The following is a 112,076-nucleotide window of genomic DNA, read 5'->3' as shown; positions in this document are numbered from 1 at the left end:
CAATCGGGGATCAGAGCATCCAGACCACAAGGGTCCAGCACCGCACCCGACAGGATATGCGCACCCACTTCCGAACCCTTCTCTAGAACCACGACGTTCAGGTCGGCATCCAGCTGTTTCAGACGGATGGCCGCAGACAGGCCCGCAGGGCCAGCACCCACGATCACCACGTCATATTCCATCGCTTCGCGTTCAATCTCGGCCATCGCGGGCTCCTTAGCTAACTTTCCGAATTGGCGCTTTCTTCATGCGGTCGGCGCAATATTGTTTCACGGCTGATTACATGGTCATAAAGACTTTGGTCAATCGAAACACGGCGTAACAACGCCGCTATTCGACACTTCAGGCTTCGGGTGCGTCCCCCATAAGGTATCTGGGACCGCTACCATGGGATTTGGCCCTGTCATCGGGGTTGTAAAGCTTGCATTTCGGCAGGCTGAGGCAGCCGCAACCAATACATCCATCCAGATTGTCGCGTAGTCGCATCAGCGTATCGATTCGCTGATCCAGATGCGTGCGCAGCCGTTCGCTGATACTCTTCCAGTCCTGAGGCGTCGGTGTGCGGTTTCCTGGCAAGCCCGACAATACCTCGCGGATCTCGGGCAAAGTCAGACCGAATTGCTGCGCGATCATCACAAAGCTTAGCCGTCGGATATCGGCGCGCTGATAACGCCGCTGCCCACCCGCGTTACGCCATGGAGATATCAAACCTTGCGCCTCGTAGTATCGGATCGCCGACACCGCCAACCCGGTGCGCCGGGCCAATGCTCCAATCGCCAGACCTTCCGAAACAACCATTACATCCTCCCAAAGAAATCTCTTGACCTAAAGTTAGGTTTAGAAATTACAGTGAGTCGGGACAAGCCTCAAATTGGAAGGAGAATCCCATGATGGCGACGCTGGAACATACTAATTTCACGGTCCGCGACCCAAAGGCATCTGCGGCGTGGATGCAGAAAGTCTTCGACTGGAAAACACGCTGGGAAGGCCCTGCCATTGCCGGTGGCTATACGGTGCATGTGGGCAGCCCTCATACCTATCTGGCACTCTACGCCCCCGGCGATCCCAAGCCATCAGGCGAAAGCAGCTATGATTACGTGGGCGGCTTGAACCATGTAGGTGTGCTGGTCGAGGATATCGACGCCACCGAGGAAAAGGTCCGCAAAGCGGGATTTGAACCGCACAACCACGCAGACTATGAGCCAGGCAAGCGGTTCTATTTCGAAGATGACAATGGCATCGAATTCGAAGTGGTTCAGTATGATTGAGATGCTGTGGCTTGGGCACGAAGCCAGCCGTTGGCGAAGTGGAGAATTGTTGGGACAGCGCCACAGGCGCACCCGCCCCCCGGAACGGCGGCGCTAAGTTGCGAGTTTACTGACAACGCACACCTCCCCTCTTGCAATTCACGCCTCATTTGGGTCAGGTAAATGCCAACCCATCCTTCGCCCCGACGCTATTGTGCGGCGGGGCGTAACAATTTCTGCGTGGACGACAAGACAATGGAAAAGATCCCCATGACGCCTTCGGGCAATGCCGCGCTCGAGGCAGAGCTGAAGAATCTGAAATCCGTCGAGCGCCCGGCGATCATCGAGGCGATTGCCTCAGCCCGCGAACTGGGCGACCTGAAAGAAAACGCCGAATACCACTCGGCGCGCGAAAAGCAGGGCTTTATCGAAGGCCGCATCAAAGAGCTTGAAGGCATCCTGTCGCTGGCAGATGTCATTGATCCGGCCAAACTGTCAGGGGCTATCAAGTTCGGCGCGAAGGTCACGTTGGTGGATGAAGATACCGACGAAGAAAAGACCTGGCAGATCGTGGGTGAGTATGAGGCCAATATCGAAGCGGGCCTTCTGAACATCAAATCCCCCATCGCCCGCGCCCTGATTGGCAAAGAAGAAGGCGACAGTGTCGAGGTCCGCACCCCCGGAGGCGTGCGCTCTTATGAAGTTCTGAATATCGAATACGCCTGACCGGAGCGTTTGTCATGTCAGGGTCTGAACCTGAGCAAGAACCCGAGAAACCAACCTCGCTGGGTATCTACGACCGTCCGGCGCACCGTTCGGTCACCGAGATCGAGATTGCAGCAGTTGTTCTCAGCCTGATCTGGCTGGTGGTGTCGGTCGTGTTTCTGGTACTGCCCGGCGGGCAACAAGGAGGGTTCATCGTCACCTTCCTGGCGGTGTTCATGCCGGTCGCAATGATCTGGGTCGCAGCCCTTGCGATGCGCGCCAGCCGAGTGATGCGCGAAGAAAGCGCCCGCCTGCAGACAGCCATCGATGCGATCCGCAACAGCTATGTCGTTCAGCAACAACGCGCGGCCAGCACGTATGAGCCGACGGTCGGCAAGAAACTGGATGAAATCGCCGAAAGCGCAAAAAAGACCGAGAGCGCGCTGGCGACATTCTCGACCAATCGCGGTGAACCCGGGCGCACCCAAAGGCCCGCGCCGGACATGGCCAATCAGACTTCGTTGGAACTTGGCACCTCAGCGGAAGAAATTGCGCCCCCGTTGCCCACCGACATCTTTATCCGCGCCCTAAACTTCCCCGAGACGCAAAGCGATGCCGAGGGATTTAACGCGCTGCGGCTTGCATTGAAAGATCGCAAGACCTCGAAACTTGTGCAGGCCTCACAAGATGTTCTGACCCTTCTCAGCCAGGAAGGCATCTATATGGATGACCTGCGCCCCGATTTGGCCCGACCCGAAGTCTGGCGGCAATTTGCCCAAGGCGCGCGCGGGCGGTCGGTGGCTGCCTTGGGTGGCATTCGGGACCGTTCGTCACTGGCGCTGACTGCGGCGCGGATGAAACAGGATCCGATCTTTCGCGATGCCGCACACCATTTCCTGCGCCGCTTTGACCATATGATCGTCGAGTTCGAACCTAATGCCAGCGATGCCGAGCTTACAGCCCTGAGCGAAACCCGCACAGCGCGTGCCTTCATGCTGGTGGGGCGTGTCGCAGGGACGTTCGATTAAAGCCCAAAACTCCCGTAGGGTATGAACCTCACCAGATCGCCGGGCTTGATATCGCGGGCACCGTACTCGATTTCGACCAAGCCTTCGGCCCAGCTCAGCCCGCTGATCCGGCCAGATCCTTCCGAATGGAATACCTCGGCCTGTCCTTCACGGATGCGCGCCCGCAGGTATTCTCGACGACCCGGTTTCTTGTGCTTTTCGAACGCGGCGGGCACGTCGAAGCCTTGCGGCTCTTGCCATCCTGCACCCGCCAACAGGTTCAGTGCCGGGCAGGCAAAGATCAACGTGCAAACCAGTGCTGCCACCGGATTGCCCGGCAAGCCAAACACCGGCGTCTGATCCCACATGCCCAGCGCCATAGGCCGCCCGGGTTTTAGTGCGATGCGCCATTCCTGCATCGCCCCGGCCTCTCGCAACAAAGCCGAGACGTGATCTTCATCGCCGGCGGAGGCGCCGCCACTGGTAAGGATTACATCCACTTGCTGAGCCGCGCGATCCAAATGCTGTTTCAGCGCCGCGCGATCATCCTCGGCGCGCCCAAGATCAACCGATTTGAATCCAATCCGCTCGGCCAGTGACAGCAGCATCGGACGATTGGCATCATAAATCTGCCCCAGTCCGGCGCTGTCACCCGGCTCGACCAACTCATCCCCGGTCGATAGCACTCCGACCCGCAAAACCTTGCGGACGGAAACCTCAGCCAGACCAACCGCCGACAAAAGCGCCAGATCCGTTGGTGTTAAACGCCGCCCAATTGGCAAGGTCAGCGCGCCTTCAACCACGTCTTCGCCTGCCTTTCGCGTGTTCGCGCCCTGTTTCAACGGACCTCGGAATGCAATGTGCCCCTGATCAAAGGTCACATCCTCTTCCAATATGACCGTATTAACACCCTTTGGCAGTGCAGCTCCGGTAAGAATGCGTATCGCATGGCCCTCTGGGACCTCACCGTCAAAGGGTACACCCGCAGCCGCCCGGCCCTCTACCAAAGGCATGACACAGGGTCCGTCCGGCACCGGACCGGCAAATCCGTACCCATCGACAGCGGTGTTGGGCTGAGGCGGGTTTGATCGTTTGGCCGACACGTCCACCGCCAGAACTCGGCCCGCCGCCCGCATCACGGGCACGTTTTCAACCCCAGCTACCACCGACAATCTGTCTCGCAAAAGCGCCAGAGCCTCATCAACGGGTGTCCAGTTCACCCCTGCAGGCAAGGCGAAACAATCATTGCGCAAGGGCGGAGGTGAGATATCCGGCGTGCTCATAATCCGACCTCTTCCAGGATGAAATCTGCAATGGCCGCCGTATCATCCAGATCAAACACCGGGCAATCCAATTCCAAAAGCGTATCACTTGCAACCGCGCGAACCGTCTCATCATCCGTGGCGATCAGCGGATTTCCGGGTTCAGCGCGAAACGCTTCGATCTTGGAGTGACGCTCGCGTTTGAAGCCTTCGATTAACACCAGATCGACAGGAGACAACCGCGACAGCAAGATGTCCAGCTTCGGCTCGGGCGCACCGCGCAACTCCTGCATCAGTGCGATCCGCTGGCCGGATGCCAACAGCACTTCGGACGCACCCGCCGCGCGATGCCGCTGGCTGTCGGTACCCGGCTGGTCGACGTCGACGGAATGATGCGCATGTTTAACGGTGGAAACGGTATACCCACGTCCGGTGATTTCAGTCACCAGCCGTTCCACTAGGCCGGTTTTGCCCGCGTTTTTCCAACCGGTGACGCCGTAGACCCTCATACCTGCTCCAACAAGGTTTCAGCGCGGGCCAGATCATCGGGAGTGTTGACGTTGAAGAACGGATCAAACGGCTGGGCCGAAAACAGCGCCTCTCGCCCATCATGCTGGTCAGTCCACAGGACAACCTTGCGCAATCCAGCGTTCAACGCCTCCCTCAGATCATCGCGCAATACTACCGGCCAGAGCCCAAAGGTCGGATGCCGATTGATCCGCTTGCCGCCGCCGGATTTTAATGCCTCGTCACTCGTGCGCGGGGTGGTTGCCAGAACAAGGGGGTATTTCTGCCCTTCGGATGCGTGCACCAGTTGCGCCACAAGATCATGCGGAAAGAACGGAGTATCCGCCGCAACCGTCACGATAGATTGAGCGCCCTGTTCAGCGGCCCAATCAAGCCCGGCCAAAACACCGGCCAGCGGTCCTGCAAAGCCCTCGATCGAGTCCGAAACAACCGGCAAGTTCAAGCGGGCAAACCGTTCGGCATCGCCGTTGGCGTTCAAAGCCAGCCCGCCGACCTGAGGGCGTAGCCTGTCTATCACCCGATCCAGCAGGCTAACCCCGCCGATCTGCAACAGCCCTTTATCGCCGCCTCCCATTCGCGTTGCGAGGCCGCCTGCCAGAATAATCCCCAGCGGTTTTTGCGACTGTTCAGCCATCGGCACTTTTCCTGCGATGTTTTTTGTCCTCAATCGCCACGCTCGACGGATCAACATCGCGCACCAATCGGTCTTCGCCCGACAAACACACGAACCGCTGCCCGCGCATCCGGCCGATCAGAGTCAAACCGACCTCGCGCGCGATCTCGACACCCCAGGCGGTGAATCCCGATCGCGAAGCGAGAACAGGGATGCCCATCATTGCCGTTTTGATCACCATTTCCGAAGTCAAACGACCGGTCGTATAGAGGATCTTGTCAGACGCAGTCGCACCCTCGGAGAGCATCCAGCCTGCGATCTTGTCGACCGCGTTATGGCGGCCCACGTCTTCCATATAAACCAACGGGTGGCTTTCATGACAAAGCACCGTGCCATGGATGGCACCCGCCTCAAGGTACAGAGACGGGGTGCGGTTGATCTTGGACGCCAACTCATACAGCCACGAGGTGCGCACCGAGACCGGTGGCAGGCGCACGTCCTCTAGCCCCTCCATCATGTCTCCGAACACAGTGCCTACTGCGCAACCGCTGGTGCGGGTCTTCTTCTTCAGCTTGTCCTCGTATGAGGTCTCACGCGCGGTACGCACGACCACGGTTTCCAGATCGTCGTCATAGTCGACCCGAGTAATTTCATCATCTGCAAGCAGCATCCCCTGATTACGCAGAAACCCGAGCGCAAGGTATTCAGGATAGTCGCCGATGGTCATTGCCGTCACGATTTCCTGTGAGTTGAGGAAAATGGTCAGCGGGCGTTCCTCGACCACTGAGATCTGACTTATCTCACCATTCTGGTCCACACCCTCGACACCGCGCGTCAGGCGGGCAGCCCCCGGATCGGGCGCAATGAGGTAGTCTGACAGGTCGATCTCCGTGGCCAATTGCAACCCCTTCCCAAGACGGCTACTGCTGCTCGCGTCACCATAGGATTTAGCCATGGCCTCTGCCACATCCAAGTCGTACTTCTGGAAAGGTTTTCGCGACGGGACGCCGTTTATCTTCGTCGCCATGCCCTTTGGCCTTCTGTTTGGTGTTTTTGCCACAGAAGCAGGGCTGGATATCATCCAGACGATGGCCTTTTCCGCCACGGTGTTTGCCGGCGCCGCTCAGTTCACCGCATTGCAATTGCTCCAGGACAATACACCAACGGTTATCGTTCTGATCTCGGCCCTGGCTGTGAACCTGCGGGTGGCCATGTATTCGGCTTCACTGACCCCTTATCTGGGGGCGGCTCCGCTGTGGCAACGGGCCCTTGGAGCCTATCTTATTGTTGATCAGTCTTACGCCTGTTCGATTGTCCGATTCGAGAAAGAACCGGATATGTCCGTGCCTCAGCGCATGGCGTACTTTGTCGGCTCGGTCACGCCGATCACGCCGCTTTGGATACTCGCCACTTATCTGGGTGCTGTTCTGGGGGCGCAGATTCCGGAAAGCTGGGCTCTGGATTTTGCGCTGCCGATCACGTTCTTGTCCATGATCGGACCGATGATGCGCACCATGGCGCATGTTGCAGCCGCGCTGGTGGCGATTGTTGTCGCCCTGCTCTGCGTGGCAGTGCCGTTCAATCTTGGACTGTTGATCGCAGGGATAGCCGGGATGATGGCAGGTGCACGGGCTGAATTGATGTTAGAGCGGAAAAAGTCATGACGCAGATCGACCCGACAACCATGTGGATCATCATCGTAGGTCTGGCGATAGGCAGCTATCTTCTGCGCTTTACCTTTATCGGGCTGGTTGGCGACCGCCCGATGCCGCCCTGGCTTCTGCGGCACCTGAGGTACACAGCAGTGGCGATTCTGCCTGCCCTGATCGCACCTTTGGTAGTCTGGCCCACGGCCACCGAAGGACAACCGGATATGCCGCGCATGGCGGCTGCGGCAGTTGCGTTGACGGTGGGAATTGTGACGAAGAACGTCATAGCGGCCATCTTTTCAGGGGCCGCCACGCTTTACGGTCTGCTGTACCTAGTTGGTTGAGACCGCTTCAAGCTGATTGAGGCGCGCATTGTTTTCCGCCAGCCCCTGCTGAAGATCAGCCGAGTCATTCTCACGATAGTCCGTGGTGACAACGCCTGGAATCTGACCAAACTGATCGGATAGCTTCACCGGGTAGAATGTTGTTTTGATTTGCTCGAACCCCGGGACCTGTTGCAGCAATTGCGAGGTCGAATTTGCACAAAAAGCCTGCGAAACCGGGCCCATCTGCTTGGCCAATTGCAGCGCGCTCTCGGCCTGCTGTGGCGTCACTTCGATCGTCTGAATACGGGCATAATGCGTCTCGCGCGCATGACTGCTACGATAGGCGCGTTCAACATTTGGCGTGATGCCATAAAGGACATCATTCTTGATCGGCACCACATCCGCCCGGAACGATCCGGCAGGATCAAATATGACCCGCTCGCTGCCGCTGATCATCAGCGACGTGTGTGCCCCCGATCCGGTGCGCGTGCTGATCATCGTATAGAGCGTCAGTGTCGATGGCCCCGGATCACGATAGGACCGAGCCACGATTTCCGAGGGATCAGCCTGCGGGCGCTGCGATCCCGCGCAACCCGCAACTGTCACTGCCAGCAGGCAGGCAATCAGAATCCTGAACAAGAGATGCGCCTCGTGTACCGTTTAGGCCGCAAAGACCGCCAGGAACAGGCAAAGGAGTACAATTGCCACCACGCACCACGTGGTGAATTTGATGAAACCGTCAAAGGTTTTTGTTTGAACGGTGATGTCCATCTCGCCGTGCTTGTGATCAGCCATGTTTATTAGAATCCCAATTCGCGTATTTGAAATGTTGGATAATGCAAAACTCAGGGCCTGTCACGACGTCATTCGCGCGCAGTTGGTCCAAAAATCGTGCAGCCTGGATAACCAAACCCCCAGCGCCAGGGCAACCCGCTGCAGGGACCACCCCCAAAACGCACGGCCAGAAACATCGCCTCGGAGGTGATCGAATGAACCGAGCGGATTTGATCCGGCGTCATATCATAGCGTTCGGCATATTCATCAGCATGGCTTTCGCCGTGGGTTTTGACACAGGTGCGCAGCGCGTCATCGGCAGCGAGCCGGGCGTCAAAGCTGGCCTCGGCCTGCGATGCGCCGCCTGCGTTGTAATAGGCGCGATCGTGAGTAACGCAGCAGTACTCCCATGGCGGGTGTTCTTCATAAAGCAGACTGAACTTCGGAAAGGTCTCGGCAACCATACGCCAGCTGGAAGATAATCCGCCCGAACAGCCATCCGTTTCAAAGGGGGTCAGTTCAGCGCCTTCTATCGTGTCGGCCAACGCCCGGTGAGCGGGCATTTCCACGCTACGCATCAGGTCCTGCGCAGCTGCAGGCAGCGCGCAACAGGCCAGAAGGGCGGCCAGTCTATGGTTCCGCATCACGCATCTCGGCAGTATCAATGGACAATCCGAATGTCGTCGCCAACCATAGCATCAGACGCTCGCCCGGTCCCATCTCGGCACGAACACGCAGTACTTCGCGAGCCATGGCAGGACGATCGGTGATCAGCCCGTCGACCCCCATCGATGCCATGGCCGACATCTGTAGCGGGTCATTCACCGTCCATACATAGATGTCCTTGCCCGCCTCATGGACCGAGCGGATCAGACCCGGAGATACCGTCGCCGCGTTTACGGCCACAAAATCGCCCTCAAGCCCCGACAGATTGCCGATGGCGGTTGCGGCCAGAACGCCTGCCCGCCAATCGGGGCGCAGCGCTTTCATCTTCTGTACTGCCGGGTATTTCAGCGACATGGTGGCGATGTCGTCCTGCATCCCCATCTCTTCGACAATTGTGGCGACTCGGTTTTCCAGGTCGACGTCATGGCCATAGTATTTCAGCTCGATGATGACCTTGGATTTGCCCTTCGCAGCTTCCAGAACATCGCGCAGCGTGGGCGTCCGTTCCGAGGCATATTCGGGGCCGAACCAACTGCCGATATCGATCTCGGCCACATCCTCCATGGTCGCGTCCCAGACCTTGAGCGGCACACCAGCCAGTTTCATGAAATCGCTGTCATGCGCGATGATGACCACACCATCCGCGGTCTCCTGAACGTCGATCTCAACCCAATCGGCGCCATCTTCGATAGCCTTCAACACTGCCGCCATGGTATTTTCCGGCCTTATCGCCGCCGCACCTCTATGACCAATGACATCCGCATGATCGGGGGCCTGAATGCGGACCAGCAACTCCTGCCCGGACCAGAGCCCGATCAGCAGGGCGATTGCCGCGCCACCGACCACAGCGTAAAGCGGCGCGCGCAGGTTGCCTGGTTCGGGATGAGGGACCTCTCGGCCTTGTGTGTCGAAGAACCCATCCAGCAGAACCGCCAATGCTCCCAGAGCGACGGCTGCAAGCACAAGCCCAGCCAGCGACCAGAGGCCCGCTACGATCATACTGAAGATCAGCGCAAAGCGCAGGTTCGTGCTTTCCTGCAACGGTACCAGATCGAACAACAGTCCGGCCACAAAGGCAATCAGTGCGGCGATCACGAGACGCATCGCAAGCCAAAGGCCAAGCTCGATCTTGAGGCGACCGCGTTTGCCTTCCATTCGATCCGTGCTGGCGGAGAAGGCCTCGGCGGGTTTGCAGCCCTCAAATAATACAAGATGCAGCGACAGCGCCCAGGCCGAGAGCCTGCGGATCAGAACCCAAGCCAGACACAGCACCACAAATCCGATCAGCACTACCGCCACCCAGAATGAAGGCGGGTGGAAGGTGAGGTAATAGTTGATGTCGTATTCAGTCAGCATCCACCAGGCGATCAGGCCAGCCACGGCGACAAAAGGCAGCGCAAGTACCAGCACACGCAAAATGAACCGTGCGGCAAAGCCGAAAAGCGCAGGTAAACGCGTCAGGATCAACCGGATGGAAGCACTGCCCGCGCGCCAAGGGTCACGCTCACCCATCCGCAATGATCCGGCCATGACCGAGAAGACAAAGACCTCGGCCAGTAAGAACAGGCTGAGAACTACAACCGCCGCGATGAAGCCCGCTGGTGACAGCAGGAACATCGCAATGTCCTGATCCGTCAGCGCCGATTGATCAGACAATGAGACAGCAAGATTGACGGCGATGGCAACGCCCGGAGCGATCAGTGCAACCAGCAGCAACCGGACGGCGACATAAACAGGCACAAACACGCGCCGCCGCGCCCATGCGCCCCGGTAGGCAGTTGTAACGGCTGAGAAATTGGTCACGCGGTTGCCTCCTGAATGGTCTATCCATTCAAGGCTGCGTAAGTGTGAATTGCAAGAGTGGGCGTCAGCTTTCTTCCAGATCAGCCGCCAGCCGGAAACCAATGCGGTTGGCTGGTTTATCCTCGATCGATTTCGGCAAGGCACGCAGCATCACATTCAACTGGCTGACATGCTGGACGAGCTGCGTTTTGGCGCCGCCTCCGTCCGAGCCATAGAAGGTAATCACATCCGGATCGAAATAGCCCATGCCCTCGATCCGCATTACACCGGCATCACCACCGGTGAATCCCATGGCAACCTCGTGATCGCCATCCAGAGTCTTCTCGAAATTCTGAATATACATGATCAGCCGCTCATAGGCCCATTGAGCAGGGCTTTTGCTTTCGACCGGCTTTTGCAATGGCTTGGGCAAGTCCTTGTTCCCCGATGCCGCTTCAGGGTTGGCGTGTACCTCATAGCACCGCGGCAACGCCGCAGATTCCGCTGCCTCGGCTGAGGTTTCGATCTTGTCCATTGCTCTACCCTTTGCGCTGATATTCCCAAGCTCCGTCCGCGCGCCGCGTCCGGGTGACCGCTCCAATGTGGTAGAGATGGTTCATATGTGCAACCGCCTCGACCAGCGCGAGGCCGTATTCCCCGCCCCTGATCTGGCGCTTGAACAGCGGGGCAAAGCACTCGGCGGCGGTTTTGGGTTGATCGAGATCGTTCAGCAGACGCTCAAGCGCGCCGTGGTGGTTATCGATCAACTGCCGCATGCGGATCGGCAACCCGGTGAACGGCAGTTTGTGCCCGCCCAAAACCAAATGATCGGGCCGGGCCAGCGGTTGCAGGCGTTCGCACGCCTCCAACCAGTCGGCCACCGGATCGGCCATCGGCTCGGTGGCATAGACGCCCAAGTTGGAACTGATCGAACTGAGGATCTGATCACCGGTCAGCACCAGATTGTCCTCGCGGCTCCAGAAGGTGCAATGCTCGGGCGCATGGCCGTTGCCCATGTGAACATCCCAGTCGCGGCCACCCATGCGGATCACGTCGCCCTGTTTGACACGGGTAAATCCCAGCGGCATAGGGTACACGGCGTCGGCAAAGTTGAACGGACGCTCGGCCATCCGACCGGCCAGCACGTCCGGATCCATCCCCGCGCTGCGGTAATAATCCAACGTTTCCTTCGGCCAATTCTCTTGCACATCCAGCGTCAGCATACGTGCGAACAACCATGCGGTACGACTGGTGACCAGTTCTGCACCATGCTCGGACTGGAACCAGCCCGCATTGCCGACATGGTCAGGATGGTGATGAGTCACGACAACGCGACGGACGGGTTTGCCAGCCAATGGCCCTTCCATCAGGGCCTGCCAGATTCCCCGTGTTTTCTTTGAAGAAAGCCCTGTGTCGACTATGGTCCAGCCGTCGCCATCATCAAGTGCATAGACATTCACATGATCCAGCGCCATCGGCAAAGGCAGCCTAATCCACAGAACTCCTTCTGCAACTTCGACCCATTCGCCAGGAGCGGGTGGTTCCTCCCACGGATATCGCATCACTTGCGGAGCCTCGCCATCCTTCAAACCGCCAGTTCCTCTGGGCTGAGGGCATAGAGGTCATCCGCCCCGTTCTGCGCCTGCGCAAGCAAGCCCGTATGTTCAGGCAGCAGCACATTAATATAATAACGTGCCAACTTGGCGCGCGGTCCATCGGGATCGGCTAGCGCCGCTGATAGATGGTAATGCCCGCCCAGAACCCGCGCGAACGCTTTTAGATACGAAGCCGCGCCAGCAAACCGGTTGTTCATATCCGATTGAGCAACGAGCCACTCCGTCGCTTCCCGCAGCGACTCGGAAGCTTCCCAAACAGGACCAGCAAGTTCAGGCAACGTGGCGCGCGCCTTCTCGGCTTGATCCTCGATCTCATCCAGAAGGTTCGAGGCCGCCTCACCCCCATCCATCATCTTGCGCGCTACGAGGTCCATGGCCTGAATACCATTGGTGCCCTCGTAGATCGCGGTCACACGGACATCGCGATAATATTGTGCAGCACCAGTTTCTTCGATGAAGCCCATGCCACCATGCACTTGAACGCCGGTCTCGGAAACGCGCATGCCGGTCTCGGTGCCAAAAGCCTTGCAGATCGGCGTCAGCAGCGCCGCACGTGCCGCCCAATCGGCCTCACCCGTGGCCTGCGCCAAGTCGATTGCAGCTGCATTGGCCAGCATGATCGCCCGCGCCGCAAACACATCCGCGCGCATCGACATCAGCATCCGCCGCACATCCGCGTGGTCGATGATGGTGCCCGAGGGCGTCTTGCCCTGTTTACGCTCCAACGCATAGGCCAGCGCATGCTGGTAGGCCCCTTCGGCGACACCCACACCTTCGCCGCCAACGCCCAAACGCGCGTTGTTCATCATGGTGAACATCGCGGCCATGCCGCCATGTTCCTTGCCGACCAGCCAACCCTTGGCCCCGTCATATTGCATCACGCAGGTCGGCGAGCCGTGCAGGCCCATCTTGTGTTCCAGCGAAACCACCTTGAGGTCATTGGCCACGCCGGGGTTGCCGTTCTCGTCGGGGATGTATTTCGGCACCAGAAACAGCGAAATCCCTTTGGTTCCCGGAACACCGTCTGGCAGACGGGCCAGAACCAGATGGCAGACATTCTCGGCAAAGTCGTTGTCGCCCCATGAGATATAGATCTTCTGCCCGGTCACCGAATAGGTGCCATCGCCGTTATCCTCGGCCTTCGAAGTCAGCGCGCCCACATCCGATCCGGCCTGCGGTTCGGTCAGGTTCATGGTGCCTGACCACTCTCCCGCCATCATCTTGGGCAGATAAAGCGCTTTCAGTTCATCGCTTGCGTGATGCTCCAGCGCCTCGATCTGGCCTTGGGTCATCAACGGAGCGAGTTGCAGCGACAGGCAAGCGGCGCTCATCATCTCGTTCACGGCGGTGGTCATGGTCATTGGCAGGCCCATGCCGCCATATTCGGGATCACCGCTCATCCCGATCCAGCCGCCTTCGGCAATCGCCCTCCAGCCCTCGGCATAGCCCGGAGAGGTCCTCAGCACGCCGTTCTCCAGCCGCGCGGGTTCCAGATCACCAGGGCGCTGAAGCGGGGACATGATTTCTTCGCACATCTTCCCGGCTTCGGTCAGAATGGCGCTGACCACATCCTCGCTGGCTTCCGAGAACTTTTCGGTCGCGGCGATCTGGTCAAAGCCGATCACGTTGCGGAACAGGAATTCATAGTCTGAGATCGGGGCGCGATAGGGCATGGTTTCCCTCTGGTTCTGGCAAGTTGTCAGCGTGGGGTTGGAATCCCGGCCCCACGCCGGTATTCATCTGGGCTGGCACGATTACCTACCGTTACCTGAACTGCAAGCAACCAAAACGCGGCGTCACGATCCATGACCCTTCTCGGTACTCAAGACTTACCAGCAAACGCCGACGGGCTCGCCAAGGCCGCTGACCTGTTGCGACAGGGGCTGCTGGTCGCTTTCCCGACCGAGACCGTCTATGGACTGGGTGGCGATGCACGGAACGGCGAGGCTGTGGCCGCGATCTATGAAGCCAAGGGGCGACCCAGTTTTAACCCACTGATCGCCCATGTCGCCTCAACCGAGACCGCAAAACGCTTCGTCGAATGGACCGATCAGGCTGATTTGTTGGCTGATGCCTTCTGGCCCGGACCGTTAACTCTGGTTCTTCCTCTGCGCCCCGATCACGGGATTTCGTCGCTGGTCACAGCTGGCTTGGATACTCTGGCCGTTCGCGTGCCTGCGCATCCCACAGCGCACGCTTTACTGACCGCTTTTGACGGTCCTGTGGCAGCCCCATCGGCCAACCCCTCTGGTCAGATCAGCCCAACGACGGCGGCCCATGTCCGAGCGGGGCTGGAGGGACGCATAGCCGCAGTTCTGGACGATGGGCCGTGCGGTGTCGGGCTTGAGTCCACTATTGTGGGTCTGGCCGGCACCCCTGCCTTGTTGCGTCCAGGTGGTGTCGCATTGGAACAAATCGAAGAGGTTCTAAAGGCAGAACTGCATCACCACCAACCCGGCGATCTGCTTACTGCGCCGGGGCAGTTGCAATCCCATTACGCGCCGGACGCGCCGGTGCGGCTGAACGCCCGGTCACGGCAGGGGGACGAGGTGTTGCTGGGTTTTGGTCCTGTTGATTGTGATCTGAACCTCTCCAGCACCTGCAACCTGCCCGAGGCCGCCGCCAGCCTGTTTGCCGCCCTTCACAAACTTAACGATACCGGTCGGCCAATCGCCGTATCACCAATTCCCCATCACGGATTAGGTGCGGCCATCAACGACCGTCTACGCCGCGCAGCAGCCCCTCGCGATTAGGCGCGGCCTGCACTGGCTGATAGGGTCAGCGGATCGACACCAAGCGTAGCCAAAGCCGCCTCCCATTTCTCGTCATCAGGGACATCAAAGACCAGTTTCGACGACGCATCAGTCGTTAACCAACCATTCATCGCGATCTCATCTTCCAACTGACCCGGCCCCCAGCCGGAATAACCTAAAGTCAGCATCGAATTCAGCGGCCCCTTGCCCGAGGCCAGATCCTCGAGCACATCCAGCGTTGCGGTCATGCTGAAATCTTCGGAAATCTGCATAGAATGCAGATTCGCCTCATAATCTGCGCTATGCAGGACAAAGCCACGCGACATCTCGACCGGGCCGCCAAACTGCACCAGCCGTTCGCCAATTACAGGTATCCGACACGGAATGTTGAGCTGTTCCAGCAAGGTCTTGATCCTCAAGTCCGAGGGCTTGTTCACGATCAATCCCATCGCGCCGTCATCACCATGGCTGCAGATATAGACGACCGAATGCTCGAATCGCGGGTCGCCCATTCCGGGCATCGCAATCAACAGTTTTCCCGTAAGGTCCATCAGCAGATATCTCTTGCGCCATAGGATATCCCTAGAATGACCCTGTGAACCGGGGAATGGCAAGGGATCAGCCGGGATTTCCGTGCATTTCACAGAAGTGACCGGAACGTGACTTGGCAATCCCGACCGGAATGCGCATGTTCTGCATATGAAAGCGCTTTGCAAATCTGCTGCAGCCGTGTTGGCCGTCAGCCTTTGTTTTGGTGCCCCCGCCACTGCGCAGGGGGTTGATAATCTGGTTCAGCTTGAGGTGTTGGACGGCGGCAAAACCGCCGAAGGTACCTATCAGGGGGCCTTGCGTCTAAAGCTCAAGGACGGGTGGAAGACCTATTGGCGCGCACCCGGCGATGCGGGCATTCCGCCACAGTTTGATTGGAAAGGCTCTCGCAATATTGCAGACATAGCCTTCACGTGGCCCGCGCCGCATGTGTTTGATCAGAACGGGCTGCGCTCGGTCGGGTATGAGGATCAACTTGTACTGCCCGTCGAAATCACGCCTAAGAACCCTGCCAAACCCGTGCGTTTGCGCGGCGAGATGGACTTGGGCGTGTGTAAGGATGTCTGCGTGCCGGGTCGGTTGCAATTCGATCACACAATGGATGCCGACGCTGCACGCAATCCGGCCATCGCCGCAGCCCTCGCCCAGCGCCCGTTTTCTGAACGCGAAGCAGGCGTGGCGGATGCGACGTGCCAATTGACTCCCACTGCAGACGGAATGCGGATCGAGGCGCGTATCACCATGCCTTCAGCGGGCGGGTCCGAATTCGCCGTCATTGAACCAGGAAACCCGGCACTCTGGGCATCGCAGCCCGATACACGCCGTCAGGGCAACACCCTGATCGCAAGCTCGGAGATTATCGGTGCCTCCGGCGGGCCATTTGCGCTGGATCGGTCCGAAGTGCGCATCACGGTTCTGGGGGCAAACCACGCTGTCGATATCCAAGGATGCAGCGCAGGCTGACCGGATGAGCCAGACCCCAAAGATCGGTGCCTTGGCTGTCGTGCTGCACGATGGCCAGGTACTTTTGGTGCAACGCAGCAAGCAACCCGATCAGGGGCTGTGGGGTTTTCCAGGCGGCCATGTTGAATGGGGTGAAACGGTTCTGGACGCCGCCACCCGCGAGCTGCGGGAAGAGACCGGTGTGATTGCTGAGCCTTTGGTCTATCTCGACAATCTCGACCTTTTGCTGCGCGATGATAGCGGGCAGACCCGGGCGCACTACCTGCTGGTCGGAGTTGCGTGTCGCTATGTAACCGGCACGCCTGTCGCTGCAGACGACGCGCAGGACGCTCAGTGGTTTCCGGTGGACCAGATCACCAGCGGCGACCTGCCAATGAGCGACCGCGTTCCCGATCTTTTGCGGCGAGCTTTAGAGATGGATCAAGCCTCGACCCGATCCGACAAGCGCGCATAAAGCACGCTGGACAGAACGACACCCAACAGCAGGATTACGGTCGCACCCGCCACGAATACACCAAAGCCCATTTGCAGCACACTTGGACCTTCGGCGGCTGGGTAGAGACCCGAGATCAGCGCCAACGGCGCACCTGTCACTACGGGCCAGATCATCGAGGCCCCCAGCCAGATCGCCAACGCTGCGCCCGTTGCGCGCACGGCATTGCGCACCACCCTGTCCGGCGCGCGCAAGGCCCGTCTCATCGATGTCATCGGGCGTGAGATGTCGTTCAGGATGGCCAGCAACGCAGGCACCAGCAGCAGGATCAGGGCCATGCCAAAGCCCAGCCCATAGACCAGTGTGATCACGGTCGGTTTCAAAAACTGCGCCTGCTGCGAACTTTCGTACATCAAGGGCGTCAGCCCCAGTACCGTGGTCAGCGTGGTCAGCATCACAGGCCGCAAACGATCTGCCGTACCTTCTACGATTGACGGCACCAACCCGCGCTCTTTCCGGTATCCGTCGATTGTGGTCACCAGAACAATCGAGTCGTTGATGATGATCCCGGTCATGCCCAACAGGCCGACGACGGTGAACATGCTTAACGGCACGCCCCACAGGTAATGCCCCCAGATCGCGCCCACGAGGCCAAAGGGAATGATCGCCATGACCACCAAGGGCCTTGTCCAACTGGCAAAGACCCAAGCCAAAACCAGATAAATTCCGGTCAGACACAGGATCAGGCCTGTGCGGGCCTCGGATAGGAATTCATCCTCCTGCTCACTCAGGCCAGCCATGCGCCATTCGACCTGCCGTTCGGCGGCGATGTTTGGCAATATCTCTTCGCGCATGGCGCGGGCGATTTCGGCAGCCTGCGCCGGGTCGTCCTCGGAAATATCACCATTCACCGAGATGACCCGCAGACCATTTTCGCGCCGGACGGTCGAGAAACCCGATTTACGCTCGACCGAGACGATATCGGCGAGCGGGACATAAACGCCATCAGGCGTCCGCATCAGCGTGCGTTCCAGGAAATCGGCGGTCAGTTCGCCCTCGGGCAGTTCGATCCGAATCTCGGTGCTGCGTGGACCATCTGGGAAGGTCGCGGCCTCAATCCCGTTGAGCCGGTTTCGCAATACGCGGCCAAGTGTCTCGATGCGGAAACCCAGCGCCTGACCCTGCGCAGTCAGGTCCAGAATGAACTCTTCCTTGTCATAAGCGAGGTTATCTTCGAGCGCAGAAACTTCCGAGTATTTCGCAAGTTCCGCCTGCAGGTCCTCAGATGCAGATTTCAACGTGTTCACATCCGCACCGTAGAACTGCACGTCAATCGCATCACCACCCGGACCAGAACGCCAACCACGGAAGCTGAGCAACTCGACCTTCGGGTGGCGCGGAACAAAATCCTGCAGCTCGCCCACAAATTCAAAGCTGGAATAGGGGCGCAGGTCAGCGTCGATCAGCTCGATCGAGATGCCGCCCAGTAGATCGTCATCCTTGCCATCCGCCGCGCGCAGCCCCCATCCGGCCGAACCGCCAACCTCGGCTAGAACGTATTCGATCGGGTTGCGGCCATGGCGTTCTTCGTAAACCTGACCCAGTTCTTCCGTGGCTTTCTGGACCATGCGCATCATTTCCAGCGTCTCAGCGCGCGTCGCCCCTTCGACCATGATGAAATTGCCAGTGACCGAACCGCGTTCCGGTGCGTTGAAGAACCGCCAATTCACGTCGCCCCGAATGAACAGAGCAATCTGGCTGGCCAGAATCACTACCATCAGTGCAACAACCACATACCGTGCCCAGACCACCCACGCGACCAACGGGCGGAACAGGTGGTCGCGCACCCAGCGGAAGCCCTTGTTCACAACCCGGTTGGGCCAGTCATACCAATGCTCCTTAGCCGAATGCGCGATGGCATGGGCCATATGGTTCGGCAGGATCAGGAAGCATTCGATCAATGAGGCAATCAGGACAGCGATAACGGTGAACGGGATGTCTCGGATCAGCTCTCCGAAGCGGCCACCGATGGCGGTGAGACCAAAGAAGGCGATGACCGTGGTCACTGTTGCAGCAAACACCGGCATCGCCATTCGGCGGGCAGCGCGTTCTGCGGCGACGATTGGCGCTTCGCCCAAACGGCGGGCACGGAAATCGGCGTGCTCTCCCACGACGATGGCGTCATCAACCACGATGCCCAAGGTAATAATCAAACCGAACAGAGACACCATGTTCAGCGACAACCCGCCCAGATACATCAGCGCAATCGCCGCAGACATTGCCACCGGAATACCGGCAGCCACCCAGAAAGCGATGCGGGCGTTCAGAAACAGGAAGAGTAGACAAACCACCAGCCCAAGCCCAACCAGCCCATTGTCGACCAGAATATCTAGTCGGTCGGTGATCGCTTGTGCGCGGGTGCGGATCAGCTCAATCGTGATACCTTCGGGCAGGCTGGCCTGCATCTCGGCCACGACATCCTCGACATCGCGCTGAATTCCGATGGCATCGCCCAAATTGGACCGGTCGACGCGGATCGACATCGCCGGATTGTCGCCGACGAAATAGCTGCGGTTGCGCGTGACCCCCTCGACCCGGATTTCCGCCACATCGCCCACAACCAGCTTTGAACCATCGGCAAAGTTGCGCAGGGCGATACCCTCGATCTCTTCCGGGGTGCGTTTCTCAACGCCAGTCCGAATACGCGCATTGGCACCTGTGACATCGCCCGCAGGGTTCGCGGTGACTTCTGCCGCGATGGCCTCGGCAATGTCCGAAAGCGAGATATCATTGGCGATCAACTGTGCGGTGGGGACTTCGACCACCACACGCGGCGCGGCCAGTCCCCGGATCGTGGTGCGCGTGACACCAACTGCAAACAGGCGGCTTATCAATTCATCGGTGAATTTGGCCAGTTGTTCAGCTTCGATGGGCCCCGTGATGACCACATCCGTGACACGATCCCGCCAAGCGCCGCGCCTGATGGTTGGTTCCTCGGCGTCTTCGGGCAGGTTGGTGACGCTATCGACGGCGGTCCGGACCTCCTCAACCGCGCGAGACATGTCCCAGTTCGGCTCAAACTCCAGCCGGACCTGCGCCGTTCCCTCGCGTGAGGTCGATTCCGTGCTGGCAACGCCCTCAACCGCCAAAAGCGCAGGTTCCAGCAATTGGATGATGCCATTGTCGACATCCTCGGGGCCTGCGCCGTCCCATTGGACATTCACATCGACGCGTTCGAGAATCACATCAGGAAAGAACTGTGCCCGCATGTTGGGGATCGCGGCGGCCCCCAGCACCAGCATGATCAGCAGCAACAGATTGGCCGCAGTCCGGTGCCGGGTGAAATAGCTGAGGATACCGCCCGCCGCGTTGGGAATGTCGCGGATCATCGCGCTTAGCCCCCGGCCCGGTTGTCATCAAGACGGCGTATTAGGGTGGCGGGCACTTTGGCCTCGCTCAACTGGCCCAATACTTGGGCTTTGTCTTCCTGAGACATCGCATCACTGGCCTCGACCTGAGCCACAAGCTGAGCGCGCTTTTCGTCCGAAAGCTCGACCATGCCTGGATCAGTTTCAGCGTTCGCCTCAATCCGTAGGGGCCGCACACGTACACCCGAACCCAGCAGAGGCGTCCGGCCAATCACAACCTCGCGGCCTTCCAGGCCTTCACCACGCAAAAGCACCTCATCGCCCTGACGACGGATCAATTGCACAGCCAACGGTTCCAGCCGGTCATCGGGGCCGAGAACAAGCACGTTGCCCGTGGCGTCCAGAACCGAGGATGGCAGACGGACCACATTATCGAGCGGCTGTTCTTCAATCGAAACGGTGACAAAATCCCCCGGCTTGAATCCCGGCGCGTCGTCGAGTCGCGCATAGATCAGACGCCCGGTTTGCCCTTCACCCGCCGCGCCGCTATCGCGACTGATCCGGCCGGTGGCAGTGAGATCGGTCCCCGTGACCTCAAGCGATACAGTCACCGGGGCTGAGATCAGATCACCCTGCGCGTTCAGCAACCGCACGAATTGCGCGGTGGATACCCGAAACGCGACCTCAAGCGCATTGGGGTCGACGAGTTCGGCCAGCTTTTCGTTGGCCGCGACCAACCTGCCTTCAACCAAAGTAACCTCGGTCAGCGTACCATCAAACCCGGCATGGATCGTCATATCCTCCAGGTCACGCTCGGCCCCTTCCAACGCGATACGAGCCCGCGCAAACAGGGTTGTTGCTTGATCCACCCGGGATTCGGCCTGCGCCAGAGCGATCCTGCGTGCGAGAACTGCCTGATGAGCCGATGTTGCGGCCAGTTCCGCTTCTTCGACGCTTGCAGCAGCCCCGACACCTCGCGTCTGCAGGTCCTGCTGGCGCTGCAGCGCCCGGTCGCGAAGTTCGGCCTGTGCCTCGGCTGATTTCAACTCATCCTGCGCCAACAGCAGCGAGCGTTCGGCGTCCCGCTCTTCAAACTGGGCATCCAGAAGATCGGATTTGGCACGGTCCAGAGCCGATTGCATATCGGCTGGGTCCAGTTCGACCAGCAATTCTCCCGCCGTTACGGTACCGCCATCTTCAAAGTCTTCGGCCAGTGATACAACGCGCCCACCCAAGGCCGCGCGCAGCTCTAACCGGCGGCGGCTTTGAATCTGGCCAAACGCTTCCAGATAAGGAGTGACGGTTTCCGGCTCGGCGGTTCGTACGGTAACGGCGAATATGCGTTCCCGCGCCTCAGGTGCCTGATTGTCCCGCGTCAGCACATCCTGAACCGCGCCCGAGATCATTTGTGCGGCAACGATCAGCAGGCCCAGCGTCAGAAACGCCAGGAAGACCCCAACAAGGCTTTGCCGCAGAAATCGCATCGGTCACTCACCTTTGGTCGCACATGCTGCCTTCCGCAAAGGTAGCCGGGTCGCAAAAAATGCCAAGCCACAAAGCGGTTATGATCCATTAAACGCAGAACCAGTCTACTTCCGTCGCAGGTGTTCGTCCAATCTGGGCATTATTTCAACGAAATTACAGGGCCGGTGGCGATAATCGAACTGCTTCTCCAAAATCGCATCCCAAGCGTCTTTGCAGGCACCCGGGCTGCCCGGCAACGCAAACAGATAGGTTCCGCCTGCAACTCCGCCTGTGGCGCGGGACTGCACGGCAGAAGTACCTATCTTTTCCATAGACACGATGGTGAAAACGGTGCCAAACGCTTCGATCTCTTTTTCATAAACGTCCCGGTGCGCCTCGACTGTAACATCGCGACCCGTCAGACCTGTGCCGCCGGTCGAGATCACGACGTCGATTTCAGGATCCGCGATCCAACTGCGCAATTGCTCGGCAATCTGGGCGCGTTCGTCCTGAATGATCTTGCGGTCCGCCACTGAATGTCCAGCCGTTTCGATCCGGTCGACAAGCGTCTGGCCCGAGCGGTCGTCGTCCAGCGAGCGAGTATCCGACACAGTCAGAACCGCAATGCGGACGGGGATGAACTCAATGCTTTCATCAATGCGCGACATATGTCGTCAAGCCCTTTCCATAATGGCAAGCCGGATGGCAAGAGCCGCGAATATCCCGCCCGTGACCCATCCAATGATACGTGAAGCGCGTGGGTTTGAGATCAAAATGCGCCCTGCTCCGCCCGCAAAGATACCGACCACCCCATTCACCAGAATGCTGCCCAAGGTGATAATTGCACCAAAGGTTAGGAATTGCAGCAGAACCGGGCCGTTTGCTGGGTCCACGAACTGAGGGATAAAGGCCAAAACAAACAGAATGACCTTGGGATTGGTCAGGTTCACCAGCAACCCCTCGCGAAACGCGAAATGAGCAGGCTTGATTGCTGCATCGTCCGACACTGCCCCTTTCCGGATTGCGCCCCATGCAAGGGCCAACAGATAAGCAACGCCCATCCACCGGATAACGTCAAACAGCCAAGGCAAGGCTGATACCAACGCCCCAAGTCCAAGCCCCGCCAGCAAAACTTGCACCATCAGACCCGTCGAAACACCGAGGCTGGCCATCATCGCTGGGCGTGACCCGGACCGTAACCCTTGCCCGAAACAGAACATCATGTCAGCGCCGGGTGTAAAATTCAGCACCAGTGCGGCTGGGATGAAGGCCATCAATGTCACTGTCTCGATCACGTTGTTACCTTGAACCAATGTGGTTTCGGACCCAGATTGGCAATCTGAGACCGCCCCAGCATGCCGCGATATCCCCAGCTGTCGTGGATATGACCGCAAAAGACAAAATCGGGTTGGATTCGTTCAACCGCGTCCCGAACTGCGGTCGAGCCGACCGACACATCTTGAGATGTCACATCCCCATATCCTTTTGGCGGAGAGTGCGCGATCAGAACATCCGCAGCCTCGCACCGGTCCAGCAGTTCCGATGCTTCAGCTTCAGTAAGATCGCAGGACCAGTCTCCAAAAGGCGTCACCGGCACGCCGTAGCCCAGCCCGAACAGGCGCAGACCATCCAATGTCATGCCCGTCCCGTGCAGAACATGCGCGCCTTCGGGCGCAGCGGCTGTCAGTTCCTCGGCGCTCTCAGCGTTGCCCGGCACCAGGATCAGCGGCGCTGCAATGCCCGACAGCATCTGCATCGCTTCATTCAGGCCCCGCCGCGCATTGCAAAAATCCCCCGCTCCGATGACAAGATCAGCCTCGGCGCTGGCGACCACCAGATCAGCGGCCCGGTTGCGCGCCATATGAAGATCGGAAAACGCCAGAACTCTCATCCCGCGCCTCTCAGCCGTGCTTGCAGGTCCAGCAGATCGGCCCAGGCCTGTCGCTTCATCTGCGGTTGACGCAGCAGGTAGGCCGGGTGGAACATCGGGATGACCGGCAGGTTCAGCGCCTGATCCCATTTCCCGCGCAGCCGCGTGATACCGCGTTTGCCCAGCAAGGCCTGACAGCTAATATTGCCCATCACCACCAGCACCTCGGGCTTGGCCAACGCCACATGCCGCTCCAGAAACGGCTTCATCATGCCAATCTCTTCCGGCTTGGGATCGCGATTCTGCGGGGGCCGCCACGGCAACACGTTGGTAATGTAGACATTCTCGCGCCGATCCAGATCAATCGCGGCCAGCATCCGGTCCAGCAATTGCCCAGCGCGCCCGACAAAGGGCTTACCTTCGCGATCCTCATCACGGCCGGGCGCTTCGCCGATGATCATTACCCGTGCACCGGGGGTGCCATCAGCAAACACCAACTGCCGCGCGCCGCGTTTGAGGTCGCAAAGATCAAACGCCTCCATCGCCGCACGCAAATCGACGAGCGATCCAGCGGTTTTCGCCGCCTGTTTTGCAACAGCTGCGGCATCGACCGGCTCTGGTTTTTTCGCAGGTTCAACCGCAGCTGGTTTCTTAGCCTTGGCCGCTTTGTCCGGCAACGCATAGCGATCCACCGGCGCGTCGCCGATCGCCTCGGTTGCGCCCAGCTCGATCTGCCATTCCAGCAGCGCCCGCGCGGTATGATGGTCCAAGCCCGATTCCATAACCCTCAATCTAACCAGCTTTTGACCGAGGGAAAGCGAATAGACCTTGCCATGGCACAGGGTCGCACCGACCATGGCAGGGTCATGCTGTCATTTCTGCGATTCCTTCTGATTGCTCTATTGCTGGCAACCTCTGGCGGTTCGGCGAGTGCGCAGCTGTTTGATCGGAATACACAATGCCGCGCCGGACAGTTGCAATGCGGGCGCGGTTGTTGCCCCGCAGGCCAGCGCTGCAGCTTTGATGGCCGCTGTATCCCGCCGGGACACACCTATTGTGGAGGTGGGCGCACCTGCGGCCCGTTCGAGCGCTGCGTGGCAGGAGGAACCCGTTGCGCCCCGGCGGGGGCGAACAAGTGCACCTCGCGCCTGGATTGCCCAGGTGGCAGCTTCTGCAACGGGCGCGGGGAATGCGAGCGCAGCCGACCGGATTTGGTCCCAGCTCCACCCACAACCTGCGCAGATGGTAGGAGTTGCGGAGCCGGTTCATCCTGCTTGCCGGGCGGCGGATGCTCGCGCCCCGGCTGGTTTCTGTGTGAAGAAACCGGTTCGCAATGCCGACCCGGATTTAAATGCTCGGCTTATCAGGGCTGTGTTCCGATCAAGGCCATTGATTGTGGCTATGGCAAGTGGTGCAAACCAGGGGAACAATGCCTGCCCGAAGGTGGATGCGAGAAACTGCCCGAAGGGTCGGAACCTTAGGTTGCCTTGGCCTGCATGGCTTCCTATAAGCGGTCCGATTGTCAGACAGGAGCCCGCCCATGCGTTTCGCCCATCGTCACCTTCTTGGCATCGAGCATCTGTCGCAATCCGATATCACCACTATCCTTGATCTGGCCGAAACCTATGTCGATCTGAACCGACAATCGACTAAGCATTCGGACGTGCTGTCGGGCCTGACTCAAATCAACATGTTCTTTGAAAACTCGACCCGCACGCAGGCCAGTTTTGAACTGGCGGGCAAGCGGTTGGGGGCTGATGTGATGAACATGGCAATGCAGGCCAGTTCGATCAAAAAAGGCGAGACGCTGATTGATACGGCTATGACGCTGAACGCGATGCATCCCGATCTGCTGGTGGTACGGCATCCTCATTCTGGCGCGGTCGACCTGCTGGCGCAGAAAGTGAACTGCGCCGTTTTGAACGCGGGAGACGGGCGGCACGAACACCCGACGCAAGCCCTGCTGGACGCGCTGACCATCCGCCGTGCCAAAGGCCGCCTACACCGGCTGAACATCGCGATTTGCGGAGACGTGGCGCATTCGCGCGTGGCGCGTTCGAACCTGATCCTGCTGGGCAAGATGGAAAACCGCATCCGTTTGATCGGCCCGCCGACGCTGGTGCCGTCGCAATTCGCGGAATTCGGGGCCGAGATTTATGATGATATAAATGAGGGTCTGAAAGACGTCGACGTTGTGATGATGCTGCGTCTTCAGAAGGAACGGATGGACGGCGGCTTTATCCCCTCGGAACGCGAATACTATCACCGCTACGGTCTGAACGCTGAAAAACTGGCGCTGGCCAAGCCGGACGCCATCGTGATGCACCCCGGCCCGATGAACCGCGGGGTCGAGATCGACGGCACTCTGGCCGATGACATCAACCGGTCCGTCATTCAGGAACAGGTCGAGATGGGCGTTGCCGTCCGCATGGCCGCCATGGACCTGCTAGCGCGCAACGTGCGAGAAGCCGCATGAACGATCTGGCCATCGCCCCCCATGAGCGCGGCGTGATCCGCCTGTTCTCGCTGGACATGCGCCCGGAAGAGGCGAAATTCCTGCGCGAACCGGGTGCTGTTGATCAGGTGTTGGGTGTCGAGGGGCTGGACCCCGAACAGATCGACATTTTTCCGGTATCCGACCTCGAAGATCTCGGGCTTTATGGCTATCTCAGCGAAGGCTGCGGTGTCTCGGAAGACCAGTTGGACCGCACGAAATTGGAGGCCATCGAAGGCTGGGTGATGGTCCTGCGCAGTGCGGCGCTGGGTGGTCGATCTGCAACCCTTTCCCTCGATCCCCGCCTGCATCTGATTGGCCTGTTCACCGAAGAGGCTACCAACTGGTCCGGCGGCACGATTGAGACCGAAAGCGCAAAACCGTTCTCGGCCCCGCAAAGCCCGCCAGTGGATAATAAACCAAGCCGCATCGGTTCAGCCGTCATTGCCATACTGATTCTGATCGCCGTCGGAGGTGCCTTGTGGCTGATCCTGTAACATTCACGCCAGACAAGGGCGCTTATATCCGCACCAACGCATGGCTCGCCGCGTTTGCAATGGCGGCCGCGATGGTCTTGCTTTGGTTGATAGGCAACCCTTACGTCTGGAGCGGCGCGCCCGCAGGGTTGGCCGCCATCACCATCCGCGCTTGGTATTTGGCTTCGGAAGAACTGGTCGCCAAGTGGGAAATGACGGGCACCACTCTCACCGGTCCTGGTCCGCGTAAGGTGGCGCTGAACCAAATTCAGGCGGTCAATACCATTGGCAGCTTTGTCCAGATCGTCACAAAAGGCGGCGACAAGCACCTGATCAAATATCAGGCGGACCCCGCCGCCACCAAAGCTGCAATCGAAAGGGCCATGGCATGAGCAATCTGATTTTTACTAACGCTCGCCTGATCGACCCCGAAGCTGGCACGGATAGCATCGGCTGGCTGCAGATTGCCGATGGTCGGATCGCAGCGCTTGGTGAAGGCACGGCCCCAGACGCTGACACGCAGTTGGTCGATTGCGGTGGGCAGTGCCTCGCCCCCGGCATTGTCGACATTGGCGTCAAGGTCTGTGAGCCCGGTGAGCGGCACAAAGAAAGCTATAAATCCGCAGGTCTGGCCGCGGCTGCAGGGGGTGTGACAACCATCGTCACCCGTCCCGATACTCTGCCTGCCGTCGACACACCCGAGACGCTGGAGTTCGCCACCCGCCGCGCGCAAGCGGACGCTCCGGTCAACGTTTTGCCAATGGCCGCCCTGACCAAAGAACGCGAAGGGCGTGAGATGACCGAGATCGGGTTCCTGCAAGATGCGGGAGCTGTGGCCTTCACCGATTGCGATCATGTCATCACCAATACCAAGGTGTTCTCACGCGCGCTGACCTACGCCAAATCCTGTGGCGCGCTTGTGATTGCCCACCCGCAGGAGCCGGGCCTGAGCAGCGGTGCCGCGGCCACCAGCGGCAAATTCGCCGCACTGCGAGGCTTGCCTGCCGTATCGCCTATGGCCGAGCGTATGGGGCTGGACCGCGACATCGCCCTGCTTGAAATGACCGGGGCCGCCTATCACGCCGATCAGATCACCACCGCCCGCGCCCTGCCTGCACTGGAGCGCGCCAAGCGCAACGGGCTGGACATCACAGCAGGCACGTCAATCCACCATCTGACGTTGAACGAATTGGACGTGTCCGATTATCGCACCTTCTTCAAGATCAAGCCCCCGCTGCGATCCGAAGATGACCGGCAAGCCGTGATCGAAGCAGTGCGAACCGGTCTGATAGACACGATCAGTTCCATGCACACGCCGCAGGATGAGGAAAGCAAGCGTCTGCCGTTTGAAGAGGCGGCCTCGGGCGCGGTGGCGCTGGAAACACTGCTGCCTGCTGCGCTTCGGCTATATCATTCCGAACAGCTGGACTTGCCGACCCTGTTCCGCGCCATGGCCCTCAATCCGGCCAAACGGCTGGGGTTGGAGAGCGGTCGCCTGTCCCTAGGCGCGCCTGCCGATCTGGTGCAGTTCGACCCGGATGTTCCCTTTGTTCTGGACCGATTTACGCTGAAATCGAAATCGCAGAACACACCGTTTGACGGTCAGCGGATGCAGGGTAAGGTCACCGCAACCTTTGTCGCTGGACAAGAAGTGTACCGGAGAGCCTGATGCCCCTGATCGACAGCACAATGACTCAGCTCATCCTGTGGGCCGCGTTAGGATACCTGCTTGGGTCCATACCCTTTGGCATGATCGTCGCGCGCGTGATGGGTCTGGGAAATCTGCGGCAAATCGGGTCGGGCAATATCGGCGCAACCAACGTCCTGCGAACCGGCAATAAGGCAGCGGCAGCGCTGACATTGCTGTTTGATGCAGCCAAGGGTGCCGTTGCTGTTCTGCTGGCACGCGCTTTGGCTGGTGAAGATGCCGCGCAGATCGCCGCATTGGCCGCGTTCCTCGGGCATTGCTTTCCGGTCTGGCTGGGCTTCAAAGGCGGTAAAGGCGTTGCGACCTTTCTGGGCCTTTGGCTGGCACTTGACTGGCGCGTGGGTGTCGCCTGCTGTTTGACATGGCTGGTCGCGGCGCTGATCTGGCGTATTTCATCCGTTGGTGCGCTGGCCGCCGCCGCCCTATCCACCACCTGGATCATGGTGCTGACAGATGGCAGTACCTTCGTTCTTGGAATTGCTCTGACCTTGCTGCTCTACTGGCGGCACAGCGCCAACCTAGCGCGGATCAAGGCGGGGACAGAACCGAAAATCGGGAAATCGTGACAGCGCCCAGCGCGTTTCTGAAAGCGTTCCATGATCTGCCGGTCGGTACGTTCACCGGTTCCGTTGGGCCGCATCGATATTTGGTATCGCATCAGATCATGGCCCGCGGGAAATCTCACAAACTGGTGGCTCATCAATTGGGCGGGCCGGATTACATCAGCCTGAACCTTTATCTCACACAGAAAAGCGGCGCATTGCTTCGCCCCTGCGAAATGCCTGCGGAAAAGGTGGTCGATTTTGTCCTGGCGCTGGTGCCTGACGTGCAGGAATGAACAACCGGTCTTTGTGATTGCACAATCACAATTGATTGCTTTGAACGTGATCGGGCCATTCCCCAACTGGGATTTTGTGACGGCCAATTACAGGCGTCGCGACAATCAAATCCGGTTCGCCCGGGCAAAATTACAGTGCTCTTCAGCGAGCCTATTCACGAAAGGTGAAGTCATGAACACGTTCAAATCCCTCATAAGCGGTGTGGCGCTGTCTGTTGCAATCGCAAGCTCGGCAATGGCGGCTGGCGTCGAGATCAACGCAAGCTCGACCGGACTGGCCATGCAGGGCTATGACCCGGTTGCCTATTTCACCGTGGGTGAGGCCACCAAGGGTGATTATAAAATCACCACGCTGCACAACGACGCGCTCTACCGTTTTGCATCGGAAGAGAACAAAGCCGCTTTTGAGGCGAACCCCGAGGCCTACCTGCCTGCTTATGGCGGCTATTGCGCCTTCGGCACCGCAATGGGCTTCAAGTTCGATGGTGATCCGAACTACTGGAAAATCGTCGACAACAAGCTGTACCTGAACCTGTCGCAAGACATTCAGGAACGTTGGGAAGGCGACATTCCGGGCTTTGTTGAGAAAGCCAGCGCAAACTGGGAAGACATCGCCGACAAAGACCCGGCTGAACTGCAGCAATAATTCGCTGACAAGACCTTTGTGCATCGGCGGCGGATCGTATCTGCCGCCGATCTTCGTTTGAAGGCATCATGTTTCACCCTATCTAGCATATGAGAAAAGAGCCCAACCTGAGTGGGCCCACGCCGGGGCACCGGCCAGAATAAAGTTGTTCGGGACAGTCAAAACATCACTGATCCGGCCTAAGGGCCGGAACGTAGATTCAATCATAACGCTGCCATTAGATTTGATTGGCAGCAGGTTTCGAGCGAAAGGAATGAGACGATGACAGGAAGATTGGCACTGATCACCTCGGTCGCCGTATTGGCTGCGGGATCCGCCATGGCGCAATCCTCAGGCAACTGGACTGGATTCTACGGCGGTGCGCAGTTTGGTTATGCGGACATCGACACAAACGTATCAGGCGTCGACGGCGATGGTGCGATCGGCGGTATCATCCTTGGATATGATTACGATCTGGGCGATTGGGTCGTCGGAGGTGGCTTCGACTATGACTGGAGCGACGTAGACCTTTCCGGCGCCGCCACGGTCGAGAATGTCTGGCGGCTCAAAGCGCGCGCGGGCTACAAGGTGAACCCGCAGGGCCTGCTTTATGGCACCGCCGGTTATGCCGATGCGGATACCGATAATCTGGGCAGTGACGATGGCTGGTTCATCGGCGCAGGCTATGAGCAGATCGTAGCCCCCAATATCAGCGTTGGAGGCGAGATTCTGTATCATGAGTTCGACGACTTCAACTCATCGGGCGTCGATGTTGACGCAACTACAGTTCAACTGCGTGTAGCATATCGGTTTTGATGAGAAAGTAGGGCCCGGCTATTTGCGCCGGGCCCGTGCCGCTAGGGCACCAAGACTGTGCTGCCGGTGGTTTGTCGTGCTTCCAAAGCACGATGCGCATCAGCAACTTGATCCAACGGAAACTCCTGATCGACATGGATCTTGACCTCGCGCCCGTCCACTTTGCCAAACAAGCGTCGCGCCATCGCCTGACAGGTGGCGTGATCCGAGATATGCGTGAACAAGGTTGGCCGCGTCACCTTCAGAGATCCCCGCTGCGCAAGCATTCCCAGATCGACAGGCGGCACTGGCCCCGAAGCGTTTCCGAATGAGATCATCATGCCCAAGGGTTTCAGGCAATCTAGCGATCCCTCAAACGTGTCCGCACCGATGGAGTCCATCACCACATCAACCCCTTTGCCTCCGGTGATCTCGGCCACACGCTCGACAAAATTCTCGGTCCGGTAGTTGATGCAATGTGACGCGCCATTGAATTGCGCCAGGCTGCATTTCTCATCCGTTCCCGCTGTCCCGATCAGTTTGATGCCTTCGGATTTCGCCCATTGGCAGGCGATCAGTCCCACACCTCCGGCTGCCGCGTGGAACAACACAGTATCTCCGCGCCGCAGCGGCGTTGTGCGGTGAAACAGGTATTCAACCGTCATGCCCTTTAGCATCATAGCCGCTGCGGTGCGGAACGAGATACTCTCGGGCAGCGGACAAACCTGTGCTGCAGGCATCACGCGCGCTTCGGAATATGCTCCCGATGGGCCTGCGGCATAGGCCGCGCGTTGGCCGGGGGCAAGATGCGTAACGCCTTCGCCTACCGCCTCAACGACTCCGGCCGCTTCCATTCCCAACGCATGAGGCAACTCCAGCGGATAAAGGCCGGTACGCTGGTACACATCGATGAAATTCAATCCGCAGGCATGATGGCGAATGCGCACCTCACCCGGGCCGGGATCGCCAAGCGGGCGATCCTCAATCCGAAGAACCTCGGGGCCGCCGGATTCGTGTATGACGACTGTGCGTGCTGTCTGCTGCATGAATGCCTCCCTTGCCTGTGGAAACAAAGCTAACACGCCTGTGCGGCAGAGCAATCCTTCCGGCTCTGCAAGGGTGATCGGGCAAAATTTCGCAATATGTGCTATAATGCAACGAGACGTTGTAATTGGGCAGACGTTGCCGGCTGATCCGGTCACGCGAATTGCCACGCCGGATGCATCCCGCGGCGCACCCACGCCAGAAAAGGGGATGAACATGGACAAGACAATCGGTAACCCAATCACCTGGGTCGCCCGAAATCTGCGGGCAACCAGCGATCATGTCACTGAATCCGTGACCGAGATCGGCAGCGCGGATGTTCAGGCTCTGCCGACGGTGCATACGCTGACCCTGCAGGATCTGCGCGAATGCCTGAAAGCTGGATATAACGATTTTCTCGAAACCCGGGCCGATGCGATCTTTGTCGTTCTGATCTATCCAATCGCAGGTCTGCTGATGTTCGGTATTGGGCTCAACAAAGACATGGTGCCCCTGCTGGCCCCGCTTGTCATGGGCTTTGCGCTGATCGGGCCGGTCGCCGCCGTCGGGCTTTATGAGATCAGTCGCAAGAGGGAACAGGGCGGAGACGTTCATTGGCTGGACGCGTTCGGCGTATTCCGTTCGCCTTCCTTCGGAGCCATACTGGCACTGGGCTTCTATCTGGTCATGCTATTGATGATCTGGCTGATGGTCGCGCAAGGCATCTACGCGCAAACCCTAGGGCCAGAACCTCCGGCCTCGGCCATGGCATTCGTGACAGAAGTGTTCACCACCGGAGCAGGCTGGAGCATGATCATCATCGGCACCGTCACCGGTTTCCTGTTTGCACTGGTCGCATTGGCGCTAAGCGTGGTCAGCTTTCCGCTGTTGCTGGATCGCAAAGTGGGCGTTCCCGTGGCCGTCGTAACCTCGGTACGGGTCTTGCGTCAGAACCCGGGTGTGATCTTGACCTGGGGGGCCATTGTGGCCGCGATGTTGGTACTGGGCGCGATCCCGATGTTGCTGGGGCTGATCGTCGTCATGCCCGTTCTAGGCCACGCCACATGGCACCTGTATCGCCGGGCGGTCGCCTGACTACATGGCAGCAGCTTAACCAGAGACCTTCAGAACGATCTTGCCAATATGGCCCGATGCTTCCATCCGCGTATGTGCAGCGGCGGCATCAGAAAGATCGAATTCTGAATCCATCACCGGTGCGACCTTCCCGGCCTCAAGCAATGGCCACACGGCTTCACGCAAGTCTTGCGCGATTCGCGCCTTGGCCAAATCGCTTTGTGGGCGCAAGGTGCTGCCCGTCAGGGTGAGGCGTTTCACCATCATCAGCGCAAAGTTCAGTTCGACCACCGGACCTTGCAGGAAAGCGATCTGAACCAGCCGCCCGTCTTCCGCCAAAGCCTTGATGTTGCGCGGGATATAATCACCACCGACCATGTCCAGAATCAGGTTCGCCCCGCCCTCGGCGCGCATCGCAGCCACGAAATCTTCGTCGCGATAGTTGATCGCCTTTTCGGCACCTAGCTTGATACAAGCCTCACATTTCTCAGCCGACCCGGCGGTTGCAAAGACGCGGGCGCCAAACGCATTGGCCAGCTGAATAGCCGTCGTGCCGATCCCGCTGGAACCGCCATGGACCAGAAACCGCTCCCCCGGCTTCAAGCCGCCACGGGTGAAGACATTGGACCAAACAGTAAAGAAGGTTTCGGGCAGGCAGGCAGCTTCTTTCAAACCCATACCCGCAGGCACAGGCAGGCAATGAGCGGCGGGCGTTGCGACATATTCAGCATAACCGCCGCCGGGCAACAGGGCGCAAACCCGATCGCCAACGACCAGACCTTCGACACCCGAGCCGATGGCGACGACCTCTCCTGACGCTTCCAGCCCCGGCAAATCGCTTGCACCGGGAGGTGGATCATACGCCCCTGCCCGCTGCAGCGCATCAGGGCGGTTCACCCCGGCGTACGCGACTTTCAGAACCACTTGACCCTCTGCCGGTTCCGGCATCGGGCGTTCCGTCAGTTGCAGAACGTCCGGGCCACCAGCTTCAGTGATCTCGACAGCGCGCATTGTCTGGGTCATGGGCATATCTCCTTTGCCCAATGCCTAGCAGGCGAAAACGCAGAGGCCCAGCGGCAAGTGGAAACGCTGCGACTATTTTCCCGATGACAGCGAACCGGGCAGGTTGTCGGGCAACTTCGTCGGAGCCTTCACCTGACCCGCAAGCCAGTTGGGGACGGCCAGAAACGGTTTCAGCAGCGGGTTGCCATTCACCTGCGACTTGAACTTTTCAAACTGCATTACGCCCTCGATCCGCCGATCCAGGAATTCCCATGTCGCCTGATAATCCGGGCTGTCATCACCCAGCCAATACAACAGTGTCGAAGAATAGACGCCCGACAGAGTGGCACGTTTGGTGTACCAGTTCACGTCGTCCGAAGTATCGCCAAGTGCTGTCCAGATCTGGTCACAGGTGCCCCAGACCGCCTTGGCCCCATCCGCGGCATGGATCGGCAACGCGAACAAAGTCATACCTCGGCGCACTGCTTCTTTGTCTTCGACCGCCTGCAGGCGGAAACGGACGGCAGCGGCGATCTTTTCACGGAATTTCAGACCGCTCAGGTCTTCGGATTTCAACCGCTCCAACATCGCGGCATCCCCGCGCGTATGAAAGGCCAGTGCCAGATCGACGGCACCACGCGGACAGATCGCTCGGGCAAGCGCGGGCTCCAGATCGCAATCGCTGATGGCCGCACGAAAGCTGGTTTCCGACCAGCCGTCGAACGGCACATGGTTCAGAATCGCATCGAGAAGCTGCTCTTTGGTGTCTTCATAGGTTGCTGTCATGTCGGGTCTCCGAGGCTGCGGGTCCAGTACTAGACAAGTTAGGCGTGCTTTGCTATACGGCCACTTCCTGCAAATCCTTGCAACTCTATCTAGAAAGGTGGTGACAACCACATGCAGGTTAGTGTTCGCGACAATAACGTCGATCAGGCGCTTCGTGCCCTGAAGAAAAAGCTGCAGCGCGAAGGCGTGTTCCGTGAAATGAAGCTGAAGCAACATTTCGAGAAACCGTCCGAGAAAAAAGCGCGCGAGAAAGCTGAAGCGATCCGCCGTGCCCGTAAACTGGCACGCAAGAAAGCACAGCGCGAAGGTTTGCTCTAAGAGCTTCCTGCGACTCGTCCAGCTTTGGATGACACTATTTGACGACCCCCGAGGCCCTGCCCGGGGGTTTGTCGTTTTTAGGGCGGATGATCCCGCCAATTCCCGGCTTTACCCTCGCGGCAACCTGCCGATTTTGATGCAATCGCCGCAGTCGGCATTTTACAGCGCAGCGAATCGCCGTTCGGTTGCATTCTGCCGCCGAAAAACGCCCATCGCCGTACCCGCCCTATTCAGCGTTCTTTGATCGTCTGTAAGTGAGGCCGTCCACTCAGACATAACCAAAAACGGAGGCACTGATGTCGACAGCAAGTACGGTCGAGCGCGAAATGCTCGCGCTGATCAACCAAGAGCGCACATCCCGCGGTCTTGATCCCCTGGAACTTGAACGCAACCTGAACGAATCTTCCGAGGACCACAGCAGCTGGATGCTGGACACCGACCGGTTCAGCCACACCGGTCAGGGTGGTTCATCCGCGACCCAACGGATGCAAGCCGCAGGGTTCGACCTGTCCGGGAGCTGGCGCACCGGAGAAAACATCGCCTGGCAATCCGAGCGTGGCGCACCCGGTATCAGCGATGATGTCGCCCAGTTGCACCAGAACCTGATGAATAGCCCCGGTCACCGCGCCAACATTCTGAACCCCGATTTCAAATATATCGGCATCGGGATCGAAGAAGGCGACATGCAGGGGTACGACGCTGTCATGGTGACGCAGAACTTTGCGGCGACTCAGGGCGATGTCGATCTTGATAACGGCGGCACCACCCCGCCGGTGACGCCTCCGGTTGAAGAAGTTGTTGAGCCAGAGGAGGAAGAGGTTACCACCCCGACCGAACCAGAAGTGCCGGAAACCGATGTGACCGAGACTGAGGAACCAGTTGACGAAACACCGGTAGCGGAAGTTCCCGATGCCGAAGAACCGGCAGAGGAGACCCCGGAGGAAGACGTCACCGAAACCGAAGAACCATCGGACGAAACACCCGACACCGATGTGACGGAAACCGAGCAACCGGCAGACGAAACGCCAGAAACTGAGGTTACCGAGACCGAGGACCCGGTTGAGGAGACTCCGGAAACAGACGTGACCGAAACTGAAGAGCCGGAAACGCCTGATACCGATGTGACTGAAGTTGAAGACCCGGAACCCGATGTGCCGGATACTGAAGTCGTCGAGGTCGAGGAACCCGAAACTCCGGAGACCGACGTCACCGAGGTCGAAGAACCCGAGCCAGAAACACCTGAAGTTGTCGTTGACAATGGTGCACCGGGCGCGGACTGCTTTGACGTTCAGGCCTTCCTTGCCGGGATCGAAGCGTTTGTTAATGCGCTGCAAGCCCAATTTGACCAGTTCGAATGGTCTCCGGTGCAGCAGGCTGACACGACCCCGGAGATGGATGATTTCGATCTGGTGTTCGACACCGACTTCGCTGACGACATGATCGAAACCGTTGAAGCCACAGTCGAAGACATGAATGACGACATGTGCGGCGTGTTTGTTTTCGAAACGAACTGCGGATTTGATTGGGGTTAATCAAACCGTTCAGGTGCGGGGATCCTTTTCCCGCACCACTTTCCTGCCAAATCAATATATCTTAGGCACGTGTAGCTCATCCGGCAAAATGCGCCGTTCGTATTCGGGGTTATAGCGCCGATCCGGCAGATTGACCTTTTCCTGCGGCACATCCTCATAGGGGATCTTGGTCAGCAGGTGCTCGATACAATTGAGCCGTTCGCGTTTCTTGTCGTTGCCTTCAACAATATACCAAGGCGCCTCGGATATGTTGGTGCGAAAGAACATATCCTCTTTGGCCTTGGTGTATGCCTCCCACCGGATGCGGGATTCCAGATCCATCGGTGACAGTTTCCACTGCTTCATCGGATCGTGAATACGCATCAGGAATCGCAATTGCTGTTCTTCGTCTGTAATCGAGAACCAGTATTTCAGCAGGATAATCCCCGACCGCACCAGCATCCGTTCGAATTCAGGAACGTCCTGAAAGAACTGTTCGACCTGATCCTCGTTGGCAAATCCCATCACGCGTTCAACACCAGCGCGGTTGTACCAGGACCGATCGAAGAACACGATCTCACCGGCCGCAGGCAAATGGGGCACGTAGCGCTGAAAATACCACTGGCTTTGTTCGCGTCGGCTGGGTGCAGGCAAGGCGACCACACGCGCTACACGAGGGTTCAAACGCTGCGTGATCCGCTTGATCACGCCCCCTTTCCCGGCGCTGTCGCGCCCTTCAAACAGAATACAGACCTTGGCCCCTGTATGGACCACCCAATCCTGAACTTTGATAAGTTCAGCCTGCAGCCGCAAAAGGTTGCGAAAATAGACCTTGCGATCCAGCATGTCAGGATGCTGGTCCTTGTAAATCTTGCGCACTTCCATCGAAAGCATGGGTTCGCTGAATTCGATCTCGAAATCTTCGTCCAGCGTGTCTTCCAGTTCAGCTTCCAGCCAATCTTTCGGCGTGCTGTTGTTTTCGTAAGCCAAGGTCTGCTCCTTATCGTTCATCGGGTTCGGACCGTACACGGCCAGTGTAACCACGGAGTGTCAGCGCAAAGTGCCGAGGTCGTACATAAGGTCGGAAACATGGATTTTGGCCCGACCGCACGACAGATACAAGCGGCAGAATTGACGCAAGGCTAACCCCAATAGTTGGTTTCAGACAGGCAAGGCCGTGGTTTTGAACACCGTGCGCAAAGCAAATGAGCTTTGCATCTGCGCCACCCCAGGCAAGCGCGACAGGTATTGCCGATGAATGCGAGCAAAATCCTCGGTATTTTCTGCGACGACCTTTAGAATGTAGTCCGCCGTGCCCGCCATCAAATGGCATTCCAGCACATCCGGAATCCGTGCTACGGCTTTTTCAAACGCCTCCAGCACTTCTTCCGCCTGACCCTGCAACGTGATCTCGACAAACACAGTGGTTGGAACGTTCAACTTCCGTGCATCCAACAGGGCGACGTAGTCCTTGATATAACCCTCAGCCTCAAGTCGCTGCACGCGCCGGTGGCAGGCCGAAGGGGATAGATTCGCCTGTTCGGACAATTCCGAATTTGACATCCGCCCTTTGCGCTGCAGGGCTGCCAGAATCTTCCGATCTGTTGCGTCAATCGTCATTTGCGCACATCCATTGCGTCAAGTTGCCTATACCTCGAATATTTTCCCGCAGATTGTGTGTTTAGCAAGTGGGGTTTCACAAAAATTGCGCCAATTTATGCCCATAATTTAGGCAGTTTATGAATGGAGTCTCACATGAAAATCGGCTGCCCCAAGGAAATCAAACCTCAGGAATTCCGCGTCGGGATGACCCCGAACGCTGCTGGCGAAGCTGTGGCCCGCGGTCACGAAGTCATTATCGAAACCGGTGCCGGGATGGGCTCGGGCTTTGATAACGATGCTTATGTAGCGGCAGGTGCCCGCATCGTCGACACTGCAGAAGAAGTGTTCGCCACGGCTGATATGATCGTCAAGGTCAAGGAGCCTCAGGCGGTCGAGCGCAAAATGCTGCGCGAAGGTCAGTTGCTGTTCACCTATCTGCACCTGGCACCCGATCCAGACCAGACCCACGATCTGCTGGAATCCGGCTGCACCGCGATTGCCTATGAGACCGTGACTGACTCCAATGGCGGCCTGCCGCTGCTGGCGCCGATGTCCGAGGTTGCCGGTCGCTTGGCTCCACAAGTTGGATCCTGGACTCTGCAAAAGGCCAACGGTGGCCGCGGCGTTCTGATGGGTGGTGTTCCGGGTGTAGGCCCTGCCAAAGTGATCGTCATCGGCGGAGGCGTCGTAGGCACCCACGCAGCGAAGATTGCCGCAGGCATGGGTGCGGATGTGACCGTACTGGACCGTTCGCTGCCGCGTCTCCGCTATCTGGACGATGTGTTCGGCGGAACCTTCAAGAACCAGTATTCAACCGCTGGTGCGACAGCCGAGCTGATCCAGGATGCCGACCTGGTCATCGGTGCGGTTCTGATCCCGGGCGCAGCTGCTCCCAAACTGATCTCGCGCGAACAGCTGTCGACCATGAAGCCCGGCGCGGCTCTGGTAGACGTTGCGATCGATCAGGGCGGCTGTTTTGAAACCTCGAAAGCCACCACCCACGCCGATCCGGTTTACGAAGTTGACGGCATCATGCACTACTGCGTCGCCAACATGCCCGGTGCGGTTGCCCGGACTTCGACCATCGCACTGGGCAACGCAACCATGCCGTTCATGCTTTCGCTGGCAAGCAAGGGCTGGAAGCAGGCCTGTAAGGACGACGCACACCTGCTGGCAGGTTTGAACGTCCACGCCGGCAAGCTGACTTACGAAGCGGTGGGCACCGCCCTTAACATCAACTCTGTCGATCCAACAACTCTGTTGAACTAAGAGCGCTCCCGCCTCTGAAAGCGTCCTTTTCCAAAGGACGCTTTACAGACTTGGGCCCAGTGCCGCGCCAATAGCGCGGCGCTGTTTTTTCTGGACCAAGGTTCGCGCAAAAAAGCACCGCGCCTTAGCGCGGTGCCCGGCCCAACCAGAGGATGGCATTTCAATGCCCGATCGACGGGCGGGAGGCTTACGCCTCTTTGTGAATTTCCACAGAATGCGGATACGGGATGGATACGCCTTTGGCGTCAAACGCTTCTTTGATCGCTTTGGTAAGTTCAAACTTCACATCCCAATAGTCAGCCGCTGCGCACCACAGGCGCGCGGTCAGATCAACCGAACTATCCCCAAGATTTGTCACGCGCACCCAGGGCTCAGGATCAGCCATGATACGATCGTCAGCTTTGGCCACATCCAGGATGATGTTCATAGCCTCATCCGCGCTATCGCCGTAGTCGATGCCAAACACCAGATCGACCCGGCGGGTGTCATGGGCGGAATAGTTGGTGATCACCGAACCCCAAGCCTGACCGTTTGGCACGATGATCTGCACGTTGTCCGGCGTCACCAGCTCGGTCGTGAACAGGTTCAGGTCTTTCACAGTACCCGCTGTGCCACCAATATCGACATATTGGCCCAGCTTATAGGGCCGGAACACCACCAGCATCACGCCCGCGGCCAGATCGCTGAGTGTTCCCTGCAGCGCCAAACCGATGGCCAGGGATGCGGCACCCAGAATGGCCACGATGCTGGTCGCCTCGATTCCGAAAATGCCCAGAACGGCGACAAAGACAATCGCCAGCAGCACCCATTTCACGAGGCTCGCAACGAAATTCCCCAAAGTCGGGTCGATATGTGGCGTGGCGTTGATCCGCCGCCGCACCAGACCGCTAATGGCTCCGGCAACGATCCAACCCAATACCAGAACGATCAACGCTTTGATCGCGCTCATGATCAGCGGACCAAATGCGCCCACCTGTGTTACGACATCTTCCACACGCTTCTCCTTTGCGCCAACAGCAATCCCGCGCCTTTTGGCGCGGGATCGCTGAAAAGTCTGGGCTAATTTTGCGCGCAGGTCTAGGTGCGGGATTTCCGAGTTTTCCCCCCTGCTGTTCCCCAGCAAACATCGACTGACCGATCACGCACAGAATTGGACCTTACAAAAGCGCCACAAATTACCAGATTGACCGAGACAGGCGCGATAAAAGGAGCCCATCATGCTGGACACAATCCAATTCCCGATCATGAATAAATGGTCCCCACAGTTCCCCGAGCGGATTCAGCTTTATTCCTTCCCCACACCCAACGGGGTAAAGGCGTCGATCATGCTGGAAGAAACCGGCCTGCCTTATGAGGCACATCGTGTCACACTGGCCGATGCAGATGTCAAAAGCCCGGAGTTTCTTTCGCTGAACCCGAACAACAAGATCCCGGCGATCATTGATCCCAACGGGCCCGACGATGCTCCGTTGGCTTTGTTCGAAAGCGGTGCAATCCTTCTGTACCTCGCTGAAAAGAGCGGTAAGCTGCTGGGTCAGAACAAAGGCGACAAGCACCGGGTCACCCAATGGGTTATGTTCCAGATGGGCGGTATCGGACCAATGTTTGGCCAGCTTGGGTATTTCCACAAATTCGCAGGGGCTGAAATCGAAGACCCCCGCCCGCGTGAACGCTACGTGTCCGAGGCCAAACGCCTGCTGAACGTTCTCGACCGGCAACTGGACGGCCAAGACTGGATCGCCGGAGAATTCTCGATCGCCGATATCGCAATCGCGCCGTGGCTGCGCGGTTTAGATTATTACGGCGTCAAGGATGTCATAGGCTGGGAAAGCTATGGCAACGTTACGCGCTATCTGGACAGGTTCCTGGATCGACCCGCAGTGCAAAGAGGACTGAACATCCCCTCACGGGATTGATACACAAGGCCTGTGCGGCGGGATCCAAATCCGCCGCCACGGGCCATCGGGTTACCCAGGCAGCGCGCCTGTTAGAACGTAGCGTAAGATCTCAACAACTTGCGCGGGTTCTTCAGCTACGGCGAGGGCTGCTGCATCTACTTCTTTCAGCGCGTGTTGATGATCAGCCCCGTGCAGAACAATGATCGACTTGCCCAGTGCTGCCGCATAGCCCGCGTCAAATGCCGCGTTCCACTGCTTGTATTTGTCCCCAAAGCGTACAACCACAACATCCGCGTCTGATATGCCCTTGCGGGTCCGGATCGCGTTGACCATGGCACCCTTGTGATCGTGCCAGTACTTGTTCGGCTCGGCCCCCAAGATCGTGACACCGCAATCGTCCGAAGCACCGTGATCGGTGACCGGGCTACTGAACTCAACATCCAACCCATCGGCGCCCGCAATGATCTGCTCGCGCCAATCCGTGTGAATCTCACCGGACAAATAGACCTTCAGCATTTTTCTCTCCTCCCGTGAAAAAGGGGCGCAATGGCCCCTTTATCATTTCAAAAATACTCCCGCCGGAGGCGAAAACCAACTCATCCCCGCAAGACGCCGCCAGTGGCTTTCATCACTTTTTCGACAATCTTGGTGCTGACCGCCTCGATATCCTTTTCCTTCAGGGTCGCGTCCGACGGCTGGAGCCTTACGGTAATGGCCAGAGACTTCTTGCCCTCGCCGACGCTACCGCCAATGAATTCGTCAAAGACGCGCACGTCCTCGATCAGAGCCTTATCAGCACCCGCAGCCGCATTGACCAACGTCAAAGCTTCGATATCCGCATTTACAACAAAGGCGAAATCGCGCTCGACCGCCTGCAGGTCGCGCAATTCCAAGGCAGAACGGGTCGCACCGGATTTACGTGGCATCGGCACCTGATCCGGCCAGATGGTGAACGCCATTGCCGGACCCTTGATATCCAACGCCTGCAACACGCGCGGATGCAATTCACCAAAAACGCCCAGAACCTTTTTGGGGCCCAGACAAATCTTGCCGTGCCGACCCGGGTGCCACCAGGCATCGCCGCCACGAAGGATCTGAACCTTGGCAGGCGCACCAATGGCGGCAAGCACCGCCTCTGCGTCGGCTTTGGCATCAAACAGGTCAACGGGACGGGAAGCACCATGTACGTCCTTGGGACCGCTACGCCCAACCAACAGGCCGGTAATCTGTGTCTGTTGATCCCCCGGCTCACCATCGTGGAACACCGGCCCGACCTCGAACAAGGCCAGATCGGCATAACCCCGCGCCTGATTGCGCGCCGCCGCTTGCAGCAGACCAGGCAGCAGATCAGGGCGCATATGGCTCATCTCGGACGAGATCGGGTTTTCCAACATGGTTGCTGCGTCACCGCCCCCGAACAAGGCTGCCGAGGCCTGATCGATGAAGGTATAAGACACACATTCATTGTACCCCAGCGCTGCACAGGTCCGGCGCGCCATCGACTGGCGGCGCTGCGTGGGTGTCATGACCGGTTTGGGGATACCTGCTGTCGTACGCGGCAGCGGGATACCCTGCAACTTGGTCAGAGAAGCGATCCGCGCAACCTCTTCCACCAGATCGGCCTCCCCCATGATATCGGGTCGCCAGCTGGGCACATGCGCCATCTCGCCATCCAGACGAAAGCCCAAACGGGTCAATGTCTGCCGCTGCTCGCTTTCCGGAATCTCCATCCCGACTAGGGACTGCACGCGCGCCGCGTCCAGTTTGTAGGCCCGCGCGTGGTTCGGCGCTTTGCCCGCCTCGACCACATTCGAGGCTTCACCGCCGCAGATATCCAAGATCATCTGCGTCGCATGCTCCAACCCTTCGCGCGTGTATTCCGGGTCGACGCCGCGCTCGAATCGATACCGCGCGTCCGAGTTTATCTTCAGCGCCCGACCTGTGAGGGCAATCTGCACATGATCCCAGAACGCACTTTCAAGGAAAACGTTCACGGTCTCCTCGGTACAACCGGTTTCCTCGCCGCCCATGATGCCCGCGATAGATTCCGGGCCTTCGTCGTCCGAAATTACCATCATGCCGGGCTGTAGTGTGTATTCTTTCTCATCCAGTGCAACCAGCTTCTCGCCACCTTTGGCACGGTGAACGCGTAGGTTACCCTGCACCTTGTCGGCATCGAATACGTGCAGCGGGCGGTTGTGATCGAAGGTCATATAGTTGGTGATATCCACCAAGGCCGAGATCGGACGCAGACCAATCGCCTTCAACTGGTCCTGCAGCCATTGCGGGCTGGGGCCGTTTTTGACGCCCCTGATAAGCCGACCGGTGAAATGCGGCGCGCCATCCAGCGTATCTTCATCAATCGACACTTTGATCGGGCTTTCAAAGTCCCCCGGCACGGGGACATAGTCACGCACCTTCAGCGTGCCCAATCCACGTGCAGCCAGATCTCGCGCAATACCCGCAACACCCAGCGCATCCGGGCGGTTCGGCGTGATCGCGATCTCGATCATCGGATCAACTTTTGACGGATCGTTCTCAGCCAACCAATCGACAAACCGATCACCGACCTCACCCGAGGGCAGCTCGATAATCCCGTCGTGTTCATCCGACAGCTCAAGCTCGCGCTCGGATGCCATCATGCCAAAGCTCTCGACGCCACGGATCTTGCCGACGCTGATGGTGATATCCAGGCCGGGAATATACATACCCGGTTTACAAACCACCACGGTGATGCCTTCGCGCGCATTGGGCGCGCCGCAAATGATCTGCAGATCGCCCTCGTCGGTTTCAACCGTGCAAACGCGCAGCTTATCGGCGTCCGGGTGCTTCTCGGCATGTTTCACATGGCCCAGCGTGAAGCCCGCCAGACGGTCCGCCGGGTTGACGATCTCTTCGACCTCAAGCCCGAGATCGGTCAGCGCTTCGGCGATCTCATCAACCGACGCATCCGTATCGAGGTGGTCTTTCAGCCAGGACAGAGTGAATTTCATTGCAGCGGGCCTTTTTCGGCAAACATTCAGTCGGCACAGGCAATGGCAAAGATTGCGCCGAGGTGCAAGCGCTGCGGCTCACGGATAGGTGGGGGTGCGACCCAAAAGCTCGTCCAGCTGCCAGCCGATCCAGCCGTGGGGAATAAAGTGCCCGCCGGGATGGGTGTCCAGTGTCACCTGCCCTTGCGCGCAATCGGTCCACTCTACCCGGCTGAGCGTCAGGAACGGCTTCACGCTCCAATCCCCGCGCGGGGTCGCGCCGTTGCAGTTGAACTTGGCCTTCCACAGCGCCACCGGATAGGTCGTATCGCCGTCCGGGCCAAAGGGAAAATCCATCACCGTATCGTCCAGCCCATGCACATGGCGCACCTCGCGCGGGGCTTCCGGGCAGTCCTCGGTCTGGCGGATCGAGCCCGCAACCGCCAACAGCGCGGCGATGTCATTGCCCGACTGGCAGACATAGCGCCATGCCATTGCGCCGCCATAAGAATAGCCCGAGACATAGATACGCTCAGGATCAATGGGATAGCGTTTGGCGACGTCCTCAAGCACGCGATCTGCGAACGGCACGTCTGCGGTATCAGCAGTCCAGAAGTTCCAACTTTTGCCCAGCCCATTCGGAGCCACCAACAGCACATCGCGCAGCTTGGTCGCTCCGGCGATGCGTTCATGGTTCACCACTACATCGCCCTGCCGTGCCCAGCCGTGGAAATGCAACAGCACCGGCAGAGACGTTTCGCCATCCCAGCCATCGGGTTCCAGCACATGGTATGAGCGGTCGCCGATCTCACAGGCAGTATCGCCGTGGCAGTCAGATTTCCACGGCCCCATAGCGATGGCCGGAGTCGCGGTCAGCAGAAGAGAAAGCAATCTATAGATCATAAGCCGGAGCCTAGCGACGTCTGCTGCACTGTCACATAACATATTGGTGTAGGGTGGGGTTTCACCCCACCAACCGCCCCACGGTGGGGTGAAACCCCACCCTACAACGGACCAAATCACAAAGCCGTGCTATCGCCAGTCCGCGGGATGGCGATCAAAGGGTTGTGGTGGGCACTTTATGCCAGCCAAATCCGCGAAATGTTCAAACGGAGCGCTAACCGAGACAAATCGCCAGCCCGTGCGGGCGGTCTGGCGATCGCGCGGCGGCCTATCGGCCTTTGTTCCGCGCACACGACCCGGTGTCAGAAGTCTAGAAACCTACACGATAAACCGGCGCGTCATCGAGAGGCTTAACCGCAACCAGTAAGAAATTAAGTTGCGAAATATGCTGCGTAAGCAGCGCCTCTTGACCGTCCGAGAACGCCCCATAGAATTCAATGAGATTGGGGTTTTTATACCCAATCGACCTCACGTGCAATTGAGCAGCAACACCATAGTTCGCGAGCTGAATCCCCAGTTCGTGTTTGTCGTCCAGCTTCGCCTGAAAGTCCACGATTCGGCGCACTAAGTGCTCATAAATCTCCTTCGCATCAAACCTACCGGCAATTTCAGCCTGCCGCTGGATGTCTCTCTGACGCGCTTCTTCCAGAATGCTAGCAGTGTCCGGAATATTTGGAATATTGAACTGTGACATATCGATTACCTCGAAAGTCCACCATGCAGGTTCGGCATATCCAGCGCAGCAAACCCGTAATGCCGCAACCAGCGCAGGTCTGAATCGAAGAACGCCCGCAAATCCGGAATGCCATACTTCAGCATCGCCAGACGGTCGATACCGATACCAAAGGCAAAGCCCTGATAGACCTCGGGGTCGATGCCACCGGCGGCGATCACCTTGGGGTGGACCATGCCGGAGCCCAGAATCTCCATCCAGTCGTCGCCCTCGCCGATCTTCAACTGGCCGTTATCCCAGGAACAGCGGATATCGACCTCGGCCGACGGCTCGGTGAAGGGGAAGTGCGAGGCGCGGAAGCGCAGCTCGACGTCGTCGACCTCAAAAAACGCTTTCACGAACTCTTCCAGAACCCATTTCAGATTCGCCATCGAAATGTCCTTGTCGATGGCCAGCCCCTCGACCTGATGGAACATCGGCGTGTGGGTCTGGTCATAATCGGCGCGGTAGACGCCGCCCGGGCAGATCACGCGGATCGGCGCGCCCTGCAGTTCCATCGAGCGGATCTGGACCGGCGAAGTATGCGTGCGCAGCACGTGCGGCGGGCGATTATCCCCCTCGGCGCGGTGCATGTAGAACGTGTCCATCTCGGCCCGCGCGGGGTGGTGGCCGGGGATGTTCAGGGCGTCGAAGTTATGCCAGTCGGTCTCGATCCGCGGCCCTTCGGCCACCGAGAAACCCAGTTCGGCAAAGATCGCGGTCAATTCCTCGGTCGCCTGGCTGACCGGGTGGATCGAACCATGGCGGCGCGCGCGAGTCGGCAGGGTGACGTCCAGCCATTCAGTGCGCAGACGCTCATCCAGCGCAGCATCGGCAAGCGCAGCCTTCTTGGCGGAAAGCGCCGAGTTGATTTCATCCTTCAGGGCGTTCAGTGCTGGGCCTGCGACCTGACGCTCTTCGGGGGTCATCTTGCCCAACTCGCGCATCTTCAGCGCGACTTCGCCTTTTTTGCCCACGGCAGCGACGCGGATCGCCTCAAGCGCGTTTTCATCGCCTGCTTCGGCGATTTGGCCCAGATATTTTGCCTTAAGATCGTCCATGACGCCCTCTGAATTTGGTCGCCAACCTGCTATCGGCCCCGCCCCGCGAATGCAAGCGGGACGGTGGGGATCAATAGCTGTATTCGGGATAAATCCGGGTCAGGTCACCATTCCAGTCGCCATTGTAGTGATCCAGCAACTCATCCGCGGGAACCTTGCCCGTATCAATGCTGTCCTTGAGCGCGTTCAGGAAATGCGTCTCGTCCTGAACCATACCACCCGCACCGGCGCGCGCGCGGGACGCAAGTCCGGCCTCTGCGATCGAGACCACTTCGCGCGCCAGATCATGCATGTTGATGTTGCCAACCTGCGCTTGCAGACCATCCTTGGCAGCCTCAACCCGAAGTGCTTCGCGCGTCTCGGCATCCCAGCCTTTGACCAGATCCCAAGCGGCATCCAGCGCAGTTTGGTCATAGGTCAGACCAACCCAGAATGCAGGCAGAGCGCATAGGCGACGCCATGGGCCACCATCGGCACCGCGCATCTCCATGAACTTCTTGATCCGCGCTTCGGGGAATGCCGTGGTCAGGTGATCGGCCCAATCGGACAGAGTCGGCGTCTCGCCGGGCAGTGCAGGCAGTTTGCCCTGCAGGAAGTCGCGGAACGACATGCCCAGCGCGTTGATATACTGGCCGTCGCGATAGACGAAATACATCGGTACATCGAGCGCATATTGTACATAGCGTTCGAACCCGAAGCCTTCTTCGAACACAAAGGGCAGCATGCCCGTCCGTGCATCGTCCAGATGCCGCCAGATATAACTGCGCCAGCTTTTCTGGCCGTTCACCTTGCCCTCGAAAAACGGAGAGTTCGCAAACAGCGCCGTCGCGACCGGCTGAAGGGCCAGCGCGACGCGCAGCTTCTGCACCATGTCGGCCTCGGACCCGAAGTCGATATTGACCTGAACCGTGCAGGTGCGCCGCATCATGGCACGGCCCATGGTGCCGACTTTCTCCATATAATCGTTCATCAGCCGGTAACGGCCTTTGGGCATCAACGGCATCTCCTCATGGGTCCAGATCGGGGCTGCGCCCAGACCAATAAAGCCTACACCGATCTCATCGGCGATATCCTTCACTTCACGCAGGTGAGTGTTCACCTCATCACACGTTTCATGAATTGTCTCGAGCGGAGCGCCGGACAGTTCCAACGCGCCGCCTGGTTCCAGGCTGACGTTCGCGCCGTCCTTCTCAAGCCCGATTAAATGTCCAGCTTCACGCACTTCAGCCCAGCCATGGCGGTCTCGCAGACCTTCCAGCACGGCCACAATCGACCGTTTGCCTTCAAACGGCAGAGGTTTCAGAGTGTCTTTGCAATAGCCGAACTTCTCATGCTCGGTTCCGATGCGCCAATCTTCCTTGGGCTTGCAGCCCGATTCCAGATATTCGGCCAGTTGCTCATGGCGTTCGATCGGTCCGCCGCCGGACTGGGGGATGGACATGTGACCCGTGCTCCGATCCTGATGTGTCTGTCTTGGCGGTCAGTCCTGAGCGCAAACCGCGCCAGTGTCAATGCAGCCTAAGGTGCGCAGGCCGTGACGGCGTACGCTCCCAGATCACCACCGGATGTGCCGCACGACCGTTGAGTTCCGACAGCATTTGCTCGGTTTTCAGCCCCGGAAGTGCTGAGAACACATCAAACAGCGCTTCGGCCCCTTCGGCGTTCACCGGAATGTGAAGGGTCGGTTGCCCCGGCTGATCCAAAACCCAATGCGCAGGTTGCGAGGTCGGATCCAACGCCAACCGCTCGATTTCGCGGGCTGCAACGATGCCGCCGTCGAGCGGGCCCAGATAGGTGATCTGGCCTTCATCAATAGTCACCACGCCCGGCCCGCCCGCACCATTGCGAAAGCGCGCGCGTTGCACTCCGATCACCGCCAGTGCCATCGAGACGACGATCAGCAGCCACCCCAACCACGCCAGCAATCCGCCGGGGCCGCTGATCCAGCTGAGGCCGAGGATCAGAACAAACCCTGCTACCAGCACTTCGCGCCAGCGCCACAGGGCCAGTTTGGCTTCGGGTCGAAAGAAACTCATGCCACGTCCTCCGGGTTTTTGAACAGGATCAGCGAGTATTGACCCGCAGGCTGGAACCCAATGGATATATAGGCACGCGCTGCCGCATCGGAAGCCGCAAAGAGGACAGCTCTGGAAACTCCCGCGTCGCGCGCCTCAACCAGATGCAGGGCAACAGCCAAACGCGCATAGCCCCGCCCTCGTAAATCTGGTGGCGTGTAGACACCGCCGATCTGCACCACGTCAGGCAGGCGAGCGTTGAAGCCGGTCATGCTGACCGGTAGGCCATTATGTAGCAAAACTCGATGCGAATCCCGCTCGATATAGGTCTTGATGTCCTTCCTAGCCTGCGTCTGTGCGCGCACAGGATCAAAATCCATGGCTTCGATGAGGTAGCATTCTCGCCAGTCTTCAAGGACCGAACGGTCTACATCAGTAAGCGGCATGAGATCTGCCCCACTGAAATCCGGTATTTGAAGTCGATCCAACGCCAGGGAAAACCCCGGCTCATCGCTGTTCAGGGTCGCGGGTCGCCCCTCCCAACCTGCCAACTGCATTATCCGACGAGCCTGCGTTGCCTCAGCCGCAATGCCGAACAGGGCCCGGCCTCGAATAAGGTCAATCGCTGCGGCAAGTTCGGTATTCGAACAGTCGGGACATTGCAGCAGGATCATGCCTTCATTTGTTATGGCAAAGACCGCACGCAACGGGCTGCCAAGCGTCCATGCATTCAACGACCGGGGATGCGTACCGCACAGGCCAAAATCCCGTAGATTGGCCAAAGGGAACATCGATGTTTGGATATGTTGGGACAAAAACGAGTCGATCCTGGACAGGTCCGTTTCCTGCGCCAATTGCCACGTCACGTCCAATCTCCCAACGCTTGCTGCCACATTGTCATCGCCGCAACGGCTGCTGTATCGGCGCGCAGGATGCGTGGTCCGAGACTGACTACATGGGTAAATGGCAGCTCTGCCAACCGTTTGCGTTCGGGCTCGGAAAACCCGCCCTCGGGGCCGACCAGGATCGCCCACGGCTTGCCTTTCTCATTCTCTGCCAAGCGCAGAGCCGAGCCGGCTTCAGCCTCGTCACAGAACATCAATTGGCGATCATCGGGCCACGCGCCCAGGATACGATCCAATCGCTGGAGGTCGGCGACCTCAGGCACAAAAGTGCCGCCACATTGTTCGGCCGCCTCAATTGCGTGGGCCTGCAAGCGATCCTGCCGAATGCGCTCGGAGTTGGTGAATTCGGTCTGCACCGGTATGATCCGCACGGCCCCCATTTCAGCTGCTTTTTCAACGATGAAATCGGTCCGCGCCTTCTTGATCGGTGCAAAGAGCAGCCACAGATCGGGCGGTAATTGCAGAGGTTTCGATTGCTCCACGCACGACAGAATTCCGCCTCGTTTACTTGCTTCTGCTACCTCTGCCTGCCACTCGCCATCGCTGCCATTGAATAGCGCGACCTGCCCCCCAACCGACAGGCGCATGACACCGAACAGATAATGCGCCTGCTCACGCGTCAAAGGAACCGATTGCCCCGGACCCAAAGGGTGCTCTACATACAGTCTGATCTTCGCATTCATGAGACCCTACATATGCAAGGCAATGCCCCAACACCAGACGGTCAGGTCGCCGATGCCGTAACCGGCAATTGGGTCGACACCCACGCCCCCGCCTTTGCCCGCCCTTACCTGCGGCTCAGCCGCGCAGACCGACCCATCGGCACATGGCTTCTGCTGATTCCCTGCTGGTGGGGTCTGGCCTTGGCCATCCTGAGCGACGGCGCACCACGATGGGAGGATCTTTGGATCGCAGTTGGTTGTGCCATTGGTGCGTTTTTGATGCGCGGCGCGGGCTGTACGTGGAATGACATTACTGATCGTGAGTTTGACGGGAAGGTCGAGCGTACAAGGTCGCGCCCGATTCCCTCAGGCCAGGTGAGTGTCCGTCAGGCGGCATTCTGGATGGTGCTGCAATGTCTGTTGGCCCTGGCCATCCTTCTGACCTTCAACCGGGCCGCGATTGCGATGGGGGTTCTGTCTTTGCTGCCTGTTACCATCTATCCCTATGCAAAACGATTTACCTGGTGGCCGCAGATTTTTCTGGGGCTGGCCTTCAACTGGGGCGCATTGCTGGCCTGGGCTGCACATACCGGCACCGTGGGCTGGCCTGCGATCATGCTTTATCTGTCAGGAATCGCCTGGACTTTGTTCTACGACACGATCTACGCCCATCAGGATGCTGAGGATGACGAGCTGATCGGCATCAAGTCCACCGCACGGTTGTTTGGCACCGATACCGCCCGTTGGCTCAAGTATTTTCTGATTGGAACCGTCAGTCTAATGGCCTTTGCAATTATCGACGCGGCTTTGCCCGGGACATCGGTTCTTGCTTTGGCGGTCGCCCTTGGCGGGCCTTGGGCGATGGGGTGGCATCTGGCCTGGCAATTGCGGGGGCTGGACACGGAGGACAACGCCAAATTGCTACAGCTTTTCCGGGCCAATCGCGACACCGGCTTGATTCCGCTGATCTTCCTCTGCGTCGCCCTTTTCCTCTGATTGCACCTCTGTGCTGCGCTCTGTATGAGTCCCGGAACCAACCGCCCGAGGAGTCTCGATTTCGCCCATGCGTCTGCCTTACGCCCTAGCTGTTGCGTTGATTTTCGCGGTGTCCGCCGTGCTATCGCTGGTGGTCGCTGGATTTGCGGTCAGCAAGATCGAAGACGCCTCGGAACTGGCCGTGCGAAAGGCCTTGAACTTGCAGGGGCATGATTGGGCCGAAGTCGAATCCGACGGCCTGCGTGTCGTTCTGACCGGCACGGCCCCGACTGAGGCGACCCGATTCAACGCCCTGATCGCTGCGGGCACCGAGGTCGACACCTCGCGCGTCATTGACGAGATGGAGGTTGCTCCCACCGCCGATCTGACACCGCCCCGCTTTTCTACCGAGATCCTGCGCAATGACAGTGGAATTTCGATTATCGGGCTAGTACCTGCGGCTCTGGATCGCGACGATCTGGTAGACAGGCTGCAACGCCTTGATCGGGACGCGTCAGTCTCGGACCTGATGGAAAGTGCCGACTATCCCAAGCCAGACGGATGGGATCAGGCAATCGACTATGCGATCGAAGCGCTCTCGGATTTGCCACGGGCCAAGATATCTGCCAGCCCAGGGTTGGTGCGTATCACGGCCATTGCCGATAGCCAGCAAGAGAAAGACCAGCTGGAACAAGACCTGAGCCGCGCCGCGCCACCAGGTCTGCGAATCGGCCTTTCAATTTCGGCACCTCGCCCGGTAATCACACCATTCACGCTGCGCTATTTGATAGATGAGGATGGCGGGCAGTTTGATGCGTGCTCGGCCCAGGATGAAGTTGCGCGCGACATCATCGTCGCTGCAGCACAAGAGGCCGGACTGACCGGCCCCTATTCCTGCACCATTGGGCTAGGCGTACCGTCTCCGCGTTGGGCGAATGCAGCGCAGCTCAGCATTCGTGCGCTATCCGAACTTGGTCAGGGTTCAGTTACTCTGTCGGATGCAGATATCACTCTAATTGCTACACAAGGGACTAACCCTTTGGATTTCGACCGCATCGTGGGAGAACTCGAAAATACGCTGCCCGAGGTTTTCGCCTTGCATGCAATTCTTCCCGAACCCGAACCGGATGACCCGACTGGGCCTATTGAATTCGTCGCAACACGTAGCCCTGAGGGTTTGGTTCAACTGCGTGGCCGTCTGAGTGACGAAACGCTGCGTGAAATGACCGACAGCTTTGCACGTGCCGCCTTTGGATCATTGCAGGTGCACACAGCCACCCGGATTGCACCGGACCTGCCCGCGGATTGGCCCATACGTGTCTTGGCCGGGCTGGAGGCACTGTCGCAACTGCACAATGGCGCCCTGACCGTTACGCCGGACAATGTAGCACTGTCGGGCATCAGCCATGATCCCGACGCCAAGGCCCGGATCGCCGGCATGCTGTCGGACAAGCTGGGCGAGGCGCAGGATTACACCCTGTCAATCACCTATCAGGAGCCGCCCGCACCCGCCGACGCGCCGCCCGACCCTGAGGTCTGCGAAGAGCAGCTGGCCGAGGTTCAGGCCGTCAGCAAAATTGCGTTCGAACCGGGATCAGCCACCGTCGCAGCAGACTCGCGCGATGCCCTGAACCAGATCGCGGACATCCTGCGTGAATGTGGCCCCATCCGGTTGGAGATTCAGGGCCATACCGACAGTCAGGGTCGTGAAGAGATGAACCAGCAGCTCAGCCAGTCGCGCGCGCAGTCGATCCTGAACGAATTGCGCGGACGGCGCGTGCCGACCTCAAGCTTCTCTGCGGTCGGGTATGGCGAGACGCAGCCCATCGCCGATAACGAAACCGAAGAAGGCCGCGAAGAGAACCGCCGCATAGAGTTTCGCCTGATCCGTCCTGAACCCGTGGCCAACACCCTGACCGGGCTTGAGGCGATGGAAGCCGAGGCCGAATCTGAGGCCGAAATCGAGACACCTGAAACCGACGCACCGGATGCAGGCTCAGAGGACCAGTAAGTTGAACAGAACAGAATTCATCATCGCCACAGCCATTATCCTGTTCGCAGCTTTCTGCATGGGTTGGTTCGCCAACTGGCTGGCCCATCGGCTGTCCCGTGTTCGCCAAAGCGACGTGGCCGATCTTGACCGCATGAGTCAGGAACTGCACGAGGCCGAAGAAACACGCGATCAGGCCATCACATATTTGCAGCAGCGTGAGGCAGAGCTAACCAACCAGCTGACGCAAACCGAAGCCGAGTTGAATGCCGCAATGGAAGGGCTGCGCGCGGCGCGGCAGGAAGCCGAAGAGATGCGCGGGCGGATCAACAACGCAGACTAGGCACCCTACCAGCGGGTCAGCGCGTCTTCATCCTCGTCCTTAGCAGCCACCCATTCTGCTCCGGACGTGGTGATTTCCTTCTTCCAGAATGGCGCGCGAGACTTAAGGTAATCCATCAGATATTCCGCCGCCTCAAACGCATCTTTGCGGTGCGGTGCGGCGGTGGCCACCATCATGATACGGTCACCCGGAGCAAGCCTTCCGTGGCGGTGGATCACCAGAACGTTGCCCAGTGACCAACGGGCTTGCGCCTCTTCCGCGATCTTGGTTAGGGCGCGTTCGGTCATGCCAGGATAGTGCTCGATCTCCATCACATCCAGATCGCCCGAAGCCAGATCGCGCACAACGCCTGTGAAGGTCACGATGGCCCCGTTGGTATCGTCCCCGGCGGCAAAAGCGTTGGCTTCGGCCCCCAGATCGAACGGAGCCTCCTGCACGACGATCCGCATTCTAGCCACCCGTCATGGGCGGAAAGAACGCAACCTCGCGCACACCGGTCAGCGGGGCGTCAAAATCCGAAAGCTCTTGGTCCAGCGCCACGCGCAGGGCCGACAGATCAGCAAAGGCAGCAGCATAGCGATCCTCACGCGCGCTCAGTTCCGCGACCAAATCGCTGACTGTTGCTGCCTCGGTTTCAATCTTCTCTTTCGGCAGGCCGATGCGTTCGCGCACCCAGGCGAAATACAGCACGTTCATCGGTTAGCTCTCCTTCAGGTGGGGCATGGCTTTACGTAGGTAGTCATAGCCTGTGATCAATGTCAGCGTCGCGGCAATCCAGAGCAGCCATAACCCGATACGACCTGACCAGAACATGGCCTCAAGATGCCAGCGGATGTTGTTCAGGTCCTCGACCTGCCCTGCCAGAACCTGATCAATGGTTGTCGCATCCATGCCAAACGTGGCCATCACAAAATGGTGCTCGAATATCCCCTGCGAGAACAGGATCGCGATCGCTACCATCTGTGCCGTCGTTTTCCACTTGGCTAGCTTGGTGACCTTCAGGGTTCCGGCCACATCGCCCAGATACTCTCGCAAGCCTGAGACAAAGACTTCGCGAAACAGGATCACTGTCGCGGGCAGGACCAGCCATGGTGTCCAGTGTTCAGTCGAATAGCCCACCAATATCATCAGCGCGATTACCACCATTGCCTTGTCGGCAATGGGATCCAGCATGGCGCCAATCTTCGTTTCCTGTTTCCAGGCGCGCGCCAGATACCCGTCGAACCAATCGGTGATCGCCGCTGACAGAAACAGGATCAAAGCAAACCAATCCGCATAGGGACGGGTGAAATACAGAAACATCACGGCGAGACCGGGGGCCGCCACAAGGCGCAGTACAGTCAGAATATTCGGCAGGTTCCATTTCATGGCTTGGACCCTACATCGCCGGTTCAAGACAGAAAAGACAGGGTCTTAAAAAAACCTACCCAACACAAGCGTTTGCTGTCTTAAAAGTCAAAGCGTCGCAGCGGTGGTCACATTACAGGTTTCATCTTGGCACTTGATTGCTTTGGCGTCAGATTGTCGGCTGGCCAACCAGACAACACCCCAGAGCTGACATGACACCGCATATTCAAACCGATCCCCGGTCAAATCTGATCGGCAGTGCCTGGATGGTCGCCGCAATGGCGCTGTTCGCGCTGGAGGATGCGCTGCTTAAGGCGGCTTCGGCGTCGATCCCGATCTGGCAGGTGCTTGTACTGTTCGGTGCGGGCGGTGCTGTAATCTACGCTGCGGTTGCCACAGTACGTAGCACGCGTCTGTTCCAGTCCGACGTGTTGTCGCGCCCAATGAAGGTGCGTGTGGTCTTCGAGATTCTTGGACGGCTTTTCTATGTATTGGCGATCGCTTTGACACCACTGTCCTCGGCTACGGTGATCCTTCAGGCCACACCACTGGTTGTCGTCGCAGGGGCCGCGTTGTTCTTTGGTGAATCCGTCGGCTGGCGGCGATGGAGCGCCATTTTGATCGGTCTTGTCGGCGTTGTGATCATCATCCAACCGACCGGAGACAGCTTCTCGGCCCTGTCAATCCTTGCCGTGCTGGGGATGCTCGGCTTTGCGGGGCGCGATCTGGCCAGCCGCGCCGCGCCCGCAACACTGGGCACTGAGGTTCTGGGGTTCTATGGCTTCCTCTGCATCATTGTCGCGGGTTTGGCTTATCGATTCTGGGAAGGAACATCGCTGCAAACCCTGACGCCTAATGTCAGCCTGCACATGGGCGGGGCGATTGTGATGGGGGTCATGGCCTATGCCGCGCTGATGAAGGCGATGCGCACCGGCGAGGTCTCATCTGTGACGCCGTTTCGCTATTCGCGGCTGTTGTTCGGTATCGGCTTGGGCGTGGTGATGTTTGGCGAGCGATTGGATCAGACCATGTGGATTGGCTGCGCCCTCATCGTGGCGTCAGGCCTCTATATCCTTTGGCGGGGGCGAAAGGCCTAGCCCTTGTCATGGAAGAAGTCATAGACCTTCTGCGCCAGCCCGGCTGAAATCCCCTCGACGGCTTTAAGATCCGCCAAATTGGCTCGGCTCACCGCTTTGGCGCTGCCGAAATGAGTCAGAAGGGCGCGTTTGCGCGCGGCCCCGACGCCGGGGATTTCGTCCAGTGGCGTTGCACCAACCGCCTTAGCGCGTTTCGCGCGATGGGTGCCGATGGCAAAGCGATGCGCCTCATCCCGCAAGCGCTGGATAAAGTACAATACGGGATCGTTGCGTTTCATCGCAAAAGGGCGCTGCCCGATGCGATGGAATTCTTCCTTGCCGTGATCGCGATCGACACCCTTGGCGACACCGACCATCGGGATATCCTCGACCCCGTGCTGGGCCATGATCTCATTCACGGCGCTCACCTGCCCTGCACCACCGTCGATCAGCAGCAGATCGGGCCAATGCCCTTTGTCCCGATCCGGATCATCCTTTTGCAGGCGTGTGAAACGGCGGGTCAGGACCTCTTTCATCATGCCGAAGTCATCGCCGGGGGTTAGATCATCGCCGCGGATGTTGAATTTGCGATAGGCATTTTTCATGAACCCTTCTGGGCCCGCGACGATCATGCCCCCAACTGCATTGGTGCCCTGAATGTGAGAGTTGTCGTAAACTTCGATCCGGTTTGGCGGCGCGTCCAGATCAAAGGCCTCGGCCACACCGCGTAGCAATTTGGCCTGCGTGGCACTTTCCGACATCCGCCGGGCCAGCGATTCACGTGCGTTGCGCAAGGCACCAGCGATCAGTTCCTGCTTTTCACCGCGTTGGGGCACCAGGATTTCCACCTTGCGTCCAGCTTTTTCCGACAATGCCTCCTGCATCAGATCGGCATTCTCGATCGCATCAGACAGGATCAACTGCCGGGGTGGTTCCTTATTGTCGTAGAATTGGCCCAGAAACGCTTCCATCGCCTCAGCCTGTGACACATCCGGGCCGACGCGCGGATAGAAATCGCGGTTACCCCAGTTCTGGTTGGCCCGGATGAAAAACACCTGAACGCAGGCTTGACCGCTGTCCATGTAGAGGCCAATGACGTCAGCCTCGGCCACGCCGCGGGGATTGATGCCCTGAGACGTCTGCACCTGCGTCAGCGCCCGGATACGGTCGCGCAAACCGGCGGCGCGTTCGAACTCCATCGCCTCGGAGGCAGCCATCATCTGCGCGGCGAGATCTTCCTGCACTTTGGTAGATCGGCCTGACAGGAACCTTTCGGCATCCTTAACGCTTTCACGATAGTCGGCTTCCGAGATCAGTTCGACGCACGGTCCAGAACATCGCTTGATCTGATAGAGCAAACACGGCCGGGTCCGGCTATCGAACATGGAATCCGAACAGTTCCGCAGCAGGAACGCCTTTTGCAGCTGGTTCAGCGTCCTGTTCACCGCGCCTGCACTGGCGAAGGGGCCGAAATAAGCCCCCTTTTCTTTCTTCGCCCCTCGGTGCTTTTTGATCTGCGGAAAGGCATGATCCTTGGCGACCAGAATATTCGGGAAGCTTTTGTCATCCCGCAACAATACGTTGTATTTGGGCTTGAGCTGCTTGATCAGGTTCTGTTCCAGCAGCAGCGCCTCGGTCTCGGTCCGAGTGGTCAGAAACATCATCGAGGCAGTTGCGGCGATCATTTTCTCGATCCGACCCGAGTGCCCCGGGCGCGTGTAGTTCGATACCCGCGCCTTCAGGTTTCGCGCTTTACCTACGTAAAGAACTCGGCTGTCCCCATCCAACATCCGATACACACCCGGCGAGCTGTCCAGCGTTTTCACATAACGCTGAATGCAGGCATAGCCGTTGGCTTGGGTCGACGATTCGGAATCAGTGCTAGCGGTCATGAGTCTGAGATATGATTCTCTGACCATGGCTGCAATCTTGTGCGCTTCAGATCAAGAGAAAACAAATCCACGACTTCTGTGGATAACTGTGCAGATAACTTTAGGGGCATCGTGATTTTCCCTTGAATCCTTGCCTATTCGTTGATCTGCACAAAAAATAGGCAGGAAATTATGGTGTTGTTTTTAAACGATAAATTTGTTGATCTGAGACAAGTGTATGAAAATTAAGACATTTTTGTAACGTTCAGATAACAGGAACGAGAGCAGTGCAAAACTTGCAGCAGATCTACTTATTCTACACCAAGAACATCGGGTGTTTGCCAACCCAAATGTTGCCCACCATCGACGCAAAGAAGCTGCCCCGTAACAGCATGCGCATCCAGAAAGTATCCCAGCGCAGCAGTGATATCCGACGGGTTCGCGCCGCGCTCCAGAATCGTGTTCTGCCGCTGAGCGCTAAAATGGGCATCACTTTGGCGATGACCCTGCAGCGTTGGACCGGGGCCGATCGCGTTCACACGGATTGCGGGTGTCAGAGCCTGCGCTGCAGTCCGGGTCAAGGCCCACAACCCCATCTTGGCAATCGTGTATGACATGAACTCAGGCGTCAGTTTACGCACCCGCATATCCACCATGTTCACGATCAGCCCAATCGCCAGAGGCTCTCCCTGATCATCAAGCTCCGGCTGTAACCCCTGCTCGGCCATGGCTTGGGTCAGAACGAATGGTGCGCGCAGATTGCTGTCGAGATGCCGATCCCAGCTTTGGCGGGTAGCTGTGTGGATATTGTCATACTCAAATATCGATGCATTGTTGACCAGACAGGTGATCGGACCACCCAGCGCCTCAGCTGCACGCGGCAGCAATGAGCTGACTTGCCCCTCATCAAGCAGATCGGCCTGCAGCGCAACTGACTTTCGGCCTAGCGCCTGAACCTCATCAACCGTTTCACGCGCAGCCTGATCCGAACTGGAATAGTGCACAGCGACATCCATGCCGCGCTGCGCCAAATACAGCGCCATGGCACGACCAAGGCGTTTACCGGCACCGGTCACCAATGCTCGGGTCATGGGCTCATTCTCCTCGTCAGGTCAGGCTAACAGGCTTGCAACATAGATCACATAGAGCGCTGTCAAGATCAGGCCCCAGACGCGTGTGATATCTTTCTTGAAGAACACAAAAGGAACCAACAAGAGCGACGCGCCGAGCATCACCCACAGATCGAAACGCAGGAATTCAGGATCGACGGGAATACGCCCAAACAAGGTCGTAATGCCGACAATGGCCAGCAGATTGAACATGTTCGATCCGATGACGTTACCCAGTGCCACATCCGCTTGTCGCCTCAGGGCAGCCATGACGGTTGTCGACAGTTCCGGCAGGGACGTACCCACCGCGATCAGCGTAAGGCCGATCACTGTTTCGCTCACACCATAGTTCCGGGCAATGACGGTCGCATTTTCGACCAGCAGATGCGCACCCATTGGCAGGCCGACCAAGCCGAGGATCAGGTAGATCGCCACCTTCCAATAGGGCATGTCAGGATCTGCTTCCTCAAGACCCTCAAGCTCGTCCTCATCGGCACAAGCTTCACCACAGGCTTTACGGTGCGCATGTGCTTCGCGAAACGCGTTGCCGAGGATCAGAGCCAACGCAGCCAGCAAAATTGCCCCGCTGAGCAGATTAAAGACCCCGCAAAAAGCCAACCCGATAAATAACACCGACGCCAGAAGCATGAAGATGTAGTTCTTGCGGCTGTCGCACTCACTTGTGTGCAAGGTCGCCAGAAGCGCGGGCAATCCCAGAACCAGCAAGATATTCGCTGTATTCGAGCCCACCACGTTACCCAACGCAATGCCCGGCGCGTTTTCCTTGATGGCGCTGATTGCAATCAGCAGCTCAGGGGCCGAAGTTCCAAAGGCAACTATTGTCAGGCTGACGATCAGGGCGGGAACCCCCAACCGCAGGCTGAGGTTCACGGCCCCTCGCACCAGCGCGTCGCCTGCCAACAACAGGATCAGCAGCCCGAGGCCGGAGAACAGCCATGCCGTCATCCACGGCCTCCTTCTTCGCAAGGACACGGGCCTTTGCCGATCCTAAACCGCCCACAACGCGGACATTTCGCAGAACTCAATCGTTTCTGTCCAGGAAAGCGTAGCTTGCCGAACATCGCCAGAACGCCCATGGCGACCAGGAACAAGGTGACTGCTTTGATGATCACTCTACAACCCGAAACGCGCGTAGGCAGCGCGCTCCTCAATACCGGCTATGGCATCCTGCGCCAGCGTCGCGCCGAAGCGCGACCAGATCGGTTTGCGCAGGCCATAGCGGCGGAACCTGACTTTGTCGCCAAACTTCTCCTGCATCTTGGGCTTCAGATGGGCAATACCATCGATCAGGCCCAGCTGTTGCGCGCGACGGGCCAGCCAGACCTCGCCATTGAACAGATCAGCGCTGCTGTCCAGCTTGCCGTCCCGGCGAGATTTCACATGGGTTATGAAATTCTCGTGGATATCGCCCAGCAGCACTTTGAGCCGTGCAATGTCTTCTTTCTTTTCCGGAGCAAACGGGTCGAGCATTGATTTCGACTGACCCGCAGTATGTACGCGTCGTTCAAAGCCCTGACGTGCCAGAAAAACATGCGCGCCAAATCCCGACGATATCACGCCGATCGACCCCAGAACCGAACTGTCATCGGCCCAAATCTCATCCGCTGAAACCGCCAACCAATATCCACCCGAAGCCGCCACGTCTTCGACGAAAGCGTAAACAGGGATCTTAAGCTCTTCCGCCAGTCGCTGGATACGCGCACCGATCAATGAGCTTTGAACGGGGGAGCCGCCCGGCGAATTGATCTCCAGCGCGACCGCAGCGGGCTTGCCCTTGCGAAAGGCTTTCTCCAACACCGGTGCCAGAGCGGTCGCGTTCATCGACCCTCGCCCGGCCATTCCAATGGCACCGGACAGGCGAACAACGGCCACAAGTGGCGGCTTTTTCATGAAGGGCAGGCTGAGTTTCATGGAAGCCGATGTAGAGCGCGCCGGAGCCGTAAACAAGAGACCCGAAGCGCCATAAACGCGACGTGAACCAATTTCACACACCTGATGGGCAAAAATGCAACGCCCTAGCTGCGGATGCGCCAACCGGTTTTGAAGATCCAGCCAATGATCGCGAGGCATATTCCGGTGAAGGCCAGTATGGCCAGAAGGCTCCAAAATATCGGGACATCTGCGATACCATAGAATGACCAGCGGAACCCGGAAATCAGATAAACCACAGGGTTGAACAGAGTGATCGTCTGCCAAAGCGGAGGTAGCATCGAGATCGAGTAAAACGTCCCACCCAGAAAAATCAGGGGCGTCACAACAAGCTGGGGGACAAGCGACATTTGCTCAAAATTTCCCGCCCAGATACCCACGATAAACCCCAGCAGCGAGAAACTGAGGCAAGACAAGATCAGGAAAGCCGCCATGGCAAACGGGTGTTCAATGCGAATGTCCACAAAGAACGTCGCAGTGGCCAGAATGACAAGACCTACAAACAGTGCCTTAGTTGCGGCCGCGCCCACATAACCAATCACAATCTCGATGAAATTGATGGGGGCTGAAAGCAACTCATAAATCGTACCCAAGAATTTGGGAAAGTAGATGCCAAAGGACGCGTTCGAGATTGACAGCATCACTACGGACAACATGATAAGACCCGGCACAATGAAGGCCCCGTAGGACACGCCTTCAATCTCTTGAATGCGACTGCCGATGGCAGTGCCAAACACCACGAAATAAAGCGAGGTCGACAGGACCGGCGACAGAAAACTCTGCGCCAGTGTGCGAAAGAACCGGGCCATTTCAAACCGGTAGATGGCAGTAATAGCGGACCAGTTCATGCGGGTTCTCCGGACACGAGGTTGACGAAAATCTCTTCAAGGCTCGATTGCCGCGTCTGCACATCACGCAGCACTAGACCGGCCTGTGCAACATCATTGAGAAGAGTGGTGATGCCCGTGCGCTCGGCATTGGTGTCGTAAGTATAGATCAGCGCATCGCCTGCACCGTTGAGCGTCAGTTGATGATCGGACAGAACGTCGGGAACCGATAAAATAGGCTCGGTCAACATGACCTCAATCTGCTTTTTGCCCATCTGCGCCATCAATGTGTCTTTGTCCTGCACGAGCAAAAGCTCACCCTTGTCGATGACACCCACACGGTCGGCGATTGCCTCGGCTTCCTCGATGTAGTGAGTGGTCAGGATGATGGTGACACCAGCCTGCTTCAATTCGGCCACGATCTCCCACATGTCCTTACGTAGCTCGACATCTACGCCGGCGGTGGGTTCATCCAGAAACAGCACCCTTGGCTCATGCGCCAAGGCTTTCGCGATCAGCACACGTCGCTTCATACCTCCGGATAGTTCCTTGATTGCGTTACGGCGTTTGTCCCATAGGGACAGCTTGCGCAGGATTTCCTCGATCCTAGCGTTGTCTCCGCTATGACCGAACAGCCCGCGCGAAAAGCGGACAGTGTTCCAGACCTTCTCGAACGGTTCCAGCGCGATTTCCTGCGGCACCAGCCCAATCATCTTGCGGGCTGCGCGATACTCGGTCTGGATGTCATGGCCACCTACGGTGACCGAGCCCGAAGTCGGCGTGGTAATACCGCACACAGTCGAGATCAGCGTTGTTTTACCCGCCCCATTGGGGCCCAACAGCGCTAGAATCTCACCTTCTTCAATGTCCAGAGACACACCTTTCAGCGCCTCAAACCCATCGGCATAAGACTTCCGCAAATCCCGGATCGACAATATGGTCGTCATGCGTACCCTCGTTCTGACCCCGCAACCTATCGTGACGGACCATCGTCGAACAGTCCAATTCCGCACAGTGCCATGCGCGTGTGCGCAGGGTTCAGTCTCGTCCCGTCAGGCGACCTAGCCAGCCTGACTTGGTCTCTTCTTCGGCAGCGTCTTCTTGCGGTGGCGGACCTTCGAAATATTCTTGAAGATTGGCGAAAAACTGATCGGCCATCTTCTTGGCAAACCCATCAATCAGGCGGCTGCCCAGCTGAGCCAGTTTGCCACCCACCTTAGCCTCGACCTCGTAGGTCAGAAGGGTGCCACCAGCCTCGCTGGGCGCGAAGGTTACATCTGCGCTTCCCTTGGCAAAGCCTGCGGCGCCCCCCTTGCCCTCACCAGCGATGGTCAGGCGTTCAGGCTCAACCATGTCGGACATGGTCACAGTGCCTTTGAAAGTCGCCTTCACAGGGCCAACCTTTTGCACCACGGTCGCATTATACCCCTCGGTTGGATCGCCGGTAATCTCCTGCGCGCCGCTGATGCAGGCTTTCAATACTTCAGGGTCCAGCAACGCAGCGTAAACGGCGGCAGGCGGCGCCTGAATTTCACGGGTATCGCTTAACTGCATCTCTCAACCTCTTTTTAATCCTACGGCAGACCACAAAGACCTAGCCCTGAAACATCGATGCAGGCAACCAGTTTGCTCACACCAAGGCACTGGATCGGGATTCTTCGCTTGCATTCGCTCCGCCCAACAGAAACCCTGCGCCGCAGGAGGAAGACATGCTGCACGGCATACGCATCATCGAAATCGAAGGGCTGGGCCCAGCCCCCTTCGCGGCCATGCTGCTGGCGGATATGGGCGCCGATATCATCACCATCCATCGCAAAGGGTCCGCCGTCACTCCGGGTATGCCTGAACGTTCGCTGCTGGATCGCGGCAAACGATCAATTGCACTGGACCTCAAAGACCCGCAGGACCTTAGCGTTGCAAAACGGCTGATCGCAACGGCTGATGCGCTGATCGAGGGTTTTCGCCCCGGCGTGATGGAAAAGCTGGGGCTGGGGCCGGAAGACTGTCATCACCTGAACCCAAAGCTGGTCTATGGCCGAATGACAGGCTGGGGGCAGCATAGCCCACTTTCTGAGACAGCGGGCCATGATCTCAACTATATTGCCCTTTCAGGGGCTTTATCCTACGCGTCGCCGCCCGGCCAACCGCCTTTGACGCCCGCAACACTAGTCGGGGATATCGGCGGTGGTGCGATGTATCTGGTTGCAGGTCTGCTCGCCGGGCTTTTGAATTCCCGAAATACAGGCAAAGGCACGGTGGTGGACGCCGCCATCTACGATGGCTCGGCACACATGATGAATTTGCTGATGAGCCTGCGCCAAACCGGCAACCTGTCCGACACCCGGGGTCAAAGCCTGCTCGACGGACCGCATTGGAGCAGAACCTACGCCTGCGCAGATGGCGGTTTCATCTCAGTTCAATGTCTGGAGCCAAAATTCTATGCTCACTTCCTGGACATCCTCGGGCTCAGCGATGACGCGGAATTCGCTCAGCAATATAACCATGCGACGTGGCCCAACCTGACGAAGCGGTTGAGCAAAATCTTTGCCGAGAAGCCGCGCGACGAATGGGCGGCGCTGTTTCAAGGCACGGACGCCTGCGTTGCCCCAGTCCTAAGTCCACAAGAAGCACGAGATCACCCCATGAATTCGGCTCGCCAAACATGGGTCGACCACGACGAAACACGTCAAGCCGCAGCCGCTCCTAGATTCTCAACCTACAACTGGCAACCGCGGCCCAGCCCCAAACGCGGAGAGCATACAAATGAGATTTTGAACGAACTTCCTCCCGCTTCATCTGGCTAAAAATACCTCGGGGGTGAATTGGCCGCAGGCCAAGAGGGGGCTGGCCCCCACGCCAGGCTTACCGCCCGCGCACCGTATCGATCATCAATTGAACGTTCTCAGGGTCCGCATCTGGCGTAATACCATGACCCAAATTGAAGATATGCGGTCCTTTTGAGAAGGCTTCGACAATCCGCCGCGTCTCATCGACAAGCGCTTGCCCGCCTGTCACCATATGCGATGAAGCCAGATTGCCCTGTACACACCCATCGACTTGCACATTCGCAGCAGCCCATTCGGGCGACACAGAATTGTCCAGCGCGACACAATCCACACCGGTGGCCTTGGCGAAACCGATGTAACCCTGATCCGCTTCGCGTGGGAAACCGATGACGGGAATGCCCGGATGGCGTGCCTTTATGGCAGCAGTAATCACGCGACAGGGTTCAACGGCGTATTTCTGAAACGCTTCGCCCTTCAATGATCCCGCCCAACTATCAAATATTTTGACAACCTCGGCCCCTGCCTCGATTTGGGCAGACAGGTATTCAATTGTCGCGGCCGTGATCCGATCCAACAGCGCCTCGAACAGCGCAGTGTTTTCTTCGCGCAGCGCATGGGCTGGCCCCTGATCCGGGGTGCCCCGTCCGGCGATCATGTAGGTAGCCACTGTCCAGGGCGCGCCTGCAAATCCGATCAGAGCTGTCTCAGAAGGAAGCTCACGCGAAAGAATACGCACGGTTTCATACACCGGAGAGAGCGTCTCATGAATTGCATCAACCGGCTTCAGCGCATCAAACTCCGACTCCCGTGTAATTGTCGAAAGGCGAGGACCTTCGCCGGTGACAAACCACAAATCCGCACCCAGCGCCTGCGGCACAAGCAGGATATCAGCAAACAGGATCGCGGCATCAAAGCCGTAGCGGCGAATGGGCTGAAGGGTGACTTCGGCGGCAAGCTCGGGGTTATAGCAAAGAGACAGGAAATCTCCGGCCTGTGCGCGCGTTGCACGATATTCAGGCAAATACCTCCCGGCCTGTCGCATCATCCAGATCGGCGGCACATCCTGCACTTCCCCCGCCAGCGCCCGTAGCAATTTCTTTGTCTCGGCCATTCGTGCCCCCAGTGTTCCGGTTTGGTGCAACGCGTCGGCCCTCAGTGGCAATTTGTCAAGCTCTGCCCCCATTGTCAGGGCAATGTGACGCGACTAAAGCTGTGCACATGAGTCTGATATTGCCTACCCCCGCATCGCCTCTGAAAATCGGCACCCGTGGATCTCCGCTGGCGCTGGCGCAGGCCTATGAAACCCGTCAGAGACTTGGCGCCGCTTTCGACCTGCCTGAGGACGCATTTGAGATCGTGGTAATCAAGACCACCGGTGACAACCGCGCCATGATCGACGCGGACCGACCGCTGAAAGAGATTGGCAACAAGGGTCTGTTCACCAAGGAAATCGAAGAGGCGATGCTGAAAGGTGAGATCGACATCGCCGTACATTCGACCAAGGACATGCCCGTCGAACAGCCTGACGGGCTGGTGCTGGATACATTCCTGCCGCGCGAGGATGTGCGCGATGCGTTTATCTCGCCGACTCTGAGTTCGATTCACGATCTGCCAGAGGGCGCAGTTGTCGGGACTTCATCGTTGCGCCGCCGGGCGCAGTTGCTGAATCGGCGGCCCGATCTGAAAGTGGTCGAGTTTCGCGGCAATGTTCAGACTCGCCTGAAGAAGCTGGCCGATGGCGTGGCCGATTGTACCTTTCTGGCCATGGCCGGATTGCGCCGCTTGGATATGAAAGACGTCCCCGCGACTGCCATATCACCTGATGACATGCTACCTGCCATTGCGCAGGGCACCATCGGCATTGAACGGCGCAGCGACGATAGCCGTACCGCCGAGATGCTGGCGGCGATTCATCATGTTGAAACAAGCCGGCGCCTTGCGGCTGAACGCAGCCTTCTGGCCGGGCTGGATGGCTCATGCGAAACACCGATCGCCGGTTTGGCGCAAGTTCAGGATGGCCAACTTGCTTTGCGAGGAGAAGTTCTGCGCCCGGACGGTTCCGAGGCGATCAGCGAAGAAGCCACCGGGGCGCTCGAAGATGGAGCAAAACTGGGTCAGACAATGGCCGCCTCTCTGCTGAAACAGGCCGGACCAGGGTTTTTCGACTGGCGCTAAGAAAAAATTTAAACAATTTCAGGGTAATGTGAACTTCTTCACTGTCTACCCTGCCGAATTCGTTAAATATGGGGATAGAAGGTCGATCTCGAATATATCGAAAGTTTTAGCCCGTGTTGTTTTAGATGGTATTCGAGGGGGCGAGATTGATACTTCCGGCGGGGCGCAGTTGATTTTCAACAGCGCCCCGTTCTCTTTTCCAAAGCATATGGCGAAGTACTTACTCTGCACCTTCGCGCAGACCATGATGATGACTAAACACCGGCCGCGCATGAAGCACCTCTGATCGGAAGTCCGCCATGCGCCCCGGTAGCGCGCGATAGAATGATGCCAAACCTGGCTCAACCGCCATCGCATGCTTGGCACATTCCTTGCATAACCCAGCGACTACGGTCTGTGATTCCCGTGCGCGTATCGCCTCTAGTAGACCTATGTGTGCGGTCTGCAGCTTTTGAAACGATGCACTGCCTGCAACTTCTCGATCTCCGACCAGTACATAAACAGGCTCTGGCTCGCTTTTGCCTTTCAAATCCACGAAGCCCGCCTCTAGCAGCGCAAGATCAGAATTGGTGACACGGCGAATAGAGTCTGAGACTAGAATATCATAATCCACATGTCGGCAGTTTTGTTCGATCCGCGCTGCCACATTCACCACATCTCCGATTACTGTGTAGTTGAACCGGCGCCGCGAGCCGATATTGCCGACGCAGGCGGCTCCGGTTGCGCAGCCTGTCGCCAGTGCGATGGGAGGACGCCCGCGCATGATGGGCAAAGTGTTGAACTTATCTAGCGCGCCGCGCATCTTCAGCGCGGCCAAAGCAGCGCGGCACGGGTGATCATCCACGGGCAGCGGTGCATTCCAAAAAGCCATAACCGCATCGCCGATGAACTTGTCGATCGTTCCACGCTCGACCAGAATCTGATCCCCGATCTCTGAGAACAGCGCATTCAGCAAGGCCACCAGATCGGTGGCTGATACAGACTCGGACAATGGCGTGAAGCCCCGAATGTCCGAAAACATCACCGTGATCTCCTGAGATTCACCTCCCAATTGCAGCTGATGCCCGTTGGCCTCCATCTCATCGAGGATTTCCGGTGCGACATAATGTGAGAAAGTCTGGCGGATCACCCGCTTCTCCCGCTCGGTCGAAACAAAGAGGTACCCGGCCAGAAGCCCGAAATTAGCCATACCTCCGGCCAAAGGGAAGGTCGCATCAAACAGAACCGACTGGTTCTGGAACGCCAACCAACTGATGGCAATCACGGCCGATGCGGCCACACCACCTGCAGCAAAAGAAGCGACCGCCCCATAGTTGGACATGACCACTGTGACAACGACGCCCAGGATCACGAACGCCAGCAGCTCAAGTGCAGAGGTAACATCCGATCTGCTCAGCACATCGCCAAGGATGATCTGTTCGATAATTTGGGCGTGGATCGAAACACCGGGAACAGATTCACCCAGTGCCGTTTCGCGCATATCGAACAGGCCCGCCGCAGAGGTGCCGACCAGAATGATCCGTCCTTCTATCTCTGACTGAAGCGTTGGATCACTACCGCTGCGCATGACATCATCGGCCGACAGATAGAGGCCAGGATTGTCCCGCCTGTAACGCACCCAGATCTCGCCATTCTCGGTGGTCGGCAGCACAAAATCACCCAGACCAACCTCAAGCATGATGCCGATCTCGTCCTGCGATCCTTCCGCAAAATAAACGGATTCGCCCATGGCCACCCGCAGGGCTTCAACCCCAAGCGCAGGTAATACACCGTTGGGCCCGGACCAAAGCACAGGGACCCGTCGCACCACACCCAAACTTCCTTGGGGCGATACATTAACACCCCCGATCCCGGCCGCTTCTTCCCCCAATGGCGGTGCCAGAGAGGTCCAGTGGGCAACGCTGACAAGGCCAGCTGCGGGTTTCTCTCCGATTTCAACTAACCCCGCCTTCGGTACAATGGCCGAACCGCTATCGGTTTGCCGGGCTGCCACACCCAGAACCACTGGCCATTTCGCAACTTCGTCCCCAAATCTGACGTCATTGTCCAGATCGATCGCGGCCTGATCCACCTGCAGTAGTCCGGACAAGGTCGGGTCTTGCAACAATCGCATCGGAGAGTATCGGTCGGGCTCGACAAACAGCATATCAAAGGCAATCGCAGCGGCACCGTATTCGCCCAATCGTTCGACCATCTGACCCAACAGGGTACGAGGCCAAGGCCATTGGCCCCATTCTGCCAGAGACCTTTCATCAATATCCACCACGCGGACCGGCAGATCCGGGTTGTAGGCCCGTGGTGAAATCCGCTGCAGGATATCGAAGTAAATCAATCTGGACATTTGAACGGGATACGGATCCGCGACCCTAATGAAGCAGCCCATCAGGATCAGCGCCAAGCCCACAAGCCTGAATACTAATCGATGCCCAATTTTGTCTCTTATCTTACCCACCACGTTCACCTTCCAGGCGCAGGGGAACATGAAAATATATGTAACCTGATGCTACCAACCAGCTATCGCTGAAGCGTTACCTGCCGTCGCCGTTGCCCTGACACCCGATCCACCGCTATTTCCACTGGATGCGTTTACGGATGTTCTCGTTTCACCCGAGGCGCTTACACCTGCACGCGCTGATGTCCCGGAACGCCCTTCGGCGCTGGCTGAGGCCCGGTCTGGCGCTTCGGATCGCCCGCTTTCGCGGGCCGCCGACACCTCAGAACGACCTTGTTCCGTTTGCCGCCGCGCTTCGCGCCGCTCTGGCCTTTCAGATTCAATCTTTAGGGCCTGAGCCTGTCTGCCCGAGCACCCTTCGGCACTCACCCGAAACGGTGGCAGCAGTTGCGTTTGCGAGCGTATGAAGGGGAAACCACCTTTTAGCGCTTTGTCATACTGCTCCTGATCTACCGGGCGCCCCACCTGACCGCCCGAACCGGTCGCAAAGAGACTGCACTGTCGGCTTGCCGACCGGCATGACCCGCGTCGGCCGCACATCTGAACGGTGCCCTCGATAACCAGCATCGCGCTTTGGCTGCCGGATGTAATCCACATGTCAAATGTCGTTCCCCGCACGGCCATGGTGGCATCGGGCGTTTTGATCGAATAAGCGCGCTTTCTGCTTTTGCCCGAAATGAAACGGAAACTGCCGCCCAGCGCCTGCACGGTGAAGTTTTTTGCCTTCCGATTGCCTCGCAGCATTGAGACATCCAGGATCATTCGCGCGTTCGGACCAACCGCGATCTTGGTTTCATCTACGAACACCAATTGAACCACGCCTGATCTGTCGGTCGAAATAGTATCGCCTGAAACAACATCCATCCCTTCACGCAAGCGTATCTTTTTACCGGCCCGGATAATATCCGCGCCCGGTTTAGCACTGAGCACTTTTCCGATTGATGCGATGGCCGACGCAGGCAGCGTCGCTAGAACCAAGAAAACACAAAACAATTTCAACCAGACCAAACCCAAGTCCCCTTCCCCCAAAAGGTACCTACCAGGGTGCCAAACACCCCACGCCCGATATCTGTCGCCTCAGAAAGCTAAATCTGAATAGTTATTAGAGCCTTAAAACTAGACAAATATGCGCCAGAACAGGTGGAGTTGGCAAGGTTTTGCATGTTTTTCAGCATTTCGGGGGTTTCGCACCCCTGCTTCCGGTAGCCCCAGCGCTCCTTCTTGTGGGTTTGATCATCGGTATTCAGAAAAATTTTCCAGACATAGAAAATCGCCTTGTATCTGGATGACAGGCAAGGATATACCGGCCAGCGGAGACGTGGCCGAGTGGTCGAAGGCGCTCCCCTGCTAAGGGAGTAGGCGGGAAACCGTCTCGAGGGTTCGAATCCCTTCGTCTCCGCCACCCATACCGGGAATCACCTGCGATGCCCGCCATGGTCTGAACGATCTCATAAAATCACCCCACTGAATTCACGACATTTCACGGGCGTTGCACACTACCATTTCTCAAGGCGGATTGGATCGGTCGCATCAACCATTGCACCCTGATGCAGGAGCTTGTTGCGTTGTCTGCAGTACAATTCAGCCCAGGATGTTGGAGGCGGTGAGATATTTATCTTCATCGCCCTAGAGAGCTCAATTTGGCAACCTGGCGCAATCGACACCCGTTACGGATTCAAAAAAAGGCCGTCCCAACTGGGACGGCCTTTCATTCACTGTCTCTCGAAAGAGGTTCAGGCAGCCAGCGCGGCCTGTGCTTTGGCGACGATCGCGCCGAACGCTTCCGGTTCGTGCACTGCCAAGTCGGCCAGAACTTTGCGGTCCACTTCGATACCGGCCAAGTTCAGGCCGTTAATGAAGCGGGAATATGTCAGTGCCTCGTCATGCGAACGGACAGCGGCGTTGATACGCTGGATCCACAGCGCGCGGAAGTTGCGCTTGCGGTTCTTGCGGTCGCGGGTTGCGTACTGGTTGGCCTTGTCTACGGCCTGACGGGCAACCTTGAAGGTGCTCTTGCGGCGGCCATAGTAACCTTTGGCAGCCTTGATGACCTTCTTGTGACGGGCGTGAGTTACGGTTCCACCTTTAACGCGGGACATCTCTTAATCTCCTCTTAGCGGTCGTAGGGCATGTAGCCCTTGACGATCTTGGCGTCGGGGGCGGACAGGGTGGTGTTGCCACGGGCGTCGCGGATGAATTTCTTGGTCCGCTTGATCATGCCGTGCCGTTTGCCGGCCTGGCCAGCAAGGACCTTACCGGTCGCAGTCACCTTAAAGCGCTTTTTGGCGCTCGACTTTGTCTTCATCTTAGGCATTTCCGTCTCCTTTCGGGGTTCGGTTTCAGACGCGACTCGGCATGCCATCTCGGCCGGTCACGCGATCAGAAGCGCCGTTTACGCAAGTTCGGTCATACTGGCAAGGGGGTTTGGGCCAGAATCTGCGCTTTTTGCAGGCTGGCTAGGCACCGGGGCGACGCGCGCCGCCCCGGAGGTTTGGATTAATGTTCGAATTTGCGGATTTCACCGCTCTTCAAACGCTCTGCATAAGATGCCAGTTCCTGACGTACCACTTTCATCAGGAAGTAGAGCGCGAAGACGTTCACAACCGCCATGGCAAAGATCGCCGCATCCGAGAAGTCGATAACGGGGCCAAGGTTAGCCGCTGCACCGATGACTACGAAGATGCAGAAGATGACCTTGAACACCAGTTCCTTGGTGTGACCCTCACCGAACAGGTAGGTCCAGGCCTTGAGGCCGTAGTAGGACCAGCTGATCATGGTCGAGAAGGCAAACAGAACTACTGCGATTGCCAAAACGTAAGGGAACCAACTGAACGCGCTGCCAAAGGCGGCTGAAGTCAGGCTGACACCCGAGTTTCCGTCAACCGTTGCGATGGCATTACCGGCTTCGTTCAGCATATAGTTTCCGGTCTCCGGATCGACGATCAGCTGCTGGGTGATGATGATCACCAACGCGGTCATGGTACAGATTACGACCGTATCAATGAACGGCTCCAGCAGCGACACGAACCCTTCGGTGATCGGTTCTTTGGTGCGAACCGCCGAGTGGGCAATCGCAGCAGAACCAACGCCCGCTTCGTTCGAGAACGCCGCACGCCGGAAGCCCTGGATCAATGCGCCGACCATACCGCCAGCGACACCAAGACCGGTGAACGCTCCCGCGAAGATTTGGCCAAAGGCCCAACCGATCTGATCCGCGTTCATCAGGATGATCACCAGAGCCGCGGCCACATACATCACGCCCATGAAAGGAACGACTTTCTCAGTCACGCGCGCGATGGATTTTAGGCCGCCCACGATCACTGCAAAGACGATGCCTGCAAAGACCAGGCCAGTGATCCAGCCCGGGTAATCTCCGACGATGCCTGCGATCTGCTGATGCGCCTGATTGGCCTGGAACATATTGCCCCCACCAAGCGCGCCAAGGATGCAGAAGATCGAGAACAGAACGGCCAGAATTTTGCCGCCCGGCAGGCCCAGTTCGTTGAACCCTTTCGACATATAATACATTGGGCCACCAGAAACGGTGCCGTCATCATATTCGTTGCGGTACTTTACACCCAGCGTACATTCGGTGAATTTCGACGCCATGCCCAACAGGCCTGCGACAATCATCCAGAAAGTTGCACCTGGCCCGCCGATACCGACGGCGACCGCAACACCAGCAATATTACCGAGGCCAACGGTACCGGACAGCGCCGTTGCCAGCGCCTGAAAGTGGCTAACTTCACCCGCATCATTGGGATCAGAATAGTCACCTTTCACAAGGCTGATCGCATGACCGAAGAAACGCAATTGTACAAAGGCAAAATAAAGCGTGAAGACGGTCGCGGCGATCACCAGCCAACCCACGATCCAAGGGAACCCGGTGCCCGGAAACGGGGCAAAAATAAAGCTGACGAAAGGCCCGGTGAAATCAGCAAAGGCCTGGTTGATTTTATCGTCCAACCCGACCGCCTCCTGTGCGGCAGTGGGGCTCGCAACCAGAGCGGCAAGTGCTGCCAGACTCAGTTTGTTCTGAATATTCATCATAATCTCTCCCCTCAGTTCACGACCGTAACCGGAACATCGGCGTGCATGACAAGGTTCTGGGTCGAACTGCCAAACAGGCGTTTTTTGAACCCATCTGCCGAGGCCCGACCCACAACGATCTGGGAGCCACCGTTTTCAACCGTGATTGCATTCAGCGTTTCCGCCACATCTCCGTGACGGACGATGCCGCGCGCCTCGAATCCTGCAGCCTTCAACGCTTCAACCGCTGGCTCGATGATCCGTGACGTAGCTAACGCAACCTCTTCTTCGCGCCGTTTGTGGCGTAGGGCGTTCTCTTCTGGTGTCTGGAATGTGAAAGGAGACCATTCGATGACGTAAACCGCCAGAAGCTCGCATGAACCGATACGCCCGGCCAAGTCTTTGGCAAAGGCGATCGCGCGTTCTCCGGTTTCTGTCCCGTCCAGTCCTATGACAATTTTCGTTGTCATGCCGTTCCTCCGTTATTGTTGCTTTGGCCGGGGCCCTCGCCCCCGGCAGGGCAGCCGGAACCTGGAACTTGCTTGAGTAGACCGCCCTAAGGGCAAGTATCCCGAAAAAACACGCAAAAACAGAGAGATTATTGCTGGATACAACCCTCAAACTTCTAAGACACTGTAAATAAATATTATTATATGCCCAAATATTAGGCATACGCTTGGTATCAAACTGAAATTAGTAGTGGTGATCCGGGCTTAGCCCGGATCAGTGTTGTAGATCAGCCGTTCATCACAAGGGGCGATACGTAAGATGTTGGTGGTGCCAGGAACATTGAAAGGGACGCCGGCGGTGACCACAATCTGATCAGTCTCAGCGGCGAAACCACCCGAACGGGCGGCGCGAGCGGCGCTGACGACCGCACCTTTGAACCGCTCTTGTTCAGGGGTTAAGACGCAATGACAACCCCAGCTCAGGCAAAGCCTGCGGGCGGTGCCGGTGGCGGGGGTCATCGCGATGATAGGCACACCGGGACGCTCACGGGCGGTGAGCAAGGCGGTGGTCCCGCTTTGAGTGAAGCAGCAGATGGCTTTAATGTCAGTCTTTTCGGCAATCTCGCGTGCCGCAGCCACGATCCCGTCCGCGATGGTCGTACCCTTGGCGGTACGCGACGCGGCAATAATCTGTGTATAAGTCGGGTCGGCTTCAACTTCGATGGCAACTTTGTTCATCGTCTGAACCGCCTCGATGGGATAAGAACCCGCAGCCGATTCCGCACTGAGCATGATTGCGTCGGTGCCTTCATAGATGGCGGTGGCCACGTCCGAAACCTCGGCCCTTGTGGGCATCGGGCTTTCGATCATGCTTTCCAGCATCTGGGTTGCGACAATCACGGGCTTCGCGGCTGTACGGCATTTACGCACCAGACGTTTCTGGATCGGGGGGACTGCCGAAACAGGCAGTTCGACGCCCAGATCACCCCGCGCAACCATGATCCCGTCTGAGGCGTCAAGGATATCGTCAAAAGCTTCGACCGCAGCAGGTTTTTCGATCTTGGACAAGATCGATGCTCGGCCATCCGCCAGTGCGCGCGCCTCGAACACATCCTTGGCACGCTGAACGAAGCTCAGCGCCAACCAGTCCACACCCAGTTGACAGACAAATTCCAGATCGTCGCGATCCTTTGCCGACAGCGCTGCCAATGGCAGCACCACGTCAGGCACGTTCACACCCTTGCGGTTCGAGATCGTGCCGCCGACTTCAACGGTACAATGTGCAAAATCCTGTCCGCAATCCTGCACGATCAGACGAATCTTTCCGTCATTGACCAGCAGGCGCGCACCTGGCTCCAATGCGGCAAAAATTTCGGGATGTGGCAGGCAGACCCGGGTGATATCCCCGGCTGCCGGATCAAGATCCAGACGGAATGCGGCGCCCTCCTCCAGTTCTTCCGCATCATTTGCAAACACGCCAACGCGCAGCTTTGGCCCCTGCAGATCGGCCAGAATCGCGATCGGGCTTTCCAGATCCTTTTCGATCTGCCGGATTATACGGTGCCTCTCGCGAATCTCATCGTGGCTGCCATGGCTCATGTTCAGCCGGAATACATCGGCCCCAGCCTCATGCAGCGCTCGGATGGTGTCATAGTCATTGGACGCCGGTCCCAGCGTCGCCACGATTTTCACATTTCTCAGGCGTCGCATTGATCAGACTCTCCTCAAACGCGTAAATGTTACCGCAAACATTGCTCAGGCTGCTTATTGCGCAATTCCCTTTCCAACGCAACTGTCCTACACCTGCGACAAACAAGATGACAGGCTCATGACATACTCTCCGTTTTTTGTTCACGGCGCGGATCGCTCGTCGCGTTGGCTGATTACCTGTGACCATGCAACCAACATGGTGCCGCCCGAAATCAGCGGCGGAGACCTGGGTCTGCCACGCGAGGATATGGAACGCCATATCGCATATGACGTCGGCGCCTACGAGGTTTCAAAACATCTGGGTGAGGTTCTGAACGCCCCGGTAATCGCAGCCAACTTCTCGCGCCTCGTGATTGACCCCAACCGGGGCGAGGACGATCCAACGCTGCTGATGAAGCTCTATGACGGTTCGATCATTCCTGGTAACCGCCACGCAGATGCGACCGAGCGTGAGCGTCGTCTAAATATGTGTTACCGGCCCTATCACGATGCGCTGGCGCAGCTTGCAGCCCTGCCGCATGCGGTCATCATCTCGATGCATTCCTTTACGCGCCAGCTCCGTGGCCGCGATCCTCGGCCGTGGCACATCGGCGTCTTGCACACACCGGATGAGCGGTTCTCGCGCCCGCTGATCAACCGGTTGAACGCCGAGGATGATCTGTGCGTTGGGGTAAATGAACCCTATACAGGTGTGCTACCCGGCGATGCGATCGACAAGCATTGCAGCAGTTTCGGCCGTCCTAATGCACTGATCGAACTGCGTAATGATCTGATTGCGGATCATGACGGGCAACGCAGCTGGGCCGAACGATTGGCCGTTATTCTGCAGGATGCACTGAACGATAGCGGACTATGACGTAAGGTCACTTCATGCCGCTTCCGATCCTCGAAATATTGTGAGCCAATATACTGACACCCATATATTAAGGGAAAGGAGACGACCATGACTCAGGAATTCCTGACTACTGTCTTCGGCTGGATGACCGCCCTTAACATCGCTGTTTTGTTGTTCAGCACACTTATGATCCTTATCATGCAGGACTGGATTGCAGGCGTGCATGGCAGAATGTTCCAAATGGAGCGGGCCGACGTAAAGAGGGTCTATTTCAGATATCTTGCGAACTACAAAATCCTGACAATCATTTTTTGCCTTGTGCCGTGGTTGGCCCTCAAACTGGCATAAAGCATCCAAACCTGACGTTCCAAGGGGCCTTAGGGCCTCTACTGTTCGTTGTAACATGGCCCACGGATTGCTAGGTCAGGTCCAGAACGCAAGACAATCATTCGGAGCCCGACAATGGACAAGCAAACCGAAATCGAACTTCAGGCCGCAGCGTTTCGCCGTTTGCAGCAGCATCTGATGCAGGATCGCACCGACGTACAGAACATCGATATGATGAATCTGACCGGGTTCTGCCGCAATTGCCTTTCGCGCTGGTATCAGGAAGCCGCCAATGCCAAGGGCATCGACATGGACAAAAACGAAGCGCGCGAGATTTTCTATGGCATGACCATGGATGAGTGGAAGGCCAACTACCAGACCGAAGCGAACGCCGAGAAACAAGCCGCCTTCAAGGTCGCGTTTGAAGAGAACGTCACGAAAAAAGGCTGACGCCCCGAAAACGAAAAATGCCCGCCGTTTTGGCGGGCCTTTGCTTTAGATTGCGGCCTTTCGGCTTTCGTCCAGATAGATCTCGCGAAGGCGTTTGGCAATCGGGCCCGGCGTGCCATCACCCAGTGCCACGCCGTCAATCTCAACCACCGGCATGACAAAAGCGCTGGCCGAAGTGGTGAAGGCCTCATCCGCCTCTTTCGCCTCATCGATGGTGAACAGGCGCTCCTCAATCTCCATCTGCGCCTCGGCGGCCATGCGCAGAACCGCCTTGCGGGTGATGCCGTGCAGAATGTCGTTGGACAGCGGGCGGGTGACGATCTGGCCGTTCTTGACGAAATAGGCGTTGTTGCTGGTGCCTTCGGTGACATAGCCATCTTCAACCAGCCAGGCATCGTCACAGCCAGCCGCTTTCGCCATCATCTTGCCCATGGACGGATACAGCAGTTGCACGGTTTTGATATCGCGGCGGCCCCAACGGATGTCATCGATCGAAATGACCTTGGCCCCTTTCTTCGACGCGGGGCTGTCGGCCAGACCTGGCTTATTCTGCGTGAACAAAACCAGCGTAGGCTTGGTATCCGCTGACGGAAACACAAAATCCCGGTCGCCGTCACTGCCGCGCGAAACCTGTAGATAGATCAGACCTTCTTCGATGTCGTTCAGCTCGACCAGTTTGCGATGGATTTCCAGAAGTTCTTCTTTGCTGCAGGGTTCAGCCATCTGTAACTCGTCCAGCGAGCGTTTCAGCCGCACCGCGTGGCCTTCGAAGTCGACCAGCTTACCATCCAGCACACTGGTTACTTCATAGACGGCGTCTGCAAACAGGAAACCTCGATCAAAGATCGAGACGCTTGCCTCGGTTTCAGGCAGGTATTCGCCATTCACATAAACGGTGCGGGTCATGTTCTTCTCCTCAGCCCCAAAGTGCCGCTTTGGGCGGATGCACTCCGGCGTCATCAAAAATCAGGGGTGTGTCGCGGTCTTCTGCCAACAAAAGCGGTCCGTCAAGGTCCGTCACCATCGCACCCTGCGCGACCAGCGTTGCAGGTGCCATGGCCAGCGAACTTCCAACCATGCATCCGACCATGATGCCATAGCCCTCGGCCAGCGCGGCCTTGCGCAGCTCCAGCGCCTCGGTCAGACCGCCGGTCTTGTCGAGTTTGATGTTCACCACATCATATTTGCCCTTTAACTTAGGCAAGCTGGCCCGATCGTGACAGGATTCGTCGGCACATACCGGCACCGGACGATCCATGCCGATCAGTGCATCATCCTCACCGGCTGGCAGAGGTTGTTCAACCAGAGCAACGCCCAGTCGCACAAGATGCGGCGCAAGATCGGCGTACACTTCAGCAGACCAACCCTCATTGGCGTCGATAATGATTTTGGACTCCGGCGCACCAGCCCGCACGGCCTCAAGCCGGGGCATGTCGTCTGGTGTACCAAGTTTGATCTTCAACAAGGGTCGGAACGCATTTTCTGCCGCCTGTGCCTGCATTGCCTCGGGTGTGTCCAGGGAAAGAGTATAGGCCGTAACTTCAGGCCCCGGTGCGGCAAGTTCCGCCAGCTCCCACGCCCGTTTGCCGGAGCGTTTCGCCTCAAGGTCCCAAAGCGCGCAATCCACTGCATTCCGAGCCGCGCCGGCAGGCAGCAGATCCATCAGGGAATAACGAGAGAATACGTCGGGCAGGCCGGCAATCTCGGCCTCGACTGAATCCAGCGTTTCGTCATAGCGCGCATAGGGCACGCATTCGCCCCAACCATGATGCACACCATCCGAGATCCGAACCGTCAGGACCTTTGCCTCGGTCCGTGAGCCGCGCGAGATAGTGAATACCTGCGCCAGCTGAAATACATCGCGGGAAACGTCAATCTGCACGCGTTCAACCTTTCATCGAAAGTGGTGTCTGTTGCCGACAGCAAGGGGCGATCGGCAACCTGCTTAGATCACAGCACGGCCAGCGCATCCACCAGTTTACCGGCACCAAACCGGTAAGGATCGGTTGCTGGGATACCCATCTCGGTCTCAACCTTGGCGATGTATGCGTGTGCGTCGTCTTCGCTCAGATGCTGGGTGTTGATCGACACGCCCGCAACCTGGCATTCCGGGTTAGCAACACGCGCCAGCGGCAGCGCTGTGTCGCGCAACTGCTCCAGCGTCGGCAGCGAATACTCAGGCAATCCTCGCATATGGGTCCGGGTCGGCTCGTGGCACAGGATCAGCGCGTCGGGCTGACCGCCATGAATCAGCGCCATGGTGACGCCAGAATAGGACACATGGAACAAAGAGCCCTGCCCTTCGATGTGATCCCAGTGATCCGGATCATTGTCTGGTGTCAAATACTCAACGGATCCCGCCATGAAATCGGCGATAACCGCATCCAGCGGGACGCCCTGACCCGTGACCAGAATTCCGGTCTGACCGGTGGCCCGGAAGGTGGATTTCATGCCGCGTTTGCGCATTTCAGCGTCCATAGACATCGCGGTGTACATCTTGCCGGCAGAGCAGTCGGTTCCAACGGCCAGGCACCGCTTACCGGTACGCTTGCGGCCGTTTGCGATGGGATATCCTACGGTCGGCACACGGACGTCGTGCAATGTGCAGCCGTGAGTCTGCGCCGCAGCAACCAGATCGCCTTCGTCGCGCAGCAGGTTGTGCAGGCCCGACGCCAGATCATAACCCATTTCCAACGCTGCGATAAGAACCTCTTTCCAGGCCTCACTGATGACACCACCCCGGTTGGCAACACCAATGACAAGAGTCTTGGCACCAGCAGCTTTACCTTCGGCAAGTGTCATTTCGGTAAGACCCAAATCAGTCTTGCAACCATCCAGCCTTATTTGACCCACGGCATTCTCAGGACGCCAGTCCCGGATACCAATGGCCACTTTGGCCGCCAACAAGTCGGGCGCATCGCCCAAAAACAACAGGTACGGTGTCTCGATCATTGCGGTGCACTCCTTTGATTCTGGCTTAAGCTAGAGAACCGTTTTGACGAGGGTTTCTCAAATTCTTCTTGCCTGCCAGCCCACAGCGGGAAGTTTTTGCGCATTTGGTCATTCTTACACAAGATTGTTCGAAGTTTTTAAACTGATCAAACTTTAAGCACCCCATTTTGCCAGTATCTTCAATCTTGCTGCATACGCATTGCCGCATATGCACAATCAAGCTTGCGCAGCATTGCGCAATTTAATATCCCATGACCAACCCTAAACGCAATTTCCTTACTCGCATGAGGTCCAAATGAGCTTCCGCATCCAACCTGCCGCTCCGGCCCGGCCCAATCGCTGCCAACTGTTTGGCCCGGGCTCGAACACCAAGCTATTTCCCAAGATGGCTGCATCAGCTGCAGACGTCATTAATCTGGATCTAGAAGATTCGGTGGCTCCTTCCGACAAGGATACCGCTCGCGCTAACGTAATCGAGGCGCTGAACACAGTCGATTGGGGCAATAAATACATGTCGGTTCGGATCAATGGGCTGGATACACCCTATTGGTACCGTGACGTGGTTGATGTGCTGGAACAGGCAGGCGACCGTCTGGATCAGATCATGATCCCCAAGGTAGGCTGCGCGGCCGATGTCTACGCCGTGGACGCTCTGGTTACCGCAATCGAGCGTGCCAAGGGCCGAACCAAGCCAATTTCATTCGAAGTGATCATCGAATCCGCCGCCGGACTGGCGCATGTCGAAGAAATCGCAGCCTCATCCCCGCGCCTGCAGGCCATGAGCCTTGGCGCCGCAGATTTTGCAGCCTCAATGGGCATGCAGACAACCGGCATCGGGGGTACGCAGGAAAACTACTATATGCTGCGCGAGGGTGAGAAGCACTGGTCCGATCCGTGGCACTGGGCGCAGGCCGCAATTGTCGCCGCCTGCAGGACTCATGGCGTGCTGCCTGTCGACGGCCCGTTTGGCGATTTCTCAGACGATGAGGGCTATATCGCGCAGGCCAAACGGTCTGCCACGCTGGGGATGGTCGGCAAATGGGCCATCCACCCCAAGCAAATCGCATTGGCCAATCAGGTCTTCACACCGTCGGATGAAGCAGTGTCCGAAGCGCGCGAGATTCTAGCCGCCATGGAACAGGCAAAAGCCAATGGCGAAGGCGCGACGGTCTACAAAGGGCGTTTGGTCGATATTGCTTCGATCAAACAGGCCGAGGTTATTGTGGCACAGGCGGAATTGATCGCGGCGGGTAGCTAAGAATAAAGGGCGCTCAACTGAGCGCCCTAATCGAACTGATCAGCGTCCAAATACATTGTTTGGTGTCCATGTGAAACGCTCACCCTTCTTTCCTGATTTCATCATCAGGCAGGATGTGCCGTATTTCTGAAAATACTTGATTTTGATTGGATACCAACCCGCCTGCGGCACCTCGACCTCGGTGCGTTGGTTGGCTTCGCAGCCCTGACGGCCGTTGACATAGCCGATCTGCTGACCGCCGACCCAGGCGTCAATCCCATCGTTCGACCAGGTCTCAAGCTCGTAAACTCCGGGTGAATCAAACCGGATATATCCGCTGATTTCCGCGGCAACATTGAACGCCTGATTGTAGGTCAGGACAGGATCACCTTCGTTCGTGTCTCTGTAGTCCAAACCTCTGAGGGGCTGACCCGGCTTTGCCTTTTTCAGCAGATGATTGACCTTCGAGAGGTTCTGGATTTTGCGGGGCGGGTTACCTTCCCAACTGTATTTTACGTTCAAACCGGCTTTTGGGCTGGGCTGAGGGCTAGCTGGCTGTAACTTCAAAGGTGCTGCTGTCGCAGCGCCGGCAAACATTGCCAAGGCAGCCACCAGCGCTCCGGTGCGGAAAAATGTCATGGTCTACTCCCTGAATTTGCGCCTGCTTCGGGGTTAATCCCTGCCGACGATCCTGTTGAGATGACACTAGGCGCTGAACTTTGACCTCGCAAGATGGTTAAAAATCACTTTTTAATGGTCACGCACGCATATCCTTGGGCGATCCCATCACAACATATGAGGTGATCGAGGTCACATGCGGCAGTGTACCCAGCACCTCGGTGTGGAAGGTTTTGTAGGAAGGCAGATCGGCACATTCGACCCGTAGCAGGTATTCGATCGTGCCCGTGATATTGTGACATTCCACCACTTCGGGCGCTTGTTGCAAGGCCCTTTCGAACCCTTCCTGCGCCGCTTTTGTGTGCTCGCCCAAACCAACGCCGATATAGGCAACGAAACCCACCCCCAGCGCCGCCGGGTTCAGCACCGCTCGGTAACCGGAAATGACCCCTGCCCGCTCAAGCTCCTGCACCCGGCGCAAGCAAGCGGATGGGGACAGGCCCACCCGCTCGGCAAGATCGAGGTTGCTGACGCGGCCATCGCGCGAAAGCTCGTGCAATATTTGTTGGTTGATCTGATCAATCTTCGCCATTTATTGCGACATTAGCCTTAGAACGCACGAATACGCAATTTCATTTGCCGGGTTCAGCGAGAAAATGCAGCCATGACCTACGATATCCTGATGGCCCTGATCGCGTTTGCTTTTGTCTCGTCAATCACTCCAGGCCCTAACAACCTTATGCTGATGGCATCGGGTGCGAATTTCGGCTTTCGCCGGACAATCCCGCATATGCTGGGCATTGGTTTGGGCTTTACCTTTATGGTGCTTCTGGTGGGGGCGGGTCTGGTTCAGATCTTTGACCGGTATCCGATCAGTCATACCGTGTTAAAAGTACTGTCGGTTCTGTATCTGCTGTATCTGGCCTGGAAAATCGCCCACGCAGCGCCCGCCAAAGGTGCCGATGCTGCAGGCACCCCGATGACGTTCCTGCAGGCTGCAGCGTTCCAATGGGTGAACCCAAAAGCCTGGGCGATGGCGTTGACCGCGACAGCCGCCTATGCGCCCGACCAAACGATCAACGCGATTCTGCTGGTCGCGCTGGTGTTCGGAGCCATCAACCTGCCCTCGGTCAGCACCTGGACGGTTCTTGGACAGCAAATGGCGCGAATCCTGACGAACCCGCACCGATTGCTGGCATTCAACTGGACGATGGCGGCCCTGCTTGTGGCCTCGCTCTATCCGGTGCTGTGGCCGAATTAGGTTACCTGAGCGGCAGGCAAATTTCGGTCAACAGATCCTCGGGGGCCGTTTCTCGTGGATCGTTGAGATAGATCTCATAACACGGATGGTCCGCAGGTTCTTCGCCAGACTCGGGCAACCAATTGCCAAATAATGCCTGATACGCGCCGTGAAGGCCGGAATAAGGTCCCTTGAAGGTCAGCACCGCTGTTTTGCCACCCGGAATTTCAAGGTCTTCCATCCCCTCGGGCGTATCATCACCGCAGAATTCAGCACCTGCAAAACTGCGCAATTCATCCTCGGGCACATCGTCCGGACTGTCGAGATACAGCCCGATCATCGGGCCGACTTGCGGCCACAGTTTGCGGGATTCGCACAGGGCACCAAAGGCCTCAAAGCTGCGGCCAATCTCGGCATACGCCCCTTTATGTGGCAGCGCTATGACTCGGCGGGACGGTTCGGTTCGGGTTGTTACGGGATGCATCGGATATCCTCCGGTTTTGAACATTGGATGGGCCGGCAGTATTTGCCCCGCACGTCGAAACGCGGTGGGGCTGCTGCCGTAGGCCTCGGAAAAGGCCCGCTCAAAGGATTTTTGGTTCGGATAGCCAATGTCGGTCGCGATCCGCGTAACCGGTCTGTCTGTTTGCACCAGCCAGCAGGCGGCACGGTGCAGGCGTATCCGACGGGTGGCCTGCGCGCAGGTCTCGCCAGTAATGGCGCGAAACACGCGATGCCAGTGAAACCGCGACATGGCTGCGACCTCGGCCAAAGCATCCAGCGACAGTTCCCCGGCGGGGTGATCATGGATGTAGGCCAACACGCGCAACACGCGATCTTCGTAGCTGGCGGCCATCGGTATCCTTCCTTCTCTTTGCCCGTCCGTGGTCGCATATTCCGCGACCACAAATCTTGCTGAGTTGCATCCCGGACCACCTTTGGTCATATAGCAGGGAACTTCCGCGTTGAGAGGCGTCATGACCCAGTATCTGGATTTCGAAAAACCGCTGGCCGAGATCGAAGGCAAAGCTGAAGAGCTGCGCGCGCTGGCCCGTGCCAATGAAGAAATGGATGTGACGGAAGAGGCCGCCGCGCTGGATGCCAAGGCCGCCAAGCTTCTGGATGAGCTGTATGCCGATCTGACACCATGGCGGAAATGTCAGGTTGCACGGCATCCTGAACGTCCACACTGCAACGACTACGTGGATGCGCTGTTTACCGAATTCACCCCACTGGCAGGTGACCGGAACTTTGCCGACGATCTGGCGGTAATTGGCGGTCTGGCGCGGTTCAACGATCAACCCGTCATGGTGATTGGCCACGAAAAAGGCAGCGATACCAAATCGCGGATTGAACGCAATTTCGGCATGGCCCGCCCCGAGGGCTATCGCAAGGCCGTACGCCTGATGGAAATGGCAGGCCGCTTTGGCCTGCCGGTAATCACCTTGATCGATACAGCTGGGGCCTATCCCGGCAAGGGGGCGGAAGAACGTGGCCAGTCCGAGGCGATCGCGCGCTCAACCGAGATGTGCCTAAAGATTGGCGTTCCTTTGGTGTCCGTAATCATCGGCGAAGGTGGTTCTGGTGGCGCGGTCGCCTTTGCGACTGCGAACCGCGTAGCGATGTTGGAGCATTCGGTCTACTCGGTGATTTCGCCCGAAGGCTGCGCGTCGATTCTTTGGAAAGATGCCGAAAAAATGCGCGAGGCCGCCGAAGCGTTGCGCCTTACCGCTCAGGATCTGCACAAGCTGGGCGTTTGTGACCACATCATCACCGAGCCCAAGGGCGGTGCACATCGCAACCGCCCGGCGGCGGTCGAAGCCGTGCGGTCTGCAATTGCCTCGATGCTGGAAGAGCTTGATGGGAAAGACGCGGCAGCCCTGATCAAGGACCGCCGTCAGAAGTTCCTGGATATCGGTTCGAAAGGGCTGGCGGCTTAACCCGTCAGCCACCCAACCGCTGCAACAGAGCCACCGAAGGCTGGCCAGTCACGGACAACCCGTTGGCGCGCTGGTAGGCGCTAATTGCCGCCTCAGTATTCTTGCCGATAACACCATCTGCGCCTTGTGTGTCATAGCCCGCGGATGTCAGGCGGCGCTGCAGTTCTTTACGATCCTCCAGCGTCAAACCGGTCGCATCCGGCCCGAATGACGCTTGGAGCGGCGCGCCGCCAGCAATGCGATCAGAAAGATGACCTACGCCGATCGCGTAGCTGTCCGAATTGTTGTAGCGCTTGATCACCTGAAAATTGCGGAACACAGCAATACGTGGGCCAGGCGTCTGCGGTTGCAGCACTGCCGCCGGCGTGCCCGAAACCGTGCCGACCTCACCGCCCCAAGGCTGCCCTCGCACCCAACCGGCACGTGCCAGATAAGCAGCCGTTGACGCAAGTGAATCTGCTGGGTCATCGGACCAGATATCGCGCCGCCCGTCGCCGGTGAAATCGACTGCATAAGCAAGGTAGGACGTCGGAATGAACTGTGTGTGGCCCATCGCTCCGGCCCAGCTGCCGGTCATGTTAGCCGGGGTCGTATCGCCCTCTTGAATGATCTTCAGCGCTGCCACCAGTTGCTTCTCAAAAAACGCTCCGCGCCGCCCGTCATAGGCCAGAGTCGACGTTGCCGAGATCACCGGCACATCGCCCCGCCGTGCACCATAACGGCTTTCCAGGCCCCAAACAGCAACGACGACCTCCTTGTCGACACCGTATTGGGCTTCGATCTGCGACAGGGTTCCTGCATGCCGCACAAGCATTTGCTTGCCAGTGCTGATCCGTTCATCCGAGGCAGCAATCGCCAGATAATCCTCAAGCGAGCGTTTGAATTCGACCTGATTGCGATCGCGTTCGATCACGTCGGGTAGATATCCGGCGCCTTGAAACGCTCGGTTAAGGGTCGTCTGTGAAATGCCCTGCGACGCTGCCCGATTTTTGAAACTGGCCACCCAGGCATCCCATCCTGCGTTCGGAACCGCACGCATCCGCGAAGCCGGGGCACTGTTGGGTGCCGTGCCTGTGGAGCAGGCCGCCAACAAGGTTGGCCCAAGCCCTAAGGAAAACACTCTTCGATTAATCATGGTTAAATCTGCTCTTGTTGTGATTTGCGCTTAGAATAGCGCAGCCCGGTCGCTCAAGCCAGCAAAGCGACATCCGAAATCAACTGAATTGGAAGATGGGCAACATGCCGCTCAAGTCACAAGCAGGCGCAAGCCCTGGGTCACATCCGAGCGCACTGCTAGTCGCAACCCAGGCTCATCCCCTGCCTTGAGTGCTGCGATGATCAGGCGATGGTAGTGCGGTGGCTCGGTCCTCCGCAACCGACCGTATAGGGCACGCATCGTGGGACCCAGCTGCAGCCAGACAGTTTCGGCCATGGCAAGCATCGCGGGGGCCTGTGCGCGTAGATACAGCGTGCGGTGAAATTCCAGATTTGCACGGATATATCCCACCGCATCGCGTTTCGTGACCATCTCGGCCACTGCCATGTTGATGCTTTGCAACCGGTCAATCAGCGCCATATGCGCGCGCGGTAGGGCCCGGCTGGCCAGTTCAACCTCAAGCAGCGCGCGCAGCGCCGCCAGCTCTTCGATCCGATCGCGCGTGAGTTCCGGCGTTGATACCCGACCGGAGGTGGACAGGAACAAAGCACCTTCTGCCGCCAGACGCCGCACCGCCTCGCGCGCCGGAGTCATCGACACACCGAATTCCTTGCCAATCCCGCGCAGCGTCAACGCCTGCCCCGGGGCAATCTCTCCATGCATGATGCGGGATCTGAGGGCGCGATAAACGCGATCATGGGTTGCCGTATGAGACTCGGCGGGGCGTGAGGTTAACATGAGTTTATGTGATCACAAATCGCGCTGAGGTCAAGCGACGGAGTCGAAGCGATATCTGTGCAGTTCAGCCCCGTTGTCTCGCAGCCAGCGGCGTGGTTCTTTGTAAGGGCCAAAAATATGCTCGACCTGCGCCCAGAACGCAGGTGAGTGGTTCATTTCGGCAAGATGCGCCACTTCATGCGCGGCCACATAATGGAGAACCTCTGTCGGGGCGAGGATCAACCGCCACGAGAACATCAACCCGCCCGCAGAACTGCACGACCCCCAGCGCGAACGCGTATCGCGCAAAGTAAGGCTACTGTACGACCGCCCCAGCATCGCCGCGTAATCATCGCACGCACCGGTCAGACGATCACGGGCAAGCTCTTTTAGAAACCGCGCTAGTCGCCGTGCTTCGGCACCGGGCGGAACCCCGATCGCATCGCCACTCAGCAAGACCCTCCGACCCGATGCAGAAACGATTCGCCGAGCCGTACCCTCGATCGGAATGAACTGCCCTACGCCGACTGCTTCAAGGCTAGGTCGATCCTGCAGGTGCCCGCGGATCCAGCCCTCTTTCTGCTGTGCGAAATCCAGCGCTTCGGCTTCAGCCACCCCTGTCGGGTAGGTCAGCGTAACCCGCCCATCCAATTGGGAAATTCGCAAACTGATCCGCCGTGCGCGCGCCGATCTGCGCAGTGTCAGTGGCACCGGAGGCGTTCCGGGCAATGCGTGTCGCCCCATAGGTGGGCCTCCTTTGCGCAAAGGCTTTGACAGTGCCTGCCGCATGTGGCAGGTGACCTGAATCATTGATGAGATTCACCTGATATCAAGGGGATTTGATATGCCCAAGGAAGAATGGGGCGTAAAGCGTGTCTGCCCGACAACCGGCAAACGGTTTTACGACCTGAACAAGGACCCGATCGTCAGCCCCTATACGGGCGAGGTCGTGGAGCTGGACACCGGAAAAAGCCGGATGATCGCCGCGGATGCTGAAGATGCCGCATCGGTCAAGGCGCGCGAAGCGTCGTCGGACGAAGACATCGTTCTGGATGATGACGACAACGTCGATGTCGAACTGGACGATGATCTGCTGGACGACGATGACGATGGCGATAACGTTTCACTCGACGATATCAAAGACATGTCGTCAGAAGACGAAAACTGATGGATCCCGAGGCGGCCCCGCCGCCTCGACCCGGTCCGCGAAGTCGGTCTGAATTTTTTGCCGATTCCGATTTTAGGACTTGCACTCATCGACGGCGTCTCATAAACGTCCGTCCACCGTTACGACGGTACCTTTATGGGGCCTTAGCTCAGTTGGGAGAGCGCTTGCATGGCATGCAAGAGGTCAGGGGTTCGACTCCCCTAGGCTCCACCAAAACCTAACAATACAACTAGATAGCAAGCATAAGAGCGGTGTGACACACAGGTGTGACACAAAATGAAGCTGCATGAGTATCTCTCACTGTCCAGACATGGCATCTACTACTTTCGTTGGCCATTGCCCGACACAAGACCAAAACCCCACAATAGACCAAACACCAAACGAAGAACCCTTCGGATGTTTTTGCGTAAACGATGCCCTAAAGAGGCTGGTACTCTGGCACGGCGTCTTGCGGTGCGCGGCGACATAAAAACAAAGCATATAGAAACATAAGGCATAAACCACGGCGAACTGCGCACAAAGGTGCATGAGCACTTCACGGAAGTACCAAAGGAGGCAAACGCATTTAGGGATGAACTCGGCCCCTAGAGGCAATGATGCTGGGCGAAATGAGCTTAGAACTCATTGATCCAGCGTTCGCAGCAGTCGTGCTTGTATGCATTTCGACTTACACAGGATACCGCTTCAGTCGCTGAGTTGAAATGGGGTCTTTGTAAGCTTCCCCGTAGTGGGTCGATTTTTGGTAAATACAATCGTTCTTCGTAAAGATCGCCAGAAATAGAACTGTGCTGAGTACGGCGATGTCTGCCGGTGGCGGAAAGGAACTAGCTGTTGGCAAGCCTAGCGGATCTACTTCTGGGCACCCCTGAAAGTGACAAAATGACTACGCCCCCGTTGCCAGATGCACTTGTTCCAGACCTCATCCCTTCGGTCACGGTGAAGTCAACGCAATTTATGAACTCCTCAATGGCCGTTGCCAAGATTGGCGCGCCGTAAAACGTTGTAACTGTGGAAGATATTGTTGCCAAAAGCCAGTGGACGGCGAATTTCTTGTTTTTCTCTAAATCTTCTTGTTCGGCGTCGAGGTCACTCCGACGATTAAGGTCCGGTGAACACCACGAATAATTCGCCGGGACTTTTGTCTTAGCAGGGAATTCACACGGCAGTTCACCGCAATAGTTCAGGAATTTGCGAGCGCGTGCTTGTTTGTTTCGTGCGATGCGCGCCGTGCGGATATGAGACATTTGATTTCCTTTTTCATATCTCATTTCCTCATCCTCAGACCGGAAAGTTGTCTGAAGGTATCTTTTCAGGCTACACGCCCATCGGGACACTATAGGATAGGTCTACTAGGCCTCACTTAATTGTTGCATCGCCGCAATGACGCTATCAGCTAAAAATTTCCCAAAGAGAAAACTCGTTGTGACATAAGGAAATGCGAATATGAAGTTGTTGTGATATAGTCTATCGAAACAACCGGGTAAAAGTTGATTTGGGAGGTCACAATGCTTCGTATGTTGCTAAGCTTTTTCGCTCTGGGATTGGCACCAACGAGTGTCTTTGCCGACGCTGTGCCCAGTGAAGAAGCAGCCGAAGGCTTGTTCTCAGAGCAACCTTACTCTCCCTACGCAAATCGCAGCTTCCCTGAACGCCCGCTTTGGGGGGACACCCACCTTCACACCGGGCTTTCGCTTGACGCCGGAGCTTTTGGGAACACCCTGCTACCGGATGATGCCTGGCGTTTCGCCAAGGGCGAACAGGTCATTTCTTCGACTGGACTGCCTGTTCGGCTAGCCCGGCCTTTGGACTGGATGGTCCTAACAGACCACACAGATTTGATGGGGTTTGCCCCAGATCTGCAAGCTGGCAAACCGGGCGTTCTTGCCGATCCAAAAGGTTTGGAGTGGTACGAAGGGTACATGGCTGGCGGCGAAGCGGCCGGAAAGGCCGCGTTCGACATTATCACCAACTTCTCGCAAATGACTCTGCCGGAAGTTCTTCTTAATTCTTACAGCCCAGGTGCCGATGCTTTTGCCTTTACTTGGGAGAACATTGTCCTTGCAGCAGATCGACATAACGATCCCGGTAATTTTACTGCTTTCATTGGCTTTGAGTGGACCTCCGTACCAAAAGGATTCAACCTGCACCGGAACGTCATGCTGCGTGATGGGCCCATCAGAGCGCTTCAAATGGTGCCTCCGGTTACGCAACCTCCCTACGGTGATACTGATCCAAAGGCGCTTTATGCCTGGCTTGAAGAGTATCAGGAGAATACTGGCGGTCGCGCGGTAGCTTTCGCCCATAATGGCAACCTGTCGAACGGATGGATGTTCCCGACCGAAGACACCTATCACGGTGGCAAGGTCGACGAGGAATATGTGGCTGCCCGCGCAAAATGGGAGCCCCATTACGAAGTCACTCAGATCAAGGGCGACGGCGAAGCGCACCCCTATCTGAGCCCCGACGACGAATTCGCGGATTACGAAAACTGGGACGTTGGCAATCTCGACATAACCGAGCTGAAATCCGATGACATGCTGGCCGGCGAGTACGCCCGAGAAGCTTTGAAGCGCGGTTTATTGTTGGAAGAGAAGTTCGGCGTGAACCCATATAAGTTCGGCATGGGCGGCGCGACGGACAGCCATACGTCTCTGGCAACTGCTGAGGAAGACAACTTCTTCGGAAAATCCGTCAGCGTTGAACCTTCGGCCACGAGAATAAAGCATCCTTTCATCGCCAACGATCTTGGCGAAATTCCTGGCGACCTCCTTGTAGCTTCCGGGTACACGGCCGTTTGGGCGACCGACAATACTCGCGCAGCGATCTTCGATGCGTTCAAGCGGCGCGAAACCTACGCGAGCACTGGACCGCGGATTGGTCTGCGGTTCTTTGGCGGATGGGATTTCGATGACGCTGATGTTGAAACTCGCTTCCTTGCGGATGTGGGCTACACAAAAGGTGTTCCAATGGGTTCGGATCTGCGACCTCGCGAGGGTGAAGGTCCGCCCACATTCCTGATCGCTGCTCTGCGCGACCCGGTCGGGGCCAACCTGGATCGCGTGCAGGTGATAAAGGGATGGCTCGATTCCGAAGGTGCTTTGCAGGAAAACGTCTATGACGTGGCATGGTCGGACAACCGTGTTGCCGATCAAAACGGCAAGATCCCTGCGGTTGGGAATACCGTGGATCTGGAAACCGCCAGCTGGACCAATACAATTGGAACCGCCGAACTGGTAACCGTTTGGTCTGACCCTGATTTCGATCCAAATGCGCGGGCATTCTATTACGTACGTGCGCTCGAAATCCCAACCCCACGCTGGGTGTTGTACGACAAACTGAGGTTTGGTGCGGAGCTGCCAGAAGATGCGGTACTTACGCATCAGGAGCGCGCGTATTCCTCGCCGATTTGGTACACGCCTGCAGAGTGACCTTACTTCGTGCAGATTTGGGGACCCAGGTCGCAATCACTAACTCGGGACGCTCTTATGATAAGCGGCGCGCCTTGAGTTGCAATTCCTTGTGTTATTCAACTGCCTGATGCCAGCATAAAACATAATGCCGTATCGCGTTTCACGCAGGAGCCTTCATGCGAATAGTGAAAGAACCTCTGTTCCATTTCTTCTTGATCGGAGCTGCCATATTCATTTGGTTCCACATAATATCACCAGATAACGACGCCGCTGCAGATCCGGAGACGATAGCTATAAGCGAAAGTGATGCCGCGCTGTTAGCTTCACAGTTCGAAGCAAGGTGGAAACGCCAGCCAAGCGGTTCTGAGCTACAAGCGTTGGTCGACGCTTCAATTCGCGAAGAAGTTTTAGTTAGGGAAGCAAGAAAGCTTGGCTTGGAACGCGGAGATAGCGTGATCAGGTCGCGGCTGAGCCAAAAGATGGATTCTCTGACCGAAGCCATCGCCGCTTCAGTTATTCCAGAAGACGAAGATCTAGAGGCTTTTCTCCAACAAAACACGGACCGCTACGCGACACCCAATAAGGTCGCGTTCACTCAAGTTTTTCTTGGTGAAGGACCAAGTGAGACCGAGATTGAAAGGGCACTGGCCGCCTTGCGTGCGGAACAGGAGACTTCCGGCTTGGAAAGCGCGACACTACTGCCTGCATCAATGCCCCTAACCGCGACACGGGTAATCGACTCGGTCTTTGGAACCGGATTTTCCAATGGTCTCTCCAATCTCGAAAAAGGTCAGTGGATGGGGCCGGTCCAATCAGGTTACGGCATCCATCTGGTGAAAGTGCTTGCCATTGAACCAAGCCGGATACCTCGCTTGCAAGAGATCCACAGTGTGGTGCTTCGTGATTGGCGTCGCGCCATGAGCGAAGATTTGGCGCAGGCGCAATACGAGGCTCTTGCCGACAATTATGAGATCACAGCACCCGATCTCACAGGTCAGATCAAATGAACTTCATCTTCAGCTTGATGTTTGCTCTGTTGTTCACGTGGCCCACGGGATACGCCAACGCGCATGCGCTTGATCCGGGATACTTGGAAATTCGACAAATCACTACGGACACTTGGAGTGTTCATTGGCGAAAACCAGATGTGTATGGTCAACCAATGGCGATTGATGCGGTGTTACCGGATGGCTGTACACCCTCACACGGCCCTGACCCAATCTCCGATGGGCGAGCGTGGGTTTCTTCCTGGGTTGTCGAATGCCGTGCTGAGATCGCGGGCCAATCCATCGAGATCGACGGACTGGCAGCACAAAAGAACGACGTTTTGGTCCGTGTGCATCCTCTGCATGCCGAGCCTGCCACGCTTCGTTTCACCCCAGATGCTGCCATCCAAAACATACCTTTTGAACAGACAACATGGTCTGTTTTCATAGCTTATTTTCAGTTGGGTTATGAACACATACTAGAAGGCTGGGATCATCTGCTGTTTGTCTTTGCACTGTTTGTTTTGGTCCGTGATCCCTGGAGACTGGTGGGAGCCGTTACAGCTTTCACGCTTGCGCATTCGATAACACTAGCACTGGCAACACTCGGCGTTTTGAATGTTCCCGGCCCACCGGTCGAGGCGGTTATTGCTCTCTCCATCGTTTTTTTGGCGATGGAGATTGTAAAGGGTAGCGAAGGTCGGCTCCGGCTTTCAGAACAGAGCCCCTGGATCGTTTGTTTCGGATTTGGGCTTTTGCACGGTCTTGGTTTTGCTGGCGCTTTAGCCGAGATAGGACTTCCCTCTAACGATATTCCCGCAGCCTTGCTTGCATTTAACCTTGGTGTCGAGGCCGGACAACTGAGTTTTGTCGGAGCTTTGGCTATCCTGCTTATAGTCTGGCGATTTATTGCACTTCCTGTCAGCCAAAAGACAACGCTTGTTACAGCCTATAGCATCGGTTCGGTGTCGATGTACTGGCTAATTGAACGAGTAGGCAGCTTTTAATCGTAATGGCTTTCAATGCTCTCTTCTTTAGCTTTCTTAACAACTGCTCGCACAGATAGTGAATGACATTTACTCGCCCATATTTCCCGAATTTGCATATGGTCATCGTTCCAAACGATGAAGGTTCTCTCGTAACGCTCCATTTCCGATATTGATTTCATTAGTGAAGATATTGGAAGTTTGCCCATAAATTTACGTGGCATTTGCGCATAGTTTTACACGATATGTCCAAAGGTTTGCACACAACTCTATTCGGTGTCCGCTCAAGTGCCTCCGAAAGTCTCTTTGAGTTCTGCGACTTGTTCTGTATCCAACATTCGGGTTGGCATCCCCCGTAGCGCCAGGAGTAACTTGGCTGTTTCTTCCAGCTCTTCTGCTGCAGAGACCGTTGAAAACAGATCCTCTCCCGATACGACGGGACCGTGATTGGCCAACAGAACCGCACTATATTTGCCATCCAGATCGCGGATCAAATCACCAGATTTCGGATCGCCCGGCTTGACGTATGGAACCAGTTTGACTGTACCGACGCGCATGACCACGTAAGGTGTAAGCGGCGGAATACAGTCATTGGGATCGGTGTCTTCCAGACAGGACAGTGCGGTGGCCCAGGTCGAATGCAGATGGACCACGGCGCCAGCTTCTGGCCGCGTCTCATAGAAGGCTTGGTGCAGAAAGACTTCCTTGGTCGGCTTATCCCCGGAGGCGTGGTTGCCATTCAAATCAATCTTGGCGATACGCTCGGGGTCGATATCGCCCAAGGTGGAATTGGTTGGTGTCATGAGGATGCCGTCGTGCAGACGTGCAGAGACGTTGCCCGCAGTGCCGACGGAAAATCCGCGCGCAAACAGCGATGCACACAGGTCCGACATCTGCTTTCGCAGCGCCTGTTCTTCGGAACTCATTTGCCAACCTCCATCATTCTGAGGGCCTTAGCGAAGAAGTCAGGAGCGCCAAAGTTTCCAGACTTTAGAGCCAGCGCAATGGGTTTAGTTTTTCCAACGCTCAGGACTGGTACGCCCGGGTCTATCTCTGGTCCAATTGACATGGCCGGAGACCCCAGTGCCTCAGAGACAGCCTTGGCGACAGCTCCCGATGTCTCTCCCCCTGCCACCACCAATCGCTTGTAGCCCTTTTGGACAAGTTTTCGGGCGGTAACTGCAAAGAGACTATCCAGTTTTTCTGCAACCGCTTCCCGACCGAATTGGTCTTGGATCGCGCGCACATCATCCGGGCTTCCCGATGAATAGGCGAGCGGTGCCTGACCCGGATGCGTTTCAAAGAAATCCAGAAGCGTTTGCATAGTCACATCCCCGGACATAACACCCGGAACGTCAATGGCGAAGGTCGGATGGGATTTCGCATGAACATCGATCTGACCACGGGTCGCACCTGAGCAAGACCCTGCAAGGATAGCGGCGGGCCCAGCGATACCTGTGAATACACTGCCACCTCTTTTGGACGAAGCTTTTCTGACGAAGTTCTTGGGTAGCCCCAGCGCTATCCCAGATCCCCCAGTAATGAGCTGAGCATCCATCAGAGCCTCGCCCCAGGCCAGCAAATCTTTGTCCGAAATCGCATCACCGATCACAAAGCGCTCGTCTGCGTTCCGCAAAGCATCAGCAATCGCCTCTGGTCCTTGCTTTATGATGTCGACTGGCACCAACCCAACCGCTTCTTGGGTCTGATACTGCAACCAACGCTTGATGTTGGCATCCGTCATCGGAGTAAGAGGGTGATTTTCCATCCCGGACTCGTTCAACAGCTTGCCGAACACAAATAGATGGCCGTGATAGATGGTGCGCCCCGTTGTCGGAAAGGCTGGACAGAAAACCACCTTTTGCGCGCCCAGTTCGTTGGCCAACGCTTCCGCAACCGGGCCGATATTTCCCCGCCTAGTGGAATCAAAGGTCGAGCAATACTTGAAGATGAACTGGCGGCATCCTTGATCTTTAAGCCATCGCAGGGCTCGCAGGCTGTCCGCAACAGATTCTTCGACAGGTGCAGTGCGGCTCTTGAGTGAGACGACACCCGCTTCGATCTCTTTGTCGGCCGGGGTATCCGGAATACCTGGAAACTGCGCGGTTCTTAATCCACCTTCCGGCTCGACGCCCTTTGCTAAGGTGTTCGCAATGTCGCTCGCACCAGTGAAATCGTCCGCTATGACGCCGATTAGCATATTTTAATGTCCTTCGTCGGCCCTGGATCCAGCCTATGGATGTGCGGTGCTGCTCCGACGGGAAAAATCTCGCGCACAAGTGGATCATGGCCGGGCACGATAAGTCGAGGATGTGAGGCTAACTTCTCGAGTGTCTCGAAACCATCCATCATGTCCTGCAGGTCGACGACGATGGGAAAGGCTTTGCGCGCCATGAAATTCTCGTAATAGTGTGAGGCATCAGAGGCGAGTACCATCCACCCGGCTGCTGTTCTTACACGAACACATTGCAACCCCCGCGAATGCCCGCCGATACAGTGTACGGTCACCCCATCTGCTATCTCGGCCTCTCCGTCGTAGAACACGACCTTGCCTGAATAGAGACGCTTTACGACCTCGCAGATATGGCCCGCCGAGAAAGGCACGCGTAAGTGGTCGTGGCACATGCAGGGACCTGTGGCGAAGGCCATTTCCGCCGATTGCATGTGCAACTTCGCATTTGGGAACATATGCAGCCCCCCAGCGTGGTCATAATGAAGATGGGTCACGATAACCTCGGTCACCGCTTCAGGCATGATGTCCAATGGGCGCAAAGCCTCGCGTGGGTCCATCACAATAGGACGTCCACGGGCGGCTGCCTCGTCGCCGTCGTATCCGGTATCGACCAGTATAACTTTGTTGCCACGCTTGAGCACCCAAACGAAATAGTCCATCGCGTGAGGTGCATCGTGATTGTCATCCAATATGAAGCTGTCGCGTCGAGTGCGGGCATTGCGATCCGCGTATTTCACGGCGTGAATTTCCCAATCGTTCATCGGATGACCTCGGAATACTGGTGAACAGTCTTGGTGGCGATCATATCAGCCACAGCCGTATCGAAGGACTGGAAATGCGCGCTTTCCAGGTGGGCGGAGAACGCCACGCTGTCATCATAAACCTCATAGAGAAAAACTGTCTCGGGATCGTCGCCTAGGCAAACGTCAAACTGCTGGCATCCGGGTTCTTCACGCAAAGAGGTTGAAGCGTTTTCGACCATTAGCGGCAAAAAGGTTTCTCTCGTACCGGGCTTGAGAGTGAAGGTGACGGTAACCACAAACATCAGACGGAAAGTCCTTTCAGACGTGAGAAAGCGCGCTTTGCCACGGGCAGTTGGCTGAGGATCAGACCAACGTTGAGCACAAGTAGAATGGCCGCACCGGGTCGTGAAAAGAAGACCGAAAGATCCCCGTCCGACAAGAACAGCGATCGGCGGAAAGTTTCGTCAAACAGGCTTCCCAGTATAACCCCAATGACCAATGGAGCGATTGGGTACTTCATCAGGTTCATAAAATAGGCGACGGCGCCGACACCAAGCATCAGGTAGAGATCATTGATGCCACCACCGACGCTGAAGGACCCGATTGTTGTCAGAACCATCACAACCGGCAAGAAGATGGTCTGCGGTATGGCGAGTATTTTGATAAAGACCCGAGCAGTGAACAGGCCCATCAAGAACATAGTCAGGGATGCCAACACCAGGATTGCGACTACGCGCAGAATGATCTCGGGGTCTATCGTGGGGCCCGGGATCACGTTGTTGATCTTGAAAGCCCCCATTAAAGCCGCGGCGGGTGGTGAACCGGGAATGCCCAAAACCAAAAGCGGGATTAGCGCGCCCCCAATGCAGGCGTTGTTTGCTGTTTCAGAGCATAGCAGACCTTCCAATGACCCTTTTCCGAACTTGTCGCCCTCGGCAGATACGGTCTTGCCGACACCGTAGCTGACCCAACCGGCGACATCTTCGCCGACGCCAGGAAGCGCTCCCACCCCGGTCCCAATCACTCCTGACCGGCCAATGGTGGGCAGGTAGCGTCGGATGGAGCGTAGGTTCGGAAGGATGCGACCTTTCAGGGCCAGAACTTTCCCGGCCTCAACATGCCTCAAGCCGTCGATGATTTGGGGGATGGCGAAGGCCCCCATCAAAACTGGCACGACCTGAAACCCGCTCAACAAGTAAGACCAGCCGAAAGTATAGCGCGGCTCAGACAGAAGCGGATCGAGCCCCACCATAGACATTGCAAGCCCGATCAGACCGGCGATCCATCCCTTGATCACCAGATCCTCGCTCATAAGTGTGCCAGATAGAAGGATGCCAAACAAAGCCAAGAGTGCTTTTTCCGGACTCGCGATGTTCTTCGAAACCAAAAGCAGTGCCCAGACAAAAATCAAAAGCGTGATAGTCCCGATAACCGTACCGATAAAGCTGGCCGTTGTGGTCAGACCAAGTGCTTCGCCCCCTCGACCTGCTTTGGCCAGAGGGTAGCCATCCATGGCCGTCGCCGCGCTGGCTGCTGTGCCAGGTATGTTCAGCAGAATAGACGGGTAAGAGCCGCCGTAAATCGCGCCGACATAGGCCCCGAGCAAAGCGATAAGCGAATAGTCCAATGGGATCTTGTTGCCGAAAAATCCCGTCAGGATCGTCACTGCCAGCGTTGCGGTCAGGCCGGGCAATGCGCCGAACGTGATGCCTAGGAACACGGATGCAATCAAATACAGATAGGTCAGCGGGTCCACTGCCAGACCAACGAATGCGGTCCCAAACCCAGCCAGTTGCGAAAGGATAAAGTCCATCCGGTCAGTCTTTCCAAAACGGACGAAGCGTCACGTAGTAGTGGTATTCGATTTGCTTGAAGATCAGTCCCCCGCGCGCGGGCACGTTCTGTCGGAAAATAAAGGCCATCGCGCAAACGAGGATCAGCGGGGCCAATATTGCGACGACTGGCACTAACCGCAAAACGCGTTCGGAAGCCGCTTTGGTCAACACCACAAGTGATAGCGAGACCCATAGGGCCAGTGTAAACCAATCATCACTGTGTGCATTCCATTCCGCCTGCGCGGGAAACACGGCGAACGCAAAAACCCCGGCAGAAACAACTGCGATACAGGCTACCAAAGCACGCCGCGCGTGACCGCCGTAGTAGCCGTAAGTCAAAGCTGTAATCAGTAACCCCGAGCACAATATGAAGTCCACTCTGGGAACCAGCCCGACGACGTATGCAAGAAGGATCAGGCCTATTGTTGTTGCTCGATAGGCTTCCGACTTATCCCATCCAATCCCCAAAGCCGTGAGTGCGTTCTGGGCTCCACCTGAGCGGATCGAATTAGCCAGCAAGACGAAGGACAACACAAGCAATCCACAGAAGATGAACAACGGTACAATTGCAGCCGAGTTGTACCAGTCCGACCCACTTACACCTGCGCGGTTTTCACCCCAAAGTGGGATGTCCAACGTCTTCCAAAGGAAAAAGACGGACACTGTTATTAGAACAATCGCAGCCCAGAAATCGCGGGTCCGCATGACCAGTGTTTCGTCGATTTTGTCCATGCCTGCCTCCTAGAGGAAAGGGCGCGATCAGACGCGCCCTTCCAAAGTTGATCGGATTAGGGCTTCTCGATACCCAGCGAGGCTGGATCGACCGTGGCAGCGCCCAAATCTTGCAAGGTATAGGCAAAAGTAGCCTCAAGGTTCGCAAACAATTCTTGAGCTTCTTCGCCGTGTTGACCACCGACATCATAATTGTTTGCCTCAGCCCATTCAGCGACGGTATCGGATGCAATCGCCTGCTCGAACGCATCGCCGAGGGCCGCCTTCACATCATCTCCAGCCGAGCTGTGAACGGCGAATCCGATGGCTTGTTTTAGCGGCAGATACTTGTCGAGACCGTCATAGATGCCAAAGGCAGATGGCACTGTAGCTCCGGCAATCTGCGCATCTTCCGGTGTCAACATCGCAAGTGGCTTCAATTGTCCGCCTTCGATCAAAGGAGCTTGTTCAGCCAGCGAAGTCACAACCAACGCAACCTCACCTGCTATCGCCGCTTCCTGCCCGGGCGCTGAGCCTTTGTATGGAACAAACTTGAACTCTGCACCGGACCCTTTCTCGATGGCGAGAAGATTCAAGTGGTGGATCGAACCCGCGCCGGACGCGGCAGCGGGAATAGTGCCAGGAGCGGCTTTGGCAGCGTCGACCAGTTCTTCCAGAGTATTGTAAGGGCTGTCCGCCGGAACCGAGATCAGATCGGGTGATCCGCCAACAATAAACGGATACCAAAAGTCAAATTTCTTATCCCAACCACCCTGCACAGCAGCGGTGACGTTCGATTCAGACAGACCAACCAATGTGTAGCCATCGTCTGGTTGGTTCATGACGTAGACCATGCCGTTGGAGCCTGCGACCCCACCGGTTTGGTTGATCACATTGATCGAGACTGGAAGGTGTTTTTCCATTTCGGCCATGATCATTCGGTTGATCGTGTCCGTGCCGCCACCGGCCCCCCAGACCACAGCTGTGGTGATATCACGGTAAGGGTAATCCTGCGCGGTAGCAGCCCCTGAAATCCCGGTTGCAATCACGGCTGCGGCCGCCAACTGCCCTAACTTCAGTTTCATTTCCAAGTCCTCCCAAACATCTTTGCGTTTATTATTGCATTTATTTGCGTATACATTAAAGAATGCGTTGTCAACGGACTGTAGTGAAAGCTGCTATCGCGCTATGAATGCGAAACGGGAAGGAAGCGGGCTAAGATGAAGAAAAGTTATGATGTGGCAGTGTTCCACGGGGACGGAATCGGCCCGGAAATTATGGCCCCTACGCTTGAAATTCTGCGTCAGCTCTCGCGCGGCAGTCCTTCCTACGAACTGGTGTTTACAGACGCTCCAGCGGGCGCAGCCCACTACGCCAAAACTGGAGAATCGTTTCCGACTGGTTCACTTGAAACTGCACGCAAGGCTGATGCGATTCTGCTATCTGCAATGGGTTTGCCGGATGTTCGCTACCCTGACGGAACCGAGATTTCACCACAGATCGACCTGCGGAAGCAGCTCGGCCTTTTTGCCGGCGTGCGTCCGGTAAAGGTTAGCAGCGGACAAATGACCCCCTTGGCGCTGCCTCCCGAAAAAGAGATCGACTTTGTCTTGATACGCGAAAGCACAGAAGGACTGTTCTTCACCCAAGGCGCTGGAGAAGTTACCGAACACGAAGCACGTGAAACTCTGCTGATCACTCGTGAGGTGTCCGAAAAACTGTTCCGGTTTGCGTTTGAACTCGCCCAGAACCGCAAAAGAACCGGGCGCGGTCGGGGTCGAGTTACATGTGTCGACAAAGCCAATGTATTCCGCGCCTTTGCGTTCTTCAGATCGATGTTTGATGCAGAAGCTGCAAACCATCCCGAATTGCAGGCAGACCATGCTTATGTTGATGCCACCGCTCTATGGATGGTTCAAAAACCTTGGGAATTTGATGTTTTGGTCACTGAGAACATGTTCGGAGACATTCTCTCCGACCTTGGCGCCGGCCTTATGGGCGGTCTTGGATTGGCTCCTTCAGCAGATATCGGGTTGAACTACGCCGTGTTCCAACCCTGTCACGGCTCTGCTCCGGACATTGCGGGACAAAACACTGCCAATCCTTTCGCGATGATCTTGTCTGCGGCAATGATGCTTGAATGGTTAGGGTTGACCCATAATCATCCAGAACTGTCCAAAGATGGCGAACGTTTACGGGAAGCCGTGGAAAAGGTGACTGAGAGCGGTCAAAACCTGACGCGTGACCTTGGTGGCACCGCCGGAACGCAGGACGCAGCCTCATCGGTATTGGAAGCATTGTTGGCATGAATACTCAACAAGCCATCACGGTCGCGTGCGTAGGTGCGGGGTATTTCAGCAAGTTCCACTACGAAAGCTGGTCTCGAATGCCCGGAGCGGTTCCGATTGCATCCTGCAACCGTGACATCAAAAAGGCGAAAGAAACAGGACTGGCCGCTTACGATGATCTGTCAAAAATGCTGGAGGCGGAAAAACCAGATCTCGTGGACATCATCCTTCCACCTTTGGCGCAGGCCGATGCCATCCGAACGGCGCTGCACTCTGGAATAAAGTGGTTGATCTGCCAAAAACCTTTCTGCATGTCGCTGCATGAAGCTGAGAAAATTGTTGCAGAGGCCGAAGCGGTAGGAGCAACTATTGTTGTACACGAGAACTTTCGCTTTCAACCTTGGTATCGCGCGATCAAAGAGGCGATGACCGAGGGTCGAATTGGTACACCTCTACAAGCTACTTTCCGGCTTCGGCCTGGCGACGGACAAGGACCACGCGCCTATCTTGACCGGCAGCCGTATTTTCAGGACATGCCGCGTTTCCTGGTTCATGAAACAGCAGTTCACTGGGTAGACACATTCCGATTCTTGTTCGATGCGCCCATCGCAGTTTATGCGGACTTGCGCCAAGTGAACCCCATTATCGCGGGTGAGGACGCCGGCTATATCCTGTTTGATCATCCCAATGGTTTGAAAGCTCTGTTCGATGGGAACAGGTGTCTTGACCACAGCGCCAAAAACCTGCGTCAAACTATGGGTGAAGCTCTCATTGAAGGAACAACAGGATCATTGGTTCTTAACGGCGATGGTTCAGTTGAACTCCGCGCTTTTGGAAAGCAGGCGCAGCAGCAAATTCTACCTCCAAGCGATCATAATGGATTTGGCGGCGATTGCGTCCACGCCTTGCAAAGTCACGTCGTTTCAGGCCTTGTAAAGGGCACGCCGCTGGAAAACACGGCCCGAGACTATTTGGACGTGATCCGCATCGAAGAGAGCATCTATCTTTCGGCTGCGGAGGGACGAAAGATCAACCTGGAGACGCCGTGAAGGGTCAAGACGCAAAAACTCTTTCCAATACGCAACGCGCCGTTAGGGATTTGCGGCAGATGATCCTGTCCGGCGAACTTGCAGCCGGAACTGACCACCTGGAGTCGGAACTCGCCGAAACCCTTGGTATGTCCCGCACCCCGATACGGGAAGCTGCGCTGATGTTGGAAAGCAAGGGGTTGTTGGAGATGCGGCCCCGCAAAGGCGTGCGGATACTGCCGGTTTCATCAGACGATATGCGTGAAATCTACGACATCCTGACGGAGCTCGAGAGCCTCGCTGCACAACGCGCTGCCGAAGCGGGTTATTCAGAAGATGAACTGGCAGTACTTGCTGGATCAATTGCGAAGATGGACCGAGCCATCGAAGCCGAAGATCTTGAAGCCTGGGCCGAGGCCGATGAGTTATTTCATCAAGAGCTCGTTCGGTTGGGCGGCAACAAACGGGTCGAAGCGATTGTCGCCATGATGAGCGACCAGGTGCGCCGCGCGCGCGCAACGACCTTGTTCATCAGACCCCTGCCCGTCAAATCCAATGAAGATCATCGGGTTGTTTTCCAAGCGATTAGTGAAGGTCGTCCGGATGTCGCCCGTGAACGTCATCGAGAACACAGGCTGCAAGCCAAGGCTATGCTTTGCGAGATACTCGAAAAGCATCGGCTCAACAGCCTCTGATCTTCTCGTATCCGGCCATTAATCATCTAAAATATCTGCTTATTTTCGGTACTAAAGGCGCTCCGAATACTTGTCGATAACGGCAACCCGCAGTTGCCTCCGGCTGCTCTGATATTCTTTTTTCTAGTCGCTCAAACAATCACTGCATCGATTGGGGTTGAAATAGTACGATTTCGTATTAATTTAATTCGATATCGTACTATTGGAGAGTCAAGATGCCAAACCGAAGACGTTTTCTCAAGATTCTAGGCGGAGGCACAATACTGGCGGCAACGGGCGCGGCTGGGTTTCTCACGACACGTACGCCCCATGAAGCTTTAGCTCCGTGGACGCCAAAACCGTATGATGACCCACGCAAGGCTGCTTTGTCCTACGCAATTCTCGCCCCCAATCCACACAATTTGCAACCTTGGCTGATCGAGTTGGTTGGGCAAGACAAAGTGCGCATCCACCGTGATCCTGAACGTGAGCTTCCTGAAACCGACCCTTACCACCGCCAGCTCTATATTGGCCTCGGCGCATTTGTTGAGACGATGGTTCTGGCAGCAGGTGCACAGGGGTTTGATACAGAGGTCGAGTTACTGCCAGATGGGAATGACGGACCTATCGCAGAAGCGATGTTTGTATCTGGCGGGGCATCCGATCCACTCTCAGATCAAATCCTCAAACGGCATTCCAACAAAGAACCGTACACAGAACAGCGCCTCTCTGCCGATCAAGTGTCTACGCTTGGCAACTATGCAACTTTGATTACCGATGAAGATTTGGTGGTCCGTATTCGAGACCTCACGAAACGCGCTTTTGAAATCGAAATGCGAACACCGCAGACCTTGAAAGAATCCGTGGACCTCATGCGGATCGGGAAAGCAGAAATCAACGCCAACCCGGACGGGATTGAGTTACGCGATCCGTTTCTGGAAACGCTGCGACTTACCGGCCTATTGGACAATGAGACCCTGATGAACGTTGATCACCCAGGCACTCAGGCGCACATGCAAGACTATTTCGCTATGCTAGACGCGACACCGCAGTACGCAGTTCTCACGACAGCTAAAAATACGCGAAGCGATCAAATCGATGCAGGACGTCAGTTGATGCGTTTCTACCTGAAGACAACCGAAATGGGCCTAGGCGTTCATCCGGTCAGCCAGGCACTTCAAGAGTATCCTGAGATGGCCGATGAGTACGCTCTGGCGCATGAGCTTCTTGCGTCACCGGGCCACACGGTGCAAATGTTGCTGCGTTTGGGGTATGGACCTGAACCAATTCCCACACCACGCTGGCCGCTGGAGACACGAATTCTGAATGAAGCCTGAAGATGAGACCAACGAAGTTTACCGGTTCTTCACCGAGGTCGGGATCATCAATCAGTTGATCTCGACCAAGCTGGAAGCGTTCTTGCCTGGTAGAATGACGGCGACTCAATTCGGAATTTTGGGCCATCTGGTACGGCGTCCCGAGGGTGAAACTCCACAGCAACTTTCGAACGCGTTTCAAGTGCCTAAAACTTCGATGACGCACATACTCTCCAGTCTTGAAAATCATGACCTTGTTACTCTTGAAGCCAACCCCAATGACAAACGTTCGAAAATTGCTCGGCCTACACCGCAAGGCGCGGAGTTTTTGAAAGCTTGTATGGAGCGGATGTCGGAATCCCTGGCTCCAGTTTTGTCCGAACTCGGGCCTGAACCGTTCCATGAATCATTGCCTAATCTGACGCTCATACGCGAAACTTTGGACAGCGAGCGCGACTAGCCGAAACCTGCGCCAGCCGAAGCAAACAACCAAATTTTCAGAACATCATGCAATCCGCGCCCGGCGGGAGCGGCGGCGATCCTTCAGGCAAAGTGGGCGTGTAGTCAAATGTCACAATCTTCGCGCCACCGTCGAATGCAACGAACAGTTGATTGGACCCCGGCCTAATGGCGATGCCTTCTGGATCGGTTCCGAATTCCAACAAACTTTGCTGGGCGAGCAGTTGGCCATCTGCCGTGAACTCATACAGGCTGTTTGACCCTTCCCAGTCATCAACAATCAACATGTGGCCGGTACGCGGATCAATCGCGATGCCCTGCGCCTCACTCAAGGGAGGAGAGAGCTTCATGGTATCCAACCTCGCCGTCAAAGCACCCTCTGAGGTGAACCACGACAACCGTTCGGGGTCATCCTCTACGGTCACGATCTGTCCCTTGGCGTTGATCGCAATTCCTTCCGTATCCGCGAAACCACCTTCCAATTCGAAGGGTGCTCCCAGGCGTGATCCGTCCTTGGTGACACGTTGAAGACTGCCGAGACCATCGCCCAGCAACAAGTGATCCCCTTCAACAGCAATTGCTTTGATCCGAAAGAGATCGCTGGATATACGGCGCAATTCATCACCTTGCAATGTAACGAGAATTGCCTCGGGCCCCTCGTTCGCAATCCACAACCCACAAAAGGTCGGATCGTAGTCAAGACTTGCGGGCTGATTAAGTTCATAACGCCCTGTTTCGCGAAGCTGCAATGCCGTGGCCGGGGTCGACACAGCAAAAATCAACAAGGCGGTTGTCCTCACAAACACTCTGGATGCTCCGAAAATCTGCGTCAAAACTGTGGGGTGGAATCGTAACACGTCAATGCTAAGAGCACCTAAACTTCCAAAATCAGAGAGCATCATTTTACCTGATCAGAGACTTATAACACGGAAACTGGTTACAAGCGGTGTGGTTCGACGCATCTGGGTTCTGCCATAGTCCGTTGGAACTAGGGGTGTGCCGAAATCGCAAACCAACAACATGGCGCTTGCGAGAGTTACGAAATCAACACTAGCGAACGAAACAACCTCAGGCTTCATAGAACAAACTTGCAATCGCGTGCTCGGGCGTAGTCACCTAGGGCATAGGGTTGGAGAAAGCCAATGGCGCTGTGGAAATTCGTGATTAGTGTTTATTGCGCGCTGTTTCTTGTCGCTTGCGCTCCGAAAACCCGCACGTATGAAAAGACGGTATCAGCTGCGCTACCGGCAAATTCCAGCACGGCTCTGGGTCAGGCGGCCAATCGCCTTGGGGATCCTAAAGACGGTCGGTCAGGCATCAAGCTGATCAGTGATGGAGAAGAAGCGCTCGTATCACGGCTGTTGTTGGCCACTGCGGCCGAGCGAACGATAGACGCGCAATACTATCTTCTGCACGACGACCCAACCGGTCACCTGTTCGCTGCCAGTCTCTTGCAAGCGGCGGATCGAGGTGTTCGTGTCAGGCTGTTGTTGGATGATATGGATACGTCCGGCTACGACGCGATGACCGCTGCGTTGGACAATCACAAAAACATCGAAATAAGGCTATTCAACCCGTTCTGGCGAGATCAGAGCATTTTGATCGCGGGTCTGACTGATTTCAAACGCATCAATCGCAGAATGCACAACAAGTCCATGACAGCAGACAACGTGTTCACGATTGTGGGTGGGAGAAACATTGGTGCCGAGTATTTTTTGGCGCGGGAAGAAATGAACTATGCTGATCTGGATGTGCTGGCCGCAGGCCCAGTTGTACGCGAAGTTTCACGTAGCTTTGACGCTTACTGGAACAGCGAATTCGCTGTTCCGGCTCGCGTGGTTGTCGGAGAACCCGAAGAATTTGACCTGAGCGATGCACGCAGCAGGTTGAATGAACTCGTCGAGGAAGCGAAGCAAACGCAGTACGGCGCAGCGCTCAGAAAGTCGGCAAAAGAGAACTTCGCGGATGGCGCCCTGTTACTGGATTGGCTGCCAGCGAAACTTTATGCTGATCCGCCTTCAAAGGCCGCGGGCCTCGAGAACTCAGGTCCCGTTCTTGCATCTCAATTGCTTCCGTACTTTGAGAATGCCAGCAGTGAAGTGAACATCGTGTCCGCCTACTTCGTGCCGCGCAACAACGGTGTGAAATGGCTGACCGAACTCGAGAACCGTGGGGTCGACGTAAAGGTTGTAACCAACTCACTTGCATCTAACGACGTCGCACCCGTTTACGCACACTACGCCAAGAAACGCCGAGCACTACTACGCGGTGGAGTAGAACTCTACGAGCTGCGACCCGACGCTTATCAAGTCCAACGCCGCGGTATTAACTGGGCTCAATCCAGGTCAGGCCTGCACTCCAAGGCATTTGCAATTGATGACCAGTACTTGTTCGTGGGTTCATTCAACTGGGATCCGCGATCTGTCAACATCAACACCGAGATGGGAATTCTGATTGACTCGCCAGCATTGACTGCGCAGACGATGGGAGCCTTGGACGACGCACTACCCGCATACACATATAACGTGACGCTCGAGCAAGCTGGCCAGCTTAAATGGACGACAAGAGCCAATGATGGCACCATTCTTGAGTACCAATTCGAGCCGACAGGATCGGCCTGGGATCACATAGTTGCCGGGTTATTAAGTATTTTACCAATTGGGTCCCAGCTTTAGGTTTCTGCAAACTACCTGATCGCTTGGCCGTCACCGACGCCTGCGAAGATGGCGGCAGAAAAGACATAGGTCATCAGTCGCAGATATTTCCCAATATCCAATTCTTAATACAGACTAGATATTCATTTTATCAACTGCTGGCGGGAAAATGCCTGCTACCAAAGTCAATGGCCATGTTCATCATTCCAGGGAAGCTGAACGACAACGGGCAAGTCCCGTTATCCTGTTACTCTAACAGTTACATTCAGCTTGCCGTGCCTTAGTGGATTTTTGCGCTTTGTGTTTCATTTCAAGCGATCATCTAATTTCGTAAGATGCCGAAGGTAGATTGTTTTGAATAACCATAGCTGATTATTGTGCATCTTCAGTGAGAAAGAACAACTCAATGGGCTGCGCAAGGCCACGTATTTCGTGATCCCCACAGCTAACGAACATGTTCGGAGCAGCACTTGCAACGGCTGACGTCGCCAACACCCTCCGACCAATTGCTTTTGTTAAACCTTCAATTCGGCTTGCAACGTTCACCGCCCCGCCCAGAACTGTGAAATCAAGCCTGCCGGGGCTGCCGATATTACCATAGCTGACCTGCCCGACGTTAATTCCAATACCAACATCCAAAGGCGGTTTTTGAAACCCGTCTCGTCTGGTGTTGAGATCGTTCAAACCACTCAGCACACTCTGCGCTGCAAGAGCCGCCATTCTGCAGCGGACGGCATGGTCTTTTTGCGCTTCAATAGTAAAGATCGACAGGATGCCATCGCCCATGAACTTGAGGACGTCTCCACCGTTGTCCTCTACGGCTTTAACCACCAGATCAAAATAGTCGCTAAGCGTGTCGAAGATATCTTCTTCCGGAGAGGTCTCGGAAAGTGCCGTAAAACCTCGCAGATCAGAGAACATAACCACTGCATCCAAAGTTGTTCGCTCTCCGCGCTTTATATTGCCGCTCCAGACGGCCTCGGAAGGTCCATCTCCTAAATAAGTTCGAAGCAGACCTTTAGACGATTTTCGCATCGTGACAGGTTCCAAGGCGGAAGAAAGGGCCGGTAAGGCCGCTTCAATCAGCCTAAGATGTTCGGGTGAGAATCCATCCTTTGCCTGAGTAACGAACGTACATCCATGCAGCGATCCATCGCCGTAATAGAGCAAAGTAGCGTAGTAGTCGGTGCCACCCTGCTCTGCAAATTCAAGATAGGATGAATGCTCTGTTTCCGAGTCCAGTCGCCGTAGACTTTTGTGAAGTGGCTTTCTGTTCGCAAGAATATACTCGAATGAACTCCCGACATAGCCATCTGTCAACATCGTCTCATGCGTGACGTCGTAGCTGTCGGTGCCTTCAGGCGTCCAAACTACCCCCCAGGCAATAAGCAATGGGTTGGCAAAGCGCTGGCCAATGTTTGCCCGCCAAAGCGGCACTCCGGCCTCGATCAAGGAGGAACAAAACTGTGACACCACCTTTACAGGATCACCGGAGCGACGACCTTCTGTAATCATCCATTCGGTCAGTCGAGTGACTTCTTCCATGGACCCAATTTAGTCGCTTGGAAACGATGAGCAAAGACAATTGGAATGGCAATGTCGGTTGCTGTTGTTGAGCAGCCTGATCAGACCTGTCCAAATTGATGCTCGGGCATCAACGGAATGTATTCCATCGGGAAGATGGTTTGTAAATTTAGATCCCGCGCGGTTCCAAACAGACCTATTTGAAGATTGCAGCCCTCTCTTGGGAAACCTTCAATAGAAACCAATCTCGCTGACATCTACGCGGGCCTCGTGATCTCTCCCGTAGGCTACAACTCCAACTGAGGTGATTTCGTCAGCAACGGGAATAGCGCGCAACATGGCACCTGAAGCCTTGAAGCCTGGGAGAGGTAACCAGACTTCGGTCCAGTTGTCAGAAGTTGCGAACGCGGCCTGATAGTATTGCCATGGAAGCACCGTGCCACGTGTCCTGAGGTGGACGAAGTATTGCTCGCCATTCCCCCGTACCAACAGCCTGACGCCCGATACACCCTCATCTGGTCGATCAGACAACTTGCGTCGGAACTGGATAAAGCCGCCGTTGTTTTTTGTGCTGACAGTTCCGGTCAACCGGGCGAACGCAACATCACGTTCCGAACGAAACTGCACCTGTCCTGAAGAAACTCCTCCCATGACGGTGTCGGCAACGTAGTCCCAACTCGTCTCCGGAGACTTGGAGAAGTCTTCTGCAAGATTTTCATCAGCCTGTGCCATTATAGATCCGATGATAACAAGACCTGAAACAAGCCCAGCGAAGTTTCCACGCATATCGTTTTTTCTCAGTTCAGTATTGCAATAGAAAGGTTCAAGACAGTGGCAAATGCGACCCATGCAAAGTACGGCAGGAAGGCTAGTGCGGAAACCTGATCCGAGCTCCTGACCAGAGCGATGAACATGACGATGACAGCCAGCAACGCGGCAATTACAACAAACGCAAACCACGGTAGTTGCAGTATGAAAAAGATTGGGGACCACGAAAAGTTTAGACCCATCTGTGCCCACCACAGCTTCATGGCAGTCGAGCTTCGGTCTGTTTCGAACTGGCGCCAACCCGCCATGGCGATCAAGACATAAAGCACCGTCCAGACCGGGCCAAATATCCAATTTGGTGGATTGAAAGCAGGTTTAGAAAGCTGCGCATACCAATTGTCAATGAGCGTTCAAAACTGACCCGGTTTCAGCATTTAAATTTGACCCACCCTATGTGGCGCAAAGCCCCCAGGCGGGCCGCCCTCATATAGCGAGTCCGTCTGGGGGCTTTGCTTGCGCGACGTTTATGTTTTTCTGCGCCGCTTGCTCTGTGCGAACCGGTATGACGTGTTGCCTGTCTCGATGATTGCGCAGTGATGGGTTACGCGATCCAGAAGCGCGGTTGTCATCTTGGCATCGCCGAAGACCGAGACCCATTCGCCGAACTCCAGGTTGGTGGTGATGATGACACTGGTCTTCTCATAGAGCTTGCTGATCAGATGGAACAGCAACGCACCGCCGGACTTGGGGAACGGGATGTAGCCCAACTCGTCGATGATGACGCAGTCCAGGGCGGAGAGCTGCCGGATGATCTTCCCGGCATTGCCCTCGGCCTGTTCCTTGATCAGCGCATTGATCAGGTCGACGGCGTTGAAGAAACGGGCCTTCTTGCCGTTGTTGATCAGGGTGGTTCCAAGCGCGATGGCGATGTGGGTTTTGCCCGTGCCGGTTCCGCCCACCAGAATGAGGTTATGCGCCTCGTCGGTGAACTGGCCTGTGCAGAACGGTTCGATCTGGCTCTGGGTAACCGCGGCCGCACCGTAATCGAAGGTGGCGAAGTCCTTGTGATGGGGGAACTTCGCGATCCGCATTTGATACTGGATGGAGCGCACCCGGCGTTCTACAGTCTCGGCGTCGATCAGTTGCTTTATCGCTGTGGTCAGACTTGGTGGCTTGCGCGCGGACAGCAAATCATGGGCGCAAGCTGCCATTCCATGCAGCCTCAAGGTAGTCAGTTGGTCGATGAGGGCGTTCATGCGGCCGCCTCCTCAGCTGAGCACAGCATCTCATAGCGCTTGCAATCGGCCTCGGGCCGCAAGGTTAGTTGCGGATAGGTATAGGCGTCGTTGAGCGGTGTGATGACCGGTTCTACCAACTGGTTGATCAGGTTGATGATGGCAGGAAGGCGCAAGGTGTTTTGTTCCACCGCCAGTTCGCAAGCCGTCTCGACCACCTCGATCCCGTGATCCTGGGCCAGCAGAAGCAAATCGACGAACTCCCGATCCCCGCCTTTGCCGGCCATGTAATGCTCCCTGATCCGATGCATGGCCTCGGGCAGTTGCCAGTCCACAAAGGGGGCGCCGTCGCGCAGGGCGCCGGGCTTGCGATCCAGCAGCGGCACGTAATGCCATGGCTCAAAATAGCTGACATTGCGAGTGAAGCGACGTTTGTGCTCGGCGATAACTTCTTGGCCCGACGCCAGCACGATCCGGCCAGCATAGGCGCGCAGCGACACATGTTGTCCGGCGAACCGGGAGGGCACACTGTATCGATTGCTGGCATATTGAACCAGGCAGGTGGAGCGGACGCGGACGGTCTTCTCCACGTATCCATCAAATGCCCGGCCCAGAGGGCGCAGCTCAGCACGCTCGTCTTCGAACATTTCTGCAATGGTGCGATCCTGATGCTCGGGATGGGCGCGCTCTGCCAGTTCTTCACAGCGCAGGCGCAGCCAATCGTTCAGCGCATCGAGATCACCAAAGGCGGGTTTGGGAACAAACAACCGGCCGCGCAAAAACTGGACCTGGTTCTCAACCTGCCCCTTCTCCCAGCCCGCAGCGGGTGTACAGGCCACCGGTTCCATCACATAGTGGTTCATCAAGGCCAGGAACCGGGGATGGAATATCCGGTCCTTTGAGCGCGAGACATAGGTCACCATCGTTTTGGGATTGTCGATGATCACCCGGCGCGGCACGCCGCCATAGAACGCCAATGCCCGCACGAACGCATCCAGCACCATCTCCTGGGCTTCGCCGGGATAAGCCACGACAAAGGGCTTGCGGCTGTGACACAGGCGGAAATGGGCAACCTTCACCTTCTGCTCGACACCGCCCAGGACAACCCGTTCTTCGCTCCAGTCAAATTGCAACGCATCACCTGCCGCAAAATGCAGCGGAATAAACGCTTCGCTCGAACCAGTGCCAGCCCGCTTCAGGTCGCGCACAAAGCGCTGAACCGGGGAATAAGACCCGGTGTAGCCCTCCGTTACGAGTTGCTCATAGAGCTTCT

General features: G+C 57.1%; 119 protein-coding genes and 2 tRNA genes (1 of these 121 running past the window's edge). 45 read left to right on the top strand and 76 right to left on the bottom strand.

Translation table 11 applies throughout. From position 1 onward, the window contains the following. On the bottom strand, positions 1-206 hold the 5' portion of the coding sequence (locus tag ACR0AU_RS12875; protein WP_170626187.1) for an electron transfer flavoprotein-ubiquinone oxidoreductase. It extends 1,441 nt beyond the left edge of the window; the window shows 206 of its 1,647 coding nt (coding positions 1-206); its start codon is at positions 204-206; its stop codon lies beyond the left edge, outside the window. A gap of 136 nt (positions 207-342) precedes the next feature. Continuing rightward, positions 343-798 (bottom strand): redox-sensitive transcriptional activator SoxR, encoded by a 456-nt coding sequence (gene soxR / locus ACR0AU_RS12870; RefSeq protein ID WP_170395726.1) that lies wholly within the window; start codon positions 796-798, stop codon positions 343-345. Between the two features lie 89 nt (positions 799-887). Between soxR and ACR0AU_RS12865 the strand changes: the two genes are divergently transcribed. The 3 genes from ACR0AU_RS12865 (at position 888) to ACR0AU_RS12855 (ending at position 2,980) form a co-directional block, all read left to right on the top strand. Beyond that, complete coding sequence (locus ACR0AU_RS12865; protein WP_170513859.1) at positions 888-1,268, top strand: VOC family protein; 381 nt, start codon at positions 888-890, stop codon at positions 1,266-1,268. A 234-nt stretch (positions 1,269-1,502) separates the two neighbouring features. After that, the gene (greA, locus tag ACR0AU_RS12860) at positions 1,503-1,973 is read left to right on the top strand and encodes a transcription elongation factor GreA (RefSeq protein ID WP_170408364.1); all 471 of its coding nucleotides are present in this window, start codon (positions 1,503-1,505) and stop codon (positions 1,971-1,973) included. 14 nt (positions 1,974-1,987) lie between these two features. Then, positions 1,988-2,980 (top strand): hypothetical protein, encoded by a 993-nt coding sequence (locus ACR0AU_RS12855; protein ID WP_170733561.1) that lies wholly within the window; start codon positions 1,988-1,990, stop codon positions 2,978-2,980. Here ACR0AU_RS12855 and ACR0AU_RS12850 read toward each other — a convergent pair. Genes ACR0AU_RS12850 through ACR0AU_RS12835 form a run of 4 tightly spaced genes read right to left on the bottom strand, consistent with a single transcriptional unit; the run spans position 2,977 to position 6,266 of the window. Continuing rightward, positions 2,977-4,242, bottom strand: a complete 1,266-nt coding sequence (locus ACR0AU_RS12850; RefSeq protein ID WP_480795773.1) for a molybdenum cofactor synthesis domain-containing protein — start codon at positions 4,240-4,242, stop codon at positions 2,977-2,979. The genes ACR0AU_RS12855 and ACR0AU_RS12850 overlap by 4 nt on opposite strands. Continuing rightward, complete coding sequence (mobB, locus tag ACR0AU_RS12845; protein WP_480795772.1) at positions 4,239-4,730, bottom strand: molybdopterin-guanine dinucleotide biosynthesis protein B; 492 nt, start codon at positions 4,728-4,730, stop codon at positions 4,239-4,241. The genes ACR0AU_RS12850 and mobB overlap by 4 nt, the downstream gene beginning before the upstream one ends. Then, positions 4,727-5,383 (bottom strand): molybdenum cofactor guanylyltransferase MobA, encoded by a 657-nt coding sequence (gene mobA / locus ACR0AU_RS12840; RefSeq protein ID WP_480795771.1) that lies wholly within the window; start codon positions 5,381-5,383, stop codon positions 4,727-4,729. The genes mobB and mobA overlap by 4 nt, the downstream gene beginning before the upstream one ends. Beyond that, the gene (locus tag ACR0AU_RS12835; protein WP_170733640.1) at positions 5,376-6,266 is read right to left on the bottom strand and encodes a formate dehydrogenase accessory sulfurtransferase FdhD; all 891 of its coding nucleotides are present in this window, start codon (positions 6,264-6,266) and stop codon (positions 5,376-5,378) included. The genes mobA and ACR0AU_RS12835 overlap by 8 nt, the downstream gene beginning before the upstream one ends. Positions 6,267-6,315: 49 nt before the next feature. Between ACR0AU_RS12835 and ACR0AU_RS12830 the strand changes: the two genes are divergently transcribed. Both ACR0AU_RS12830 and ACR0AU_RS12825 read left to right on the top strand, forming a co-directional pair. Next, positions 6,316-7,026 carry an AzlC family ABC transporter permease gene (locus tag ACR0AU_RS12830; RefSeq protein WP_480795770.1) on the top strand — a complete coding sequence of 237 codons (711 nt, stop codon included), beginning with the start codon at positions 6,316-6,318 and terminating at the stop codon, positions 7,024-7,026. After that, positions 7,023-7,355, top strand: a complete 333-nt coding sequence (locus ACR0AU_RS12825; RefSeq protein ID WP_170395711.1) for an AzlD domain-containing protein — start codon at positions 7,023-7,025, stop codon at positions 7,353-7,355. Before ACR0AU_RS12830 ends, ACR0AU_RS12825 begins: the two co-directional genes overlap by 4 nt. Here ACR0AU_RS12825 and ACR0AU_RS12820 read toward each other — a convergent pair. The 7 genes from ACR0AU_RS12820 to ACR0AU_RS12790 form a co-directional block, all read right to left on the bottom strand. Next, a complete protein-coding gene (locus ACR0AU_RS12820) occupies positions 7,344-7,976 on the bottom strand; it encodes a hypothetical protein (RefSeq protein WP_170733557.1) in 633 nt (210 codons plus the stop codon). The two genes, ACR0AU_RS12825 and ACR0AU_RS12820, sit on opposite strands and share 12 nt — an antisense overlap. A 21-nt stretch (positions 7,977-7,997) precedes the next feature. Continuing rightward, a complete protein-coding gene (locus ACR0AU_RS12815; RefSeq protein ID WP_170395707.1) occupies positions 7,998-8,132 on the bottom strand; it encodes an aa3-type cytochrome c oxidase subunit IV in 135 nt (44 codons plus the stop codon). A 68-nt stretch (positions 8,133-8,200) separates the two neighbouring features. After that, positions 8,201-8,755 carry a hypothetical protein gene (locus tag ACR0AU_RS12810; RefSeq protein ID WP_170733556.1) on the bottom strand — a complete coding sequence of 185 codons (555 nt, stop codon included), beginning with the start codon at positions 8,753-8,755 and terminating at the stop codon, positions 8,201-8,203. Continuing rightward, entirely contained in the window at positions 8,742-10,580 is a 1,839-nt protein-coding gene (locus tag ACR0AU_RS12805) for a glycerophosphodiester phosphodiesterase (protein WP_170513839.1), read from the bottom strand. Before ACR0AU_RS12805 ends, ACR0AU_RS12810 begins: the two co-directional genes overlap by 14 nt. Positions 10,581-10,644: 64 nt before the next feature. Then, positions 10,645-11,094 (bottom strand): DUF6173 family protein, encoded by a 450-nt coding sequence (locus ACR0AU_RS12800; protein WP_170395701.1) that lies wholly within the window; start codon positions 11,092-11,094, stop codon positions 10,645-10,647. Positions 11,095-11,098: 4 nt separating this feature from the next. Further along, the gene (locus ACR0AU_RS12795; RefSeq protein ID WP_480795847.1) at positions 11,099-12,121 is read right to left on the bottom strand and encodes an MBL fold metallo-hydrolase; all 1,023 of its coding nucleotides are present in this window, start codon (positions 12,119-12,121) and stop codon (positions 11,099-11,101) included. 23 nt (positions 12,122-12,144) lie between these two features. Then, complete coding sequence (locus ACR0AU_RS12790) at positions 12,145-13,848, bottom strand: acyl-CoA dehydrogenase family protein (RefSeq protein WP_170612830.1); 1,704 nt, start codon at positions 13,846-13,848, stop codon at positions 12,145-12,147. A gap of 132 nt (positions 13,849-13,980) precedes the next feature. Between ACR0AU_RS12790 and ACR0AU_RS12785 the strand changes: the two genes are divergently transcribed. After that, positions 13,981-14,928, top strand: a complete 948-nt coding sequence (locus ACR0AU_RS12785; RefSeq protein WP_170612828.1) for an L-threonylcarbamoyladenylate synthase — start codon at positions 13,981-13,983, stop codon at positions 14,926-14,928. On the opposite strand, the gene ACR0AU_RS12780 is transcribed toward ACR0AU_RS12785, so the two are convergent. Next, complete coding sequence (locus ACR0AU_RS12780; RefSeq protein ID WP_170395693.1) at positions 14,925-15,479, bottom strand: YqgE/AlgH family protein; 555 nt, start codon at positions 15,477-15,479, stop codon at positions 14,925-14,927. The genes ACR0AU_RS12785 and ACR0AU_RS12780 overlap by 4 nt on opposite strands. A gap of 148 nt (positions 15,480-15,627) precedes the next feature. On the opposite strand from ACR0AU_RS12780, the gene ACR0AU_RS12775 reads away from it, so the two are divergent. Next, positions 15,628-16,440 (top strand): protein-disulfide reductase DsbD domain-containing protein, encoded by an 813-nt coding sequence (locus tag ACR0AU_RS12775; RefSeq protein WP_170733553.1) that lies wholly within the window; start codon positions 15,628-15,630, stop codon positions 16,438-16,440. A gap of 4 nt (positions 16,441-16,444) precedes the next feature. Next, complete coding sequence (locus ACR0AU_RS12770; RefSeq protein ID WP_170612826.1) at positions 16,445-16,894, top strand: NUDIX hydrolase; 450 nt, start codon at positions 16,445-16,447, stop codon at positions 16,892-16,894. On the opposite strand, the gene ACR0AU_RS12765 is transcribed toward ACR0AU_RS12770, so the two are convergent. The 6 genes from ACR0AU_RS12765 to ACR0AU_RS12740 form a co-directional block, all read right to left on the bottom strand. Continuing rightward, positions 16,861-20,262, bottom strand: coding sequence for an efflux RND transporter permease subunit (locus ACR0AU_RS12765; protein ID WP_480795769.1), 3,402 nt, complete (start codon positions 20,260-20,262; stop codon positions 16,861-16,863). The two genes, ACR0AU_RS12770 and ACR0AU_RS12765, sit on opposite strands and share 34 nt — an antisense overlap. A 5-nt stretch (positions 20,263-20,267) precedes the next feature. Then, on the bottom strand, positions 20,268-21,725 hold the full coding sequence (locus ACR0AU_RS12760; RefSeq protein ID WP_480772010.1) for an efflux RND transporter periplasmic adaptor subunit: 1,458 nt from the start codon (positions 21,723-21,725) through the stop codon (positions 20,268-20,270). 105 nt (positions 21,726-21,830) lie between these two features. Then, positions 21,831-22,373, bottom strand: coding sequence for a molybdenum cofactor biosynthesis protein B (moaB, locus tag ACR0AU_RS12755; RefSeq protein ID WP_170408382.1), 543 nt, complete (start codon positions 22,371-22,373; stop codon positions 21,831-21,833). A 6-nt stretch (positions 22,374-22,379) separates the two neighbouring features. Beyond that, positions 22,380-23,000: a LysE family translocator gene (locus ACR0AU_RS12750; protein ID WP_170733550.1), complete on the bottom strand. Its 621-nt coding sequence runs from the start codon at positions 22,998-23,000 to the stop codon at positions 22,380-22,382. Further along, positions 22,997-23,596: a metallophosphoesterase gene (locus tag ACR0AU_RS12745; RefSeq protein ID WP_170733549.1), complete on the bottom strand. Its 600-nt coding sequence runs from the start codon at positions 23,594-23,596 to the stop codon at positions 22,997-22,999. The genes ACR0AU_RS12750 and ACR0AU_RS12745 overlap by 4 nt, the downstream gene beginning before the upstream one ends. Continuing rightward, the gene (locus ACR0AU_RS12740) at positions 23,593-24,357 is read right to left on the bottom strand and encodes a uracil-DNA glycosylase (RefSeq protein ID WP_170514155.1); all 765 of its coding nucleotides are present in this window, start codon (positions 24,355-24,357) and stop codon (positions 23,593-23,595) included. Before ACR0AU_RS12740 ends, ACR0AU_RS12745 begins: the two co-directional genes overlap by 4 nt. 758 nt (positions 24,358-25,115) lie before the next feature. On the opposite strand from ACR0AU_RS12740, the gene ACR0AU_RS12735 reads away from it, so the two are divergent. The 8 genes from ACR0AU_RS12735 to ACR0AU_RS12700 all read left to right on the top strand — a co-directional run bounded on the left by ACR0AU_RS12735 (position 25,116) and on the right by ACR0AU_RS12700 (position 30,532). Further along, positions 25,116-26,051 carry an aspartate carbamoyltransferase catalytic subunit gene (locus tag ACR0AU_RS12735; RefSeq protein WP_480795768.1) on the top strand — a complete coding sequence of 312 codons (936 nt, stop codon included), beginning with the start codon at positions 25,116-25,118 and terminating at the stop codon, positions 26,049-26,051. Continuing rightward, the gene (locus tag ACR0AU_RS12730; protein WP_170733548.1) at positions 26,048-26,566 is read left to right on the top strand and encodes a hypothetical protein; all 519 of its coding nucleotides are present in this window, start codon (positions 26,048-26,050) and stop codon (positions 26,564-26,566) included. The genes ACR0AU_RS12735 and ACR0AU_RS12730 overlap by 4 nt, the downstream gene beginning before the upstream one ends. After that, entirely contained in the window at positions 26,551-26,937 is a 387-nt protein-coding gene (locus ACR0AU_RS12725; RefSeq protein ID WP_480795767.1) for a hypothetical protein, read from the top strand. Before ACR0AU_RS12730 ends, ACR0AU_RS12725 begins: the two co-directional genes overlap by 16 nt. Then, positions 26,934-28,214, top strand: coding sequence for a dihydroorotase (gene pyrC / locus ACR0AU_RS12720; RefSeq protein ID WP_480795766.1), 1,281 nt, complete (start codon positions 26,934-26,936; stop codon positions 28,212-28,214). Before ACR0AU_RS12725 ends, pyrC begins: the two co-directional genes overlap by 4 nt. Beyond that, positions 28,214-28,819, top strand: a complete 606-nt coding sequence (gene plsY / locus ACR0AU_RS12715) for a glycerol-3-phosphate 1-O-acyltransferase PlsY (protein ID WP_170395665.1) — start codon at positions 28,214-28,216, stop codon at positions 28,817-28,819. Before pyrC ends, plsY begins: the two co-directional genes overlap by 1 nt. After that, positions 28,816-29,091 carry a hypothetical protein gene (locus tag ACR0AU_RS12710; RefSeq protein ID WP_480795765.1) on the top strand — a complete coding sequence of 92 codons (276 nt, stop codon included), beginning with the start codon at positions 28,816-28,818 and terminating at the stop codon, positions 29,089-29,091. Before plsY ends, ACR0AU_RS12710 begins: the two co-directional genes overlap by 4 nt. 172 nt (positions 29,092-29,263) lie before the next feature. Further along, entirely contained in the window at positions 29,264-29,737 is a 474-nt protein-coding gene (locus ACR0AU_RS12705; protein WP_170636682.1) for a YHS domain-containing (seleno)protein, read from the top strand. 261 nt (positions 29,738-29,998) lie between these two features. Beyond that, a complete protein-coding gene (locus tag ACR0AU_RS12700) occupies positions 29,999-30,532 on the top strand; it encodes a porin family protein (RefSeq protein ID WP_170395659.1) in 534 nt (177 codons plus the stop codon). A gap of 41 nt (positions 30,533-30,573) precedes the next feature. On the opposite strand, the gene ACR0AU_RS12695 is transcribed toward ACR0AU_RS12700, so the two are convergent. Then, positions 30,574-31,557 (bottom strand): quinone oxidoreductase family protein, encoded by a 984-nt coding sequence (locus tag ACR0AU_RS12695; RefSeq protein WP_170423639.1) that lies wholly within the window; start codon positions 31,555-31,557, stop codon positions 30,574-30,576. Positions 31,558-31,771: 214 nt separating this feature from the next. On the opposite strand from ACR0AU_RS12695, the gene ACR0AU_RS12690 reads away from it, so the two are divergent. After that, a complete protein-coding gene (locus ACR0AU_RS12690) occupies positions 31,772-32,629 on the top strand; it encodes a DUF2189 domain-containing protein (RefSeq protein ID WP_170395655.1) in 858 nt (285 codons plus the stop codon). A 15-nt stretch (positions 32,630-32,644) separates the two neighbouring features. Here ACR0AU_RS12690 and ACR0AU_RS12685 read toward each other — a convergent pair whose 3' ends face one another. Both ACR0AU_RS12685 and ACR0AU_RS12680 read right to left on the bottom strand, forming a co-directional pair. Further along, positions 32,645-33,631 (bottom strand): NAD(P)H-quinone oxidoreductase, encoded by a 987-nt coding sequence (locus ACR0AU_RS12685; protein WP_170733545.1) that lies wholly within the window; start codon positions 33,629-33,631, stop codon positions 32,645-32,647. A gap of 72 nt (positions 33,632-33,703) precedes the next feature. Continuing rightward, the gene (locus ACR0AU_RS12680; protein ID WP_480592409.1) at positions 33,704-34,396 is read right to left on the bottom strand and encodes a COQ9 family protein; all 693 of its coding nucleotides are present in this window, start codon (positions 34,394-34,396) and stop codon (positions 33,704-33,706) included. Between the two features lie 111 nt (positions 34,397-34,507). Between ACR0AU_RS12680 and rpsU the strand changes: the two genes are divergently transcribed. Together rpsU and ACR0AU_RS12670 are read left to right on the top strand one after the other, a co-directional pair. After that, entirely contained in the window at positions 34,508-34,714 is a 207-nt protein-coding gene (gene rpsU, locus ACR0AU_RS12675; RefSeq protein WP_005614280.1) for a 30S ribosomal protein S21, read from the top strand. 296 nt (positions 34,715-35,010) lie between these two features. Next, positions 35,011-36,246 carry a CAP domain-containing protein gene (locus tag ACR0AU_RS12670; protein ID WP_170733543.1) on the top strand — a complete coding sequence of 412 codons (1,236 nt, stop codon included), beginning with the start codon at positions 35,011-35,013 and terminating at the stop codon, positions 36,244-36,246. 51 nt (positions 36,247-36,297) lie between these two features. Here ACR0AU_RS12670 and ppk2 read toward each other — a convergent pair whose 3' ends face one another. Next, on the bottom strand, positions 36,298-37,236 hold the full coding sequence (gene ppk2 / locus ACR0AU_RS12665) for a polyphosphate kinase 2 (protein WP_170395648.1): 939 nt from the start codon (positions 37,234-37,236) through the stop codon (positions 36,298-36,300). Between the two features lie 150 nt (positions 37,237-37,386). Next, positions 37,387-37,845 (bottom strand): Lrp/AsnC family transcriptional regulator, encoded by a 459-nt coding sequence (locus tag ACR0AU_RS12660; RefSeq protein ID WP_170395646.1) that lies wholly within the window; start codon positions 37,843-37,845, stop codon positions 37,387-37,389. Between the two features lie 135 nt (positions 37,846-37,980). Between ACR0AU_RS12660 and ald the strand changes: the two genes are divergently transcribed. Further along, complete coding sequence (gene ald / locus ACR0AU_RS12655) at positions 37,981-39,096, top strand: alanine dehydrogenase (protein ID WP_170395644.1); 1,116 nt, start codon at positions 37,981-37,983, stop codon at positions 39,094-39,096. A gap of 187 nt (positions 39,097-39,283) precedes the next feature. Here the strand turns inward: ald and ACR0AU_RS12650 are convergent, their stop codons facing one another. Then, positions 39,284-40,090, bottom strand: a complete 807-nt coding sequence (locus tag ACR0AU_RS12650) for a mechanosensitive ion channel family protein (RefSeq protein ID WP_170423629.1) — start codon at positions 40,088-40,090, stop codon at positions 39,284-39,286. A 223-nt stretch (positions 40,091-40,313) separates the two neighbouring features. Here ACR0AU_RS12650 and ACR0AU_RS12645 point away from each other — a divergent pair, with 223 nt between their 5' ends. Then, on the top strand, positions 40,314-41,012 hold the full coding sequence (locus ACR0AU_RS12645) for a glutathione S-transferase N-terminal domain-containing protein (RefSeq protein WP_170423627.1): 699 nt from the start codon (positions 40,314-40,316) through the stop codon (positions 41,010-41,012). 51 nt (positions 41,013-41,063) lie between these two features. On the opposite strand, the gene ACR0AU_RS12640 is transcribed toward ACR0AU_RS12645, so the two are convergent. The 9 genes from ACR0AU_RS12640 to ACR0AU_RS12600 form a co-directional block, all read right to left on the bottom strand. After that, on the bottom strand, positions 41,064-41,510 hold the full coding sequence (locus ACR0AU_RS12640; protein ID WP_170423625.1) for a YtoQ family protein: 447 nt from the start codon (positions 41,508-41,510) through the stop codon (positions 41,064-41,066). A gap of 80 nt (positions 41,511-41,590) precedes the next feature. Continuing rightward, on the bottom strand, positions 41,591-43,987 hold the full coding sequence (pheT, locus tag ACR0AU_RS12635; protein ID WP_480592404.1) for a phenylalanine--tRNA ligase subunit beta: 2,397 nt from the start codon (positions 43,985-43,987) through the stop codon (positions 41,591-41,593). Positions 43,988-44,065: 78 nt separating this feature from the next. Continuing rightward, positions 44,066-44,869, bottom strand: a complete 804-nt coding sequence (locus ACR0AU_RS12630) for a CE1 family esterase (protein WP_480795764.1) — start codon at positions 44,867-44,869, stop codon at positions 44,066-44,068. Positions 44,870-45,179: 310 nt separating this feature from the next. Further along, positions 45,180-45,563, bottom strand: a complete 384-nt coding sequence (locus ACR0AU_RS12625) for a DUF6173 family protein (RefSeq protein ID WP_480795763.1) — start codon at positions 45,561-45,563, stop codon at positions 45,180-45,182. Positions 45,564-45,568: 5 nt separating this feature from the next. Further along, on the bottom strand, positions 45,569-46,642 hold the full coding sequence (pheS, locus tag ACR0AU_RS12620) for a phenylalanine--tRNA ligase subunit alpha (protein ID WP_170395632.1): 1,074 nt from the start codon (positions 46,640-46,642) through the stop codon (positions 45,569-45,571). A 70-nt stretch (positions 46,643-46,712) separates the two neighbouring features. Continuing rightward, positions 46,713-48,083 carry a glutamate--cysteine ligase gene (locus tag ACR0AU_RS12615; RefSeq protein ID WP_480795762.1) on the bottom strand — a complete coding sequence of 457 codons (1,371 nt, stop codon included), beginning with the start codon at positions 48,081-48,083 and terminating at the stop codon, positions 46,713-46,715. 67 nt (positions 48,084-48,150) lie between these two features. After that, positions 48,151-48,678 (bottom strand): hypothetical protein, encoded by a 528-nt coding sequence (locus ACR0AU_RS12610; RefSeq protein WP_170408404.1) that lies wholly within the window; start codon positions 48,676-48,678, stop codon positions 48,151-48,153. After that, on the bottom strand, positions 48,675-49,523 hold the full coding sequence (locus tag ACR0AU_RS12605; RefSeq protein ID WP_480795761.1) for a GNAT family N-acetyltransferase: 849 nt from the start codon (positions 49,521-49,523) through the stop codon (positions 48,675-48,677). The genes ACR0AU_RS12610 and ACR0AU_RS12605 overlap by 4 nt, the downstream gene beginning before the upstream one ends. After that, on the bottom strand, positions 49,520-50,245 hold the full coding sequence (locus ACR0AU_RS12600) for a 16S rRNA (uracil(1498)-N(3))-methyltransferase (protein ID WP_480795760.1): 726 nt from the start codon (positions 50,243-50,245) through the stop codon (positions 49,520-49,522). The genes ACR0AU_RS12605 and ACR0AU_RS12600 overlap by 4 nt, the downstream gene beginning before the upstream one ends. Before the next feature lie 12 nt (positions 50,246-50,257). Between ACR0AU_RS12600 and ubiA the strand changes: the two genes are divergently transcribed. The 3 genes from ubiA to ACR0AU_RS12585 all read left to right on the top strand — a co-directional run bounded on the left by ubiA (position 50,258) and on the right by ACR0AU_RS12585 (position 53,532). Continuing rightward, positions 50,258-51,220 carry a 4-hydroxybenzoate octaprenyltransferase gene (gene ubiA, locus ACR0AU_RS12595; protein ID WP_170423611.1) on the top strand — a complete coding sequence of 321 codons (963 nt, stop codon included), beginning with the start codon at positions 50,258-50,260 and terminating at the stop codon, positions 51,218-51,220. 67 nt (positions 51,221-51,287) lie between these two features. Beyond that, the gene (locus ACR0AU_RS12590; protein WP_170733537.1) at positions 51,288-53,210 is read left to right on the top strand and encodes an OmpA family protein; all 1,923 of its coding nucleotides are present in this window, start codon (positions 51,288-51,290) and stop codon (positions 53,208-53,210) included. A gap of 1 nt (position 53,211) precedes the next feature. Continuing rightward, entirely contained in the window at positions 53,212-53,532 is a 321-nt protein-coding gene (locus tag ACR0AU_RS12585) for a hypothetical protein (RefSeq protein ID WP_170395619.1), read from the top strand. 5 nt (positions 53,533-53,537) lie between these two features. Here ACR0AU_RS12585 and ACR0AU_RS12580 read toward each other — a convergent pair whose 3' ends face one another. The 3 genes from ACR0AU_RS12580 to pgsA are packed head-to-tail and all read right to left on the bottom strand — an operon-like array spanning position 53,538 to position 54,900. Then, positions 53,538-53,981 (bottom strand): molybdopterin synthase catalytic subunit, encoded by a 444-nt coding sequence (locus ACR0AU_RS12580; RefSeq protein ID WP_170395617.1) that lies wholly within the window; start codon positions 53,979-53,981, stop codon positions 53,538-53,540. A 1-nt stretch (position 53,982) separates the two neighbouring features. Beyond that, positions 53,983-54,228, bottom strand: coding sequence for a molybdopterin converting factor subunit 1 (gene moaD, locus ACR0AU_RS12575; protein ID WP_170395615.1), 246 nt, complete (start codon positions 54,226-54,228; stop codon positions 53,983-53,985). 3 nt (positions 54,229-54,231) lie between these two features. Next, positions 54,232-54,900 (bottom strand): CDP-diacylglycerol--glycerol-3-phosphate 3-phosphatidyltransferase, encoded by a 669-nt coding sequence (gene pgsA / locus ACR0AU_RS12570; RefSeq protein ID WP_170395613.1) that lies wholly within the window; start codon positions 54,898-54,900, stop codon positions 54,232-54,234. 191 nt (positions 54,901-55,091) lie between these two features. Between pgsA and ACR0AU_RS12565 the strand changes: the two genes are divergently transcribed. Continuing rightward, complete coding sequence (locus tag ACR0AU_RS12565; protein ID WP_480592390.1) at positions 55,092-55,976, top strand: DMT family transporter; 885 nt, start codon at positions 55,092-55,094, stop codon at positions 55,974-55,976. Here ACR0AU_RS12565 and uvrC read toward each other — a convergent pair. From uvrC to ACR0AU_RS12530, 7 genes are all read right to left on the bottom strand, one after another. Continuing rightward, complete coding sequence (gene uvrC / locus ACR0AU_RS12560) at positions 55,973-57,847, bottom strand: excinuclease ABC subunit UvrC (protein ID WP_480795759.1); 1,875 nt, start codon at positions 57,845-57,847, stop codon at positions 55,973-55,975. The two genes, ACR0AU_RS12565 and uvrC, sit on opposite strands and share 4 nt — an antisense overlap. Positions 57,848-58,137: 290 nt before the next feature. After that, positions 58,138-58,917 (bottom strand): SDR family oxidoreductase, encoded by a 780-nt coding sequence (locus ACR0AU_RS12555; protein ID WP_170423603.1) that lies wholly within the window; start codon positions 58,915-58,917, stop codon positions 58,138-58,140. Between the two features lie 21 nt (positions 58,918-58,938). Next, the gene (locus ACR0AU_RS12550) at positions 58,939-59,901 is read right to left on the bottom strand and encodes a calcium/sodium antiporter (RefSeq protein ID WP_170423601.1); all 963 of its coding nucleotides are present in this window, start codon (positions 59,899-59,901) and stop codon (positions 58,939-58,941) included. Positions 59,902-60,069: 168 nt separating this feature from the next. Continuing rightward, positions 60,070-60,867, bottom strand: a complete 798-nt coding sequence (locus ACR0AU_RS12545) for a S49 family peptidase (protein WP_170423599.1) — start codon at positions 60,865-60,867, stop codon at positions 60,070-60,072. Between the two features lie 104 nt (positions 60,868-60,971). Beyond that, entirely contained in the window at positions 60,972-61,733 is a 762-nt protein-coding gene (locus ACR0AU_RS12540; protein WP_170395601.1) for an ABC transporter permease, read from the bottom strand. After that, complete coding sequence (locus ACR0AU_RS12535; RefSeq protein WP_170395599.1) at positions 61,730-62,659, bottom strand: ABC transporter ATP-binding protein; 930 nt, start codon at positions 62,657-62,659, stop codon at positions 61,730-61,732. Before ACR0AU_RS12535 ends, ACR0AU_RS12540 begins: the two co-directional genes overlap by 4 nt. 91 nt (positions 62,660-62,750) lie before the next feature. Further along, positions 62,751-63,266 carry an SRPBCC family protein gene (locus ACR0AU_RS12530; protein WP_170423597.1) on the bottom strand — a complete coding sequence of 172 codons (516 nt, stop codon included), beginning with the start codon at positions 63,264-63,266 and terminating at the stop codon, positions 62,751-62,753. A gap of 155 nt (positions 63,267-63,421) precedes the next feature. Here ACR0AU_RS12530 and ACR0AU_RS12525 point away from each other — a divergent pair, with 155 nt between their 5' ends. Then, on the top strand, positions 63,422-64,516 hold the full coding sequence (locus ACR0AU_RS12525; protein WP_480795758.1) for a CaiB/BaiF CoA transferase family protein: 1,095 nt from the start codon (positions 63,422-63,424) through the stop codon (positions 64,514-64,516). A 58-nt stretch (positions 64,517-64,574) separates the two neighbouring features. Here the strand turns inward: ACR0AU_RS12525 and hemE are convergent, their stop codons facing one another. Next, positions 64,575-65,609 carry a uroporphyrinogen decarboxylase gene (hemE, locus tag ACR0AU_RS12520; protein WP_170733532.1) on the bottom strand — a complete coding sequence of 345 codons (1,035 nt, stop codon included), beginning with the start codon at positions 65,607-65,609 and terminating at the stop codon, positions 64,575-64,577. A gap of 107 nt (positions 65,610-65,716) precedes the next feature. Here hemE and hemC point away from each other — a divergent pair, with 107 nt between their 5' ends. Next, the gene (gene hemC / locus ACR0AU_RS12515) at positions 65,717-66,673 is read left to right on the top strand and encodes a hydroxymethylbilane synthase (RefSeq protein WP_170733531.1); all 957 of its coding nucleotides are present in this window, start codon (positions 65,717-65,719) and stop codon (positions 66,671-66,673) included. Between the two features lie 220 nt (positions 66,674-66,893). On the opposite strand, the gene ACR0AU_RS12510 is transcribed toward hemC, so the two are convergent. Further along, positions 66,894-69,155 carry an adenylate/guanylate cyclase domain-containing protein gene (locus ACR0AU_RS12510; protein WP_170733530.1) on the bottom strand — a complete coding sequence of 754 codons (2,262 nt, stop codon included), beginning with the start codon at positions 69,153-69,155 and terminating at the stop codon, positions 66,894-66,896. A 21-nt stretch (positions 69,156-69,176) separates the two neighbouring features. Further along, complete coding sequence (locus ACR0AU_RS12505; RefSeq protein WP_480439236.1) at positions 69,177-70,133, bottom strand: FecR family protein; 957 nt, start codon at positions 70,131-70,133, stop codon at positions 69,177-69,179. A gap of 304 nt (positions 70,134-70,437) precedes the next feature. Between ACR0AU_RS12505 and ACR0AU_RS12500 the strand changes: the two genes are divergently transcribed. Further along, positions 70,438-70,527: transfer RNA gene (locus tag ACR0AU_RS12500), tRNA-Ser, on the top strand. Between the two features lie 331 nt (positions 70,528-70,858). On the opposite strand, the gene rplT is transcribed toward ACR0AU_RS12500, so the two are convergent. The 5 genes from rplT to pyk all read right to left on the bottom strand — a co-directional run bounded on the left by rplT (position 70,859) and on the right by pyk (position 75,313). After that, complete coding sequence (rplT, locus tag ACR0AU_RS12495; protein WP_008756009.1) at positions 70,859-71,224, bottom strand: 50S ribosomal protein L20; 366 nt, start codon at positions 71,222-71,224, stop codon at positions 70,859-70,861. Between the two features lie 14 nt (positions 71,225-71,238). Further along, positions 71,239-71,439 carry a 50S ribosomal protein L35 gene (gene rpmI / locus ACR0AU_RS12490; RefSeq protein ID WP_010443552.1) on the bottom strand — a complete coding sequence of 67 codons (201 nt, stop codon included), beginning with the start codon at positions 71,437-71,439 and terminating at the stop codon, positions 71,239-71,241. A 182-nt stretch (positions 71,440-71,621) separates the two neighbouring features. Further along, complete coding sequence (locus ACR0AU_RS12485) at positions 71,622-73,172, bottom strand: alanine/glycine:cation symporter family protein (protein ID WP_170465878.1); 1,551 nt, start codon at positions 73,170-73,172, stop codon at positions 71,622-71,624. A gap of 14 nt (positions 73,173-73,186) precedes the next feature. Then, positions 73,187-73,624, bottom strand: coding sequence for a universal stress protein (locus ACR0AU_RS12480; RefSeq protein WP_170395586.1), 438 nt, complete (start codon positions 73,622-73,624; stop codon positions 73,187-73,189). A gap of 243 nt (positions 73,625-73,867) precedes the next feature. Continuing rightward, positions 73,868-75,313 (bottom strand): pyruvate kinase, encoded by a 1,446-nt coding sequence (pyk, locus tag ACR0AU_RS12475; protein WP_170395584.1) that lies wholly within the window; start codon positions 75,311-75,313, stop codon positions 73,868-73,870. A 118-nt stretch (positions 75,314-75,431) separates the two neighbouring features. On the opposite strand from pyk, the gene ACR0AU_RS12470 reads away from it, so the two are divergent. From ACR0AU_RS12470 to ACR0AU_RS12460, 3 genes are all read left to right on the top strand, one after another. Further along, positions 75,432-76,169, top strand: a complete 738-nt coding sequence (locus ACR0AU_RS12470) for an N-formylglutamate amidohydrolase (RefSeq protein WP_170733529.1) — start codon at positions 75,432-75,434, stop codon at positions 76,167-76,169. A gap of 87 nt (positions 76,170-76,256) precedes the next feature. After that, on the top strand, positions 76,257-76,496 hold the full coding sequence (locus tag ACR0AU_RS12465; protein ID WP_170733528.1) for a DUF6868 family protein: 240 nt from the start codon (positions 76,257-76,259) through the stop codon (positions 76,494-76,496). Between the two features lie 114 nt (positions 76,497-76,610). Beyond that, positions 76,611-76,925 carry a DUF1244 domain-containing protein gene (locus ACR0AU_RS12460; RefSeq protein ID WP_170395578.1) on the top strand — a complete coding sequence of 105 codons (315 nt, stop codon included), beginning with the start codon at positions 76,611-76,613 and terminating at the stop codon, positions 76,923-76,925. A gap of 45 nt (positions 76,926-76,970) precedes the next feature. Here the strand turns inward: ACR0AU_RS12460 and ACR0AU_RS12455 are convergent, their stop codons facing one another. From ACR0AU_RS12455 to dgcN, 3 genes are all read right to left on the bottom strand, one after another. Then, positions 76,971-77,831, bottom strand: a complete 861-nt coding sequence (locus ACR0AU_RS12455) for a D-amino-acid transaminase (protein ID WP_480795757.1) — start codon at positions 77,829-77,831, stop codon at positions 76,971-76,973. Between the two features lie 10 nt (positions 77,832-77,841). Continuing rightward, positions 77,842-78,807 carry an N-acetyl-D-Glu racemase DgcA gene (gene dgcA / locus ACR0AU_RS12450; RefSeq protein ID WP_480795756.1) on the bottom strand — a complete coding sequence of 322 codons (966 nt, stop codon included), beginning with the start codon at positions 78,805-78,807 and terminating at the stop codon, positions 77,842-77,844. Between the two features lie 68 nt (positions 78,808-78,875). Further along, positions 78,876-79,877: an N-acetyltransferase DgcN gene (dgcN, locus tag ACR0AU_RS12445; RefSeq protein ID WP_170612778.1), complete on the bottom strand. Its 1,002-nt coding sequence runs from the start codon at positions 79,875-79,877 to the stop codon at positions 78,876-78,878. A 295-nt stretch (positions 79,878-80,172) separates the two neighbouring features. Here dgcN and ACR0AU_RS12440 point away from each other — a divergent pair, with 295 nt between their 5' ends. Beyond that, on the top strand, positions 80,173-81,135 hold the full coding sequence (locus ACR0AU_RS12440; protein WP_170395570.1) for an L-malyl-CoA/beta-methylmalyl-CoA lyase: 963 nt from the start codon (positions 80,173-80,175) through the stop codon (positions 81,133-81,135). Positions 81,136-81,174: 39 nt separating this feature from the next. On the opposite strand, the gene ACR0AU_RS12435 is transcribed toward ACR0AU_RS12440, so the two are convergent. Next, positions 81,175-81,753: a PA14 domain-containing protein gene (locus tag ACR0AU_RS12435; RefSeq protein ID WP_170395568.1), complete on the bottom strand. Its 579-nt coding sequence runs from the start codon at positions 81,751-81,753 to the stop codon at positions 81,175-81,177. 118 nt (positions 81,754-81,871) lie between these two features. Next, the gene (locus ACR0AU_RS12430) at positions 81,872-82,324 is read right to left on the bottom strand and encodes an Lrp/AsnC family transcriptional regulator (RefSeq protein ID WP_170733525.1); all 453 of its coding nucleotides are present in this window, start codon (positions 82,322-82,324) and stop codon (positions 81,872-81,874) included. Positions 82,325-82,396: 72 nt separating this feature from the next. Between ACR0AU_RS12430 and ACR0AU_RS12425 the strand changes: the two genes are divergently transcribed. Beyond that, positions 82,397-82,993, top strand: coding sequence for a LysE family translocator (locus tag ACR0AU_RS12425; RefSeq protein WP_170395564.1), 597 nt, complete (start codon positions 82,397-82,399; stop codon positions 82,991-82,993). Position 82,994: 1 nt separating this feature from the next. Here the strand turns inward: ACR0AU_RS12425 and ACR0AU_RS12420 are convergent, their stop codons facing one another. Then, positions 82,995-83,828, bottom strand: coding sequence for an AraC family transcriptional regulator (locus ACR0AU_RS12420; protein ID WP_480795846.1), 834 nt, complete (start codon positions 83,826-83,828; stop codon positions 82,995-82,997). A 121-nt stretch (positions 83,829-83,949) separates the two neighbouring features. Between ACR0AU_RS12420 and ACR0AU_RS12415 the strand changes: the two genes are divergently transcribed. Continuing rightward, entirely contained in the window at positions 83,950-84,912 is a 963-nt protein-coding gene (locus ACR0AU_RS12415; RefSeq protein WP_170395560.1) for an acetyl-CoA carboxylase carboxyltransferase subunit alpha, read from the top strand. A gap of 4 nt (positions 84,913-84,916) precedes the next feature. Here the strand turns inward: ACR0AU_RS12415 and ACR0AU_RS12410 are convergent, their stop codons facing one another. The 3 genes from ACR0AU_RS12410 to ACR0AU_RS12400 all read right to left on the bottom strand — a co-directional run bounded on the left by ACR0AU_RS12410 (position 84,917) and on the right by ACR0AU_RS12400 (position 87,529). After that, on the bottom strand, positions 84,917-86,047 hold the full coding sequence (locus tag ACR0AU_RS12410) for a lytic murein transglycosylase (RefSeq protein ID WP_480795755.1): 1,131 nt from the start codon (positions 86,045-86,047) through the stop codon (positions 84,917-84,919). A 111-nt stretch (positions 86,048-86,158) separates the two neighbouring features. Further along, on the bottom strand, positions 86,159-86,806 hold the full coding sequence (locus tag ACR0AU_RS12405; RefSeq protein WP_170395556.1) for a GntR family transcriptional regulator: 648 nt from the start codon (positions 86,804-86,806) through the stop codon (positions 86,159-86,161). 30 nt (positions 86,807-86,836) lie between these two features. Next, positions 86,837-87,529, bottom strand: a complete 693-nt coding sequence (locus ACR0AU_RS12400) for a M48 family metallopeptidase (protein ID WP_480439232.1) — start codon at positions 87,527-87,529, stop codon at positions 86,837-86,839. A gap of 100 nt (positions 87,530-87,629) precedes the next feature. On the opposite strand from ACR0AU_RS12400, the gene ACR0AU_RS12395 reads away from it, so the two are divergent. Next, complete coding sequence (locus ACR0AU_RS12395; protein ID WP_170402007.1) at positions 87,630-87,953, top strand: TIGR02300 family protein; 324 nt, start codon at positions 87,630-87,632, stop codon at positions 87,951-87,953. Between the two features lie 137 nt (positions 87,954-88,090). Then, positions 88,091-88,166: transfer RNA gene (locus tag ACR0AU_RS12390), tRNA-Ala, on the top strand. Positions 88,167-88,777: 611 nt separating this feature from the next. On the opposite strand, the gene ACR0AU_RS12385 is transcribed toward ACR0AU_RS12390, so the two are convergent. After that, the gene (locus tag ACR0AU_RS12385; protein WP_480795754.1) at positions 88,778-89,221 is read right to left on the bottom strand and encodes a hypothetical protein; all 444 of its coding nucleotides are present in this window, start codon (positions 89,219-89,221) and stop codon (positions 88,778-88,780) included. Positions 89,222-89,458: 237 nt separating this feature from the next. Here ACR0AU_RS12385 and ACR0AU_RS12380 point away from each other — a divergent pair, with 237 nt between their 5' ends. From ACR0AU_RS12380 to ACR0AU_RS12370, 3 genes are all read left to right on the top strand, one after another. Continuing rightward, entirely contained in the window at positions 89,459-91,381 is a 1,923-nt protein-coding gene (locus ACR0AU_RS12380; RefSeq protein WP_170733521.1) for a DUF3604 domain-containing protein, read from the top strand. 158 nt (positions 91,382-91,539) lie between these two features. Next, complete coding sequence (locus ACR0AU_RS12375) at positions 91,540-92,370, top strand: peptidyl-prolyl cis-trans isomerase (RefSeq protein ID WP_480795753.1); 831 nt, start codon at positions 91,540-91,542, stop codon at positions 92,368-92,370. Continuing rightward, on the top strand, positions 92,367-93,356 hold the full coding sequence (locus ACR0AU_RS12370) for a HupE/UreJ family protein (RefSeq protein WP_480795752.1): 990 nt from the start codon (positions 92,367-92,369) through the stop codon (positions 93,354-93,356). Before ACR0AU_RS12375 ends, ACR0AU_RS12370 begins: the two co-directional genes overlap by 4 nt. A gap of 263 nt (positions 93,357-93,619) precedes the next feature. Here the strand turns inward: ACR0AU_RS12370 and otnC are convergent, their stop codons facing one another. From otnC to ACR0AU_RS12335, 7 genes are read right to left on the bottom strand one after another with little or no spacing between them, the layout of a single operon-like run. Further along, the gene (gene otnC, locus ACR0AU_RS12365; RefSeq protein ID WP_480795751.1) at positions 93,620-94,261 is read right to left on the bottom strand and encodes a 3-oxo-tetronate 4-phosphate decarboxylase; all 642 of its coding nucleotides are present in this window, start codon (positions 94,259-94,261) and stop codon (positions 93,620-93,622) included. Beyond that, positions 94,258-95,535 (bottom strand): 3-oxo-tetronate kinase, encoded by a 1,278-nt coding sequence (otnK, locus tag ACR0AU_RS12360; RefSeq protein ID WP_480795750.1) that lies wholly within the window; start codon positions 95,533-95,535, stop codon positions 94,258-94,260. The genes otnC and otnK overlap by 4 nt, the downstream gene beginning before the upstream one ends. Then, entirely contained in the window at positions 95,529-96,329 is an 801-nt protein-coding gene (locus ACR0AU_RS12355) for an N-acyl homoserine lactonase family protein (protein ID WP_170733518.1), read from the bottom strand. Before ACR0AU_RS12355 ends, otnK begins: the two co-directional genes overlap by 7 nt. Beyond that, on the bottom strand, positions 96,326-96,613 hold the full coding sequence (locus ACR0AU_RS12350) for a putative quinol monooxygenase (protein ID WP_170423472.1): 288 nt from the start codon (positions 96,611-96,613) through the stop codon (positions 96,326-96,328). Before ACR0AU_RS12350 ends, ACR0AU_RS12355 begins: the two co-directional genes overlap by 4 nt. After that, entirely contained in the window at positions 96,613-98,124 is a 1,512-nt protein-coding gene (locus ACR0AU_RS12345; protein WP_170638038.1) for a tripartite tricarboxylate transporter permease, read from the bottom strand. The genes ACR0AU_RS12350 and ACR0AU_RS12345 overlap by 1 nt, the downstream gene beginning before the upstream one ends. 4 nt (positions 98,125-98,128) lie before the next feature. Beyond that, the gene (locus ACR0AU_RS12340) at positions 98,129-98,878 is read right to left on the bottom strand and encodes a hypothetical protein (protein ID WP_480592321.1); all 750 of its coding nucleotides are present in this window, start codon (positions 98,876-98,878) and stop codon (positions 98,129-98,131) included. 56 nt (positions 98,879-98,934) lie between these two features. Continuing rightward, positions 98,935-99,942 (bottom strand): Bug family tripartite tricarboxylate transporter substrate binding protein, encoded by a 1,008-nt coding sequence (locus tag ACR0AU_RS12335; protein WP_170513339.1) that lies wholly within the window; start codon positions 99,940-99,942, stop codon positions 98,935-98,937. 135 nt (positions 99,943-100,077) lie between these two features. Between ACR0AU_RS12335 and ACR0AU_RS12330 the strand changes: the two genes are divergently transcribed. From ACR0AU_RS12330 to ACR0AU_RS12310, 5 genes are all read left to right on the top strand, one after another. Then, complete coding sequence (locus ACR0AU_RS12330; RefSeq protein ID WP_480795749.1) at positions 100,078-101,166, top strand: isocitrate/isopropylmalate dehydrogenase family protein; 1,089 nt, start codon at positions 100,078-100,080, stop codon at positions 101,164-101,166. Further along, entirely contained in the window at positions 101,163-102,194 is a 1,032-nt protein-coding gene (locus ACR0AU_RS12325; protein WP_170733516.1) for a Gfo/Idh/MocA family protein, read from the top strand. The genes ACR0AU_RS12330 and ACR0AU_RS12325 overlap by 4 nt, the downstream gene beginning before the upstream one ends. Further along, positions 102,191-102,868 (top strand): GntR family transcriptional regulator, encoded by a 678-nt coding sequence (locus ACR0AU_RS12320; RefSeq protein ID WP_170408443.1) that lies wholly within the window; start codon positions 102,191-102,193, stop codon positions 102,866-102,868. Before ACR0AU_RS12325 ends, ACR0AU_RS12320 begins: the two co-directional genes overlap by 4 nt. Before the next feature lie 215 nt (positions 102,869-103,083). Then, positions 103,084-104,184, top strand: coding sequence for an Acg family FMN-binding oxidoreductase (locus ACR0AU_RS12315; protein WP_170513695.1), 1,101 nt, complete (start codon positions 103,084-103,086; stop codon positions 104,182-104,184). Continuing rightward, entirely contained in the window at positions 104,174-104,623 is a 450-nt protein-coding gene (locus ACR0AU_RS12310; protein ID WP_170513692.1) for a MarR family transcriptional regulator, read from the top strand. The genes ACR0AU_RS12315 and ACR0AU_RS12310 overlap by 11 nt, the downstream gene beginning before the upstream one ends. Before the next feature lie 37 nt (positions 104,624-104,660). Here ACR0AU_RS12310 and ACR0AU_RS12305 read toward each other — a convergent pair whose 3' ends face one another. After that, positions 104,661-105,524: a hypothetical protein gene (locus ACR0AU_RS12305; protein WP_480454225.1), complete on the bottom strand. Its 864-nt coding sequence runs from the start codon at positions 105,522-105,524 to the stop codon at positions 104,661-104,663. A gap of 240 nt (positions 105,525-105,764) precedes the next feature. Here ACR0AU_RS12305 and ACR0AU_RS12300 point away from each other — a divergent pair, with 240 nt between their 5' ends. Next, positions 105,765-107,297 (top strand): phospholipase D family protein, encoded by a 1,533-nt coding sequence (locus ACR0AU_RS12300; protein WP_170613810.1) that lies wholly within the window; start codon positions 105,765-105,767, stop codon positions 107,295-107,297. A gap of 351 nt (positions 107,298-107,648) precedes the next feature. Here ACR0AU_RS12300 and ACR0AU_RS12295 read toward each other — a convergent pair whose 3' ends face one another. From ACR0AU_RS12295 to istA, 5 genes are all read right to left on the bottom strand, one after another. After that, positions 107,649-108,821, bottom strand: a complete 1,173-nt coding sequence (locus ACR0AU_RS12295; RefSeq protein WP_480795748.1) for an adenylate/guanylate cyclase domain-containing protein — start codon at positions 108,819-108,821, stop codon at positions 107,649-107,651. Between the two features lie 210 nt (positions 108,822-109,031). Next, a complete protein-coding gene (locus ACR0AU_RS12290) occupies positions 109,032-109,532 on the bottom strand; it encodes a CIA30 family protein (RefSeq protein ID WP_480437146.1) in 501 nt (166 codons plus the stop codon). A gap of 65 nt (positions 109,533-109,597) precedes the next feature. Then, entirely contained in the window at positions 109,598-109,972 is a 375-nt protein-coding gene (locus ACR0AU_RS12285) for a TspO/MBR family protein (protein ID WP_480795845.1), read from the bottom strand. 120 nt (positions 109,973-110,092) lie between these two features. Further along, positions 110,093-110,824 carry an IS21-like element helper ATPase IstB gene (gene istB / locus ACR0AU_RS12280; RefSeq protein ID WP_171676501.1) on the bottom strand — a complete coding sequence of 244 codons (732 nt, stop codon included), beginning with the start codon at positions 110,822-110,824 and terminating at the stop codon, positions 110,093-110,095. Continuing rightward, the coding region (istA, locus tag ACR0AU_RS12275; RefSeq protein WP_480795747.1) for an IS21 family transposase at positions 110,821-112,076 on the bottom strand (1,256 nt) is incomplete at its 5' end. The genes istB and istA, both read right to left, overlap by 4 nt.

It is taken from the genome of Ruegeria sp. CG1, assembly GCF_056537265.1.
The sequence above is the reverse complement of the archived record's forward strand: the minus strand, read 5'-3'. Positions and strand labels throughout refer to the sequence as shown.

Coding starts and splice junctions, on each gene's coding strand:
- ACR0AU_RS12385 (WP_480795754.1), bottom strand. CDS start 89,221: ATGAGATATGAAAAAGGAAATCAAATGTCTCATATCCGCACGGCGCGC.
- plsY (WP_170395665.1), top strand. CDS start 28,214: ATGCCCCTGATCGACAGCACAATGACTCAGCTCATCCTGTGGGCCGCG.
- rpsU (WP_005614280.1), top strand. CDS start 34,508: ATGCAGGTTAGTGTTCGCGACAATAACGTCGATCAGGCGCTTCGTGCC.
- ACR0AU_RS12695 (WP_170423639.1), bottom strand. CDS start 31,557: ATGCAGCAGACAGCACGCACAGTCGTCATACACGAATCCGGCGGCCCC.
- ACR0AU_RS12660 (WP_170395646.1), bottom strand. CDS start 37,845: ATGACGATTGACGCAACAGATCGGAAGATTCTGGCAGCCCTGCAGCGC.
- ACR0AU_RS12310 (WP_170513692.1), top strand. CDS start 104,174: ATGAAGCCTGAAGATGAGACCAACGAAGTTTACCGGTTCTTCACCGAG.
- ACR0AU_RS12295 (WP_480795748.1), bottom strand. CDS start 108,821: ATGGAAGAAGTCACTCGACTGACCGAATGGATGATTACAGAAGGTCGT.
- greA (WP_170408364.1), top strand. CDS start 1,503: ATGGAAAAGATCCCCATGACGCCTTCGGGCAATGCCGCGCTCGAGGCA.
- istB (WP_171676501.1), bottom strand. CDS start 110,824: ATGAACGCCCTCATCGACCAACTGACTACCTTGAGGCTGCATGGAATG.
- pheT (WP_480592404.1), bottom strand. CDS start 43,987: ATGAAATTCACTCTGTCCTGGCTGAAAGACCACCTCGATACGGATGCG.
- ACR0AU_RS12405 (WP_170395556.1), bottom strand. CDS start 86,806: ATGTTAACCTCACGCCCCGCCGAGTCTCATACGGCAACCCATGATCGC.
- ACR0AU_RS12615 (WP_480795762.1), bottom strand. CDS start 48,083: ATGTCCATCCCCCAGTCCGGCGGCGGACCGATCGAACGCCATGAGCAA.
- hemC (WP_170733531.1), top strand. CDS start 65,717: ATGAGTCTGATATTGCCTACCCCCGCATCGCCTCTGAAAATCGGCACC.
- ACR0AU_RS12420 (WP_480795846.1), bottom strand. CDS start 83,828: ATGGCCGCCAGCTACGAAGATCGCGTGTTGCGCGTGTTGGCCTACATC.
- ACR0AU_RS12525 (WP_480795758.1), top strand. CDS start 63,422: ATGCTGCACGGCATACGCATCATCGAAATCGAAGGGCTGGGCCCAGCC.
- pgsA (WP_170395613.1), bottom strand. CDS start 54,900: ATGAAATGGAACCTGCCGAATATTCTGACTGTACTGCGCCTTGTGGCG.
- ACR0AU_RS12430 (WP_170733525.1), bottom strand. CDS start 82,324: ATGGCGAAGATTGATCAGATCAACCAACAAATATTGCACGAGCTTTCG.
- ACR0AU_RS12545 (WP_170423599.1), bottom strand. CDS start 60,867: ATGAAACTCAGCCTGCCCTTCATGAAAAAGCCGCCACTTGTGGCCGTT.
- ACR0AU_RS12745 (WP_170733549.1), bottom strand. CDS start 23,596: ATGAGAGTTCTGGCGTTTTCCGATCTTCATATGGCGCGCAACCGGGCC.
- ACR0AU_RS12825 (WP_170395711.1), top strand. CDS start 7,023: ATGACGCAGATCGACCCGACAACCATGTGGATCATCATCGTAGGTCTG.
- ACR0AU_RS12330 (WP_480795749.1), top strand. CDS start 100,078: ATGAAGAAAAGTTATGATGTGGCAGTGTTCCACGGGGACGGAATCGGC.
- ACR0AU_RS12700 (WP_170395659.1), top strand. CDS start 29,999: ATGACAGGAAGATTGGCACTGATCACCTCGGTCGCCGTATTGGCTGCG.
- ACR0AU_RS12435 (WP_170395568.1), bottom strand. CDS start 81,753: ATGACATTTTTCCGCACCGGAGCGCTGGTGGCTGCCTTGGCAATGTTT.
- mobA (WP_480795771.1), bottom strand. CDS start 5,383: ATGGCTGAACAGTCGCAAAAACCGCTGGGGATTATTCTGGCAGGCGGC.
- ACR0AU_RS12350 (WP_170423472.1), bottom strand. CDS start 96,613: ATGTTTGTGGTTACCGTCACCTTCACTCTCAAGCCCGGTACGAGAGAA.
- ACR0AU_RS12600 (WP_480795760.1), bottom strand. CDS start 50,245: ATGAATGCGAAGATCAGACTGTATGTAGAGCACCCTTTGGGTCCGGGG.
- ACR0AU_RS12815 (WP_170395707.1), bottom strand. CDS start 8,132: ATGGCTGATCACAAGCACGGCGAGATGGACATCACCGTTCAAACAAAA.
- hemE (WP_170733532.1), bottom strand. CDS start 65,609: ATGGCCGAGACAAAGAAATTGCTACGGGCGCTGGCGGGGGAAGTGCAG.
- ACR0AU_RS12765 (WP_480795769.1), bottom strand. CDS start 20,262: ATGATCCGCGACATTCCCAACGCGGCGGGCGGTATCCTCAGCTATTTC.
- ACR0AU_RS12455 (WP_480795757.1), bottom strand. CDS start 77,831: ATGACCCGCACCGTTTATGTGAATGGCGAATACCTGCCTGAAACCGAG.
- ppk2 (WP_170395648.1), bottom strand. CDS start 37,236: ATGAACGATAAGGAGCAGACCTTGGCTTACGAAAACAACAGCACGCCG.
- ACR0AU_RS12375 (WP_480795753.1), top strand. CDS start 91,540: ATGCGAATAGTGAAAGAACCTCTGTTCCATTTCTTCTTGATCGGAGCT.
- ACR0AU_RS12630 (WP_480795764.1), bottom strand. CDS start 44,869: ATGATCTATAGATTGCTTTCTCTTCTGCTGACCGCGACTCCGGCCATC.
- ACR0AU_RS12555 (WP_170423603.1), bottom strand. CDS start 58,917: ATGACCCGAGCATTGGTGACCGGTGCCGGTAAACGCCTTGGTCGTGCC.
- otnC (WP_480795751.1), bottom strand. CDS start 94,261: ATGAGTTCCGAAGAACAGGCGCTGCGAAAGCAGATGTCGGACCTGTGT.
- ACR0AU_RS12800 (WP_170395701.1), bottom strand. CDS start 11,094: ATGGACAAGATCGAAACCTCAGCCGAGGCAGCGGAATCTGCGGCGTTG.
- ACR0AU_RS12305 (WP_480454225.1), bottom strand. CDS start 105,524: ATGATGCTCTCTGATTTTGGAAGTTTAGGTGCTCTTAGCATTGACGTG.
- ACR0AU_RS12550 (WP_170423601.1), bottom strand. CDS start 59,901: ATGACGGCATGGCTGTTCTCCGGCCTCGGGCTGCTGATCCTGTTGTTG.
- ACR0AU_RS12780 (WP_170395693.1), bottom strand. CDS start 15,479: ATGGACCTTACGGGAAAACTGTTGATTGCGATGCCCGGAATGGGCGAC.
- ACR0AU_RS12705 (WP_170636682.1), top strand. CDS start 29,264: ATGAACACGTTCAAATCCCTCATAAGCGGTGTGGCGCTGTCTGTTGCA.
- ACR0AU_RS12855 (WP_170733561.1), top strand. CDS start 1,988: ATGTCAGGGTCTGAACCTGAGCAAGAACCCGAGAAACCAACCTCGCTG.
- soxR (WP_170395726.1), bottom strand. CDS start 798: ATGGTTGTTTCGGAAGGTCTGGCGATTGGAGCATTGGCCCGGCGCACC.
- uvrC (WP_480795759.1), bottom strand. CDS start 57,847: ATGACCGCTAGCACTGATTCCGAATCGTCGACCCAAGCCAACGGCTAT.
- rpmI (WP_010443552.1), bottom strand. CDS start 71,439: ATGCCTAAGATGAAGACAAAGTCGAGCGCCAAAAAGCGCTTTAAGGTG.
- ACR0AU_RS12345 (WP_170638038.1), bottom strand. CDS start 98,124: ATGGACTTTATCCTTTCGCAACTGGCTGGGTTTGGGACCGCATTCGTT.
- ACR0AU_RS12565 (WP_480592390.1), top strand. CDS start 55,092: ATGACACCGCATATTCAAACCGATCCCCGGTCAAATCTGATCGGCAGT.
- pyrC (WP_480795766.1), top strand. CDS start 26,934: ATGAGCAATCTGATTTTTACTAACGCTCGCCTGATCGACCCCGAAGCT.
- ACR0AU_RS12590 (WP_170733537.1), top strand. CDS start 51,288: ATGCGTCTGCCTTACGCCCTAGCTGTTGCGTTGATTTTCGCGGTGTCC.
- ACR0AU_RS12425 (WP_170395564.1), top strand. CDS start 82,397: ATGACCTACGATATCCTGATGGCCCTGATCGCGTTTGCTTTTGTCTCG.
- ACR0AU_RS12410 (WP_480795755.1), bottom strand. CDS start 86,047: ATGATTAATCGAAGAGTGTTTTCCTTAGGGCTTGGGCCAACCTTGTTG.
- otnK (WP_480795750.1), bottom strand. CDS start 95,535: ATGCTAATCGGCGTCATAGCGGACGATTTCACTGGTGCGAGCGACATT.
- pheS (WP_170395632.1), bottom strand. CDS start 46,642: ATGGACGATCTTAAGGCAAAATATCTGGGCCAAATCGCCGAAGCAGGC.
- ACR0AU_RS12610 (WP_170408404.1), bottom strand. CDS start 48,678: ATGAGTTTCTTTCGACCCGAAGCCAAACTGGCCCTGTGGCGCTGGCGC.
- ACR0AU_RS12470 (WP_170733529.1), top strand. CDS start 75,432: ATGACATACTCTCCGTTTTTTGTTCACGGCGCGGATCGCTCGTCGCGT.
- ACR0AU_RS12740 (WP_170514155.1), bottom strand. CDS start 24,357: ATGGAATCGGGCTTGGACCATCATACCGCGCGGGCGCTGCTGGAATGG.
- rplT (WP_008756009.1), bottom strand. CDS start 71,224: ATGTCCCGCGTTAAAGGTGGAACCGTAACTCACGCCCGTCACAAGAAG.
- ACR0AU_RS12790 (WP_170612830.1), bottom strand. CDS start 13,848: ATGCCCTATCGCGCCCCGATCTCAGACTATGAATTCCTGTTCCGCAAC.
- ACR0AU_RS12370 (WP_480795752.1), top strand. CDS start 92,367: ATGAACTTCATCTTCAGCTTGATGTTTGCTCTGTTGTTCACGTGGCCC.
- ACR0AU_RS12760 (WP_480772010.1), bottom strand. CDS start 21,725: ATGCGATTTCTGCGGCAAAGCCTTGTTGGGGTCTTCCTGGCGTTTCTG.
- ACR0AU_RS12300 (WP_170613810.1), top strand. CDS start 105,765: ATGGCGCTGTGGAAATTCGTGATTAGTGTTTATTGCGCGCTGTTTCTT.
- ACR0AU_RS12340 (WP_480592321.1), bottom strand. CDS start 98,878: ATGGACAAAATCGACGAAACACTGGTCATGCGGACCCGCGATTTCTGG.
- ACR0AU_RS12730 (WP_170733548.1), top strand. CDS start 26,048: ATGAACGATCTGGCCATCGCCCCCCATGAGCGCGGCGTGATCCGCCTG.
- ACR0AU_RS12485 (WP_170465878.1), bottom strand. CDS start 73,172: ATGAATATTCAGAACAAACTGAGTCTGGCAGCACTTGCCGCTCTGGTT.
- ACR0AU_RS12770 (WP_170612826.1), top strand. CDS start 16,445: ATGAGCCAGACCCCAAAGATCGGTGCCTTGGCTGTCGTGCTGCACGAT.
- ACR0AU_RS12460 (WP_170395578.1), top strand. CDS start 76,611: ATGGACAAGCAAACCGAAATCGAACTTCAGGCCGCAGCGTTTCGCCGT.
- mobB (WP_480795772.1), bottom strand. CDS start 4,730: ATGAGGGTCTACGGCGTCACCGGTTGGAAAAACGCGGGCAAAACCGGC.
- ACR0AU_RS12395 (WP_170402007.1), top strand. CDS start 87,630: ATGCCCAAGGAAGAATGGGGCGTAAAGCGTGTCTGCCCGACAACCGGC.
- dgcN (WP_170612778.1), bottom strand. CDS start 79,877: ATGATCGAGACACCGTACCTGTTGTTTTTGGGCGATGCGCCCGACTTG.
- ACR0AU_RS12810 (WP_170733556.1), bottom strand. CDS start 8,755: ATGCGGAACCATAGACTGGCCGCCCTTCTGGCCTGTTGCGCGCTGCCT.
- ACR0AU_RS12830 (WP_480795770.1), top strand. CDS start 6,316: ATGGCCTCTGCCACATCCAAGTCGTACTTCTGGAAAGGTTTTCGCGAC.
- ACR0AU_RS12540 (WP_170395601.1), bottom strand. CDS start 61,733: ATGAACTGGTCCGCTATTACTGCCATCTACCGGTTTGAAATGGCCCGG.
- ACR0AU_RS12530 (WP_170423597.1), bottom strand. CDS start 63,266: ATGCAGTTAAGCGATACCCGTGAAATTCAGGCGCCGCCTGCCGCCGTT.
- ACR0AU_RS12415 (WP_170395560.1), top strand. CDS start 83,950: ATGACCCAGTATCTGGATTTCGAAAAACCGCTGGCCGAGATCGAAGGC.
- pyk (WP_170395584.1), bottom strand. CDS start 75,313: ATGCGACGCCTGAGAAATGTGAAAATCGTGGCGACGCTGGGACCGGCG.
- ACR0AU_RS12380 (WP_170733521.1), top strand. CDS start 89,459: ATGCTTCGTATGTTGCTAAGCTTTTTCGCTCTGGGATTGGCACCAACG.
- ACR0AU_RS12640 (WP_170423625.1), bottom strand. CDS start 41,510: ATGCTGAAGGTCTATTTGTCCGGTGAGATTCACACGGATTGGCGCGAG.
- ACR0AU_RS12335 (WP_170513339.1), bottom strand. CDS start 99,942: ATGAAACTGAAGTTAGGGCAGTTGGCGGCCGCAGCCGTGATTGCAACC.
- ACR0AU_RS12670 (WP_170733543.1), top strand. CDS start 35,011: ATGTCGACAGCAAGTACGGTCGAGCGCGAAATGCTCGCGCTGATCAAC.
- ACR0AU_RS12535 (WP_170395599.1), bottom strand. CDS start 62,659: ATGACGACCATATTGTCGATCCGGGATTTGCGGAAGTCTTATGCCGAT.
- ACR0AU_RS12325 (WP_170733516.1), top strand. CDS start 101,163: ATGAATACTCAACAAGCCATCACGGTCGCGTGCGTAGGTGCGGGGTAT.
- ACR0AU_RS12625 (WP_480795763.1), bottom strand. CDS start 45,563: ATGTCACAGTTCAATATTCCAAATATTCCGGACACTGCTAGCATTCTG.
- ald (WP_170395644.1), top strand. CDS start 37,981: ATGAAAATCGGCTGCCCCAAGGAAATCAAACCTCAGGAATTCCGCGTC.
- ACR0AU_RS12865 (WP_170513859.1), top strand. CDS start 888: ATGATGGCGACGCTGGAACATACTAATTTCACGGTCCGCGACCCAAAG.
- ACR0AU_RS12440 (WP_170395570.1), top strand. CDS start 80,173: ATGAGCTTCCGCATCCAACCTGCCGCTCCGGCCCGGCCCAATCGCTGC.
- ACR0AU_RS12775 (WP_170733553.1), top strand. CDS start 15,628: ATGAAAGCGCTTTGCAAATCTGCTGCAGCCGTGTTGGCCGTCAGCCTT.
- ACR0AU_RS12580 (WP_170395617.1), bottom strand. CDS start 53,981: ATGCGGATCGTCGTGCAGGAGGCTCCGTTCGATCTGGGGGCCGAAGCC.
- ACR0AU_RS12795 (WP_480795847.1), bottom strand. CDS start 12,121: ATGCGATATCCGTGGGAGGAACCACCCGCTCCTGGCGAATGGGTCGAA.
- ACR0AU_RS12480 (WP_170395586.1), bottom strand. CDS start 73,624: ATGACAACGAAAATTGTCATAGGACTGGACGGGACAGAAACCGGAGAA.
- ACR0AU_RS12735 (WP_480795768.1), top strand. CDS start 25,116: ATGCGTTTCGCCCATCGTCACCTTCTTGGCATCGAGCATCTGTCGCAA.
- ACR0AU_RS12355 (WP_170733518.1), bottom strand. CDS start 96,329: ATGAACGATTGGGAAATTCACGCCGTGAAATACGCGGATCGCAATGCC.
- ACR0AU_RS12850 (WP_480795773.1), bottom strand. CDS start 4,242: ATGAGCACGCCGGATATCTCACCTCCGCCCTTGCGCAATGATTGTTTC.
- ACR0AU_RS12690 (WP_170395655.1), top strand. CDS start 31,772: ATGGACAAGACAATCGGTAACCCAATCACCTGGGTCGCCCGAAATCTG.
- moaD (WP_170395615.1), bottom strand. CDS start 54,228: ATGAACGTGCTGTATTTCGCCTGGGTGCGCGAACGCATCGGCCTGCCG.
- ACR0AU_RS12315 (WP_170513695.1), top strand. CDS start 103,084: ATGCCAAACCGAAGACGTTTTCTCAAGATTCTAGGCGGAGGCACAATA.
- ubiA (WP_170423611.1), top strand. CDS start 50,258: ATGCAAGGCAATGCCCCAACACCAGACGGTCAGGTCGCCGATGCCGTA.
- ACR0AU_RS12400 (WP_480439232.1), bottom strand. CDS start 87,529: ATGGGGCGACACGCATTGCCCGGAACGCCTCCGGTGCCACTGACACTG.
- ACR0AU_RS12510 (WP_170733530.1), bottom strand. CDS start 69,155: ATGTTCCCCTGCGCCTGGAAGGTGAACGTGGTGGGTAAGATAAGAGAC.
- ACR0AU_RS12785 (WP_170612828.1), top strand. CDS start 13,981: ATGACCCTTCTCGGTACTCAAGACTTACCAGCAAACGCCGACGGGCTC.
- ACR0AU_RS12685 (WP_170733545.1), bottom strand. CDS start 33,631: ATGACCCAGACAATGCGCGCTGTCGAGATCACTGAAGCTGGTGGCCCG.
- ACR0AU_RS12290 (WP_480437146.1), bottom strand. CDS start 109,532: ATGGCACAGGCTGATGAAAATCTTGCAGAAGACTTCTCCAAGTCTCCG.
- moaB (WP_170408382.1), bottom strand. CDS start 22,373: ATGTCGCGCATTGATGAAAGCATTGAGTTCATCCCCGTCCGCATTGCG.
- ACR0AU_RS12645 (WP_170423627.1), top strand. CDS start 40,314: ATGCTGGACACAATCCAATTCCCGATCATGAATAAATGGTCCCCACAG.
- ACR0AU_RS12465 (WP_170733528.1), top strand. CDS start 76,257: ATGACTCAGGAATTCCTGACTACTGTCTTCGGCTGGATGACCGCCCTT.
- ACR0AU_RS12680 (WP_480592409.1), bottom strand. CDS start 34,396: ATGACAGCAACCTATGAAGACACCAAAGAGCAGCTTCTCGATGCGATT.